This window comes from Pseudomonas sp., assembly GCF_049300855.1.
Lineage (GTDB): Bacteria > Pseudomonadota > Gammaproteobacteria > Pseudomonadales > Pseudomonadaceae > Aquipseudomonas.
This window is the reverse complement of record NZ_JBAQKH010000059.1, coordinates 1-96,137: the sequence shown is the minus strand read 5'-3', so window position 1 is coordinate 96,137 and position 96,137 is coordinate 1. Positions and strand designations below refer to the sequence as shown.

The 96,137-nt window shown below is 59.5% G+C and carries 91 protein-coding genes, 2 tRNA genes, 1 rRNA gene, 3 pseudogenes and 1 riboswitch; of the genes and pseudogenes, 41 read left to right on the top strand and 56 right to left on the bottom strand.

Annotated features, from left to right (window positions below; genetic code table 11):
• The 4 genes from rrf to WA225_RS28245 all read left to right on the top strand — a co-directional run.
• Positions 1-80, top strand: a 5S ribosomal RNA gene (rrf, locus tag WA225_RS28260); the annotation flags it as partial.
• Between the two features lie 148 nt (positions 81-228).
• Complete coding sequence (locus WA225_RS28255) at positions 229-888, top strand: paraquat-inducible protein A (RefSeq protein ID WP_422610484.1); 660 nt, start codon at positions 229-231, stop codon at positions 886-888.
• Complete coding sequence (locus WA225_RS28250) at positions 875-1,498, top strand: paraquat-inducible protein A (protein ID WP_422610483.1); 624 nt, start codon at positions 875-877, stop codon at positions 1,496-1,498. Before WA225_RS28255 ends, WA225_RS28250 begins: the two co-directional genes overlap by 14 nt.
• A complete protein-coding gene (locus tag WA225_RS28245) occupies positions 1,491-3,794 on the top strand; it encodes an intermembrane transport protein PqiB (RefSeq protein ID WP_422610482.1) in 2,304 nt (767 codons plus the stop codon). Before WA225_RS28250 ends, WA225_RS28245 begins: the two co-directional genes overlap by 8 nt.
• Positions 3,795-3,983: 189 nt before the next feature.
• Here WA225_RS28245 and mksF read toward each other — a convergent pair whose 3' ends face one another.
• From mksF to mksB, 3 genes are read right to left on the bottom strand one after another with little or no spacing between them, the layout of a single operon-like run.
• Positions 3,984-6,824: an Mks condensin complex protein MksF gene (gene mksF, locus WA225_RS28240; RefSeq protein WP_422610481.1), complete on the bottom strand. Its 2,841-nt coding sequence runs from the start codon at positions 6,822-6,824 to the stop codon at positions 3,984-3,986.
• Positions 6,821-7,522 (bottom strand): Mks condensin complex protein MksE, encoded by a 702-nt coding sequence (gene mksE, locus WA225_RS28235; RefSeq protein WP_166221109.1) that lies wholly within the window; start codon positions 7,520-7,522, stop codon positions 6,821-6,823. The genes mksF and mksE overlap by 4 nt, the downstream gene beginning before the upstream one ends.
• Entirely contained in the window at positions 7,512-8,804 is a 1,293-nt protein-coding gene (mksB, locus tag WA225_RS28230) for an Mks condensin complex protein MksB (RefSeq protein WP_422610480.1), read from the bottom strand. Before mksB ends, mksE begins: the two co-directional genes overlap by 11 nt.
• Positions 8,805-9,037: 233 nt before the next feature.
• On the opposite strand from mksB, the gene WA225_RS28225 reads away from it, so the two are divergent.
• Both WA225_RS28225 and rimI read left to right on the top strand, forming a co-directional pair.
• Positions 9,038-9,784 carry an energy transducer TonB gene (locus WA225_RS28225; protein ID WP_422610486.1) on the top strand — a complete coding sequence of 249 codons (747 nt, stop codon included), beginning with the start codon at positions 9,038-9,040 and terminating at the stop codon, positions 9,782-9,784.
• Positions 9,777-10,229 carry a ribosomal protein S18-alanine N-acetyltransferase gene (rimI, locus tag WA225_RS28220; RefSeq protein WP_007912963.1) on the top strand — a complete coding sequence of 151 codons (453 nt, stop codon included), beginning with the start codon at positions 9,777-9,779 and terminating at the stop codon, positions 10,227-10,229. Before WA225_RS28225 ends, rimI begins: the two co-directional genes overlap by 8 nt.
• 143 nt (positions 10,230-10,372) lie before the next feature.
• Here rimI and WA225_RS28215 read toward each other — a convergent pair whose 3' ends face one another.
• On the bottom strand, positions 10,373-10,777 hold the full coding sequence (locus WA225_RS28215; RefSeq protein WP_322844810.1) for a serine kinase/phosphatase: 405 nt from the start codon (positions 10,775-10,777) through the stop codon (positions 10,373-10,375).
• Positions 10,778-10,918: 141 nt separating this feature from the next.
• Between WA225_RS28215 and can the strand changes: the two genes are divergently transcribed.
• Positions 10,919-11,563 carry a carbonate dehydratase gene (gene can, locus WA225_RS28210; RefSeq protein ID WP_007912954.1) on the top strand — a complete coding sequence of 215 codons (645 nt, stop codon included), beginning with the start codon at positions 10,919-10,921 and terminating at the stop codon, positions 11,561-11,563.
• A gap of 9 nt (positions 11,564-11,572) precedes the next feature.
• Here can and WA225_RS28205 read toward each other — a convergent pair whose 3' ends face one another.
• The 5 genes from WA225_RS28205 to WA225_RS28185 form a co-directional block, all read right to left on the bottom strand.
• On the bottom strand, positions 11,573-12,097 hold the full coding sequence (locus WA225_RS28205; protein ID WP_422610479.1) for an SET domain-containing protein-lysine N-methyltransferase: 525 nt from the start codon (positions 12,095-12,097) through the stop codon (positions 11,573-11,575).
• A 179-nt stretch (positions 12,098-12,276) separates the two neighbouring features.
• Entirely contained in the window at positions 12,277-13,449 is a 1,173-nt protein-coding gene (locus tag WA225_RS28200) for a hypothetical protein (protein ID WP_422610478.1), read from the bottom strand.
• A gap of 119 nt (positions 13,450-13,568) precedes the next feature.
• Complete coding sequence (gene acpA / locus WA225_RS28195) at positions 13,569-15,269, bottom strand: acid phosphatase (RefSeq protein WP_422610477.1); 1,701 nt, start codon at positions 15,267-15,269, stop codon at positions 13,569-13,571.
• Positions 15,270-15,390: 121 nt separating this feature from the next.
• Complete coding sequence (locus tag WA225_RS28190) at positions 15,391-15,711, bottom strand: hypothetical protein (RefSeq protein ID WP_422610476.1); 321 nt, start codon at positions 15,709-15,711, stop codon at positions 15,391-15,393.
• Between the two features lie 122 nt (positions 15,712-15,833).
• Complete coding sequence (locus tag WA225_RS28185; RefSeq protein ID WP_422610475.1) at positions 15,834-17,252, bottom strand: short-chain fatty acid transporter; 1,419 nt, start codon at positions 17,250-17,252, stop codon at positions 15,834-15,836.
• Positions 17,253-17,595: 343 nt separating this feature from the next.
• On the opposite strand from WA225_RS28185, the gene WA225_RS28180 reads away from it, so the two are divergent.
• From WA225_RS28180 to WA225_RS28160, 5 genes and pseudogenes are all read left to right on the top strand, one after another.
• Positions 17,596-18,909 (top strand): MFS transporter, encoded by a 1,314-nt coding sequence (locus WA225_RS28180; RefSeq protein ID WP_422610474.1) that lies wholly within the window; start codon positions 17,596-17,598, stop codon positions 18,907-18,909.
• Between the two features lie 115 nt (positions 18,910-19,024).
• Positions 19,025-19,753: pseudogene (locus tag WA225_RS28175) on the top strand (PAS domain-containing protein); the annotation flags it as partial.
• Positions 19,733-20,341 (top strand): methyl-accepting chemotaxis protein, encoded by a 609-nt coding sequence (locus WA225_RS28170; RefSeq protein ID WP_404943024.1) that lies wholly within the window; start codon positions 19,733-19,735, stop codon positions 20,339-20,341. The pseudogene WA225_RS28175 and the gene WA225_RS28170, both read left to right, overlap by 21 nt.
• Before the next feature lie 179 nt (positions 20,342-20,520).
• Positions 20,521-21,120, top strand: coding sequence for a flavin reductase family protein (locus tag WA225_RS28165; RefSeq protein WP_368967599.1), 600 nt, complete (start codon positions 20,521-20,523; stop codon positions 21,118-21,120).
• A gap of 77 nt (positions 21,121-21,197) precedes the next feature.
• Complete coding sequence (locus WA225_RS28160) at positions 21,198-21,830, top strand: LysE family translocator (RefSeq protein WP_422610473.1); 633 nt, start codon at positions 21,198-21,200, stop codon at positions 21,828-21,830.
• A 23-nt stretch (positions 21,831-21,853) separates the two neighbouring features.
• Here WA225_RS28160 and WA225_RS28155 read toward each other — a convergent pair.
• The 3 genes and pseudogenes from WA225_RS28155 to ggt form a co-directional block, all read right to left on the bottom strand.
• A pseudogene (locus WA225_RS28155) lies at positions 21,854-22,006 on the bottom strand (transcriptional regulator); the annotation flags it as partial.
• Positions 22,007-22,132: 126 nt separating this feature from the next.
• Positions 22,133-22,501 (bottom strand): DUF6124 family protein, encoded by a 369-nt coding sequence (locus tag WA225_RS28150; RefSeq protein WP_422610472.1) that lies wholly within the window; start codon positions 22,499-22,501, stop codon positions 22,133-22,135.
• 396 nt (positions 22,502-22,897) lie between these two features.
• Entirely contained in the window at positions 22,898-24,730 is a 1,833-nt protein-coding gene (ggt, locus tag WA225_RS28145) for a gamma-glutamyltransferase (protein WP_422610471.1), read from the bottom strand.
• A gap of 275 nt (positions 24,731-25,005) precedes the next feature.
• Between ggt and WA225_RS28140 the strand changes: the two genes are divergently transcribed.
• A complete protein-coding gene (locus WA225_RS28140) occupies positions 25,006-26,103 on the top strand; it encodes a DUF2817 domain-containing protein (RefSeq protein WP_422610470.1) in 1,098 nt (365 codons plus the stop codon).
• 82 nt (positions 26,104-26,185) lie between these two features.
• Here the strand turns inward: WA225_RS28140 and WA225_RS28135 are convergent, their stop codons facing one another.
• The 4 genes from WA225_RS28135 to WA225_RS28120 form a co-directional block, all read right to left on the bottom strand.
• The gene (locus WA225_RS28135; protein ID WP_422610469.1) at positions 26,186-26,443 is read right to left on the bottom strand and encodes a bacteriocin immunity protein; all 258 of its coding nucleotides are present in this window, start codon (positions 26,441-26,443) and stop codon (positions 26,186-26,188) included.
• Positions 26,444-26,569: 126 nt separating this feature from the next.
• Entirely contained in the window at positions 26,570-26,845 is a 276-nt protein-coding gene (locus tag WA225_RS28130; protein ID WP_422610468.1) for a bacteriocin immunity protein, read from the bottom strand.
• 16 nt (positions 26,846-26,861) lie between these two features.
• Complete coding sequence (locus tag WA225_RS28125; RefSeq protein ID WP_422610467.1) at positions 26,862-27,116, bottom strand: bacteriocin immunity protein; 255 nt, start codon at positions 27,114-27,116, stop codon at positions 26,862-26,864.
• Positions 27,106-28,368: an S-type pyocin domain-containing protein gene (locus WA225_RS28120; protein WP_422610466.1), complete on the bottom strand. Its 1,263-nt coding sequence runs from the start codon at positions 28,366-28,368 to the stop codon at positions 27,106-27,108. The genes WA225_RS28125 and WA225_RS28120 overlap by 11 nt, the downstream gene beginning before the upstream one ends.
• Positions 28,369-28,741: 373 nt before the next feature.
• On the opposite strand from WA225_RS28120, the gene WA225_RS28115 reads away from it, so the two are divergent.
• Together WA225_RS28115 and WA225_RS28110 are read left to right on the top strand one after the other, a co-directional pair.
• Complete coding sequence (locus WA225_RS28115; RefSeq protein ID WP_422610465.1) at positions 28,742-29,134, top strand: helix-turn-helix domain-containing protein; 393 nt, start codon at positions 28,742-28,744, stop codon at positions 29,132-29,134.
• A 79-nt stretch (positions 29,135-29,213) separates the two neighbouring features.
• Complete coding sequence (locus tag WA225_RS28110; protein WP_034156047.1) at positions 29,214-29,438, top strand: SymE family type I addiction module toxin; 225 nt, start codon at positions 29,214-29,216, stop codon at positions 29,436-29,438.
• A gap of 376 nt (positions 29,439-29,814) precedes the next feature.
• On the opposite strand, the gene WA225_RS28105 is transcribed toward WA225_RS28110, so the two are convergent.
• The 6 genes from WA225_RS28105 to WA225_RS28080 form a co-directional block, all read right to left on the bottom strand.
• Positions 29,815-29,891 (bottom strand) — tRNA-Met (locus tag WA225_RS28105).
• 86 nt (positions 29,892-29,977) lie between these two features.
• Positions 29,978-31,432, bottom strand: coding sequence for an amidase (locus WA225_RS28100; RefSeq protein WP_422610464.1), 1,455 nt, complete (start codon positions 31,430-31,432; stop codon positions 29,978-29,980).
• A 60-nt stretch (positions 31,433-31,492) separates the two neighbouring features.
• On the bottom strand, positions 31,493-32,539 hold the full coding sequence (locus WA225_RS28095) for an extracellular solute-binding protein (protein ID WP_422610463.1): 1,047 nt from the start codon (positions 32,537-32,539) through the stop codon (positions 31,493-31,495).
• A 27-nt stretch (positions 32,540-32,566) separates the two neighbouring features.
• Positions 32,567-33,373, bottom strand: coding sequence for an ABC transporter permease (locus tag WA225_RS28090; RefSeq protein ID WP_116255190.1), 807 nt, complete (start codon positions 33,371-33,373; stop codon positions 32,567-32,569).
• Positions 33,373-34,293, bottom strand: a complete 921-nt coding sequence (locus WA225_RS28085) for an ABC transporter permease (RefSeq protein ID WP_422610462.1) — start codon at positions 34,291-34,293, stop codon at positions 33,373-33,375. Before WA225_RS28085 ends, WA225_RS28090 begins: the two co-directional genes overlap by 1 nt.
• 15 nt (positions 34,294-34,308) lie before the next feature.
• Positions 34,309-35,427 carry an ABC transporter ATP-binding protein gene (locus WA225_RS28080; RefSeq protein WP_422610461.1) on the bottom strand — a complete coding sequence of 373 codons (1,119 nt, stop codon included), beginning with the start codon at positions 35,425-35,427 and terminating at the stop codon, positions 34,309-34,311.
• A gap of 225 nt (positions 35,428-35,652) precedes the next feature.
• Here WA225_RS28080 and WA225_RS28075 point away from each other — a divergent pair, with 225 nt between their 5' ends.
• On the top strand, positions 35,653-36,555 hold the full coding sequence (locus WA225_RS28075; protein WP_422610460.1) for a LysR substrate-binding domain-containing protein: 903 nt from the start codon (positions 35,653-35,655) through the stop codon (positions 36,553-36,555).
• Here WA225_RS28075 and WA225_RS28070 read toward each other — a convergent pair.
• Positions 36,548-38,605 carry a methyl-accepting chemotaxis protein gene (locus tag WA225_RS28070; protein ID WP_422610459.1) on the bottom strand — a complete coding sequence of 686 codons (2,058 nt, stop codon included), beginning with the start codon at positions 38,603-38,605 and terminating at the stop codon, positions 36,548-36,550. The two genes, WA225_RS28075 and WA225_RS28070, sit on opposite strands and share 8 nt — an antisense overlap.
• Positions 38,606-38,938: 333 nt before the next feature.
• Between WA225_RS28070 and WA225_RS28065 the strand changes: the two genes are divergently transcribed.
• The gene (locus tag WA225_RS28065; protein WP_422610458.1) at positions 38,939-40,156 is read left to right on the top strand and encodes an MFS transporter; all 1,218 of its coding nucleotides are present in this window, start codon (positions 38,939-38,941) and stop codon (positions 40,154-40,156) included.
• A 184-nt stretch (positions 40,157-40,340) separates the two neighbouring features.
• Here WA225_RS28065 and ychF read toward each other — a convergent pair whose 3' ends face one another.
• The 8 genes from ychF to WA225_RS28025 form a co-directional block, all read right to left on the bottom strand.
• Positions 40,341-41,441, bottom strand: a complete 1,101-nt coding sequence (gene ychF, locus WA225_RS28060) for a redox-regulated ATPase YchF (RefSeq protein WP_422610457.1) — start codon at positions 41,439-41,441, stop codon at positions 40,341-40,343.
• Between the two features lie 22 nt (positions 41,442-41,463).
• A complete protein-coding gene (gene pth, locus WA225_RS28055) occupies positions 41,464-42,048 on the bottom strand; it encodes an aminoacyl-tRNA hydrolase (RefSeq protein WP_008079560.1) in 585 nt (194 codons plus the stop codon).
• Between the two features lie 171 nt (positions 42,049-42,219).
• Positions 42,220-42,822, bottom strand: coding sequence for a 50S ribosomal protein L25/general stress protein Ctc (locus WA225_RS28050; protein ID WP_422610456.1), 603 nt, complete (start codon positions 42,820-42,822; stop codon positions 42,220-42,222).
• Positions 42,823-42,963: 141 nt separating this feature from the next.
• Positions 42,964-43,905, bottom strand: a complete 942-nt coding sequence (locus tag WA225_RS28045; protein WP_003171603.1) for a ribose-phosphate pyrophosphokinase — start codon at positions 43,903-43,905, stop codon at positions 42,964-42,966.
• Between the two features lie 45 nt (positions 43,906-43,950).
• Positions 43,951-44,025: transfer RNA gene (locus tag WA225_RS28040), tRNA-Gln, on the bottom strand.
• A 36-nt stretch (positions 44,026-44,061) separates the two neighbouring features.
• Positions 44,062-44,913, bottom strand: coding sequence for a 4-(cytidine 5'-diphospho)-2-C-methyl-D-erythritol kinase (ispE, locus tag WA225_RS28035; protein ID WP_064120438.1), 852 nt, complete (start codon positions 44,911-44,913; stop codon positions 44,062-44,064).
• 3 nt (positions 44,914-44,916) lie between these two features.
• Positions 44,917-45,534 (bottom strand): lipoprotein insertase outer membrane protein LolB, encoded by a 618-nt coding sequence (gene lolB / locus WA225_RS28030; protein WP_422610455.1) that lies wholly within the window; start codon positions 45,532-45,534, stop codon positions 44,917-44,919.
• A 3-nt stretch (positions 45,535-45,537) separates the two neighbouring features.
• On the bottom strand, positions 45,538-47,262 hold the full coding sequence (locus tag WA225_RS28025) for a tetratricopeptide repeat protein (protein WP_422610454.1): 1,725 nt from the start codon (positions 47,260-47,262) through the stop codon (positions 45,538-45,540).
• A gap of 182 nt (positions 47,263-47,444) precedes the next feature.
• Here WA225_RS28025 and hemA point away from each other — a divergent pair, with 182 nt between their 5' ends.
• From hemA to WA225_RS27995, 6 genes are all read left to right on the top strand, one after another.
• Positions 47,445-48,731: a glutamyl-tRNA reductase gene (gene hemA / locus WA225_RS28020; RefSeq protein ID WP_422610453.1), complete on the top strand. Its 1,287-nt coding sequence runs from the start codon at positions 47,445-47,447 to the stop codon at positions 48,729-48,731.
• Positions 48,728-49,810, top strand: coding sequence for a peptide chain release factor 1 (gene prfA / locus WA225_RS28015; RefSeq protein WP_422610452.1), 1,083 nt, complete (start codon positions 48,728-48,730; stop codon positions 49,808-49,810). The genes hemA and prfA overlap by 4 nt, the downstream gene beginning before the upstream one ends.
• A complete protein-coding gene (prmC, locus tag WA225_RS28010) occupies positions 49,811-50,641 on the top strand; it encodes a peptide chain release factor N(5)-glutamine methyltransferase (protein ID WP_422610451.1) in 831 nt (276 codons plus the stop codon). It abuts the gene before it with no gap.
• Positions 50,635-51,390, top strand: a complete 756-nt coding sequence (locus WA225_RS28005) for a molybdopterin-synthase adenylyltransferase MoeB (RefSeq protein ID WP_064120444.1) — start codon at positions 50,635-50,637, stop codon at positions 51,388-51,390. Before prmC ends, WA225_RS28005 begins: the two co-directional genes overlap by 7 nt.
• A complete protein-coding gene (gene murI, locus WA225_RS28000) occupies positions 51,383-52,174 on the top strand; it encodes a glutamate racemase (protein ID WP_422610450.1) in 792 nt (263 codons plus the stop codon). Before WA225_RS28005 ends, murI begins: the two co-directional genes overlap by 8 nt.
• 112 nt (positions 52,175-52,286) lie before the next feature.
• Positions 52,287-52,805 (top strand): acyloxyacyl hydrolase, encoded by a 519-nt coding sequence (locus WA225_RS27995; RefSeq protein WP_422610449.1) that lies wholly within the window; start codon positions 52,287-52,289, stop codon positions 52,803-52,805.
• Between the two features lie 132 nt (positions 52,806-52,937).
• Here the strand turns inward: WA225_RS27995 and WA225_RS27990 are convergent, their stop codons facing one another.
• From WA225_RS27990 to WA225_RS27935, 12 genes are all read right to left on the bottom strand, one after another.
• Positions 52,938-53,243, bottom strand: coding sequence for a YkgJ family cysteine cluster protein (locus WA225_RS27990; protein WP_077574517.1), 306 nt, complete (start codon positions 53,241-53,243; stop codon positions 52,938-52,940).
• Between the two features lie 53 nt (positions 53,244-53,296).
• Positions 53,297-53,788 (bottom strand): DUF2878 domain-containing protein, encoded by a 492-nt coding sequence (locus WA225_RS27985; protein ID WP_422610448.1) that lies wholly within the window; start codon positions 53,786-53,788, stop codon positions 53,297-53,299.
• The gene (locus WA225_RS27980; protein ID WP_422610447.1) at positions 53,781-55,046 is read right to left on the bottom strand and encodes a class I SAM-dependent methyltransferase; all 1,266 of its coding nucleotides are present in this window, start codon (positions 55,044-55,046) and stop codon (positions 53,781-53,783) included. Before WA225_RS27980 ends, WA225_RS27985 begins: the two co-directional genes overlap by 8 nt.
• Positions 55,033-55,848, bottom strand: a complete 816-nt coding sequence (locus WA225_RS27975) for a DUF1365 domain-containing protein (protein WP_422610446.1) — start codon at positions 55,846-55,848, stop codon at positions 55,033-55,035. The genes WA225_RS27980 and WA225_RS27975 overlap by 14 nt, the downstream gene beginning before the upstream one ends.
• A complete protein-coding gene (locus WA225_RS27970) occupies positions 55,845-57,092 on the bottom strand; it encodes an NAD(P)/FAD-dependent oxidoreductase (protein ID WP_422610445.1) in 1,248 nt (415 codons plus the stop codon). Before WA225_RS27970 ends, WA225_RS27975 begins: the two co-directional genes overlap by 4 nt.
• On the bottom strand, positions 57,089-57,871 hold the full coding sequence (locus WA225_RS27965) for an SDR family NAD(P)-dependent oxidoreductase (RefSeq protein WP_422610444.1): 783 nt from the start codon (positions 57,869-57,871) through the stop codon (positions 57,089-57,091). The genes WA225_RS27970 and WA225_RS27965 overlap by 4 nt, the downstream gene beginning before the upstream one ends.
• Positions 57,868-58,290, bottom strand: a complete 423-nt coding sequence (locus WA225_RS27960; protein ID WP_422610443.1) for a nuclear transport factor 2 family protein — start codon at positions 58,288-58,290, stop codon at positions 57,868-57,870. The genes WA225_RS27965 and WA225_RS27960 overlap by 4 nt, the downstream gene beginning before the upstream one ends.
• Entirely contained in the window at positions 58,283-59,728 is a 1,446-nt protein-coding gene (gene phrB / locus WA225_RS27955; RefSeq protein WP_422610442.1) for a deoxyribodipyrimidine photo-lyase, read from the bottom strand. Before phrB ends, WA225_RS27960 begins: the two co-directional genes overlap by 8 nt.
• A 16-nt stretch (positions 59,729-59,744) precedes the next feature.
• The gene (locus tag WA225_RS27950; RefSeq protein ID WP_422610441.1) at positions 59,745-60,686 is read right to left on the bottom strand and encodes a MerR family transcriptional regulator; all 942 of its coding nucleotides are present in this window, start codon (positions 60,684-60,686) and stop codon (positions 59,745-59,747) included.
• The gene (locus WA225_RS27945; RefSeq protein WP_422610440.1) at positions 60,686-61,648 is read right to left on the bottom strand and encodes a YbgA family protein; all 963 of its coding nucleotides are present in this window, start codon (positions 61,646-61,648) and stop codon (positions 60,686-60,688) included. Before WA225_RS27945 ends, WA225_RS27950 begins: the two co-directional genes overlap by 1 nt.
• 221 nt (positions 61,649-61,869) lie before the next feature.
• On the bottom strand, positions 61,870-62,085 hold the full coding sequence (locus WA225_RS27940; RefSeq protein ID WP_422610439.1) for a TIGR02450 family Trp-rich protein: 216 nt from the start codon (positions 62,083-62,085) through the stop codon (positions 61,870-61,872).
• Complete coding sequence (locus WA225_RS27935; protein WP_422610438.1) at positions 62,082-63,068, bottom strand: NAD(P)/FAD-dependent oxidoreductase; 987 nt, start codon at positions 63,066-63,068, stop codon at positions 62,082-62,084. The genes WA225_RS27940 and WA225_RS27935 overlap by 4 nt, the downstream gene beginning before the upstream one ends.
• Before the next feature lie 197 nt (positions 63,069-63,265).
• Here WA225_RS27935 and WA225_RS27930 point away from each other — a divergent pair, with 197 nt between their 5' ends.
• Both WA225_RS27930 and hemH read left to right on the top strand, forming a co-directional pair.
• Complete coding sequence (locus tag WA225_RS27930; RefSeq protein WP_422610437.1) at positions 63,266-64,168, top strand: TIGR01777 family oxidoreductase; 903 nt, start codon at positions 63,266-63,268, stop codon at positions 64,166-64,168.
• Positions 64,169-64,181: 13 nt separating this feature from the next.
• Positions 64,182-65,207, top strand: a complete 1,026-nt coding sequence (hemH, locus tag WA225_RS27925) for a ferrochelatase (RefSeq protein ID WP_422610436.1) — start codon at positions 64,182-64,184, stop codon at positions 65,205-65,207.
• 150 nt (positions 65,208-65,357) lie between these two features.
• Here hemH and WA225_RS27920 read toward each other — a convergent pair whose 3' ends face one another.
• Together WA225_RS27920 and upp are read right to left on the bottom strand one after the other, a co-directional pair.
• Positions 65,358-66,632, bottom strand: coding sequence for a uracil-xanthine permease family protein (locus tag WA225_RS27920; protein ID WP_422610435.1), 1,275 nt, complete (start codon positions 66,630-66,632; stop codon positions 65,358-65,360).
• 2 nt (positions 66,633-66,634) lie between these two features.
• Complete coding sequence (upp, locus tag WA225_RS27915; RefSeq protein ID WP_007912842.1) at positions 66,635-67,273, bottom strand: uracil phosphoribosyltransferase; 639 nt, start codon at positions 67,271-67,273, stop codon at positions 66,635-66,637.
• Positions 67,274-67,448: 175 nt separating this feature from the next.
• Here upp and WA225_RS27910 point away from each other — a divergent pair, with 175 nt between their 5' ends.
• The 3 genes from WA225_RS27910 (at position 67,449) to WA225_RS27900 (ending at position 69,016) form a co-directional block, all read left to right on the top strand.
• Positions 67,449-68,006, top strand: coding sequence for a hypoxanthine-guanine phosphoribosyltransferase (locus WA225_RS27910; protein ID WP_016987197.1), 558 nt, complete (start codon positions 67,449-67,451; stop codon positions 68,004-68,006).
• Positions 68,007-68,185: 179 nt separating this feature from the next.
• A complete protein-coding gene (locus WA225_RS27905) occupies positions 68,186-68,665 on the top strand; it encodes a hypothetical protein (RefSeq protein WP_422610434.1) in 480 nt (159 codons plus the stop codon).
• Between the two features lie 63 nt (positions 68,666-68,728).
• The gene (locus WA225_RS27900; RefSeq protein WP_008086140.1) at positions 68,729-69,016 is read left to right on the top strand and encodes a PA4642 family protein; all 288 of its coding nucleotides are present in this window, start codon (positions 68,729-68,731) and stop codon (positions 69,014-69,016) included.
• Between the two features lie 67 nt (positions 69,017-69,083).
• Here WA225_RS27900 and mqo read toward each other — a convergent pair whose 3' ends face one another.
• A complete protein-coding gene (gene mqo / locus WA225_RS27895) occupies positions 69,084-70,592 on the bottom strand; it encodes a malate dehydrogenase (quinone) (protein WP_422610433.1) in 1,509 nt (502 codons plus the stop codon).
• A 705-nt stretch (positions 70,593-71,297) separates the two neighbouring features.
• On the bottom strand, positions 71,298-71,531 hold the full coding sequence (locus tag WA225_RS27890) for a hypothetical protein (protein WP_007912834.1): 234 nt from the start codon (positions 71,529-71,531) through the stop codon (positions 71,298-71,300).
• 204 nt (positions 71,532-71,735) lie between these two features.
• Here WA225_RS27890 and WA225_RS27885 point away from each other — a divergent pair, with 204 nt between their 5' ends.
• Entirely contained in the window at positions 71,736-72,320 is a 585-nt protein-coding gene (locus WA225_RS27885) for a YajG family lipoprotein (protein WP_095190594.1), read from the top strand.
• A 279-nt stretch (positions 72,321-72,599) separates the two neighbouring features.
• Here the strand turns inward: WA225_RS27885 and WA225_RS27880 are convergent, their stop codons facing one another.
• Positions 72,600-72,806, bottom strand: coding sequence for a hypothetical protein (locus tag WA225_RS27880; protein WP_008083982.1), 207 nt, complete (start codon positions 72,804-72,806; stop codon positions 72,600-72,602).
• 193 nt (positions 72,807-72,999) lie between these two features.
• Between WA225_RS27880 and WA225_RS27875 the strand changes: the two genes are divergently transcribed.
• Positions 73,000-73,278 carry a hypothetical protein gene (locus WA225_RS27875; protein WP_016985168.1) on the top strand — a complete coding sequence of 93 codons (279 nt, stop codon included), beginning with the start codon at positions 73,000-73,002 and terminating at the stop codon, positions 73,276-73,278.
• Positions 73,279-73,339: 61 nt separating this feature from the next.
• Here WA225_RS27875 and WA225_RS27870 read toward each other — a convergent pair whose 3' ends face one another.
• The gene (locus WA225_RS27870; protein ID WP_422610432.1) at positions 73,340-74,503 is read right to left on the bottom strand and encodes a 1-acyl-sn-glycerol-3-phosphate acyltransferase; all 1,164 of its coding nucleotides are present in this window, start codon (positions 74,501-74,503) and stop codon (positions 73,340-73,342) included.
• Positions 74,504-74,645: 142 nt separating this feature from the next.
• Here WA225_RS27870 and WA225_RS27865 point away from each other — a divergent pair, with 142 nt between their 5' ends.
• From WA225_RS27865 to WA225_RS27850, 4 genes are all read left to right on the top strand, one after another.
• Positions 74,646-74,828: a CPXCG motif-containing cysteine-rich protein gene (locus WA225_RS27865; protein ID WP_093441321.1), complete on the top strand. Its 183-nt coding sequence runs from the start codon at positions 74,646-74,648 to the stop codon at positions 74,826-74,828.
• A 9-nt stretch (positions 74,829-74,837) separates the two neighbouring features.
• Positions 74,838-75,098, top strand: coding sequence for a putative signal transducing protein (locus WA225_RS27860; protein ID WP_025109321.1), 261 nt, complete (start codon positions 74,838-74,840; stop codon positions 75,096-75,098).
• 36 nt (positions 75,099-75,134) lie between these two features.
• Positions 75,135-75,758: an SOS response-associated peptidase gene (locus WA225_RS27855; RefSeq protein WP_422610431.1), complete on the top strand. Its 624-nt coding sequence runs from the start codon at positions 75,135-75,137 to the stop codon at positions 75,756-75,758.
• 161 nt (positions 75,759-75,919) lie between these two features.
• Positions 75,920-77,506, top strand: a complete 1,587-nt coding sequence (locus WA225_RS27850) for a trypsin-like serine peptidase (RefSeq protein ID WP_422610430.1) — start codon at positions 75,920-75,922, stop codon at positions 77,504-77,506.
• 140 nt (positions 77,507-77,646) lie between these two features.
• On the opposite strand, the gene WA225_RS27845 is transcribed toward WA225_RS27850, so the two are convergent.
• Entirely contained in the window at positions 77,647-78,390 is a 744-nt protein-coding gene (locus tag WA225_RS27845; RefSeq protein WP_422610485.1) for a methyl-accepting chemotaxis protein, read from the bottom strand.
• Between the two features lie 111 nt (positions 78,391-78,501).
• A pseudogene (locus WA225_RS27840) lies at positions 78,502-78,699 on the bottom strand (HAMP domain-containing protein); the annotation flags it as partial.
• Positions 78,700-80,050: 1,351 nt separating this feature from the next.
• On the opposite strand from WA225_RS27840, the gene WA225_RS27835 reads away from it, so the two are divergent.
• On the top strand, positions 80,051-80,869 hold the full coding sequence (locus WA225_RS27835) for a M48 family metallopeptidase (protein WP_422610429.1): 819 nt from the start codon (positions 80,051-80,053) through the stop codon (positions 80,867-80,869).
• A 49-nt stretch (positions 80,870-80,918) separates the two neighbouring features.
• Here the strand turns inward: WA225_RS27835 and WA225_RS27830 are convergent, their stop codons facing one another.
• The 3 genes from WA225_RS27830 to WA225_RS27820 form a co-directional block, all read right to left on the bottom strand.
• Entirely contained in the window at positions 80,919-81,503 is a 585-nt protein-coding gene (locus WA225_RS27830) for a TMEM165/GDT1 family protein (RefSeq protein WP_007912813.1), read from the bottom strand.
• An 87-nt stretch (positions 81,504-81,590) separates the two neighbouring features.
• Positions 81,591-81,715, bottom strand: a riboswitch (yybP-ykoY riboswitch).
• 39 nt (positions 81,716-81,754) lie between these two features.
• Positions 81,755-82,753 (bottom strand): methyltransferase, encoded by a 999-nt coding sequence (locus tag WA225_RS27825; RefSeq protein ID WP_422610428.1) that lies wholly within the window; start codon positions 82,751-82,753, stop codon positions 81,755-81,757.
• Between the two features lie 32 nt (positions 82,754-82,785).
• Complete coding sequence (locus WA225_RS27820; protein ID WP_422610427.1) at positions 82,786-83,751, bottom strand: 2-hydroxyacid dehydrogenase; 966 nt, start codon at positions 83,749-83,751, stop codon at positions 82,786-82,788.
• A 91-nt stretch (positions 83,752-83,842) separates the two neighbouring features.
• On the opposite strand from WA225_RS27820, the gene WA225_RS27815 reads away from it, so the two are divergent.
• Entirely contained in the window at positions 83,843-84,472 is a 630-nt protein-coding gene (locus WA225_RS27815; protein WP_027612203.1) for a LysE family translocator, read from the top strand.
• Between the two features lie 125 nt (positions 84,473-84,597).
• Here the strand turns inward: WA225_RS27815 and WA225_RS27810 are convergent, their stop codons facing one another.
• Positions 84,598-85,362, bottom strand: a complete 765-nt coding sequence (locus WA225_RS27810; protein WP_422610426.1) for an AraC family transcriptional regulator — start codon at positions 85,360-85,362, stop codon at positions 84,598-84,600.
• 85 nt (positions 85,363-85,447) lie between these two features.
• Here WA225_RS27810 and WA225_RS27805 point away from each other — a divergent pair, with 85 nt between their 5' ends.
• The 5 genes from WA225_RS27805 to WA225_RS27785 all read left to right on the top strand — a co-directional run bounded on the left by WA225_RS27805 (position 85,448) and on the right by WA225_RS27785 (position 94,986).
• Positions 85,448-86,632 (top strand): MFS transporter, encoded by a 1,185-nt coding sequence (locus tag WA225_RS27805; protein WP_422610425.1) that lies wholly within the window; start codon positions 85,448-85,450, stop codon positions 86,630-86,632.
• A 146-nt stretch (positions 86,633-86,778) separates the two neighbouring features.
• Positions 86,779-88,461: a fatty acid--CoA ligase gene (locus WA225_RS27800; RefSeq protein ID WP_422610424.1), complete on the top strand. Its 1,683-nt coding sequence runs from the start codon at positions 86,779-86,781 to the stop codon at positions 88,459-88,461.
• Between the two features lie 336 nt (positions 88,462-88,797).
• On the top strand, positions 88,798-90,687 hold the full coding sequence (locus tag WA225_RS27795; RefSeq protein WP_422610423.1) for a DUF1302 domain-containing protein: 1,890 nt from the start codon (positions 88,798-88,800) through the stop codon (positions 90,685-90,687).
• Positions 90,688-90,713: 26 nt separating this feature from the next.
• Entirely contained in the window at positions 90,714-92,078 is a 1,365-nt protein-coding gene (locus WA225_RS27790) for a DUF1329 domain-containing protein (RefSeq protein ID WP_064120479.1), read from the top strand.
• A 175-nt stretch (positions 92,079-92,253) separates the two neighbouring features.
• A complete protein-coding gene (locus tag WA225_RS27785; RefSeq protein ID WP_422610422.1) occupies positions 92,254-94,986 on the top strand; it encodes a LuxR C-terminal-related transcriptional regulator in 2,733 nt (910 codons plus the stop codon).
• Between the two features lie 100 nt (positions 94,987-95,086).
• Here WA225_RS27785 and WA225_RS27780 read toward each other — a convergent pair.
• On the bottom strand, positions 95,087-96,137 hold a 1,051-nt coding region (locus tag WA225_RS27780), incomplete at its 5' end, for a calcium-binding protein (protein ID WP_422610421.1).

The window sequence follows — 96,137 nt, the reverse complement described above, 5'->3', positions numbered from 1 at the left end:
ATCCCGAACTCAGCAGTGAAACGATGCATCGCCGATGGTAGTGTGGGGTTTCCCCATGTGAGAGTAGGTCATCGTCAAGATTAAATTCCGAAACCCCAATTGCGAAAGCAGTTGGGGTTTTGTTTTGCCCGCGGAAAAGTTTTTACTCGCGACAGCGAACAAATTTGCACAGTTATTTTCGAATCAGAACACTAGAATAGCCCCACCTTATTCGGAGCCAGAGCCTTTATGTCAGAGTCGGTTGACGCCCCCGGGCTGTCAGATTTACCGCTGGAAGACTTGGTGGCCTGTCACGAGTGCGACCTGCTGATGCGCAAGCCAACGCTTGCCGACGGCGAGAAGGCGCTCTGTCCTCGCTGCGGTTACGAGTTATATGCCCACCGCCATAACGTGGTGCAGCGCAGCCTTGCCTTGGTGATCGCAGCGTTATTGCTGTACATCCCGGCAAACTTTTTACCCATCATGCAACTCAATATCCTCGGACAATCTTCGCAGGATACGGTCTGGAGCGGTGTACTTGGCCTGTTCAATACGAACATGCAGGGCGTTTCGATCGTCGTCTTCCTGTGCAGCATGGCCATCCCGCTGTTGAAATTGCTGTGCCAGTTATTCGTTCTACTGACGATTCGTTTCGATATCGGTCGCAGCTACGGCTTGTTGCTTTATCGCATTTACCACCACCTCAAAGACTGGGGAATGCTTGAGGTCTACCTCATGGGCGTATTGGTGGCGATCGTTAAACTGGCGGACATGGCGGCTATCACCGTGGGTCTCGGCCTGGCATGTTTCATTGGTTTGTTGTTGGTGCAGGTCTGGCTGGAAGTGGTGATGTCACCGCATCAGATCTGGCAGGCGTTATCAGGAGAGGACGCTCATGCGGGCGATTGATGCGGGCATTCTGGTGTGTACCGAATGCCACGAATTGAATAAACAGCAAGCGGACACCGACGAGCAAACCTGCACCCGTTGCGGTGCACTAATTCATGCCCGGCGTCCGAACAGTCTCGTACGCACCTGGGCGCTGCTGATCACCGCCGCGATTATCTATATTCCGGCCAATGTCTTGCCGATCATGACTGTCAGTTCTTTGGGGCAAGGTGATCCAAGCACCATCATGTCCGGCGTGATCCAGCTTGTGCAGCACGGCATGATTCCGATCGCCGCCGTGGTGTTCATCGCCAGTATTCTGGTACCGACCTTCAAACTGGTCGGCATCGCGCTGCTGCTGTTTTCGGTGCAACGACGTCAGCCATTGTCGGCTCGCCAGCGCATCTGGATGTACCGCTTCATTGAGTTCATTGGCCGCTGGTCGATGCTCGATATTTTTGTGATCGCCATTCTGGTGGCGGTCGTCAATTTCGGCCGCTTAGCCAGTGTCGAAGCCAATCTTGGCGCCATCGCCTTCGCCAGTGTGGTGATTCTGACGATGCTCGCCGCAGTAACTTTTGATCCCCGACTGATTTGGGATAACACGGAGTCGGACGACGACCATGACTGATTTGCCCGTAGCGAAAACCCGACCGGCCTCGAACTGGTCTGCCATCTGGGTACTGCCTCTGATTGCGCTGATCATCGGCGGCTGGCTCGGCTGGCGTGCCTATTCCGAAACCGGTATCGAAATTCAGATCCGCTTCGAGAGTGGTGAAGGCATCCAGGCCAACAAGACCGAAGTCATGTACAAAGGCATGTCGGTCGGCAAGGTCAAGGCGCTCAAACTCGACGATGAAGGCAACTCCAAAGGCGTGATCGCCACCGTCGAGATGAACAAGGACGTCGAGCAATACCTCAAGACCAGCACGCGCTTCTGGCTGGTCAAACCGAGCGTGACCCTGGCCGGTATCACCGGTTTGGAAACCCTGGTTTCGGGTAACTACGTGGCCATCAGTCCCGGCGAAGGCGAGCCGGTGCGCAAGTTCAAGGCGCTCTCCGAGGAACCGCCGCTGTCCGACGCCAAGCCCGGTCTGCACCTGACCATCAAGGCTGATCGTCTCGGTTCGCTGAGCCGAGGCAGCCCGGTGTTCTACAAGCAGATCAAGGTAGGCCAGATCAAAAGCTACGTGCTTTCGGAAGATCAGAGCACCGTTGAACTTAAAGTCTTCATCGAGCCGACCTACGCCAAACTGGTGCGCAAACACACGCGATTCTGGAACGCCAGCGGCATCAGCATCGACGCCAACCTGTCCGGCGTGAAAGTGCGCAGCGAATCGCTGGCCAGTATTGTCGCCGGCGGTATCGCCTTCGCTACGCCGGAGAATCGCAAGGACAGTCCGCCGACCGATCCAAGCCTGCCGTTCCGTCTCTACGAGGACTTTGACGCGGCGGCTGCCGGCATTCGGGTGAAGGTCAAACTCAGCGATTTCGAAGGCCTGCAAGCTGGCCGCACACCGGTGATGTACAAAGGCATTCAAGTCGGCAACATGAAGGCACTGAAGGTTGATCCTGACCTGAACAGCGCCACAGCCGAGCTCACCCTTGATCCATTGGCTGAGGACTATCTGGTCGATGGCACGCAGTTCTGGGTAGTTAAACCGTCGATTTCTCTGGCTGGGATCACCGGTCTGGAAGCCTTGGTGAAAGGTAACTACATCGCCGTACGCCCGGGCGATAAAGGTGCGGCACCTAAACGCGAATTCGAGGCCCGGCCAAAGGCGCCGCCGCTGGATCTGCGCTCACCGGGCTTGCACCTGGTGCTGTTCACCGATGTCCTCGGCTCGATCGATGTCGGCAGTCCAATTCTGTACAAACAGGTCAAGGTCGGTTCGGTGCAGAGCTATCAGTTCTCCAAGACCAAGAAGCAATTGGTCATTGGCGTGCACATCGATAAGGAATACGAAAACCTGGTCAACGCCTCGACGCGCTTCTGGAATGTCAGTGGCATCACGTTGACCGGCGGACTGACCGGTGGCATTCAAGTCAAGAGTGAGTCGCTGCAGACCCTGATGGCCGGTGGTATCGCCTTCGAGACACCGCAAGCCAAGGCCCCGTTGCAGAAACGCATTCCGCGCTTCCGCCTGTTCGCCAACCACGATGACGCCAATCAGAAGGGCACCGTGGTGACGATCAAAGTCGATCGCGCGGACGGCCTGCGCAGCGGCACCCCGGTGCGCTTCAAGGGACTGGATGTCGGCAAGATTGAAAGTGTCGATCTGACTGATGACTTGCAATCGGTGATCCTCACAGCACGCATCACCGAAGTGCCGGAGAAGATCGCCCGGGTCGGCAGTCAGTTCTGGGTGGTCAAACCGGAACTCGGCCTGATCAAGACAGCCAATCTGGAAACCCTGGTGACCGGGCAGTACATCGAAGTGCAACCGGCGGCGAAGAACCTCGGCCCACAGAAGAACTTCGTGGCCCTGGCCAATGCACCGGAAGTGACCAAGCAAGAGGCGGGGCTGAGTCTGGTATTGAGCGCTGCCCGTCGTGGTTCGCTGAAGCCGGGAGTGCCAGTCACCTACCGCGAAATTACTGTGGGCAAAGTCACCGGTTATGAACTGGGCCAGACTGCCGATCGTGTGTTGGTGCACATTCTGATCGAGCCGAAATATGCGCCACTGGTGCGCAGCGGTAGCCGGTTCTGGAACACCAGTGGCGTGGGGTTTGATATTGGATTGTTCAACGGGCTGACGGTGCGCACGGAGTCGCTGGAGACGGCGATTCAGGGCGGCATCGCCTTCGCCACGCCGGATGGTGAGCGCATGGGCAACCCGGCGCGTGCGGAGCAGACATTCCCGTTGTTCGACAAGTTCGAGGATGAATGGCTGACGTGGGCGCCGAAGATTTCGCTCGGTAAGTAATCTGAAGTTGATGTGGCGTCTACAAAGACGCCTTCGCGAGCAAGCTCGCCCCCACATTTGAAATACGTTCCAATGTGGGAGCGAGCTTGCTCGCGAAGAGACCCTTCAAATCAGCACAAAACCCAAGCCATGAAAAAGGGCCGCGATCCAAACAGATCGCGGCCCTTTTTTGTCTTCAGTTAACGCCGATCAAACCGCATCCAGCTCCGGCTCATCCGCTTCAACATTGACCGTCGCCTTCACCACATCATGGCGACGGATGTACTTCCAGTCCGCCTCATCAATGTAGATACCGGCCGGGCCGCTACCACCTTCCAGATCGATCGCAACACTGGCGCAGACCTGCGGCTTCACACTCGCCAGAATCGGCACGAAGCCCAGTTGCAGGCTGGTTTCCAGCAGCGCAGCCTGGTTCTTCTCATCGATGTCCGCCGCCTCGTCGAGGTAGTACGGCAGACGCACGCGACCGGCCAGATCGCGATCCATCAAGTGCAGCAACAAGTACATGTTGGTCAGCGCCTTGATGGTCATGGTCGTACCGTTGGACGCCGCGCCGTCGATGTCGGTGTGGATCACCGGTTGACCGTTGACCTTGGTGATCTCGAACGCCAGCTCAAACAAGTCCTTGAGACCGAGCTGGTTGTGGTTCGCTGCCACCAGCCGCGCCAGGTATTCCTTGGCCTCTTCGTTCTTGTTGTCCTGCTCGGCGCTTTGGCTGAGGTCGAACACCGACAGAGTTTCGCCTTCTTCGTACTGACCGGCGCTGTGGATGATCTGGTCGATGTGCTTGAGCGCTTCTTTGTTCGGCGCAAGGACGATACGGAAGCTCTGCAGGTTGGAGACCTGACGCTTGTTGATCTCGCGGTTGAATAGCGCCAGTTGATGCTCGAGGCTGTCGTAGTCGCTGCGAATGTTGCGCAGGGTGCGAGCGATATCGGTGACCGCCGCACGACGCGCCTTGCCCAGCGTCAGGGCTTCATCGGTACGGTGCGCGTAAGCGTTGATCAGCAGCGACAGACGGCGCTCCATGTCGTCTTCGCTGTCGAACTTGGCCACGCCTTTCAGACGTACTTGCGCATACAGCGCTTCGATCTGGCCATCGGCGCGCAGCAAGCCTTGCCAGCTGTCCTGATAGTCGTTGAGCAGTGGCAGCAGGTTGTCCATCGAATCGTCGACCGGATCCATGAACGGCGTACCGAACGGCAGATCCGCCGGCAGCAACTGACGACGGCGCAGCGCATCGTCGAGGGTGCGTTGCTTGGCTTCCATGTCAGCGATCTGGCGGCCGACCAGTTGCAGCTTGGCCGACAGTTGCTGGACGCGCTCGGTGAAGGCATCGCTGGAACGCTTGAGTTCGTCCTGCGCGCCTTCCATCTGCGCCAGTTGCTCGAGCTTGTCGCTTTCTTCGGCGCTCAGGGTCTGCGTGCGGCGGAAATCTTCCAGGGCTTTCTGCGCGTCCAGTACTTGCTGATACAGCGCTTCAGTCTGGGTCTTGCTCGCGGCGCGGTCAGCAGCGACGGCCTGTTGGGTCTTGAGCTGTTTCAGCTCTTTTTCCAGACGTTCTTTCTGGTCGCGCAACGCGGCACGGTCAGCCAGGGCTTGCAGCGCCGGCGGCTCGATGTGCGAGATGTCGATCGACAGGCCCGGCACTTCGAAGCGTTCGCCTTTGAAGCCATCAAGGATCAGCTCAACCGATTTCACCCACTCGCCATCGTCGTCGAGGGTAATGCCGTGTTCGCCCAGCGGCAGGCTGAACAGTGCGCTGTTGAACAGGCGCATCAAGCGCTCGACGTCCTGTTGCGAGAATTCTTCACGCAGGCGGGCGTAGCTGTTGTTGTCGGCGTGATCGAGTTGCAGTTTCACCGACTTCAGGCGTTTTTCCAGATCGCGCAGGCGCTCTTCCAGATCTTCGGCACTGAACTGACGCGATTGCGCCAGAGCACCGGCCAGTTCGTCATGCGCGTCTTTGGCCGCAAGCAGTTGTTGCTCCAGCACTTTGACGTCATCGACCAGAGCGAAGCGGTTTTTCAGTACTGACAATTCGCCGAGCCAGCGCTGGATGCCGGAAATTTCCCGCTCCAGACGCATCAGTTCCTGGGTGCCGCCGCGCTGATCGTTTTGCAGACTATCTTGCTCGCCACGGTAGTGGTCGGCTTGAATGGTCAGCTCTTCCTTGCGCGCACTGGCGTAGTCCGACCAGGTGCCGAGCAGCGAATCGAGCAGCGGCGACAGGCGATGCAGTTTGCCGCGCAGCACATCGCGCTGTTTCACGCCGTTGGCCAAGGCTTCCACCAACGGGCCGGCCGCGACCAGCGAGTTGTAGTCCTGTTCCATCCGGCGCACATCGCGGAAGGCTTCTTCGCACGCGGCGATGTAATCGACACTGCCCGAACGCAGGCTGTGTTCGAAGGCATCGAGGAACAACTGCTTCAACTTGGCCGCAGTGATTTCGCGCATGTGCAGCAGGTTGATGAACAGTGCGCGGAAGGTCTTCAGACTCTGCTCGCTGGTGGAGCGCAGCGGGATCAGGGTCAGATCCAAAGGAATCGACGTGTGACCACCGACCAGCAAACGGCGCAGCTCATCGGGCTTGAGTTCGTAGGCTTTCAGGCCTTCTTTCTCAAGGTTGCTGAACAGCTCTTTCTGGCGCAGGCAGGTGTCGTTCTTCTGGTAATGCGCCAGATCGAGCTTGCCGGCGTAGGCAAAGAACTGGTGACCGAAACCACCGCCCGGGCCACGACCGACCACACCAATGACGTGCGGGCCGTGCGGCAGGTTTACTTCGACGAGGATGTAGCTGGTGTCGGAAGCAAAATAGAAACGCCGCGATTGTTCGAGGCTGTACTTGCCGAAACTCATGTCCGACATGCGCGCCAGAATCGGGAATTGCAGGGCGTTGATCGACGCCGATTTACCGAGGTTGTTCGCGCCATAGACCGACAACGGTTCTTCCAGCGGGAACAGGCCGAGGCTGTAACCGGCGGTGTTCAAAAGGGCGAAGCGGCGAATGCCGTAGCGTTCCTGGCTCATGCGTCGGACTCCTGTTCTTCGGCAATGGCGCGGGCCAGTGCGTCTTCTTCGCTTTCCTCTTCAAACTCTGAGAGATCGAGCGGATCGTCGGTTTCGAGGAATTTGGCTTCGGCCGCTTCGTCGATCAGCACCGGCGCCGGCAACGGCAGAACGCTGTGCACGCTGGCCGCCAGATCGCGATCCTGCTGCACCGACAGGCACACGTCGAGGAAACGGTGCATCGGCGGCAGGAAGCGGTACACGCCGTTTTCTTCGCCGGCGAAACCCAGTTGAGTCATGCGGCGCATGATCTTTTCTTCGAGTTCTTCAACGGTCTGCACTTCGGCCTGAATGAACAGGTCGCGGTATTTCTCCAGCAGCGACGGCAACTCTTCGCGGCCAAGGCTGCCGCCATCGAGCACGGCGATCGGGTCGCGGCCCTGATCGGCCAGATGCTCGACGAGGATGAAGGTGAACAACGCCAGACGCTGGGCGGTCTTGTTCACCGCTGCGGCGGCCATGTCCGGCACAAAGTAGTAGAAACCACGGGTGTCGCAGACCAGTTCAAAACCGAGCGCCTTGAACAGCGTGCGGTACTGATCCTGGAAGTTCGACAGTTGCGCGTACAGCTCCGGATCGCGGCGGCTGACGTGGTAACCCTTGAACAGCTCGCGGAAAATCGGTGCGAGCTGCGACAGTTCGGAAAGATCAAGATGCATTTGAAGTACCTGCAGAGAGGGCGCTCGCAGAATTCTCGGCGGCGCTGTCGCTGGCCGAGAGCAGGGCGAAGGAGCGCAGGCTGACCTGGTGCTCGTGAGTGTGGTATTCGCGGCGTTCCAGACGCTCGCGCTTGAAGCGTTTTTCCCGCGACAGGCGCGAGAACCAGTAGAGCAATTCGTCAGTGGCGCCGTCCGGTTCCTGCTCCAGCAGCCAGGTCATCAGATCCGGCATCGGCAGGGCTTCTTCGCAACGGTCGACCATCTCGCGCACGGTGCGTGGCGCGCGCGGGGCTTCGCCTTTCTGGGTCTTGTGCGCTTTCGGGAAGCGTGCCGGTTTCGGCTCGAAACGCGCCAAGGCATAAACGTAGGCTTCAACCTGACTGGCGCTGCCGAGGAAGGTGCTTTGCGGGCGGGTGAACAGCGGCATTGCCGCTTGCGGCACGGCGTCGATGCCTTTACGGCGAATAGCGGCCAAGGCCAACGCGGCGCCACGGGTCACGGCGTTGTGCCGGCGCGCTTCTTCACGCAATGGCAGCAGCAGTTCGCGGGCATGACGTAAGGTCAACTGGGCGCTGGTCTGCATTTCGAGGATGCGCGCGTGGGTGCGCAGCAGCATGTCGTCGTCAACCAGATGGCCGAGACGTTGCTGCTCGCTGAGCATCTTCAGCAATACGGTTTCGACCTTGCGCACGCCTTGCTCGAAGGCGCCGTCGGCGTTGACCAGATCGATCATCGGCTCGACGTATTCGTCCCACGTCGCCAAGACTTCGGCGTAACGCTGACGCAGCGGAATCTGCCGGTCGCTGGTCTTCGCCCGTTCAGCGACGGCCACCAGCGCCTGTTCATCGTTGTCGAGTTTCTTCAGCACGTCACGCACGCGCATGTCGAGCAGGCGCAACTGGCGAGCGAGGTCATGGCCGTCGCGGATGTCGAACGCGTCCTGAATGTAACCGGCCAGACGTTCGAGGTGGCGCAGGTAGGCTTCGATTTCCAGGCACAGGCCCAAGCGGTGTTCACGCCGCAGGTAAGCGAGGAAGTCGTGGATCTGCGCGTTCAGCTCGAAACGGTTCGGGCTTTTCGCCACCGGAATCAGGATATCGAGGCGAATCCACACGTCGAGCAGGCTGGTGATGTCCTGCGGCGTGCTGTCCAGTTGTTGGGCGGCCAGTTGCGTGCGCAGTTCGTTGAGGCTCAGTGTGCCTTGGTCGAAGTGCTCGCACAGTGGCTCCAGAAGTGCCCAGTGTTCAGCGAGGGCGCGCAAGACGCGCTTGGGTTCGATCATCGGAATGGCCGGCTGGTTGGCGATTAAAAGCCGCGATTGTACTGCATCACGAAGGATGCGATTCACTCTCGGGACGGGCTGTCGCATTTTCCAAGGGAAGGCGCTTAGGTCAAGGCTATCGATCAACAGCAAGCGATCTTGAGCGAAGGACGGTAGAATCAGTGCACTTTCAGTTATCCACAAGTGGCCGACCCTTGCTTATCGAGTCCCGCCGCCGCGCCTATTTGAACGCCATGCAGGTGGTCAACTGGCTGCCGCGCACCGAATTGCCCTTCGCCGCCCCGTCGCGGCCCGAGCTGCTGGACATGCCCGAGCCCGAGGTAGAAGCGCCGGTGGTGCTTGCGCCGCAGGCCGAAACACCTGCGCAGCCTGTCGCGCGGCCGAGCGAGCGAGCGAAGATCGAGGTGCCGCGGCCCTCGCTGGCCAGCACGCGCACCAACGCCAAACCGGTGGAAGAGGCCGACGACACGCCAGTCGTCGCCAAACCCGCGCCAGTGCCGCCACCGCGCTTCGCTTTGCAGTTGCTGCGTGCCGGGCGTTGCTTGCTGCTGGTCGAGTTACCCACAGGCGAACCGTTCCAGAGCCGCGATCCGGCTTATCTGTTGCTCAAAGACATGCTGCGCGCTGCCGGTCTGCCGGACGCGCCGCAAATCGTCGGCGAGCCAGTGCGCTGGCCGTGGCTCAATCGCGGCACCATGGATCAGGGCCCGGAAGCGGCGCGCGACTTTGTGCAGGGTTTCCTTTCCGTGCAAATGGAAGCCGCACCGTGCGCCTGCCTGTGGCTGATCGGCCTGCCGGCAGTGCGCTTTGCCGGTGAAGCGGATGCCGAAGCGTTCAATCGTGAATTGCAGATCGAAGGTCTGGGCTCGGCCTGGGCCATTCCCGGTCTGGAATTGTTAATGGAAGAGCCACAGCGCAAGGCCGCTGTGTGGCAAGCCATGCGTCGGCTGATGGCGCGCTGGAAAGAATCGAATGAGTGACGCTGTATCGTTCCGCCCGATGACCGAGGCGGATCTGGAAACCGTGCTGAAAATCGAGTACGCCGCTTACAGCCATCCATGGACTCGCGGGATCTTTCTCGACGGGCTGGGCAAGTACCAGATCTGGCTGATGTTTGAAGGTGAGCAACAGGTCGGGCATGGCGTGGTGCAGATCATTCTCGATGAGGCGCATCTGCTCAATATCACCGTCAAACCGGAGAATCAGGGGCGCGGGCTGGGGCTGACGTTGCTTGAGCATCTGATGTCGCGGGCGTATGCGGCTTCGGCGCGGGAATGTTTTCTGGAAGTGCGTGACAGCAATACGGGCGCGTTCAAGTTGTATGAACGTTATGGCTTCAACGAGATTGGCCGGCGTCGGGATTATTATCCGGCGGTGGGCGGGCGTGAAGACGCGGTGGTCATGGCCTGCACCTTGGTTGACTGATCCTGCTTAAAAGCTTCGTCGCAACGCCGCCCGGAGCAAGCTCGCTCCCACAGTGAATTTGATTCGCACACAAATTTTGTGATCAAACCAAAAACCTGTGGGAGCGAGCTTGCTCGCGAAGGCGTCCTCTCAGGCGCTGATGATCAGCGGTTGCCATCCAGCGGATCGCGCCGCGCCAGCTCTGCCTCATCCAGGCCATTGCCACCGCCAATGTCATCCTCATCGACAATGCTCAAATCCCAATCCGCCTGATTGCCTTGACCCGCTTCTTCGGCATCCCGCGCGCCATCCTCATGAATCAGCGTCTCCGGGCTCAGGTCATCGTCCGTCGGCTCATGGTCGCTGACCGAAGCCCCGGTCATACCCGCCTCACGCACCCGTTCACGCGGCATCAACTGCTCGCGTTCACGCTGCGGAATCTCATCACCAATCTTCGCGCTGGGCTCGTCTTCATCGAAGTCCAGCTCATGCACCGAACCCATGCGGTCTTCGTTATCATCGATGGGTTCCGGTTGTACCGCGTCGTAAGGGCGTCGTGAATCAGTCATGGCAATTCCTCATACTGTGGGCCTTACTTAGGTGGACTCACCGGGCACACGAGAATTCCAATGAAATCACTTGCGCTGGCGGCGTGACCCCGACGGGCGGTCGTCTGTCATACCAGCGCATCTTTCTTGAGGCCTTACAGCATGCACGACTTACAAGACCTGATTGATAACAACGAGCGTTGGGCTGACGCGATCACCAAGGAAGACCCGGATTTCTTCGCCAAGCTGGCCCGCCAGCAAACGCCGGAATATCTGTGGATCGGCTGTTCCGACGCACGCGTGCCGGCCAACGAAATCGTCGGCATGCTGCCGGGCGATCTGTTCGTGCACCGCAACGTCGCCAACGTGGTGCTGCACACCGACCTCAACTGCCTGTCAGTGATCCAGTACGCGGTCGACGTGCTCAAGGTCAAACACATTCTTGTCACCGGGCACTACGGCTGCGGCGGTGTACGCGCGTCGATGCAGGACCGTCAGTTCGGTCTGATCGACGGCTGGCTGCGTTCGATCCGCGATCTGTATTACGAAAAACGCGAAGAACTCGCCAAGTTGCCGACCGAAGAGGAGCAGGTTGATCGCATGTGCGAACTCAACGTGATCCAGCAAGTGGCCAACGTCGCCCACACCAGCATCATCCAGAACGCCTGGCATCGCGGGCAGAGCCTGTCGATCCACGGTTGCATCTACGGCATCAAGGATGGCCGCTGGAAAAGTCTGAACACCACCATCAGTGGTTTCGAGCAATTGCCGCCGCAGTATCGCCTGCGTCCGGTCGGCGCCTTGTAACACGCGCTTTCAGCGCGAGCTGGAATGCCGCCAGCGCTGCAGGAAGTGATGGCCTTCCAGACTGGGTGGTTCGTTGTAACCGGTGATCCACCCACGGCAACGCGGCGAACCGCAACCGCAGGCGAACTGATGCAGCAGTTTGTCTTCGGTGGCGGCGTAATCCATGGTCAGGCGTTCGCCGCTGTGGATATCTTTTAATGCCCACAGCCACAACTCGCTCATGTCGAGAAACACGTTGGGGTCGCAGGCGTGTTCGATCAATCCGCAAAAGCGTGGGTCGTAGAGGTGAATGCCCGTCAGCAGTTGGCGGGTCTGGCGGCAGCGATAGGGCAACAACTGGCCTGAAAACCTGCAGATCCGCCGGTTTTGCAGAAATTCACGGCGCACCCCGACCCCCAGTGGGGAGCCATAGGCGTCCTGAATGATTTCGAAGTCGCTGCTGGATGGGAACCCGAGGCGTACGGGCAGGCCGGCGAACGGGTAAATGCCTTCGCTGTCGCGTGGTGCAGGTTGCGCCATGACGTGGGTATTCATTGCGATCCTTGCCGCCCGGAGGCGACTTTCCATGGAGTGACGTCCTGTCAGTACTGCAATGTTGTTACTTGGATCCAATCCTCTGCTATTAGGTATAGCTGGTCTACTGTCAGATCTGACAGGCGAAATAGACGCTTTCCCGCGTCAGCATTGGCTGACACGGGAACCGCGTTCAAAGATTACAGGTGTGGGGCGGGGATTGCGGCGGCTGGCAAGGGCGCCTGCAGTTGCTTCAGTTGCGCTTTGATGGGCGTGGTCGCGCACTTGGCGCTGGCTTGCTCCGGGGTCAGATTGCGGATCGATGTGTAGAACAGTTCGCAGGTTTTGACTTTCTGCGTGACCTGCCAGGTCAGCGTGCAGCTGTTGAGGGTAGTTTGTGGATCGCTGCCCGGTTTGCTGCCCATTCCGGCTTGCCAGCAGGCGGCGCTCAAATCCTGCCCCATGACTTTCAGACCCGCCGCATCGGCCTTGGCTTGCGCATCGTCGCCGGTGTAGCTCTTCGGGTCGGCGGCGTACCAGATGTAACTCGGGTGGTTGGAGCCCAGCACCGGTACTTTCACGCCTTCGCTCGGGCTGATGGTCGCCAGGCCCAGGACATTCACGGTTGGCCCGTATTGCTGCTTGATCCAGTTACGCACCGGCGCGCCGAACGCGACCATCGGCAACGTGGTGCCGCTGGCGGTCTGGCTGAACTGCTTGACCAGCGTGGTCTGGTAATCCTTGAAGTAGTCATAGACGCCTTCCAGATCGCTGCCGGCGTTGGACGGCGCAGCGATCGGGGCGATATCGATGATGGTCTGATACCCCGGCGTCTGCGCGGCTGGAATGCCGTTGTCGGTCAGCAACGTGGCCCAGCGGTCGGTGGTGTTCGAACGCAGATAATCCTGCGCCTGGGTCAGCGAGTAATCCGGCGGAAAGTGCAGCAATTCGACACTTTTACGGTTTTCCAGGGCCATGCCCAGCGGCAGGAACAGGTACCAGCTGTAGGCCCATTTGCCATCGGCGTTGAGTTTGCTGGCGCCGGTGTAGGCCAGATCTCCGGCATCCAGTAGCGCCGACAACGGTTTGTCGTAACCCTTCGGCACGCCAGTGATTTCGGCGTAGAGCTGGTCATTATCGGTTTTCACCAGAACCTTGGCGTCGGCGTAACCATCGCGCTGCACGCTCTGCGACAGGTAATGGGCGACGGTCTGTTCCAGCGTCCAGTTGCGGAAGCAGATCACGTTGCAGTTATTGGGGTAAGCAAAGAGGCGGGTGACGCGTTCGGTGCTGCCCAGTTTCAGATCGACATCGGCGTGGGCGGCGGCGCTCAATGTAAGCGCGGCGAGGGTAAGTCCTGCGAGTTTGAACATGCTCAGATCCTTTTCAGCGTGGGTTCCCCGCGTATCGGGGGCGCCTCATAGTGGATCAGCCGCGTTTGCCAGAGAAGCTGTCATCGGCAGATTTTTGCGCAAACTCGCAGGGCTCATTCTCAGGCTGGAAAATGCAGGGCGTTACTCAAATCGCCCATGGGTTTCTGGCCTCGGGCAATCATCGCCTCGTCCCGTTGCTTGAGGCCGTCGAGGGTCTCCAACTGAAACACCCGGGTGATCAGTCGCAGGATCGACGCTGTGTCGTAAACCGTGTGATCGACCGTGCCCTTGCGTGCAAACGGCGACACCACCAGCGCCGGCACCCGCGAACCCGGGCCCCAGCGGTCGCCCTTGGGCGGTGCAACGTGATCCCACCAACCGCCGTTTTCATCGACGGTCACAATCACCACCATGTTTTGCCACTGCGGGCTTTCGCGCAGCACCTTCAATGCGCGGACGATGTGCCGATCCCCGGACGCCACGTCGGCATAACCGGCATGCATGTTCAGGTTGCCTTGAGGTTTGTAGAAACTCACCGCCGGCAACTTGCCCGCTTCGGCATCGGCGAAGAATTTGTTGCTGCTCGACTCATCGCCCAGGCCAGCATCGCGCAGGCGTTTATTGCGCTCTTGCGGGTTTTCCGGGCCTTGCTGCTTGAAGTAGTTGAACGGTTGATGGTGATACTGAAAGTTGGGGATTTTCGGAATGCCGCCGGAATCCTTGTATTGATCCAGCGTCGCCTGCCACGCCCCGGCGTACCACGCCCAGTCGATATTCTTCTTCGACAGCTTGTCGCCGATGTGTTCGTGGGTCTGCGGCACCATGACGTTGGGCAGATCCGCTTTGGAATACGCCGGACGTTCCGGGTCGCGAATCCAGGTTGGCCAGTAGGGCGGGGCGAGCGTATTGACGCCGAAGCCGTCCGGGGTCAATGCGCTCGGGCCGAACTGCGGCGGGCCGGTCATGGCGCTGGCCGGCGATGCGTCCAGCGGCTTGAGGCGCGGATCGGCTGGATTGTCACTTTGCAGCGCGGCGATCTGTGATTTGGCCACTGAGTTGGCAGCGTCCGGATAAAACGGCGCGGTGGCGCTGATCAAGTATTGGTGGTTCAGAAACGAGCCGCCAAAAGCGCCCTGGAAGAAGTTGTCGCACAGCACGAATTCCTGCGCGACGTCCCACAGCCGCAGGGAATATCGGCTCTGCGCGTAATGGCCCATGGTCAGGCCGCCGGAGTCGGCCCAGGCGACGAAGCCATCGTTCTTGCCGCCATTGATCTGCATCTGGTTCTGATAGAACACATGCCACAAATCGCGGGTTACCAAGCCGAACGGCAAGTCTTCAGCGCTCGGACCTTTTAGGGCGAAGGGCGCGTTGGGCAGGTTTTCCTGAAACTGCGTGGCGTTGGGATAGGTCACGCCGTCGAGGGTTTGCGGGCCGATCTGCAGCACACCGCCCCAAACGGGCGGCAGGGTTTGCAGCAGCGAACCGTCGCGGTCACGTTGTTGATAGTCGCCAGGCTTGAGCGCCGACAACGGCTTTTCGACACCGGGGAAATCACCGAACAGGTTGTTGAAGCTGCGGTTCTCGGCGTAGATCACCACCACGGTTTTCACCTGATCGCGCAGGGCCTTGTCCAGCTCGGCTGGCGTCAGCGGGCGCTCCGCCGGTTTGCCCGGTTGATCGCCCGCGCTGCCACAGCCGGCCAGCGTTGCACCGACACCGAGCACCGCGACGCCGCCGAGGAAGCGGCGGCGACTGGTGTCGGTCGGGTGATCGGATTCAAGAGAAGGTGTGTCGATGCCGTCTGTCTTGTCGCTCATGTCTCAGCCCGTTTCGCTTAAATGTTTCAGTATGTTTCGGGCGGACGCTAGCAAGGGGATGTGACGGTTGGGTGACAGTTCTCGAGCACAGAGCTATTGCAGGGTTGTATCGTTCAATGGCTTACAAAAGACGCAAAGCCAGTTCGCTGCCAGCACACAAGTATTGAACCTGTGCGGTGACGGCGTCCTTGACGATCGCTTCGCCGGTGTCAGTCAGTCGGGCTTTCTTCGCATCAATGACCGAGGTCTGCAGCAGTTGCATTGCCACGTCCATCGCCTTGTGGAAAGCCGTCAGGTTGTTGTGCTCGCCAAACTCACGGACAACGGCCTCCATACGCAGGTCAGCGGTGTCGCGTAGCGTGTTGTATTCGACTATGGAAACGCTGCCGTCCTGATACATCTCTTGGAGCAGCGCATTCAGCGATTGGGATATTGGGGTCATCGGGTCTTCCTTGGATAGAGGGGGTGATCCGAGACAAACTAAAGGAAGAAGCCCACCAGCAATGTCAGGACTGTCCCACGGAGGATGTGGGACAGTGCAACAGACATTGTGAGAAAACGACTTTACGGCATCACTGGCGGCGTATACGCCAATGTCGTCCCCAGCGCCCACAGCAACAGCAGCACCAGCGGCGTGTGCACCAACAATTGGACGAACGAGAAACCGATCAGATCCCGCGCCTTCAATCCCAGCACGCCCAGTAGCGGCAGCATGTAGAACGGGTTGATCAGGTTTGGTAGCGCTTCCGCCGCGTTATAAATCTGCACCGCCCAGCCGAGGTGGTACTGCAGGTCATTGGCGACTTGCATCACATACGGCGCTTCGATGATCCACTTGCCGCCGCCGGACGGAATGAAGAAGCCGAGAATCGCCGAATACACGCCCATCAACAGTGCATAAGTGTCGTGCGAGGCGATGCTGACGAAGAAGGTCGAGATGTGGTGCGCCAGGGTCTGCGCATCGGCGCCTTTGACCGTGGTCATCAGGGCGGCAATCGAACCGTACAGCGGGAACTGGATCAACACGCCGGTGGTGGTCGGCACCGCGCGGGCCACGGCATCGAGGAAGCTGCGCGGACGCCAGTGCAGCAGCGCGCCGAGCATGATGAACAGGAAGTTGTAGGTGTTCAGCCCGGAAATCGCGGTAATCGCCGGTTTGGTCGAAAACTCGTGGAACAGCCATCCCGCCGCCAGCAGCACCAGCACGATGATCAGCAGCGGACTGTGTTCCAGCCATTCACCGGGACGCGTACGTGGTTGCAGCGGTGGCAGGTTGAAGGCCGGGTCGATGCCGCAGGCCTTGGCGTCGCGCGCCGAGTTCGGCCCGGGGGCGGTGGCGTAGGCAATGATGATCGAGATTACGATCAGCGCCAGTAGCATCACGCCCGACTGCCAGAGGAAAATCGTTTCGGTGAATGGAATCACTCCGGTGATCGACAGGATCGACGGTGGCAGGCTGGCGGGGTTAGCCTGCAACTGTGCAGCCGACGACGACAAGCCCAACGCCCACACCGCGCCAAGGCCCAGATAAGCTGCAGCACCGGCGGCGCGGTAATCCATTTTCAGGTCAGTGCGGCGGGCGAGGGCGCGGACCAGCAAACCGCCGAACACCAGTGACAGGCCCCAGTTGAGCAACGAGGCAACCATCGAGATCAACGCGACCCAGGCCACGGCGGAACGGCCGTTTTTCGGGATGCGTGCCAGCCGGTCAATCAGTTTTACAGCGGGCGGCGAACTGGCGACCACGTAGCCGCCGATCACCACGAAGGCCATCTGCATGGTGAACGGAATCAGGCTCCAGAAGCCGTCACCGAAGGCCATCGCGGCATCGGTGGGTTTGGCGCCCATGGCCAGTGTGGCGACTGCCACGATGATCACCGCCAGCGCGGCGAATACCCAGGAGTCGGGAAACCAGCGTTCGGCAAAGCTTGAACAGCGCAGGGCAAAGCGTGCGGAGCGGCTATCTTCGATATCAACGGCCACAGGGAGTACCTCGGATTTTTATGGTTATTGTGGTCCGCGGGTTTCCGACTTCTCTAAACACACCCTACCTGTGGGAGCGAGCTTGCTCGCGAAGGCGGCAGGTCAGTCGACATAGATCCTGAATGTACCGGCCTCTTCGCGAGCAAGCTCGCTCCCACAGGTGTTTCTTCGGTTGTCGGAGACAGGGACTAACCCGCTGGACAGGCAATAACAGTAATTCAACTGCCGATGCTTTGTGAGCAGGTTTTGCAAAACCGGGACTATGGTCTAACGGGTTGTCCATCCGCCCATTTGCGTAGACCATGGGCGCCTTGGTTTTTTGCCTGTTTCCGAGTTCTTTGCCATGACTGCCCAATCCACGGCCAAACCTGCGCCGTTCAGCCGTTCCGACTACAAGACCCTCGGCCTTGCGGCCCTTGGCGGCGCGCTGGAAATCTACGATTTCATCATTTTCGTGTTCTTCGCCCTGACCCTCAGCCAGTTGTTTTTCCCTCCGGAAATGCCCGAATGGCTGCGTTTGCTGCAAAGTTTCGGGATTTTTGTCACCGGTTATCTGGCGCGGCCGCTGGGTGGGATTCTGATGGCGCATTTCGCCGACAAACTCGGGCGCAAGAAAGTCTTCAGCCTGAGCATCCTGATGATGGCGCTGCCGTGCCTGCTGATCGGGATCATGCCGACTTATGCACAGATCGGTTATTTCGCACCGCTGTTGCTGCTGGCGTTGCGCATCCTCCAAGGTGCGGCGGTGGGCGGTGAGGTGCCGAGCGCCTGGGTGTTTGTCGCCGAGCACGCGCCGACCGGCCATCGCGGGTATGCCTTGGGCTTTTTGCAGGCCGGCCTGACCTTCGGTTACCTGATCGGCGCATTGACCGCGACGTTTCTCGCACAAGTATTCACCCCGGCGGAAATCCTTGATTACGCCTGGCGCTATCCATTCCTGCTCGGTGGCGTCTTCGGTGTGATCGGCGTTTACCTGCGTCGCTGGTTGAGCGAAACCCCGGTGTTCATGGCCATGGAAGCGCAGCGCGAGGCGCGGGTTGAACTGCCGTTGCGCACGGTGCTGCGTGAGCATCGACTGGCCATGTGGCCGGCGATGCTGCTGACCTGTGTGTTGACCTCGGCGGTGGTGGTGTTCGTAGTGATCACCCCGACCATGATGCAGAAAACCTTCGGCATGACCGCCAGCCACACCTTCGCCCTCAGTGCCCTGGGCATTGTCTTCCTCAACATCGGCTGCGTGATCGCCGGGTTGCTGGTCGATCGCATTGGCGCGTGGCGCACGGTCATGCTCTATAGCTTGCTGCTGCCCTTGGGCATCGGCTTGCTATATGGCTGCCTGATCACGGGCGGTAACTGGGTAGGCCTGGCTTACGCGGTGGCCGGTCTGACTTGCGGTGTTGTCGGCGCAGTGCCATCGGTGATGGTCGGGTTGTTCCCGGCGCGTATTCGCGTGTCAGGCATTTCCTTTACCTACAACATTGCCTACGCCATCTGGGCCAGTATCACACCGCTGCTGCTGATCGGTCTGATGCCGTGGAGTCCATGGATCTGCGTGATGTTCTGCGCGGTGATGGGCGTGGTGGGTCTCCTGACGGCGGCGTATTTTGGTGCACGGATGCCGCGTTCGGGGCAGTGTCAGGTGGCCGGAGCTGCGTGACTTTACCGTTCAGAACTATTTTTGACTGACGAGTCGCCAGCGCTCTTCAGAAAAGATTTTCAAGGCCGATGGTTAGGCTGTATCCCGCTTTCCAACCTGCCCATCGGTACTCCCCATGTTCAACAAACGCCTGAAGCAAGAGCTGGCCGCTCTTCGTGAAGAACTCTCCAGCCTTGTGCAGGTGAAGGAAAGCCTGGAAAGCGAGATGCTGGTGCTGAACCTTGAGCCCGACGGGCGCATTCAGTCGGTCAACCAGAACTTCCTCACCGAGATGCTCTACAAGAGCCAGGACCTGATCGGTCGGGCGATTGAAGACATCGTCCCGGCGCATGTGAAGTCTGACGAATTCCACCACCGCTTCAAAAACGCCATGACCCGCGGCGAGCACTTCGCCGGCGCCGTGCGCCTGTTGCGTGGCAATGGTGAAGAAGCGTGGCTGCGTTCGATCGTGCAACCGGTGCGTTCTTCGGATGGGCGGATCAAGCACATTTCGCTGTTCGCCAGCGACCTGACCCGCACGATCGAAGCCTCCCGTGAACACGAAAACCTGATCGGAGCACTGGTGCGTTCGACCGCGGTGATCGAGTTCGACCTCAACGGCAACGTGCTGAACGCCAACGATCGTTTTCTCAGCGGCATGGGTTACAGCCTGGCGCAGATCAAGGGCAAACATCACCGGACGTTCTGCGCTCCGGAGGAATACAACAGCGCCGAGTACCAGAACTTCTGGCGGCGTCTGAACAATGGCGAGTTCGTCGCTGACCGCTTCAAGCGTGTCGACAGCCATGGTCGTACGGTGTGGCTGGAGGCGTCCTACAACCCTGTGGTCGATGCCAACAACAAACTGTACAAAGTGGTGAAGTTCGCCACGGTGATCACCGATCAGGTCAATCGCGAACAAGCCGTCGCCGACGCGGCGAGCATTGCCTACAGCACTTCGCAGCAAACCGACAGCACCGCCCAGCGCGGTACCACGGTGGTGACTGAAGCGGTCAACGTAATGCGTGATCTGTCGCGGCACATGCAGGCTGCCGGTGAGGGCATCGAGGCACTGAACGAGCAGTCGCAGGTGATCGGCACTATCGTCAAAACCATCAGCGGCATTGCCGAACAGACCAACCTGCTGGCGCTCAACGCTGCTATCGAGGCGGCGCGCGCCGGTGAGCAGGGCCGTGGTTTTGCCGTGGTGGCTGACGAAGTACGGCAACTGGCGTCGCGCACCAGCCAGGCGACCGAAGAGATTGTCACCGTGGTGCGGCAGAACCAGGAAATGGCGCGTAACGCCGTGGCGCTGATGACCGACGGCAAGCTTCAGGCTGAACAAGGCCTGGCGCTGGCGGCCGAGGCGGGCACGGTGATTGTCGAGATTCAGGACGGTGCGCAGAAAGTCGTCAACGCGGTCGGCCAGTTTGCCAACCAACTCTCCCACTGACCTGCACTGATCCCATGTGGGAGCGAGCCTGCTCGCGAAAGCGGTGTGTCATTCAACATTGATGTGACTGACCTATCGCCTTCGTCGGAACGCCGCCCGGAGCAGGCTCGCTCCCACAGGTTCTGTGTTTCTTCAGTGGCAGCGCTACAATCTGCTCCTTTTCCCCGGAGCAGATTCCCATGAGCGATTCCCACCGCCGCCCGGTGCCCCTGAACAAAGCCTACCGTTTGCTCAACCACGGGCCGACCGTACTGGTCAGCGCCGCCCACGATGGCCAGCGCAATATCATGGCCGCCGCTTGGGCGATGCCTTTGGATTTCGAACCGCCGAAAGTCGCCGTCGTCCTCGACAAATCCACCTGGACCCGCCAGTTACTCGAGGCGTCTGGCACCTTCGTGCTCAACGTCCCGTGCGTCGATCAAGCCGACATCGTGCAAACCGTCGGCAATACCTCGGGCCTGGAGATCACTCAAACCCAAGGGCAAGACAAGTTTCAGGCGTACGGCTTGCAGACGTTTGCCGGCGAACAAGTCCAAGCCCCTCTGCTCGACGGCTGCGTCGCCTGGCTGGAATGCCGTTTGCTCCCGGAGCCGCGCAACCATGAGCAATACGACCTGTTCCTCGCCGAAGTCATCGCTGCCCACGCCGATGAACGCGTGTTCAGCGACGGGCGCTGGCATTTCGAAGGGCATGACGGTTTGCGCACCTTGCACCACGTGGCAGGCGGGCATTTCCTGAAGATTGGTGATGCGGTGGATGGCAAGACGCTAGCGGTCTGAATGGCGGCTGATGGCAAAACGTTGCGGGATGTTGCAAGGTAGAGGGCATCGTCGAACCCAATCAGGCGCATACCCCCATGGATCTTTCCCTTTCGAGTTATCTGGCGCCGTTGCTGTCGTTGGCCCTGTTGTGGACAGTCGCGGTGGTCACCCCAGGCCCGAACTTCTTCAACATCGCGCAACTGGCGGTCAGCCGTTCCCGCCGTCATGGCGTAGTCGCGGCGCTCGGCGTGGCCAGCGGAACCGTGTTGTGGGGGCTGGCGGGTGGCCTGGGCATTCAGTCGCTGTTCAGTGCCGCGCCGACGCTGTACCTGAGCTTCAAGATTGCCGGTGGCTGTTACCTGATCTACCTCGGGCTCAAACAGTTCAAGCGCAAGGCACCGATCGTCCCGGGCACGCTCGATACCTCGGAGCAAACGTTGCTCGGCGCATACGGGCGTGGCTTTCTGGGCAACATGACCAATCCCAAGTCCGCACTGTTCGTCGCCACCATCTTCGCCACCGCCATGCCGGCTCACATCCCGCCGCTGTTGCTGGCGCTGGCGGTGCTGACCATGGCGACGTTGTCGTTCAGTTGGTATTGCTGCGTCGCGCTGTTCTTCGCCAGTCGGCGGATCGCCGGTGTGTATGAGCGTTCGCGGCAATGGCTGGATCGCTTCGCGGGCGGTTGCTATCTGTTGTTTGGTGCGCATCTGCTGGCGAATCGCTGAGCCATAGATTTTGGATGGGAAAGCTGTGTGGCCTCGTAGGCTTCGATAAGGCTGATCATGATGTCGAAGTGATCGCCTTCAGCAGTGCCCGGTACTGGCTCGTTGTCGAAAAGTGCAGACACGTTCTTAAGCGCCGCACGATAGTCGTCTTCGTTATGAATCGGGCGTACGTTCATGGATTACTCCACTTCAAAGGAGCCCGCCTAATAGGGCAAAAAGGGACGCCAGATTTATTCCGGGCAACGCCAGGAAATAAGAATCCGATGCCTGCACGGCATCGGATTTTTTATGCATTGCGAAAACTACGTAACCGGCTGAACGTTATCCAGCGCCTGATTCACCGCCAGCTCACTCAGCATGACGATTTGCGCGATACCCAGCGCGGTCTTGCGGTGCGCGCTATCCAGCACAGCGGCGAAATTGTTGAGCATCTCGGTGACCGAGCCCAGGGTTTCGCTGGCATTGGCCAGCAGGGATTCGGTGTCGTAGACCGGGTTGGCGAGGTACATGGGTTCAGCTACGCGGGTGGACGCCATGATGTGAATGGTCGGTTTGAGGTAGTGGTCGAGGGCGCGGTCGGCCGCTTCGTTGAGTTTTTTGCTGTCGATGGTTGCGTACGGGGATGTTGGGTCGGTGTCTGTTTCGGGGGGATTGGGTGTTGGTTTTTTCATGGTGTTCTCCGATCAGGATTGGAGCTGGCCGATTCGGTTTCCGAACGAATAGGTGGCAGCTGTACGCAGGTTGGAAACCCGGGGAACGGAGAACCCGGTTGACCCGAAGGTCTCCCGCGCACAGCCGCCATAACGGAGTGCACACCATGAAGGTGCGCAAGGATACGTTATGAAAGGCGCTTGTGCGCTCGGTTCTACTCGGGGTTTCCAATCCCGGTCACTGAATTGGCAGCGACGAGTACAGGCTAGAGAGCTGACGTCCGACGGACAACCTGAAAACCTTGTGGGACGGTTCTCTGTTTATCTCGCAGTTTTTAAACATCCCGATTTGAAATACGCAGTGTGCTAAACAAAAGGCCTACCTCGCGGTAAGCCTTTTTTGTTTGCCTCCTAGCCTCAATCCCCCAACGCTTCCCCTTCACGCCGTGGATCCGCGCCACCCTCCAACGACGCTTTCTCCTGTGCATCCTTGACCCGCACGATGGCCTGGGTGCCGCTGGTCATGTCGATTTCATTCACCGCATGCCCTTTGTCTTTCAGTGCCTGAATCAGCGCCGGGCTGAACTGGCCTTGTTCCAGTTCGGTCGGGCCATTGCGGCTGCCGAAGTTGGGCAGGCTGATGGCGCTTTGCGGGTCGAGGTGCCAGTCGAGCAGGCCGACGGTGGTTTTCGCCACGTATTCGATGATTTGCGAACCGCCCGGCGAGCCGACGGTGGCGACGAATTCGCCGCTGCGGCGATCGAAGATCAGTGTTGGCGCCATCGACGAGCGTGGACGTTTGCCGGGTTCGACGCGGTTGGCGACTTTCTGGCCGTTCTCTTCGGGGATGAACGAGAAGTCGGTCATCTGGTTGTTGAGCAGGAAACCCTGAACCATCAGGTGCGAACCGAACGCGGCTTCGATGGTGGTGGTCATCGACACGGCGCCGCCGAGGTCATCCACCGCGACCACTTGCGAGGTGGAGATGCGCAGCGGCGAACGGTCCGGGCCGTAGGCCACCTGCACACCCGGTGGCGTGCCCGGTTTGGCGCTGCCCATGCTGCGTTCGCCGATCAGGCTGGCGCGGCTGGCCAGATAACCCGGGTCGACCAGGCCTTTGACCGGCACCGGCACGAAGTCGGTATCGGCGACGTATTGCGCGCGGTCGGCGTAGGCCAGACGCTCGGCTTCGGCGATCAGATGCACGGCTTGCGGATCCGGCTCAATGCCGGCCGGTTTGTCGGTCTTTACCGGTTTCAGCGGCGTCAGCGAAAGACGTGGATCGCGGGTTTCCAGCGCCTGCAACGTGCCGAGAATCTGCGCCACGGCGATCCCGCCCGACGACGGTGGCGGCATGCCGCAGACCTGCCAGCGCTTGTAATCAGTACACAGCGGTGCACGTTCCTTGGCCTGATAGCGCTGCAGATCGTTCAGCGACAGGCTGCCGGGGTTAGCGTGGCCTTGCACCTTGGCAACGATTTCTTCGGCGATCGGGCCTTTGTACAGTGCGTCCGGGCCTTCGTTGGCGATGCGTTTGAGCACGGCGGCCAATGCCGGGTTTTGCAGACGCGTGCCGACGGCTTTGACGCTGCCATCGGCGTTGAGGAAGTACTTGGCCATTTCGGGCGACTGGCGGATCACCGGGTCTGCTTCCAGCAACGAATGCAAACGCGGGGATATCGCAAAACCTTGCTCGGCCAGTTTGATCGCCGGTTCAAACAGCTTCGCCCATGGCAGGCGACCGTGTTGTTTATGCGCCATTTCCAGCGCGCGCAGCACGCCCGGCGTACCGACCGAACGACCGCCGATCTGCGCCTGCGGGAACGACATCGGCTGGCCATCGGCACGCAAGAACAGCTTCTCGGTGGCGCCGGCCGGTGCGGTTTCGCGACCGTCATACGTGCGCACCTGTTTGCCGTCCCACAACACGATCATCGCGCCGCCGCCGATCCCGGACGATTGCGGCTCAACCAGGGTCAGCACCGCTTGCATCGCAATCGCCGCATCAATCGCCGAACCGCCCTGACGCAGCATCTTGCGACCGGCTTCAGCAGCCAAGGGGTTGGCAGCGGCGGCCATGTGTTTGCTGGCGTGACGGGTTTGCAGATCGGTGCGGAAACCGGACGCGGCTTCCGGTGCCAGCGGCAAGGTCGAGGAGGGTGGGGCGTTGCACGCGGCGAGCGTCAGGGCGCTGATGATCAGCGTCAGGGCTGGCAGGCGAAAGCGGCTCAAGGGCAAGGCTGAAAACACGCGGGCTCTCCGTCCGTGGGATAAAAGTCTCAGGGACTTTATCGACCGCCCGGTCGTGACGCAAACCGATGGGCATTTTTGTCTTTCTTTTCGGGGCGGATGTTCGCTAGGGTCAACCGCAAATCCGTTGAGCTGCACTGAGCACCTGTGGGAGCGAGCTTGCTCGCGAATGCGCAGTGTCAGTCGGCAGAAATGTTGAATGTCCAACCGCTTTCGTCGGAACGCCGCCCGGAGCAAGCTCGCTCCCACAATTACAAGATCAACAAGAGGCTGATATGCACAGCGAGTTCCCCACCGAGTCCAGCTACCGCGAGCAACGCGAACAGTTCATCACCGCCGCCACTGCCGCCGGCGCCACGCTCACCTCCTACGCACATCCACGCTGCGGGCCATTCGGCGAACCGCTGAGCACCGACGTCGCCGTACTCGGCAATCCGCAGGCCAAACGTCGTCTGGTAGCACTCAGCGGTACGCACGGCGTCGAGGGCTATTACGGCTCGGATTGTCAGATCGAATGGCTGAAGGCATTCGTACCGGGCTCGCTGCCCAAGGATGTCGCGGTGGTGATGGTGCACCTGATCAACCCATGGGGCACGGCGTGGCTACGCCGGGTCAACGAGGACAACATCGACCTCAACCGCAATCATCTGGATTTCACCGGGCCGCTGCCGGACAACCGCGCTTACGCCGCACTGCATGAAATCTACGCCTGCACCGATTTGCACGGCCCCGAGCGCCAACGCGCCGATGCCTTGCTCGACGCACAGATCAACGAACACGGCTGGCCGGCGGTGATGTCGATTGTCGAGGGCGGTCAGCACAGCCATCCCGACGGACTGTTTTACGGTGGCCGCGCGCCGAGCTGGTCGAATCGCACCTTGCATCAAATCATCGAAACGCATCTGGCTGGCGCTGAAACCGTGATGTGTTTCGACCTGCACACCGGCGCCGGTGAGTACGGTCATCCGATGTTGCTGACCATCACCCAGGCGCCGTACCCGGCACTCGCGCAGGCCCAGGCAATTTATGGCCCCTGGCTTTACACGCTGCACACCGGCGCCGACACCTTGAGCGAAACCGGAGTGGCAGCGACGGCTACGGGGTACACCTCGCAGGCGTTGCTCAATGCCTTACCGGACGTGCAGTTGATGCCGTTCGTGATCGAGTGCGGGACGTATCCGGGGCCGGATGTGCATCGGCATTTGCGCGATGACCATTGGCTGCATTTGCATGGCGATCCGCTTGATGCGACGGGGCGGGGGATCAAAGTGAATTTGCTGGAGCAGTTTTATCCGGCTGATCCGGATTGGCGGGCGATGGTGGGGCTGCGGACTCGGCAGATCTGGGCGAAGGGGTTGTTAGCCCTGTCGTGACTAGGTCAGACATAGCGTTGTGGTGAGGAGCTTTATCCCCTCGCCACAAGTTCGGTGATCATCTCGAGGTGTAAATTAGTACTTATTGCTTAAACCCAGGCAGTCCATTCGCGGCGCGCCATTCTTTTACGGTCGCCGTTATGCCTTCAGGGGAGCATTGCGCCCCATCCTCTGGCCAATAGATCAAGTCAGTGCCCGCGGGATGTTCGGCCAGCGCACTGAAGTTATCTAACATATCCGCCAGCACTGTCTCTGACGTACCGTCCGTGTTGGATATGAATATTTGCTGCAGCAGATAAATAAATTGCTCTTCCCTATAGTCAGAAATTTTTTTGGCCAAGTTGTCACTTCTGCTAAAAAATAAGTAAGTTCTTGGCGTGCTAACCCGTAATTTATCGAAGTCGTGTAAACCTGCTCAGGTCCCGGCTGTTGATCGGGTGACGCGTCTCTATGAAGCGGCGAGTTGTTAAGCACCCTTGAACCCTGGCAATCCCTGCGCCGCTCGCCAGTCTTTCACAATTCGCGTTACACCCTCGGGGGAGTTATCCGCTCCAGACTCTGGATAGTAGATCAGGTCCGAACCTGCTGGGTGCTCAATGATTTTCTCGAAGTGCAACAGCAGCATGTCAGCACGATCATCGTTTTCAGCTTCTTCATCTTCTTTGGCGAGCTCTTCCAGCAGCGCGACGAACTCGCCCTCGGTGTACTCCGAAATACTGCTTTTGGTAAAAGGAGAGAGCATATTTTGCGTTCGATACCTATTGCTTGAAACCCGGAAGTCCATTGGCGGTGCGCCACTCTTTCACGGTTTCGGTGATGCCTTTCGCAGAGTCATCGGCATCCTCGGCCGGATAGAAAATCAAATCGGATCCTTCGGGATGTCCGCAAATAGAATTGAAGTGAAATACGAGTCTGCTTTCTTCCTCCTCGGTTTCATCGTTTCCCATGATGCGCTCAAGCAGCTCAATGAACTCTTGTTCCGTGTAATCCGAAAAATTCTGTCTAGTAGCCATTTCTATCTTCTCTGTGAATCTCTACGTGCCGCTTCGGAGTCATTACAGCCAGGTTGTCAACATCATAAACTGCGCCACCATCCTGGATATGCTCGATGTGATGTATCTCATACTTTGCTTTCTCTCCGTGATGCTCTGACTTAGGTGCAAAAGGAGATCTGCCGTCGATAAGTTTCCCTTGGTTCGTACTTTTGAATTGATTGAGCAGCTCAGAATCGTTCGCCACCTCCTCCCAGAACGCCTTCCTAAACTTGTCAAAGCTTGAAAACTCCCGCCCCCTCAGCCTGTCCGCAATCCGTGTCGGAATCGGCGCACCGATCCCTGTTCCCGCGCCAGCAAGCCATATCCCCGACACATCCTCACCAACACCCGTCACCGTACCCGGCGTCAGTCTGGCCGGCCTCGAAAACACCACATACAGTGACTTCAAACCAGTGTCCGCAGGGAACACCAGAATACAATCCTCGGCAGTCATGTCCTCGCCGGGCAGGCCTTCTATCTGGGTATCAGTGTTTTCTGGAATCGGGTGAACAAGGATCGTGTTCAATTGCTCGCCGTGTTCGGGATACACCAGCGGCGGCATTGAACCGAGTGGCCCGCGTTGCGGCGTCCACAAAATCGTGATGCCGTTGAGCTTGGCCTCCATTGCAGTCTTGTCGCTGTTCCACTCGACTTTGACGGTACGCACCGAGTCATCGCCCGAAGCGCCGGAGTGGATGCCGTAAACCTGCATGGCCCCTTCGGCATCACGCCGAAACTGGAAGCGCACACGAGTGGGGGCGCGGCTCATGCGGCGCAGTTGTTCGTCGGTGTGCAGCGTGCCGTCGCCCATGCGGGTCGGCAGCATCCCGAGGATGAACACGCTGGCCGGCCCAGCGGCGCCGCGAATTGCCCAGTTGAGGCGTTGTTGCAGAATCCCGCCGCCCGCCAAGCGCCCCAAGGCCAGATCGGCGCCTATCGCTGTCGCGACAGCGGTGCTGGCAGAGGGCAAGAGCATGGCGCCGGCGACCATGACCTTGCCGAAGTTGCTGGCGGGTTCGGGGGCCTTACCGGCGTCCGTTCGGCACCAGTTATCCACAGTGCAGGACTTGGCGAATACCTGATCTTCACGCGGCTTGGGCGTTGGCCATTCATCCTTTTCAACGTACACCGGCTCCGGCGGGGGAGGTGGATTCCAAGCCGCCCACGAGCCGTTCCATCTCGGACGTTCCCAAGGCCAATCTTCATCGAAGAGAGATTTGAATCGAGCCATGACAACTCCCTGTATGGCTTTGAATCGAGCCAGGGAAGCTTGTCGGTCAATGGGGGATTCGGGCAAACCGATGGGGTGAGTTTCAGGCGGGTGGTTTTACGAAAAATCCAATTCGTACCTGAATCGGAACTGTTTCCTACAGCGCTCTCTCGGCCTGTTGATTGGCGATTGATTCAGATGAACCAGCGGTGCTTCGCGTTTGTAGTCTTTTGCTTTGGATGGAGGGCGCGTCTGAATTTGTCCTACAGATTTTTCAGGTCGACAACTTACGCGCCTTTACCTGAGGATGTTTTCCGTTGTTTTTCCAGGATGGATTTCAGATGAAAAGGATGAGTCCGTTGCCAATCAACTCTATTTTCAGTCGGCCATTGTCATGAGCATTTCCAATGAGGATCGCGATTTTCTGGTGGCGATGGGCAGTCGCATTGCTCACTTACGCACAGTGCACGAGATCACACAGACGCGGTTTGCAAGGGCTTTAGGTCTTTCCCGGCAAACCTTTCAGGGCTACGAGGAGGGCACGCGCAGCATGCCGGTCACGACACTTGTGAAGATGGCATTTGCGCTGCGCGTGCCTGTTGAAGACCTGCTCGGGGTTCCCTCGTACACGGAGACGCCCAGACGCAGCTTGACCTCGACGTGGTATAGACGGTTGCAGTCCATCAATGAGCTTTCGAAGGTTCAACAGAAGGTCATTGCGCAGATGCTCGACGCACTGATCGCACAGGCAGCGACCAAAGCGAGCGACGAAGACAAAGAAATTTGAAGTAACCCAAAGAACGCGGAACCAAGGTGCGCGAACACCCTGGCCCCGCTAACCACAAGCAGCTAAACAGGAGCTAATCATGGCTAAAACCAATCATACGTCATCAACCCCCATCACTGAACGCCGGTTGAAAATCGCCGCTGATTTTTACCCCGTCCACACAAAGGAAAAATCCTACAGCCCCGCCAAACCGGTGCCCTGGATCAGGCTTCGCGGACTGTGGTTGAGGCAAGCGGGATTCGAGGTGAACGAGAACGTCAAAGTGCGTGTGATGAAAGGGTGTCTGGTGATTACAGCGGAATAGATGAAGCGTCCGAGTAAACCCGCAACGCTATTTGCGTAGGAAAAAACGCCGCTAACCCGCAGGGATAGCGGCATTTTTCTCAAATAGCACTTTTGATTATCTTGAATTTTATGGCGGGCGAGGCCCGTGTTACCTGGCTAAAAGCCTGGTTGTGAGGAAGGCATTATCTTGAATTTGATATTGGCTTATGTGAAAAAAAGCGAAGTGCAGACTGTAAGAAAGTCTGACTGGTGAGCGACTGCGACCCCATTGATCGGTGGTAGCGCATCGCTACACCTCTAGCGCAAACAGTGATTCGGAGAGGTCGGTAACCGGGCGGGGGATTATTGCAGGCATAAAAAAACGGCCTACCTTTCGGTAAGCCGTTTTTAGTACTTGGTGGCTACACAGGGACTTGAACCCCGGACCCCAGCATTATGAATGCTATGCTCTAACCAACTGAGCTATGTAGCCAAGTGGCGCGCATTATTCCCCTGAAATGGAAAAGCGTCAAGCGTAAATTTAAAAATTTTTTCTACGCTTTCAACCGTTTATCAAAATCACTGACTCAACAGCGGCGAAGGGCAGCGTTGGAACCAGCGACTGGCCTGTTCATACGCGTGCGCCAATTGCAGGACAGCGAAGTCGGCCTGGTGCTTGCCGATGATTTGCAGGCCCATCGGTAAACCCTGCGCATTGAACCCGGCCTGGACATTGGCGACCGGGCAGCCCGACAGCGTGCCGGGGATGACCACCTCCATCCAGCGGTGATACGTGTCCATCGCCACGCCTTCGATAGACGTTGGCCAAGGCTGGGTTTTATCGAACGGGAACACTTGGGCGCTGGGCAGCAGCAGGTAATCGTACTTTTCGAACAGCCGAGAAATCGCCCGATACCAATCGCTGCGAACCACTGAGGCGGCGAACACTTCACTGGCCGACAGCTTCAGGCCGTTTTCCACTTCCCAAATCGCTTCCGGCTTCAACAATGTACGTTTCTGCGGATCGGCATACGTCGCGCCCAACGATCCCGCGACCATCCAGTGCCGCAACGTCCGCCAACTGCTCCACAGCCGCTCAGGCGCGAAACCCGGCTCAACCGACTCGACTTGGCAGCCAAGGCTCTCAAAATCAGCAAAGGTCTTCTCGCACAACGACAGAACGCCTTGCTCCATCGGCAGATAACCACCGAAATCGCCCAGCCAACCCAAACGTGTACCTTTGAAATCACGCTCCAACGGCGCCGCAAACGCCTCACCGGATTCAGCGATGGACAACGGCGACCGCGCATCACCGCCAGCCTGCACCGACAACAGCAGCGCCGCATCTTTCACACTGCGCGCCATCGGCCCCTCATAACCGAGCTGATCAAAAAACAGATCCGCACTGTCATCGAACGGCACACGCCCCTGCGACGGGCGAAACCCAAAGATGTTGTTGAACGCCGCCGGATTACGCAGCGAGCCCATCATGTCGCTGCCATCCGCGACAGGCAGCAGATGCATCGCCAGCGCCGCCGCCGCGCCACCGCTACTGCCGCCTGCGGTTTTGCTCGGTTCATACGCGCAAGCAGTTGCACCAAACAACGGGTTATAACTCTGCGAACCGAGACCGAATTCCGGGGTGTTGGTCTTGCCGATAATGATCGCGCCGGCCGCCTTAATCCGCTCGACCATGATGCCGTCGCGCTCAGGCACAAAGTCCTTGTACAGCGGCGACCCCAGCGTGGTGCGGATGCCTTGGGTCAGCGACAGATCCTTGATCGCATGAGGCAAGCCATGCATCCAGCCACGGTATTGGCCACGCGCCAGTTCGGCATCGCGTTCATCGGCCTGAGCCAGCAGATGTTCCGGTGATTGCAGGCTGATCAACGCATTGACCAACGGGTTGAATCGTTCGATATGGGCAAGGTAAGTCTGCATCACTTCCCGGCAGGAAACCTGACGCAGGCGGATGCGTTCGGCGAGTTCATGGGCCTGCAACAGGACCAGTTCGCTGATGTTATTAGAGTTCATTGCAAGCGGCCTTTCAGACGGCTGGAAGAGCGCCCCGCCAGTGCGACGGGGCGGTAGCGATCAACGCATCAGGTTGGTCCAGAGACGGTCAGCGAGGCGGATCGCGCCTTCGCCGCAAGTCTTGCTGAACACCACATTCGTCCCTTCGGGAATGTGCAATTCCGGGGCATCCTTGAGCGCTGCGTCGAGGAACGGTTCGACGCCTTTGATCGGGCTCTGGTGCTTGAGGAAGTTCTGCGTCATCGCCGAGTTTTCCGGTTGACTGAGGAAGGCGATAAACGCCTTGGCATTCGCCGGATTTTTGCTGCCGGCAGGGATGACCATGTTGTCGACCCAGGCCAGCACGCCTTCTTTCGGGTAGAGGTATTTCAGCGTTGGTTTCATCTCGCGGGCACGCATCGAAGAACCGCCCCAGAACATCGACATGTCGATTTCACCCGAGGCGAGGTTCTCGCGAATCGAGCCGGCCTTGGAGCTGTAGGTTTTCACGAATGGCTTCTGCGCCTTGAGCAGCGTCAGCACCTGCTGCATCTGTTTCGGGTCTTCGCTGCACAGCGGAATGTTCAGATAGAGGCTGGCCATGTCGACCATGTCGCTGACCGAATCGAACATGTTGATGCGTCCCTGCAATTCGGCTGGCGGCTCATACAAAACCTTGTAGCTGTCGGCCGGGCCTTTGTAGCGCGCCGAGTCCAGCACGACGCTGGTGGTGCCCCAGATGAACGGCACCGAATATGCGCCCTCCTGGTCCCAGCTCGGTTTTTTCAGGTTATCCACAACGCTGGCGTAGTAGGGCTCCTTGACCGGGTCGAAGCGTTCGAGCAGGTTTTCCTTGATCAGGATCGGCACGAACTGGTGCGATGGAATCGCCACGTCATAACCGGCGCCGCCCTGTTTCAATTTCGCCAGCAGCGTCTCGTTGGAATCGTAGGAGTCGACGGTGACTTCGATGCCGGTCTGCTTCTGGAACTTGGCGAGAATCTCCGGCGAAAAGTAGCCACTCCAACTGACCACGTTGAGTTTTTCGGCGGCCTGAACGCTGCCAGCCATCGCCAGCGGCACAGCCAGGAACAACGAAGTGCCAACGCTTTTTATCCACTTGCTCATGCTATTTCCCCACAGGTCGTAGAAGGTTCAGGCGTTCTTTTTGCCCAACAGGTAAGAGAGGCTGACGAACAGCACCGAGACGCCGAGGATCAGCGTCGACACGGCGTTGACGTCGGGTGTCACGCCCATGCGCAGCAGGCCGAAGATGAAGATCGGCAGGGTCGTGGTGCCGGCCTGGGAGACCATCATCGAGATCACGAAGTTATCCAGCGAGACGATGAAGGCCAGCATCAGTCCGGAGAAAATCCCTGGCATCAGCAGCGGCAAAGTGACCTTGCGAAAGGTCCGCCACGGGCCGGCGTAGAGGTCGGCGGAAGCTTGTTCCAGCGACAGGTCCATGTCGTTCAACCTTGCGCGAATCGGCAGGTAGGCGAAGGGAATGCAGAACACCGTGTGCGCGATGATCAGGTTGCCGTAGCCCAGCGACAGACCGATGGTCGAGAACAGTGCCAGCGTTGCCACACCGACGACAATTTCCGGCAACACCAGCGGCAACATGATCGCGCCCATCGACAAGTGCAGGCCCTTGAACTTGGCCCCGCGCGAGGTGCCGAGGGCGGCGAGGGTGGCAATCGCCGTGGCGATCATGCTCGCGCACACCGCGATCAACAGGCTGTTGCCGGCGGCCTGGCGCAAGGCCTGATTGGCGAATGCGGCGCGATACCAGTCGAGGCTGAAACCGGTCCACACCGTTGCCGATTGGTTGGCGTTGAACGAGAACACCACCAGCACCACGATCGGCGCGTAGAGGTACAGATAGAACAGAAAACTGAAGCCGCCGAAGCCGGGGAAGTCCTGCACGCCCAGCCCTTTGCGTTTGAATATGCCGATCATCACGCACCTCCTTTGGCGATGCGCTGACGCTCGGCGCGCAAGGCATACACGGTCAGCACCAACATCACCGCAGCCATCAGCACCAGCGATAACGCCGCACCGAACGGCCAGTTACGCGCATCGCTGAACTGCCGGAAGATCAGGTTGCCGAGCATCATCCGCGTGCCGCCACCGAGCAATTCCGGAGCGATCATCGCGCCCAGGCACGGTACGAAAGTAAGGATGGCGCCGGCGAGAATCCCCGGCTTGGCGATGGGCAATACCACTTTGCGCAAGGTGCGTATGCGTCCGGCGTAGAGATCCTGCGCGGCTTCGAGCAGGCGGATATCCATCTTTTCCAGCGTCGCGTAGATCGGCAACACCACGAACGGCGCATAGGTGTAAACCAGCCCCAGCAGCACCGCGCCGTCGGTGTACAACAACTGCAACGGTTCGTGGATAACGCCCATGCCCATCAGGCTGTTGTTGATAACTCCAGTGTTACGCAGCAGCAGAATCCACGCGTAAGTGCGGATCAACAGGTTGGCCCAGAACGGCACGGTGATCAGAAAAATCAGCAAGCCGCGACGATGCGCCGGCTGCATCGCCAGCCACACGGCGACCGGAAAACCGATCAGCAACGTGATGATGGTGGTCAGTCCGGCAATGCCGATCGAGCGCAGGGCAATGATCAAATACGAGTCGGCAAACGCGAGGCTGTCATCGAGTTGGCGCTCGAACAGCAGCGAGGTGTAGGCGTCGCTGCTGAAGACTTTATTGACCCCGCCGTAGGGGTTGGCCTCCATCAGCGAATAGCCGATGACGATGAGGATTGGCACCACCAGAAACAAACAGATGGCGATCAGCGCCGGGCTGACCCCGAGGAAACTCTGGAAAGCCTTGCGGCGTTCCAGCGTGTTGGCAATCGGTAAGGCGTGCATGGCAATTCCTCCGGCTTACTCGTGCAGGACGCTGGCGCTTCCACGGTCGAACAACAGACCGGCCTGACTGCCGACGACAAAGCGCAGGCTCTGGTCGACGCAGTTGGGCGTACGCACGGTGAGGTGCGAACCGTCGCTGAGGCTGACCCGATATTGCAGATCAGTGCCGAGATAGATCTGCGCTTCGATTCGGCACGGCAGCGCGTTTTCGCTATTGGCCGGCAGCAGATGCAGGCGCTCCGGGCGTACCGACAAAGTTACGTTGGCGCCGACCTGCACATCGCTGCACGGTTGCGCCGGCAGTGGATGCCCGGCCGGCCCGGCGAACCACGCCTGACCGTCTTCCACACGAGTGACGGTGCCTTCGATGAAATTGGTTTCGCCGATGAAGTCAGCAACGAAGCGATTGCGCGGGCGTTCGTAGATGTCTTCAGGCCGCCCGACCTGCTGCACTTCGCCTTCGGAGAGCACGGCGATGCGGTCGGACATGGTCAGCGCTTCTTCCTGGTCGTGGGTGACGAAGATGAAGGTGATACCGGTCTTGGCCTGAATGCTTTTCAGCTCTTCGCGCATCGCCTGGCGCAGCTTGAGATCGAGCGCCGACAGTGGCTCATCGAGCAGCAACACTTTCGGATGCGGTGCCAAAGCGCGGGCGAGGGCTACACGTTGTTGCTGACCGCCAGAGAGTTGCGCCGGTTTGCGGTTGGCGAAGCGCTCCATCTGCACCAGCGCCAACATCTCGCGCACGCGCTCGGCGATTTGCGCCTTGGTCAAAACTTTGCCCATCGGCTGTGATTCAAGACCGAAAGCGAGGTTCTCGGCGATGGTCATGTGCGGGAACAGTGCGTAATGCTGGAACACCGTGTTGACCGGTCGCTGGAACGGCGGGCGATCAGCGATGTTTTCGCCGTAGAGCAGGATCTCGCCCTCGGTGGGAAATTCAAAACCGGCGATCATCCGCAGCAGCGTGGTCTTGCCGCAGCCGGACGGGCCGAGCAGGGTGAAGAATTCGTTGTCGCGGATGTCCAGGTCGATGCTTTTCAGCGCCACCGGACCGGTCTGCGGATCACCGTAAACCTTGCGCACCGAGCGGATCGAGACCGCCAGCGTTTGCAGCGAATGCAGGGCATTCATGCGTTACCTCCGATTCCCCCATCGCCTGCGACTCGCTGTGCAAAGCGTTGCCGTCGGCCATGGATATTATTTTTTTGGGCAGGATCGAGATTGCGTTCGGGTGTGAAACCAGCTGTTTTATTGTTCTGCTGTGGCTCGATTATCAGCCAGGGCTTGCGCGGCGCGACACTTCAATTTAAACATGGCAGGTGTTAGTTAATTTAACAGCCGAAGGTGCCAGGAATCATGCCCGACCACCGTTTGCCGCCGCTCAACGCGGTGCGCGCCTTTGATGCCGCCGCCCGTCTGGGCAGCTACGTCGAAGCCTCGAAAGCCCTGCACGTGACCCAGCCTGCGATTGGTCGCCACGTGAAATTGCTTGAGGACTGGTTGGGCATTCAATTGTTCGAACGCACCTCACGCGGGGTCAACCTGACCCCGGCGGGGGAGAAGTACCACCGCAAGATCAGCGCCGCTTTGCAGTTGATCATCGAGGCGGGCAAAGAAGCTCAGCCGAAAGATGCCGAGCGCTGGTTGCGCATCATGGTGGTGCCGGGGTTTGCCAAGCGCTGGTTGATGCCGAGGATCGAAGCGCTGCGGCATTTGCGGCCGGGATTGAAACTGGCGATCGAACCGAATTCGACCTTCACTGAAGTGGATGGCAAAAGCGCCGATCTGGGCATCGTCTACGGCCTCGACGGGCAATATGCCGACTCACGGGAAGCGCTGATTTGCCCACGGGTTTTTCCGATCTGCACGCCGGCGTATCTGGCCAGCATTGCCCCGATCAACAGTCCCGCTGATCTGGTCAGAAACGATCTGATCCACGTCGATGACGGCGAATGGTGGAACCTGTGGTTCGCCGCGCACGATCTCGATATCCATCTCAATTCCGACATGCTTTACGTCAACAATGACCACGCGCTGTCAGTCGCCGAGAGCGGGCAGGGCATTGCGCTGGCCAACGAGGTGCTGGTGCGCCATGAACTCGCCAGCGGCAAACTGGTGCGCGCCGTCGACGCTCAGGTGAAGCTGGAGAGCTATCGGGTGCTGACGCCGTCCGCCGAGCTCTCGGCGGATGTGGCGTGGTTCATTCAATGGCTCAAGGCTGAGCTGGAAACGGACTTTCCTGAGGCCATGATCAACTGAGACGGAAGCGCGCGGTGTTGTCGCTCAGCGCTTTACTGCCCTGGCTCAGAGTGTCCGCCGCAAGGTTTACCGCCCGTGCGCCTTCAAGCAAACGTACGGCCGCCTGATCGACCTGCTGAATATTGCCGCTGACCTCGTCGGCGGTACTCGCTTGTTCTTCAACTGCTGTGGCGATCTGCGCCAACGTGTCGGTGACGCTCTGCACGGCGCTGGCGATTTCGCCCAGGCGTTCACCGAGACCAGTCACCGACTCGGCATCGGTTTGCGCCTGGCCGCACGCCGCTTCCATCAAACTCACGGCTTCGTTGACCGTCGCGCGCAAGCTGTCGACGGTGCCGGCGATCTGCGCGGTGGACGACTGCGTGCGTTGCGACAGGCTGCGCACTTCATCGGCGACCACGGCAAAACCGCGACCCTGTTCACCGGCTCGCGCAGCTTCGATAGCGGCGTTAAGCGCGAGCAGATTGGTCTGTTCGGCGACGCCACGAATGGTGTCGACCACCAATTGAATCTGCTGACCTTGTTCACTGACCCGACCCAACGCTGCAGCCGTTTCATTCAAACGCTGATTGAGCTGCTGAATACTCGCCGTGGTGCGCTGGCTGTCGCGGCTGCTGTCGGCGGCGATGCGCCGGGTGTGTTGGGCGCTGCCGGAAGCCTGTTCACAACTTTGCGCCACGCCTTGCGAGGTCGCGGCCAATTGCGTGGCGGCTGCGGCGATCTGGCTGATCTGCAATTGCTGCGCCTCGACTTCACCAAGGGCGCCACTGGAGTGCTCGTTGAGGCTACGCACGGCGTGGCTCAACTGTGAGGTCTCGTGATCGACACCGAGCATGCTCGTGCGCAGTTGCACCACGGCAACGTTTAGCGCAGTGCTGATCGCCGCCAGCTCATCGCGGCCCACCACCGGCACTTGCAGGCTGAGGTTGCCATCGCGCAGGGCTTCGGCGAGCAGGGTGATGCCGCTGGCGCTGCGGCGAATCGAAGCTTGCAGGCAGACGAACAAATACAGCGCCGCGAGCAGCAGGCAGCCGAAAATGGCTGCGACGATGATGAACTGACGGATCGCCGAGCTGTGGTAGGCATCGAGTCGTTGATCCAGCGATACCAATGACTGTTGGCGCAGGGCGGCGAGGTCGGTCAGCAGGGCGTCGAGGTTGCGTTCAAAGTCGTCCGGTTTGAGCGTGATGCTGCCGCCGAACACGCCGTCATCCAGCACCTTCAAACCGCTGTCGAGGCGTTTCAAGCTGTCGTGGTATTGGCTGGCCCAGCTCTGCTGATCCTTCGGCAAGCGCGCTTCGAGCAGCGTGGCGGTTTTGACCAATTGCTCGCGGGCATCGCCGATGCGGCTGCGCAAGTCGCGCAATTGCAGACGGCTTTGCAGGGTGAACTGGCCGGAGACTACTGAGGCCTGGCCGACGGCGGCGAGTCGGCCGACGCGTTCGATCAGGTCCGGCGCGTGTTGCGTTGATATCTGCGTCAGCAGGTAGGTTTCCAGCCACGGCGCGAGGGTCAGGCGATTGTCCATGACGATCTGCTCGCGCAACGCTTGCAGGGCGCTGAGGGCGTTGGTGAAACGGTCGTAACCGTCCGGCCACCAACCGACGCTGCTGAGGCTTTTCGAATCCAGACCGTTCAATGCAGTTTGTAGCGCTTGATAGCGGGTGAGGGTTTCGCCTTCGGCACCTTCTTTTTTCAAGGCGTTGCCCAAATCTGTAGTGGCTTGCTGGACGGCCGGTTGCACCGCGTCGAACGCGCCCATCGCGGCGAGGGTGGCCGGTGTCGGTTGGCGATTGGTTTCGGTGGCGCGCCAACGGGCGGCACGGTCACGTTGCGCGGCGAGCAGGTTGTCCAGCGCATCCAGTGCGAGCAACTGGCGCACGCCGGCACGTTCGCCGGAAATCAGATTGAGCTTGTCGCGATAGTCCTGGCCGATCATCAACAGGCTACCGGCCAACGGCAGAATGAACAGCAGAAACAACAACTGGAATTTACCTGCGAAGCCAAACCGCCCCAGCAATTTGATCCCCGGTGAAAGGAAAGCCTGCATGCCCCATGACTCCTCTGGACACCACGCACCAATGGCGTGCATCGCGGTCGTGCGACGTTGATGTTGTGCCCTGCTAAAAGGCCTCGAAAGTTCACTCTTGCCCGCTCTGTAGGCCGGCTCTGTAGCGAAACTTCCCATTGTCGGTCGCCTTTGTAAGGCGCCCGCGTTCAAGGGGAGAAGCAAGGCAAGATTCAGACCATGGCGTTGTGCAATCACTTTGCAGTCGACGGTCAGTCAGTTAGTTAGCTGGCTAAGGGGATGGCGCTGACGCACTGAAAAATGGCACATTGACGCACCTGCCTGCGTGCACCCATCTGCTGTCCGGAAATTCCCATGGCTATCAGCAACGTTCAGACCGCCGCTGCCTCGGCGCCCGCTGCTCCCCAAAGCAGTCCTTTGGTGATGCGTATCATCGGCGCAGTGGCGCTGGCGCATTTGATCAACGACCTGATCCAGTCGGTTTTGCCTTCTATCTATCCGATGCTCAAGGCCAATTACGGCCTGACGTTTACTCAGGTCGGCCTGATCACCCTGACCTTTCAACTGACCGCTTCGCTGTTGCAGCCGTGGGTCGGTTATCACACCGATCGGCACCCGAAACCGTGGCTGTTGCCGGCCGGTTCGATCTGCACATTGATCGGCATCGTGATGATGTCAATGGTCGGCAGTTTCCCGTTGATTCTGCTGGCGGCGGCGCTGATCGGTATCGGTTCCTCGACGTTCCACCCTGAAGCCTCGCGGATTGCCCGGCTGGCCTCGGGCGGACGCTTTGGTCTGGCGCAATCGACCTTCCAGGTCGGTGGTAATGCCGGTTCCGCGTTCGGCCCGTTGCTGGCGGCGGCGATCATCATTCCGTTCGGCCAGGGCAATGTGGCGTGGTTCGGTTTGTTCGCAGTGTTTGCGCTGTTCGTGCTGTACCGCATCAGTCGTTGGTATGCCCATCACTTGAATCTGTTCAAGCTCAAGGCCGGTCAGGCCGCGACTCACGGGCTGTCGAAGGGCAGGGTGACCAGTGCGTTGGTGGTGCTGGGGCTGTTGGTGTTTTCGAAGTATTTCTACATGGCCAGTCTGACCAGTTACTTCACCTTCTACCTGATCGAGAAGTTCGACCTGTCGGTGGCCAGTTCGCAACTGCACCTGTTCCTGTTCTTGGGCGCGGTGGCGGCAGGGACGTTCTTCGGTGGGCCGATCGGCGACAAGATCGGCCGTAAAGCGGTGATCTGGTTTTCGATCCTCGGTGTGGCGCCGTTCACGTTGCTGATGCCTCACGTCGATCTGTTCTGGACCACTGTTCTCAGTGTGGTGATCGGCTTCATTCTGGCTTCGGCATTCTCGGCGATCGTGGTGTACGCGCAGGAACTGGTGCCGGGCAATGTCGGGATGATTGCCGGGGTGTTCTTCGGTTTGATGTTTGGTTTTGGCGGGATTGGCGCGGCGTTGCTCGGGCATCTGGCGGATATTCACGGAATTGAGTATGTGTATTTCCTGTGTTCGTTTCTGCCGTTGTTTGGCGTGTTGGCAATTTTCTTGCCGCGTACCAAAAAGGTCTGACGCCACACCATTCCCAACTGTGGGAGCGAGCTTTCTCGCGAAGAGGGCGTGTCAGGCGACGAATGTTTACCTGACACACCGCTTTCGCGAGCAAGCTCGCTCCCACAGGGGAAATGTGTTGGGCCATAAATCGCAGGCACAAAAAAGCCGCGTATCAAACGCGGCTTTTTCTTGGGCGTACCGCTTACACGTTGAAGCGGAAGTGCATGACGTCGCCGTCTTTGACGATGTAATCCTTGCCTTCCAGACGCCATTTACCGGCTTCCTTGGTACCGGCTTCACCCTTGTACTGGATGAAGTCGTTGTAGGCGATCACTTCGGCGCGGATGAAGCCTTTCTCGAAGTCGGTGTGGATCACGCCGGCAGCCTGAGGTGCGGTGGCACCGACTTTGACGGTCCAGGCGCGGACTTCTTCGACACCGGCGGTGAAGTAGGTCTGCAGGTGCAGCATTTCGTAGCCGGCGCGGATCACGCGGTTCAGGCCAGGCTCTTCCAGGCCCAGGGCCTCGAGGAACATGTCCTTCTCTTCGCCGTCATCCAGTTCGGCAATTTCCGCTTCGATCTTGTTGCAGACCGGAACAACCATGGCGCCTTCTTCTTCGGCGATGGCGCGAACCACGTCCAGGTGCGGGTTGTTCTCGAAACCGTCTTCAGCGACGTTGGCGATGTACATGACCGGTTTGGTGGTCAGCAGGTGGAAGCCCTTGATCACGGTTTTTTCGTCCGCGCTCATGTTCTTCATCAGGCTGCGCGCCGGCTTGCCTTCGGTGAAGTGCGCGATCAGTTGCTCCAGCAGAGCTTTCTGAACCACGGCGTCCTTGTCACCGCCCTTGGCGTTACGCGCGACTTTCTGCAGTTGCTTCTCGCAGCTGTCGAGGTCGGCGAAGATCAGTTCCAGGTCGATGATTTCGATATCGCGTTTCGGGTCGACGCTGTTGGAAACGTGGATCACGTTTTCATCTTCGAAGCAGCGCACCACGTGAGCGATGGCGTCGGTCTCGCGGATGTTGGCGAGAAACTTGTTGCCCAGGCCTTCACCTTTCGAGGCGCCGGCAACGAGGCCTGCGATGTCGACGAATTCCATGGTGGTCGGCAGGATGCGCTTCGGATTGACGATGGCGGCCAAGGCTTCCAGACGCGGATCCGGCATCGGCACGATGCCGCTGTTCGGCTCGATGGTGCAGAAGGGGAAGTTTTCAGCCGCGATACCGGATTTGGTCAGGGCGTTGAACAGGGTGGACTTGCCGACGTTAGGCAGGCCGACGATGCCGCAATTGAATCCCATGGTGTTTCCCCTCGGAGTAGAGTCAGGCCTTCTGGCTGTGCAGGTTTTTCATCGCGCGGTTCCATTCACCGGCGAGGATATCCGGCAGCACGCCGAGGGCAAAGTCGATGCTGGCATCGAGTTTTTCCTGTTCGGCGCGTGGCGCACGACCCAGGACGAAATTTGAAACCATACTGGCGACGCCCGGGTGGCCAATGCCAAGCCGCAGGCGGTAGAACGTATTCTGATTGCCCAGTTGCGCAATGATGTCGCGCAACCCGTTGTGACCGCCATGGCCGCCGCCCTGCTTGAGCTTGGCAACGCCCGGAGGCAAGTCGAGTTCGTCATGCGCCACGAGGATTTCTTCAGGCTTGATGCGGAAGAAACCGGCGAGTGCCGCCACGGCCTGGCCGCTGCGGTTCATGTAGGTGGTGGGAATCAGCAGACGAACATCCTGACCCTGATGCGAATAGCGCCCGGTCAGGCCAAAATATTTGCGATCGGCCACAAGATTCACATTCTGTGCGTGGGCGATGCGCTCAACAAAAAGGGCCCCTGCGTTATGCCGGGTCTGGTCGTATTCGGCGCCTGGATTTCCCAGGCCAACGATCAGTTTGATGGCAGTCACGATAGGGGCCCTTCCTTTGAGTGGTGAGTAACATCGCCGCGATCAGGGAAAGCGGCGAAAGTGGACGAAAAATGCTCATTTACCATGGATGTAAACTCCGCGTTCTCGCCCGCTTTCTCGCTACGTTCCAGTCCGCGATGTTACTTGCTCACTCAGGCATGACAGAGTGAATTACTCTGCTGCGCCTTCTTCGGTAGCTTCTGGAGCAACACGTGGAGCGTGGACGTTGGCAACAGCCTTGTCATCGCCGTGTGCCAGAGCAACGAATTCAACGCCTTTCGGAGCTTTGAGGTCCGACAGGTGAATGATCGAACCGATTTCAGCGTCAGCCAGGTCGACTTCGATGAACTCAGGCAGATCTTTCGGCAGGCAGGAAACTTCGATCTCGGCAACAACGTGCGAGATTTCGCCGCCTTTCTTCACAGGAGCAGCTTCGTTGATGAAGTGCACAGGAACGATAGCGGTCAGTTTCTGGCCAGCGACAACGCGTACGAAGTCAGCGTGCAGAACGTGGCCTTTAGCCGGGTGACGTTGCAGAGCTTTGATGATGACGTTCTGCTTGGTGCCACCAACGTTCAGCTCGATGATGTGGCTGTAAGCCGCTTCGTTTTCGAGCAGTTTGGCAACTTCTTTGGCCAGCATGCTGATGGATTCAGGGGCTTTCTCGCCACCGTAAACAACAGCTGGAACCAGAGCGGCGAGACGACGCAGGCGGCGGCTCGCACCTTTCCCCAGGTCGGAACGCACTTCAGCATTCAGAGTAAAATCGTTCATTTTGTATCTCCAAAATAGCCATGACCGAGTGGCGTTTGCGACCAGCGCCAAACACGGTATGGGCAAAAAAGCCCCGCCCCGGCAGGAATGCCGGGGCGGGGCGCTTTTCGTCAACGAGACATTTCGCGAAGGGCAGGGCCCTTAACGGAACATCGCGCTGATCGATTCTTCATTGCTGATGCGGCGAACCGCTTCGGCAACAACCGGTGCGATATCCAGTTGACGGATACGTGCACAGGCTTGTGCTGCAGCGGACAGCGGGATGGTGTTAGTCACCACCAGCTCGTCCAGCACGGAATTTTCGATATTCTCGATGGCCCGACCCGACAGCACAGGGTGTGTGCAGTAGGCAAAGACCTTGGCTGCGCCATGCTCTTTCAAGGCCTTGGCCGCGTGGCACAGAGTGCCGGCGGTATCGACCATGTCATCGACCAGAATGCAGGTACGCCCTTCGACATCACCGATGATATGCATCACTTCAGAGTGATTGGCTTTCTCACGGCGTTTGTCGATGATCCCGAGGTCCACGCCCAGGGATTTGGCAACGGCACGTGCACGCACGACGCCACCAATGTCCGGGGACACGATCATCAGGTTTTCGAAGCGCTGATCTTCAATGTCATCCACCAGAACCGGGGAGCCGTAGATGTTATCTACCGGAATATCGAAGAAACCCTGAATCTGGTCAGCATGCAGATCAACCGTGAGAACACGGTCGATGCCGACTACGGTAAGCATGTCAGCGACGACTTTCGCGCTGATAGCCACACGTGCGGAACGCGGACGGCGATCCTGACGGGCATAACCAAAATAAGGAATAACAGCAGTGATACGAGTAGCCGAGGAGCGGCGGAAGGCATCAGCCATCACTACCAGTTCCATCAGGTTGTCGTTGGTCGGGGCGCAAGTCGGCTGAATAATGAAAACGTCTTTACCGCGAACGTTTTCATTGATCTCGGCTGTAATTTCGCCGTCGGAGAATTTACCGACAGAGATGTCACCGAGAGGGATATGCAGCTGACGTACAACACGCCGAGCCAGATCGGGGTTAGCGTTCCCCGTAAAGACCATCATCTTGGACACGCGCAGTACCTAGAGGCTGAGGGTAACCTGGATGAGTATAGAAAATGGCAGGGGCGGCTGGATTCGAACCAACGCATGGCAGGATCAAAACCTGCTGCCTTACCGCTTGGCGACGCCCCTGTATCTGTTGCATCAAGTGCCGAGCACTTGGTTCCTTTAGAGCAGACTTTGCAGCTTGCGGTGCAACATCGAAACGTTGCTGCCTTTGGCTACAAACCCTGTAAGGGTCTCTGTCAGAAGGGCCGAGACTTTATCAGCTTCAGCTTTGCTTGGGAAGCCCCCAAACACACAACTTCCAGTTCCGGTGAGTTTTGCTTCGGTAAATTTACCTAACAAATCCAATGCGTTACGTACTTCTGGATAACGCCTTGCAACCACCGGCAAGCAGTCATTTCGACTGTTTCCCTCGGGAACGGGGCGCACTTTAATGGGCGGCGTGTTACGTGTCAACAAAGGATCGGAAAAAATTTCTGCCGTACTAACAGAGACTTGCGGCACGAGCACCAGATACCACGGTTCTTCGGGATCCACCGGGGTGAGTTTCTCGCCCACGCCCTCGGCAAACGCCGCGTGGCCACGGACAAAAACCGGTACGTCGGCACCCAGTGTCAGGCCCAGTGCGGCGAGGCGATCTTCGTCCCAACCCAGTTGCCACAAATGATTCAGGCCGAGCAGCGTGGTCGCCGCATTTGAACTGCCGCCACCGATGCCGCCGCCCATGGGCAGGACTTTATCAATCCAGATGTCGATGCCGAGCGGGCACGCGGATTGCTGCTGGAGCATTTTCGCCGCGCGCACGATCAGGTTGCTGTCATGTGGCACGCCTTCGAATTCGGTGTGCAACTGAATCACGCCGTCATCGCGCACGGCAAAGGTGATTTCATCGCCGTAATCGACAAACTGAAACAGGGTCTGCAACTCGTGATAACCGTCTTCACGGCGCCCGAGAATGTGCAGCATCAGGTTGAGTTTGGCCGGCGAGGGCAGGGTCAGGCGTGCAGCGGTCATGCGTTATTGCCCCAACTTGCGCGGTTGCCAGGTCTTGATCACCAGCGTCACGTCGAGGTCAGTGCCATGCAGCTTGATGCGTTCCGGCAACCAATAACCATTTTGTTCGGTGTAGGCGGTGTATTCGACTTTCCAGCCATCCTGTTCCAGGTTGGCCAAACGGCTGTTGGCGTCCAGATTCAGGCGACTTTTAGTATCGGGAGCCGGCAGGCCACGCACCCACCAGGCCAGGTTCGACACCGGCAATTTCCAGCCAAGCTGCTCTTCGAGCAAAGCTTCCGGCGATTGCGATTCGTAGCGGCCCTGGTTGGCGACTTCCAGCGAGACTTTGCCCGGACGCCCGGTCAGACGTGCTGCACCACGACCCAGTGGGCCGGACAGACGAATGTCGTAATAGTCCTGACGTTGCAGCCAGAACAGCGTGCCGCTACCGGAATCTTTCGGTGCGCGGATGCCGATCTTGCCGTCGATCTGCCAGCCATCGAGTCCGGTCAGTTGCTGTTTGTTTGCGGCCCATTGAGCCGGACTGCCGTGGCCCTCGACCGATTCGCGGGTACCAAAACCCGAGCAGCCAGCGAGCAGGGCGATGAAGCTGAAAACAATAACGTGGCGCAAAAACATGGGTTAAAGAGTCTCGGATCCGGTCAGGCGCTTGATGGTGCTGCGCAGAATGGTGCTGTCGGGCTGATCCTTGAGGAATTTGCCCCAGATTTGTTTGGCTTCGCGCTGCTTGCCCTTGGTCCACAACACTTCACCGAGGTGCGCGGCGACTTCGTGATCGGGGAAGCGCTCCAGCGCCTGACGCAGATATTTCTCGGCGTCATCCAGATTGCCCATGCGGTAATTCACCCAGCCGAGGCTGTCGAGAACCGCCGGGTCTTCCGGATTGATCTGGTGCGCCTGCTCGATCAGGGCTTTCGCCTCGGCGTAGCGCGTGGTGCGATCGGACAGGGTGTAGCCCAAGGCGTTCAGCGCCATGGCGTTGTCCGGATCGCGCTTGATGATCAGGCGCAGGTCTTTTTCCATTTGCGCCAGGTCATTGCGCTTTTCCGCGAGCATCGCCCGGGTGTAGAGCAGATTCAGATCGTCCGGGTATTGCTGCAAAGCTGTCTGCAAGACTTTCCAGGCCTTGTCGTCCTGTTTGTTGGCCGACAGGGTTTCCGATTCGATCAGGTACAGCTGAATCGCGTAATCCGGTTGTTCGTCGCGCTGGGCGGCGAGTTTGCTTTGCGCTTCAGCGGTCTTGCCGTTGTTCATCAGAATATCGGCCTGACGCAATTGCGCCGGCAGATAGTCGTTGCCCGGGCCGACCTGGGCGTACTCGATAAGTGCGCCTTGCGGGTCATTGCGTTCTTCGGCGATGCGGCCGAGGTTCAGGTGCGCCGAATCGACGTGGCTTTCACGGGCGATCAAGTCTTCCAGGTAACCCTTGGCTTCATCCCACGCCTTGGCTTCCAGGCAGACCAGCGCCAGCGAGTAGCGCAACTCGTCGTCTTCCGGGTATTGCTGAACGAGGCTGGAGAACTCGGCCTTGGCGTCGTCCATGCGGTCCTGTTCGACCAGCATGCGCGCGTAAGTCAGGCGCAGGCGCTTGTCGTCCGGGTATTTCTTGATGCTTTTTTGCAGCAGCGGCAGGGCTTCGTCGCCACGGTTGAGCAGCTGAAGCAGGCGCGCGCGCAGCAGAATCGGAGCAATCTCACCGTCTTCCGGTGGATTGTCTTCGAGCAGGGCCAGTGCTGCCTTGTTATCGCCGTCCTGCTGCAAAAGCAGGGCTTTGCCAAAAATAAGCTGGCTGTTGTTCGGATGACGCTGCAGCAAGCGGTCAAAACTTTTCATCAGACCGTTGCGGGTTTCCTGATCGGTATCCGCCGCCGACAGTGCGAGGAAGTCGAAGTGGGTGTCGCCCTTGCCCTGCAGGACTTTCTCCATATAGACCATCGAGTCGTCATAACGCCCGGCGCGCGCCAGTTGCACGGCAGCGGCGCGTTGCGCTTCGAGGTCGTCCGGAGCGTTTTTCGCCCAGATCAGCGCGGTATCGAGGGCCGGTTGATCGGCGCCCAGATATTCGGCGATGCGGAAGGCGCGTTCGGAAACGCCCGGATCCTGCGTATTGATGGCCTGGGTCACGTAGTTGTCCAGGGCAATGTCGAAACGATTGCGCTGGCCGGCGAGTTCGGCGCTCAACAGGCTGAAAACGGTTTCCTCGCTGAACGAGCTGTAAACCTTGGGCTTTTCAGGCGCAGGCGTGGTGTCTTCAACCGACGGCGTACCGTCCGGCGACACGGGTGCCAAGGCCTGGCAGCCGCTGAGGAAGACAAAAGCGAGGAGCAACGCGGAAGATCTATTCATATAGGAAGAGGACGACTAACCTGCGGTCGGATCATCATGACACAAGCCTTCGGCCAAACATAACCGAGTCTCAATTGTGCCCATTATAGGGGCTGACGATTGGGACAATAGTCAGCGGTAGTTGTTCTGAATCTTTCTAAGTAGGACAATTGCCGGCTTCACGTCACCATCAGCGACCTTGAATGGCCTTCCTCGCACTCGGTATCAACCACAAGACTGCTTCAGTAGACGTCCGCGAGCGCGTGGCCTTTACGCCTGAGCAGCTGGTGGAGGCCTTGCAGCAGCTCTGCCGACTCACCGACAGCCGCGAAGCTGCGATCCTCTCCACCTGCAATCGCAGTGAGCTTTATATAGAACAGGATCAGCTTTCTGCCGATGTCGTATTGCGCTGGCTGGCTGATTATCATCATTTAAGCCTCGATGAGCTGCGTGCGAGTGCTTATGTGCATGAAGATGATGCGGCAGTTCGTCACATGATGCGTGTCGCCTCCGGGCTCGACTCGCTGGTGCTGGGCGAGCCGCAGATTCTCGGCCAGATGAAATCGGCCTACGCCGTGGCGCGCGAGGCCGGCACCATCGGCCCGCTGCTGGGGCGACTGTTTCAAGCGACATTCAATGCCGCCAAGCAGGTGCGCACCGACACGGCGATCGGGGAAAACCCGGTGTCCGTGGCGTTTGCCGCGGTCAGCCTGGCGAAGCAGATTTTCAGTGATTTGCAGCGCAGCCAGGCTTTGCTGATCGGCGCCGGCGAGACCATCACCCTGGTTGCCCGCCATTTGCACGAGCTGGGCGTCAAGCGCATCGTCGTTGCCAACCGCACGCTGGAGCGCGCCAGTTTGCTGGCCGAACAGTTCGGCGCCCACGCGGTGTTGCTGTCGGACATCCCGGCGGAGCTGGTGCGCAGCGACATCGTCATCAGTTCGACCGCCAGTCAGTTGCCGATTCTTGGCAAGGGCGCGGTCGAGAGCGCGCTGAAGCTGCGCAAGCACAAACCGATCTTCATGGTCGACATTGCCGTTCCCCGGGATATCGAGCCGGAAGTCGGCGAGTTGGACGACGTTTACCTCTACAGCGTCGACGATCTCCACGAAGTGGTCGCCGAAAACCTCAAGAGCCGTCAGGGCGCTGCGCAGGCGGCCGAAGAGATGGTTTCGGTCGGCGCCGACGATTTCATGGTGCGCCTGCGCGAGCTGGCGGCAGTCGATGTGCTCAAGGCCTATCGTCAACAGAGCGAACGCCTGCGCGACGAAGAGCTGCAAAAAGCCCTGCGTCTGCTCGCCAATGGCGGCAACGCCGAAGAGGTGCTCGGGCAACTGGCCCGTGGCCTGACCAATAAACTGTTGCATGCGCCCAGCGTGCAACTGAAAAAGCTTTCTGCCGAAGGCCGCCTCGATGCGTTGGCCATGGCCCAGGAACTCTTTGCCCTTGAGGGCTCACCGGATAGCTTTTCGGATAAAAAACCGCAATGAAAGCGTCACTGCTCAATAAGCTGGATGTCCTCCAGGACCGTTTCGAGGAACTGACCGCGCTGCTTGGCGACGGCGAAGTCATTGCCGATCAAACCAGGTTCCGCGCCTATTCCAAGGAATACGCCGAACTCGAGCCGGTCGTGCAGGCCTATAAAAAGCTGCTCGGCGTACAAAGCGATCTTGAAGGCGCGCAGGCGCTGCTCAAGGACAGCGATCCGGACATGCGCGAAATGGCCGTGGAAGAAGTCCGCGAAGCCAAAGAATTGCTGGTGACCCTGGAAGACGATCTGCAACGTATGTTGCTGCCCAAGGATCCGAATGACGGGCGCAACGTCTTCCTCGAAATTCGCGCCGGCACTGGTGGCGACGAGGCGGCGATTTTCTCCGGCGACCTGTTCCGCATGTACTCGCGTTACGCCGAGCGCCGCGGCTGGCGTGTCGAGATCCTTTCGGCAAACGAAGGCGAACACGGCGGCTATAAAGAAGTGATCGCGCGCATTGAAGGCGACAACGTCTACGGCAAGCTGAAGTTCGAATCCGGCGCGCACCGCGTCCAGCGTGTACCCGCCACCGAATCCCAGGGCCGTATTCACACCTCGGCCTGCACCGTGGCGGTGTTGCCCGAGCCGGACGAGCGCGAAGCCATCGAGATCAACCCGGCGGATTTGCGCGTCGACACTTACCGATCCTCCGGGGCCGGTGGTCAGCACGTCAACACCACCGATTCGGCGATCCGCATCACGCACATACCGACCGGCACCGTGGTCGAGTGTCAGGAAGAGCGTTCCCAGCACAAGAACCGTGCCCGGGCGATGGCCTGGCTGTCGGCCAAACTCAACGATCAGCAAACCGCCGCGGCGGCCAATGCGATCGCCAGTGAGCGTAAATTGCTGGTGGGTTCCGGTGACCGTTCCGAGCGGATTCGCACTTACAACTATGCCCAGGGCCGGGTCACCGACCATCGCGTCAACCTGACCCTGTACTCGCTGGATGAAATTCTCGCCGGTGGCGTGGAAGCGGTGATCGAGCCGTTGCTGGCCGAGTACCAGGCTGACCAACTCGCAGCGATAGGTGAATAAATGACCATCATTGCCAGCCTGTTGCGCGCCGCCGAACTGCCGGATTCGCCGACGGCTCGTCTGGACGCCGAATTGCTTCTCGCCGCTGCGCTGGGCAAATCGCGCAGCTTTCTGCACACCTGGCCCGAGCGCATCGTGCCGAGTGAGGCAGCGCTGACCTTTGCCGACTACCTGCAACGGCGTCGTGGCGGCGAGCCAGTGGCCTACATTCTCGGCCAGCAGGGTTTCTGGAAACTCGATCTGGAAGTCGCGCCACACACGCTGATCCCGCGCCCGGACACTGAGTTGCTGGTGGAAGCGGCGCTGCAATTGCTGCCCGCAACGCCAGCCACAGTGCTCGACCTCGGCACCGGCAGCGGCGCGATCGCCTTGGCCTTGGCCAGCGAGCGTCCGGCGTGGAAAGTCACCGCGGTGGATCGTGTGCTCGAAGCCGTCGCCTTGGCCGAGCGCAATCGCCAGCGTCTGCATTTGAACAACGCCACAGTACTGAGCAGCCATTGGTTCAGTGCGCTGGAAGGTCAGCGTTTTCAGTTGATCATCAGCAACCCGCCGTACATTGCCGCCGCCGATCCGCATCTGGTCGAAGGCGATGTGCGCTTCGAACCGGCCAGCGCGCTGGTTGCTGGTGAGCACGGGCTCGAGGATCTGCGCTTGATCGTCGATCAGGCCCCGGAGCATCTGCAGGCCGCTGGCTGGCTGATGCTCGAGCACGGCTATGATCAAGCCGAAGCCGTGCGCGATCTGCTGCTGACGCGCGGTTTCGAAGAAGTCCACAGCCGCACCGATCTGGGCGGCCATCAACGCATCAGTCTGGGACGCCTGCCGTGCTGAATGATCAGGAATTGCTGCGCTACAGCCGGCAGATTCTGCTGCAACACATCGACATTGACGGGCAACTGAAGCTCAAGGACAGTCGCGTGCTGATCGTCGGCCTCGGCGGTCTTGGTGCGCCGGTTGCCTTGTATCTGGCGGCGGCGGGTGTCGGTGAGTTGCACTTGGCGGATTTCGACACGGTCGATCTGACCAACCTGCAACGCCAGATCATCCATGACACCGACAGCGTCGGCATGAGCAAGGTCGACTCGGCGCTCAAGCGTCTGAGTGCGATCAATCCCGAGATTCAGTTGATCGCCCATCGTCAGGCGCTGGACGAGGATTCTCTGGCGGCTGCCGTGGCAGCGGTGGATCTGGTGCTCGACTGCTCCGATAATTTCTCCACCCGCGAAGCGGTCAACGCTGCGTGTGTGGCGGCGTGCAAGCCACTGGTCAGCGGTGCGGCGATTCGTCTGGAAGGGCAGTTGTCGGTGTTCGATCCGCGTCGCGCCGAGAGCCCTTGCTACCACTGTTTATACGGCCACGGCAGCGAAGCCGAACTGACCTGCAGCGAGGCCGGGGTGGTCGGGCCGCTGGTGGGCCTGGTCGGCAGCCTGCAAGCGCTTGAAGCCTTGAAGGTCCTGGTCGGTTTCGGCGAGCCGCTGGTGGGTCGCTTGCTGTTGATCGATGCCTTGGGTTCGCGTTTCCGCGAGTTGCGGGTCAAGCGTGATCCGGGTTGCAGCGTCTGTGGTTCGCGCCATGCGTGAAGCGCCGATCGGCGTGTTCGACTCCGGGGTCGGCGGCTTGTCGGTACTGGCAGAAATCCAGCGTTTGCTGCCCAACGAATCGCTGCTCTATGTCGCCGATTGCGGGCACATTCCCTACGGTGAGAAAACCCCGGAATTCATCCGTCAGCGCTGCAGCGTGATGGCCGGTTTTTTCCGCGAGCAAGGCGCCAAGGCCTTGGTCATCGCGTGCAATACCGCGACGGTCGCGGGTGTCGCCGATCTACGTCGTGATTTTCCCGACTGGCCGCTGGTCGGTATGGAGCCTGCGGTCAAACCGGCGGCAGCCGCAACGCGCAGCGGTGTGGTCGGCGTGCTCGCCACCACCGGCACGTTGCAGAGTGCCAAGTTCGCCGCACTGCTCGATCGCTTCGCCACCGACGTGCGGGTGATTACTCAGCCGTGCCCCGGTCTGGTCGAGCTGATTGAAAGCGGCGATTTGCTTAGCGCCGAGCTGCGCGCATTGCTGCAAAGTTATGTCGATCCGCTGCTGGCCAGCGGTTGCGACACGATTATTCTTGGCTGCACGCACTATCCCTTCCTTAAGCCGATGCTCAAGTCGATGATCCCCGAGGACATCAGCCTGATCGATACCGGCGCTGCCGTGGCGCGGCAACTGCAGCGGCTTTTGGCGGAGCGCGATTTACTCGCTGCCGGCCCGAACCAGCCGGTCAGATTCTGGACCAGCGCTGATCCTGCGTACTTCAAAAACATCCTGCCGCTACTGGGTCAAACTGCTGGCGAAGTGCAAAACTTCGACTTGTAAAAAAATTGTGAAATAACTAAAAAATCAGCTGAACTTCTGAGCAGACGCTAGCTTCTATAGCGATGAGTTATCTAGAAAACCAAACGATCGTTCCGGAAAAGGAAGTTTCAAAGTGAAGCGACTATTCTGCTTGGCCGCGATTGCGGCCGCACTGATGGGGCAAAGTATTACTGCACAAGCGGCAGGCGTGGAGTTCGCGGTGGGGGCCACCAGCGATTCGACCATGACTTATCGCCTGGGCATGAATTTCGACTGGGACCAGAGCTGGCTGCAGAGCGACGTCGGTCGCCTGACCGGTTACTGGAGCGGGGCTTACACCTACTGGGAAGGAGACAAGACCTCCAGCAACAACAGCCTGTCGTTCTCGCCGGTATTCGTTTACGAGTTTGCCGGTCAATCGGTCAAACCGTATGTTGAGGCAGGGATTGGTGTGGCGGCGTTCTCTAACACCAAATACGAGTCCAACAATCTTGGCGGCTCTTTCCAGTTTGAAGATCGCCTCGGTTTTGGTCTGCGTTTCAATGGCGGGCATGAAGTCGGGATTCGTGCGACGCACTATTCCAACGCCGGCCTGGCCAGCAGCAACGACGGTGTAGAAAGTTACTCGCTGCACTACACGATGCCGCTGTAACTGATACACGCCTGACCCCTGTGGGAGCGAGCTTGCTCGCGAAAGCTGTTTCATGTTCAACGATGATGTTGAATGAAAAACCGCCTTCGCGAGCAAGCTCGCTCCCACAGTTGTTTTCAGTGAACTCAAAAATCAGCGGTAGGCGGTCGTGATGCCTTTGCGTTCTTCAATACACTCCGGTGCGCCCATCTCGAATTCGCGGCAGATCAGCGGGCGTTTTTCGTAGATCGTGCACATCATCGTGTCGCGATCCAGCGCCGCACACCAGCCGTCGTCCAGACGCAGCATCACTTCACCGCCCCACTCATCAGTATCGATAAAGCGATCGGGCACGCCGGTGTCGGTGATCAGCATCACTTCGAGCTGGCAACAGCACGCCGCGCAGGTCGAGCAGGTGACCGCCGGTTCAGTGATTTGTTGGTGGGGAATGGTCTTCATGGGCGGCAGTGTAAGGCAGCGACCGGTGCGTGTGTGAAAGGTCTGACAGACGCTCAGTGACTTAAGCGCCGAGCCATCACATGCAGCAACGGAAACAGTAGCGCCCAGAGCAGGCCGATGCCCACCAGGGTCGGCAACTCGCCGTAGGGAAAGGTCACGCCGGCCAGACGCCCGCCGCCGTAGTACGACAGCGCTCCGCCGACAGCGCCGAGTGCACTCGCCAGCCACCAGGGCCGCGCGCTCCAGGCCAGGCAATGACGCAAGGTGGTCGCGAGCAACGCCCAGAGCAGCATCAGCCACAACGGAATCAGCGGTGACGGGTCCTGAAATTCGAACACGCCCGCCGCGCGTAAAACGCTGTCCACTGCCGTGCCGACAATCACCACGCTGAGCACCAAACGCCCTTCGGCCGCCCAACTGCTGATCCAGCGCAGATGAATCACCAGCACCGCCAGTGCCACCAGCAGCCACAAACTGTTGCCGCCGAGCACGCAGGTCAGCCAGCCGAGCTGGAACAGCACGGCATTGGCAACACGCTCAAGCATCGAAACGGCCGAGCAACGGCGCGGTCATCGCGGCCGGTTTGGCCAGCAACAATTGCGCGGTGCCGATGGTGCGTTCGAGGAAGCCGCCCTCGCAGTAACACAGGTAAAACTCCCACAGCCGCAGGAAATAATCGTCATAACCCAACTCGCTCAAACGGCCATGGGCGCGGCGGAAGTTCTCGTGCCATAGGCGCAGGGTTTTTGCGTAATGCAGGCCGAAATCTTCCATGTGCAGCAGATTCATGTCGGTGTCGCGGCCGACCACTTCGAGCATCTTTTGCACGCAGGGTAGGGCACCGCCGGGGAAGATGTAACGCTGGATGAAATCGACGCCGCGCTTGGCCTGTTCGTAGCGCTGCTCACGGATGGTGATCGCCTGAATCAGCATCAGGCCATTGCTCTTGAGCAGGTGCGCGCACTGTTTGAAGTAAGTCGGCAGGAAGCGATGACCGACCGCTTCGATCATCTCGATCGACACCAGTTTGTCGTATTCGCCGGTGAGGTCGCGGTAGTCCTTGAGCAACAGCGTGACCTGATCCTGCAAACCGAGTTGTTCAATGCGCTGCGCAGTAAACGCGTACTGCTCTTTGGACAGGGTCGTGGTGGTCACGCGGCAGCCGTAATTTTGTGCGGCGTAGAGCGCCATGCTGCCCCAACCGGTGCCGATCTCGAGCAAATGGTCGTCGGGCTTGAGCGCGAGCTTCTGGCAGATACGCTCCAGTTTGTTCAGTTGCGCCTGCTCCAACGTGTCTTCCGGGGTCAGAAATTGCGCCGCCGAATACATCATGGTCGGGTCGAGAAACTGTTCGAACAGGTCATTGCCGAGGTCGTAATGCGCGGCGATGTTTTTCTGCGACCCCTTGCGCGTATTGCGATTAAGCCAGTGCAGCCCTTGCACCAACGGCCGGCTGATCCGGGCCAGACCGCCCTCCATCGCATCGAGCACGTCGAGATTGCTGACGAACACGCGCACCACCGCTGTCAGATCCGGCGAACTCCAGTAACCGTGAATAAACGCTTCGCCAGCGCCGATCGAACCATTACCGGCGACCATGCCCCAAACGGCCGGATCGGCCACATGAATTTCCCCGAGCAATGGGCTGCCCGGCGTGCCGAACATCAGACGTTCGCCATCCTCGACCACCAGTAGTTGCCCGTGTTTGAGCTGACCCAATTGACGCAATACGCCACGGCGCAGCAGCGAACCGGTCAAACCGTTAGTGCTGAGCCGACTGACCGACAGGCTAGAGGATTTCATGGCGGTGCTCCTTGGGAGGCACAGTGGCGGTTTGAAAGCTGCCGTCGGCAGCCTGATGAGCAAAAATCGGTGCACGTTTGAGCAACAGTCGCAGTGCTTGCCAGTAGATCGCCAACGCGGTTTTCGCGGTCATCCACGGAAAGCGGCGCAGGTACCGATGCAGGCTCTGGCGATCAAGGGCTTCGCGCTGCAGATTGAGGGTGGCGTCGAACAGTTTGTCCTCGCCCTGCCAGTCGGCCATGTGCACGCCAAGGTTTTGCGCGGCGGGACTGAAGCTCATGCGGTATTCGAGATCGCGTGGCAAAAACGGCGAGACGTGAAAGGCCTTGGCCACGGCGAAGTGCTGATGAAAGTCGCGCACGTTGACGGGCGCGCGCGCCGGCAGCACATAGTGGTAACGCTCGCGCCACGGGGTATTGGTGACCTCACAGACAATCGCTGCCAATTGCCCATCGGCCTCATGACAATAAAAGAAACTCACCGGATTGAACGACAAACCCCAACTGCGCGCCTGGGTCAGCAGGCAGATCGACCCTTGCGGTTCGTGGCCGATGGCGGCACCGACCTGTTGGCGCACTGCATCGATCAAACGCACGCCGCGCCGGGTGAAGGATTTGAGGTAGTCGGTCTCGCGAAAGGAGAACGGCGCGAAGCGACTGCGACCTGCCAGTGGCGACAACGCGAGTACGGCGTCCTGTTCGCTGAGGTCGAGATAAAGCAAACCGATCTTGTAGCGGAATTCATGCTTGCGCGGCGAAAAACGCCGATGGCCGATCCAGCCGCTATAAAGGGCGCTGTTCATAAGGTTTCCCCGAACGCCGAAGCCACGCGCAACGCGCTGACCACGCCATCTTCATGAAAACCGTTGGCCCAGTAGGCGCCGCAAAAATGCGTGTGTTGGGCGCCATCCAGTTCCGCCCAACGATTCTGCGCCGCCACGGCCGCGAGGCTGTATTGCGGATGAGCGTAAGTGTATTTGGCGAGCACTTTGGCCGGGCTGATGCCGGCGCTCTGATTGAGGCTGACGCAGAACGTGGTGTCGCTCTGAATGCCTTGCAGGATGTTCATGTCGTAGGTGACGGCGGCGTGGGTATGGCCGGCGCCACTGAGGCGATAGTTCCAGCTCGCCCAGGCCAGTTTGCGACTGGGCAGCAGGCGCGTGTCGGTGTGCAGCACCACTTCGTTGTCGGCGTAGGGCAGGGCGCCAAGGATCGCGAGCTCGGCCTCACTCGGGACCGCCAGCAGTTGCAATGCCTGATCGCTGTGGCAGGCGAACACCACTTTGTCGAAATGCTCGATGCCCGCCGGGCTGTGGATAATCACGCCGTTATCTTCGCGATCAACCCGGGTCACCGCGCAGTTGAGGCGAATGTTTTCTGTGAACGAGGCCGTCAGCGGCGCGATGTAAGCACTGGAACCGCCCTCGATAACCCGCCATTGCGGACGATTGCTGACCGACAGCAGCCCGTGATTCTTGAAGAAACGCACGAAGAACTGCAGCGGAAAATTGAGCATCTCGGCCATCGGCATCGACCAGATCGCCGCGCCCATCGGCACGATGTAATGGAGGATGAAACGCTCGCCGTAGTTGCCTGCTTTCAGGTAATCGTCGAGGGTCATGTCGCTGGAAATGCGCAGTTCGGCGAGATCGCGCTGGGCTTCTTTGTTGAAGCGCAGAATGTCGCGCAACATGCCCCAGAACCCCGGCGAAAACACATTGCTGCGCTGGGCGAACAGGCTGTTGAGGTTGTTGCCGTTGTATTCCAGGCCGGTGTCCGGGTCGGTCACCGAAAAACTCATTTCGGTGGCCTTGAACGGCACGCCGAGCTGACCGAGCAGGCGAATGAAGTTCGGATAGGTCCAGTCGTTGAACACGATGAACCCGGTGTCCACCGCGTACTGGCGATCGTCGACCGTCACCTCGACCGTGTGCGTGTGGCCACCGACCCAGTCGCTGGCCTCGAACACCGTGACGTCGTGGCGACGATTGAGCAGGTAGGCGCAGGTGAGCCCCGCAATCCCGCTGCCGACGATGGCGACTTTCATGCTGGATCCTGCAGCGGTGGTGGTTTGCGCACCATGCGCTTGCCAATCGCCAGTTGTGCCCGCGCCGGGAGTTTCGACAACGGCCACAGCGCGGCCATGAACAGTGCCGGGAAGGCGATTTCCAGTGGCCGGTCCTTGAGCTTGGCAAAGATGTGCCGCGCGGCTTTATCCACAGGCCAGCTCAGTGGCATCGGGAAATCGTTTTTTGCGGTGAGCGGGGTTTCGACGAAGCCCGGGCTGACCACGGTGACTTCAATGCCTTCGTCCGCCAGGTCAATGCGCAGTGACTCGAACAGATAGCGCAGCCCGGCCTTCGACGCACCATAAGCTTCCGCCCTGGGCAGCGGCAGATACGTCACCGAACTGGCCACGCCGACCAGATGCGGCGCGGTGCCTTTGCGCAACAACGGCAGGGCGGCTTCGATGCAATAACTGCTGGCGAGCAGGTTGGTGCGCACCACATGTTCGACGATCGAGGCATCGAACTGCTTGGCATCGACGTATTCGCAGGTGCCGGCGTTGAGGATCACCGAGTCCAGCGAACCCCAGTCCTCGCTGATCTGCTCGCCGATTTCACGGACGGTCTGGCTGTTGGTCAAATCCCCCGGCACCACCAATACCTGGCCCGGGTAACGCAGCGACAAGACTTTGAGTGGCGCCAGCTGACGCGCACTCACGGCCAGATGTGCACCGGTCTTGAGGATTTCTTCAGCCAGTGCCGCGCCGATGCCACTGCTGGCCCCGGTCAACCAATAGCGCCGTGGAGGTGTACGACTCATCCCATTCTCCTTTTTAGCCAAGCGATAACCCGGCCCAATACGGGTAAATGCTCATACAACAGTGCCCCGGCATCGAAATAGTCCCGGTGGCGATAAACCTTGTCGTGCCATAGCAGATGCGAACAGCCGCTGACGCGAATCACCTGGCCAGCCGCCAGTCGCGAATGGCGATAACTCATGACCCAGCGCAGGTAACCTTCGCCCTCGCCAACCTGGTCGTACCCATGAAAATCGAAACGCAGCTCGCTGACGTTGGCGTACAGCGCCTGGAAATAGTCGCGCAGTTGCGCCAGCCCCTGCACTTCGTGCAACGGGTCGGTGAAGTGAATGTCATCGCTGTACAGCTCGCCCAAGCGGTGCAGGTTGTCTTTGTTCAACTCGCAGAATTGTCGGGCGAAGCGGCGCAGGAATTCACTCATCGTCGCCTCCTGTCGAGGCACGCGAAGGCAGGTTCTTGAACGCGGCCAAAGCGCGCTCGCGGGAGGCACTGAGATTGACGATGGGCGACGGATAATCGGCAACGCCAAACAGCCCGCCGAGGTTGGCCGGGTTGTGGATTTCCTTTTTGTTCAGCCCGGCGAGTTCCGGCAGCCAGTGCTTGATGAACAGGCCTTCGCTGTCGAATTTTTCCGACTGGCTCAGCGGATTGAAAATGCGGAAGTACGGCGCGGAGTCGGTGCCGGTCGAGGAGCTCCATTGCCAGCCACCGTTGTTCGCCGCCAGATCGCCGTCGATCAGATGGCGCATGAAAAAGCGTTCGCCTTCGCGCCAGTCGATCAGCAGGTTTTTGGTCAGGAACATCGCCACGACCATGCGCAGACGGTTGTGCATCCAGCCGGTTTCGAGCAGTTGGCGCATGGCGGCATCGATGATCGGCAAACCGGTGCGCGCCTCTTGCCAGGCGGCGAGCTCGTCCGGTGCGTCACGCCAGGCCAGCGCTTCGGTTTCCGGGCGAAAGGCGCGGTGACGCGACACCCGCGGATAGCCGACCAGAATGTGTTTGTAGAACTCGCGCCACAGCAGTTCGTTGATCCAGGTGACCGCGCCGACCTTGCCGCTTTCGAATTCGCCCTGATTGCTTTGCAGGGCCGCGTGCAGGCATTGGCGTGGCGAGATCACCCCGGCGGCCAGATAGGCCGAGAGCTGGCTGGTGCCGGGTTTGGCCGGGAAGTCGCGCTCGCTTCGGTAGTAATCGATCTGCGCGTCGGCGAAGGTTTCGAGGCGGCGTTGTGCTTCTTTTTCACCGGCCGGCCACAGGGATTGCAGGGATTCGCTCGGAGTGGCGAAGCCTTTGACCGAGTCGGGAATCGGGTCGCTGTCGACCTTGAGTTTCGCCTGTTTGCCGGGCGCCTTGACCAGCGCTGGCATGGAGCGGTGCAGGCGTTCGTAGCAGACTTTTCTGAACTGGCTGAATACCTTGAAGTAGGTGTCAGTTTTGGTCAGCACGGTTCCGGGCTTGAACAGCAGTTGATCGAGGTAGCTGTGAAACTCGACGCCTTCAGCTTGCAGGGTTTGCGCCACGGCGGCATCGCGACGGCTTTCATGGACGCCGTATTCTTCGTTGACGTGAACCGCTTCGATCTTCAGTTCGCGGCACAGCTTGAGCAGCTCCGCTGGAGCCTGATTCCAATGATTGGCGGTGCGGATCAACAAAGGGATATTCAGCTCGCCGAGGCTTTTGCTCAGTTCTTTGAGATTGCGTAACCAGAAGTCGACCTTGCACGCGGCATCGTCATGTTCCAGCCACTGCTGTGGGCTCAACAGGTACACCGCCACCGTCGGGCCGCGGGCTGCGGCGGCCGCGAGCGCGGTGTTGTCATGTTGGCGCAAGTCGCTGCGCAGCCAGATCAATTGCATGAGATCAAATCCTTCATTAAATCAGCCCACGCTGAACCAGTACCTGATGCGCAGATAGCGCGTCTTCAGCCAGGTACAAATCGGTCATCTCGGCAGTTCTTACGGACAACTCGGCGTGGTGGATGCATACCGTTGGTCCGACAATCATTTTTGTACAACTGATGCCGCTCAATAGCTTCGGCAACTGCGCAATTTGCATGGCTTTGCTGGAATACAGCAGTACGCCACGGGCTTGCAGATGTTCAACCGCCAGGGCCAGTTCTCCTGGCGGTAACGGCCAGTCAAACACCTGCACCGGGCAATCGGCGCTGCTGATCAGCCACGCGCATAGCCACAGGTGAGGTTCCAGTGTCAGGTCGGAATGGTTGATCAACAGCAAGGGCGCGGTGTGTAACTGACGATTGTTATGGTAGATGCGTGCGCCGAATTTGCTGCGCAGCCAGGAAAAAAAGAACACCCGCTCCATCTGCGCGCCGAACTGGCCCTGCCAGCGTTGTTCGAGTTCGGCCAGCAGCGGCAGCAGCAATTGTTCGCACAACGTGCGCGGCGGATAGAGCGCCATCGCCTGATTGACGCTGTCATCGAGGTTGCGTTCGTTGAGTTGGCTGACCGCGGTCAACAAGGTCTGGCGCAGCAGGTGCCAATCGTTTTCCACTACTTCGTGGACCGTTTGCGCGGTGTCGAGCAGCGGCTTGACCTGACTCACGGCAACGCCCCGGTTCAGCCAGGTGAGGATGTGCAGAATTCGCTGGACATGCTCGGCGCTGTACAGACGATGACCCTTGGGCGTGCGTTGCGGCACGATCAGGCCGTAGCGGCGTTCCCACGCGCGCAGGGTGATCGCGTTGACGCCGGTCTGCCGCGCCACTTCGCGGATCGGCAGCCAGCCTTCGTCGAGGGCTTTCTTGAAGTCAGCGCCGAGGTCTTCCTGGGCGCTGCTGTCGGGTTTGTCGTTCATCAGATGGCGTTTCGCAGGCTGAGGTTTTCCGGATGCGGTTGCAGGTAAACCTGTTGCGCGATGTACGGATCGGGGTGTTGGCGAAAGTGATGTTTGAGCAGCGTCAGCGGCACCACCAGCGGCACGATGCCTTGGCGGTACTGGCCGATGACGTGGACCATTTCCTGTTTGTCTTCGGCGCTGATCGCTTGTTTCAGGTAACCGCTGATGTGCTGCAGAACGTTGCTGTGGGTGCCGCGCGTGGCGCATTTTTTCAGCGCCTGCATCAGCTCACTGAAGTAGCGCGGGCCAACTTCGCCAGGGTCGCTGTGGGCCATGTTGCCGAGCAGCTTGCCGAGGGTTTTGTACTGCACAGGGTTGTGCGCCATCAGCAGGTATTTGTAGCGCGAGTGGAATTCGGTCAGGGCCCGACGGCTGAGGCCTTGCGCGAGCAATTGCTGCCAGGCGCTGTAGGCGAAGACGCGGGTGATGAAGTTTTCGCGCAGTACCGGATCGTTGAGGCGCCCGGCTTCTTCCACCGGCAGGTTCGGGTGTCGTGCGCAGAAGGCCTGGGCGTAGATGCCGCGTCCGCCGCCATTCACCGGTGCGCCGTTGGCGTGATAGACCTTGACCCGTTCCAGCCCGCAGGACGGCGACTGCTGCATGAAGATGTAGCCGCAGATGTCATTGAGTTCGGCGGCCATTTGCTCGCCGTATTCGGCCAATGCTTCGGTGACGTTGATCGCGGGGTTGACGGTGCCGATAGCCTCGGGACGCTGCGGGTCGCCGACCAGCCGGATCGGCTCGCGCGGAATACCCATGCCGATGGCGACTTCCGGGCACACCGGGGAAAAATCGAAATATTCAGAGAGTGTGCGGCTGCACAGTCGCGATTCCTTGTGCCCGCCGTTGTAGCGCACCTCGGCACCCATCAGGCAGGCGCTGATAGCGATTTTTGGTTTGGCTACGCAAGGATCGGACATGGGCACCTCGAATCTATACCTATACAGAGGTTTATCTCTGTACAACTTTCTTCAGCATAGATTCATGGGTGTACAAGTCAAATCATTTGTATAACTTTTTTCGGATTGAGCGCAGTTTACTGTGGGAGCGAGCTTGCTCGCGAAAGCGGATTGACTTTCAACAGATGCATTGGCTGATTCACCGCCTTCGCGAGCAAGCTCGCTCCCACAGGGGAGGGTATTTACCTCCAGCCTTGCAGCCATTCAGCGTTGTTTTGTAGCGTCTGCCAATCGAATCGTTCGGCACGCTTGGTCAACACCGCCTGCAACTCGATTTCCAGCACCGTGCCTTCCTCATCACGAAACAACTCGGTCACCAGAAAATGTTTCTCACGATTCTGCGGGTGTGCTGCTGTCCATTTCGACAGCAGCAATTTTTGCGGATTGATGCGCTTCACTGCAGGTGCTCATGCAAGCGACGTGCAGCCTCCTGACCGCTCAGCCAGGCTCCTTCGACGCGGCCGGAAAGGCACCAGTCGCCGCAGGCATACAGGCCCAGATCGGCGTCGGCCAAGGTGCCCCATTCATGACCTGTCGCAGGACGTGCGTAAAGCCAGCGATGGGCGAGGCTGAAGCTCGGCGCCGGCATCGCGCTGTGCAGCAATTCGGCGAATGCACCGTGCAGATGCTCGATCACCGCTTCCTTGGACAGGTCGATGTGTTGCCGACTCCATGCGCTGGTCGCGTGCAGCACCCAAGTGTCGAGGGTGTTATCGCGCCCGGGTTTGCTGCGGTTGCGCGCCAGCCAGTCCAGCGGGCTGTCTTGTACGAAGCAACCTTCGATGGGCGTATCCAGCGGGGTTTCGAAGGCGAGGGCGACAGCCCAGGTCGGGTCCATTTTTACCCCGGCGGCGGCACCGGCAAGTTTGGGTGCGGCGGCCAGCAATGCGGTGGCTTGCGGTGCCGGCGTGGCGATCACCACGTGGCTGAAGGGGCCGTGGGTGAAGCCTTCGGCGTCCTGCAGGTGCCAGTGCTCTTCACCGCGAAAAACTTCAGTGATGCGGCAGGCGAAGTGCACTTCCAGGCCATCGAGCAAGCCGCGGGTGATCGCGCTCATGCGCGGTGAACCGACCCAGCGGGTCTGCTCGTCGGGCGACAGGTTGAGTTGCCCGCCCTGGCAGGTGTAGAGCTGCGGCGTCCACTCGGCGACCCAGCCCTGGCTTTGCCATCGCTGCACTTCAGTGACGAAGCGCCGATCGCGGGCGGTGAAATATTGCGCGCCCATGTCCAGCGAACCGGCGTCGCTGCGCTTGCTCGACATGCGTCCGCCGCTGCCGCGGCTTTTGTCGAACAGTTGGACGGTGTGCCCGGTCTCTGTCAGAGCCTGGGCGGCGGAGAGTCCGGCGATGCCGGTGCCGATGATTGCGATAGGTACAGTCATAGGGGCCTCGTTTACCTTTCTGTACAGACTACGCCGTGGTTGAAACCTGTACAATTTTGTTTTTTGGTATAACTTCTAGCGTTCTCGTTCTGACAGCTTGGCCTATGGTTAAACAATAGAGCCTGCCCGTTCGAAAAGATCCCTGTTTATAAAAATAGACTAGTGATCCGGGTAAAACGCCACGCGAGGAAGATGTCATGCACATATTGCTGACCGGCGGTACTGGTTTGATCGGACGTCAGCTCTGCCGGCACTGGTCCGGGCAAGGCCATCGGCTGACGGTATGGAGTCGCAAGCCGGAAAAAGTCGCGAAGATTTGCGGTGCGCAGGTGCGTGCGGTTGCGCGTCTGGAAGAGATCGGCGAGGAGCCTGTCGACGCGATCATCAATCTGGCCGGCGCGCCGATTGCCGATCGGCCATGGACCCATCGGCGCAAGGCGGTGCTGTGGAGCAGTCGCATCAAGCTCACGGAAACGCTGTTGGCGTGGCTCGAAACTCGCGCGCAAAAACCGTCGCTGTTGATCTCCGGTTCGGCGATTGGTTGGTACGGCGATGGTGGCGAGCGTGAACTGACGGAAGAATCGCCGCCGGTAATCGACGACTTCGCCAGTCAGTTGTGCATCGCCTGGGAAGAGACCGCACTGCGCGCCGAAGCGCAGGGCATTCGTGTGGTGCTGGTGCGAACCGGTCTGGTGCTGTCGGCCGAGGGCGGCTTTTTGTCGCGGTTGTTGCTGCCGTTCAAACTTGGGCTCGGCGGGCCTTTGGGCAATGGCCGGCAGTGGATGCCGTGGATTCATATCAACGACCAAATCGCTCTGATTGATTTTCTTCTGCACCGGGATCAGGCCAGTGGTCCTTATAATGCGTGCGCGCCGCAACCGGTGCGCAATCGCGAATTTGCCAAGACGCTGGGCAGCGTGTTGCACCGCCCGGCGTTCATGCCGATGCCGACTCTGGCGCTGAAGGTCGGCCTCGGCGAGATGTCTCTGTTGTTGCTCGGCGGCCAAAAGGCTACGCCGGCACGCTTGCTGGAAGCGGGCTTCACCTTCCAGTTCACGGATTTACGCGCGGCTCTGGATGACCTCTCCAGCCGCCTCTGAAATAGGACGTTGCATGACCGATCACGCCTTGCTTCTGGTCAACCTGGGTTCCCCGGCCTCAACCTCAGTGGCCGATGTGCGCAGCTACCTCAATCAATTCCTGATGGACCCGTATGTGATCGACCTGCCATGGCCGGTACGGCGTCTGTTGGTGTCGCTGATCCTGATCAAGCGCCCGGAGCAGTCGGCCCACGCCTACGCGTCGATCTGGTGGGATGAAGGTTCGCCCCTGGTGGTGCTCAGCCGTCGCCTGCAACAGCAGATGAGCACACAGTGGACCCACGGCCCGGTGGAACTGGCGATGCGTTACGGCGAGCCGTCAATCGAAACCTGCTTGCTGAAGCTGGCGGCGGCGGGGCACAAACGCATCACGCTGGCGCCGCTGTATCCGCAGTTCGCCGACAGCACCACGACCACGGTGATTGAGGAAGCCCGGCGGGTGATTCGGCAGAAGAAACTCGACGTGCAACTGTCGGTGCTGCAACCGTTTTACGATCAGCCGGAATACCTCGACGCGCTGGTTGAAAGTGCCCGACCGCATCTGCAGCAGGATTACGATCATTTGCTGTTGAGTTTCCACGGTTTGCCCGAGCGGCATCTGACCAAACTCGACCCGAGCGGCAATCATTGCTTCAAGAATGAAGAGTGCTGCAAGAACGCTTCGCCTGCGGTATTGGCCACCTGTTATCGCGCGCAATGCCTGCGCACGGCAGCGCTGTTCGCCGAGCGCATGGGCCTGCCGGACGGCAAATGGTCGGTGTCGTTTCAGTCGCGGCTGGGCCGAGCGAAGTGGATCGAGCCCTACACCGAGGCGCGGCTGGATGAGCTGGCGAAAAGCGGTGTGAAGAAGATTCTGGTGATGTGCCCGGCGTTTGTTGCCGACTGCATCGAGACGCTGGAGGAGATTGGTGATCGCGGTAATGAGCAATTCCGCGAAGCGGGGGGCGAGGAATTGGTGCTGGTGCCGTGCCTGAATGACGACCGGCAATGGGCGAAGGCGTTGGCGACCCTCTGTGAAAGAGCACCGTTGGCCCTTTAAAAGCCAGAAGCTTCGCGAGCAAGCCCGCTCCCACATGATCGTTCCCACGCTCCGCGTGGGAATGCCTCTAGGGACGCTCCGCGTCCAGTGACGCGGAGCGTCACGGGCTGCATTCCCACGCAGAGCGTGGGAACGATCAGATCTAAGGCTTTAGATCAGCGGCTCATCCGCCTTCTTGTTCTTCCAGCCATCATTGCCCGGCAGAATCAGGTTCAGCGCAATCGCCACCACCGCGCACAGCGCGATGCCTTTGAGGCCGAAATCATCCGGGCCAGTCCCGGTGCCGACCAGCACACCGCCAATCCCGAACACCAACGTTACTGACACGATCACCAGATTGCGTGCTTCGCCCAGATCGATCTTGTGACGGATCAGAGTGTTCATCCCCACCGCCGCGATCGAGCCGAACAGCAAGCACAGAATCCCGCCCATCACCGGCACCGGAATGCTTTGCAGCAGCGCGCCGAACTTGCCGATGAACGCCAGGGTGATGGCAAAAACCGCCGCCCAGGTCATGATTTTCGGGTTGTAGTTCTTGGTCAGCATCACTGCGCCGGTTACTTCGGCGTAAGTGGTGTTTGGCGGGCCGCCAAACAGACCGGCTGCGGTGGTGGCAATGCCGTCACCGAGCAAGGTGCGATGCAGGCCCGGCTTCTTCAGGTAGTCACGACCGGTCACGCTACCCACGGCAATCACGCCGCCGATGTGCTCGATGGCCGGGGCCAATGCCACCGGAACGATGAACAGGATCGCCTGCCAGTTGAACTCCGGCGCGGTGAAGTGCGGAATCGCGAACCAAGGCGCTGCGGCAATCTTCGCCGTGTCGACCACGCCGAAATAGAACGCCATGGCAAAACCGACCAGTACGCCGGAAATGATCGGCACCAGACGGAAGATGCCTTTGCCGAACACTGCCACGATCAGCGTGGTCAGTAATGCTGGCATCGAGATCATCATCGCGGTCTGGTAATGGATCAGTTCAGAACCGTCACCAGCCTTGCCCATCGCCATGTTCGCGGCAATCGGCGCCATGGCCAGGCCGATGGAAATGATCACCGGACCAATCACCACCGGTGGCAGCAAACGGTCGATAAAACCGGTGCCTTTGATCTTCACGGCAAGGCCGAGGAAGGTGTAGACGAAACCGGCCGCCATCACGCCGCCCATGGTCGCGGCGAGGCCGAACTGGCCCTTGGCGAGAATGATCGGGGTGATGAAAGCGAAGCTCGACGCGAGGAACACCGGCACCTGACGCCCGGTGACGATCTGGAACAGGATCGTCCCAAGACCTGCGGTAAACAGTGCCACGTTCGGGTCCAGGCCCGTGATCAGCGGCATCAGCACCAGGGCGCCGAAAGCCACGAACAGCATCTGGGCGCCGGACAGCACCGTGCGCCAGAGCGGATCGTTGAACTCTTGCTGCATGGTTACGCGTCCTTCTGCTTGGTGCCGAAGATTTTGTCACCGGCGTCGCCAAGTCCAGGGATGATGTAACCGTGCTCGTTCAAGCGCTCATCGATGGACGCGGTGTAGATGGTCACGTCCGGGTGAGCTTTTTCTACTGCTGCAATGCCTTCCGGCGCGGCAACCAGCACCATCGCACGGATGTCTTTGCAGCCAGCTTTTTTCAACAGATCAATGGTCGCAACCATCGAGCTGCCGGTAGCGAGCATCGGGTCGATGATCATCGCCAACCGTTCGTCGATTTCCGGAACCAGCTTTTCCAGATAGGTGTGCGCTTGCAGGGTTTCTTCGTTACGGGCGACACCCACAGCGGAAACCTTGGCGCCCGGGATCAGGCTCAGCACGCCTTCAAGCATGCCGATACCGGCGCGCAGAATCGGCACGACGGTGATCTTCTTGCCGGCGATTTTCTCGACCGACACAGTGCCGCACCAGCCTGCAATATCGTAGGACTCCAGCGGCAAATCTTTTGTAGCTTCATAGGTCAACAGGGCGCCGACTTCCTGAGCGAGCTCACGGAAATTCTTGGTGCTGATATCGGCGCGGCGCATCAGGCCGAGTTTATGACGGATCAGCGGATGGCGGATCTCGAGGATGGGCATGGAAAAACTCCGGCGGCGGGCAAAAAAACCGGCCTAGATTAATCTATCCGAGGGTGATGTCCTATAGGACATTCTGTACGTTAGTCCATTAAGGCTTGATTCGACCGCGCTAGATGCGTACCTTTGCCCGCTTTTCGCGGTTATACCCCCCGCCAACCACCCCCCGGAGAGCGCCATGTCCGCTGATCTCGAGCATATCCGTCAAATCATGCGAGAGGCTGACTGCCTGTACACCGAGTCTGAAGTCGAGGCCGCCATCGCCCGCGTCGGTGCACAAATCAACGAACAACTGGCTGACAGCAACCCGGTGGTGTTCTGCGTGATGAACGGCGGCCTGATCTTCTCCGGCAAACTGCTGACACATCTGCAATTCCCGCTGGAAGCGTCCTACCTGCACGCGACCCGTTATCGCAACGAAACCAGCGGCGGCGACCTGTTCTGGAAAGCCAAGCCGGAAGTCTCGTTCATCGACCGTGACGTGCTGATCATCGACGACATCCTCGATGAAGGTCACACCCTGGGCGCGATCATCGACTTCTGCAAACACGCCGGCGCGCGCAAAGTGCACACCGCTGTGTTGATCGACAAGGATCACGACCGCAAGGCGCGTCCTGACCTGAAAGCCGATTTCGTCGGCCTGCCGTGCATCGATCGCTACATCTTCGGTTACGGCATGGACTACAAAGGCTACTGGCGCAACGCCAACGGGATCTTTGCCGTAAAAGGCATGTAATCCGCGCCTCGATCTAAATGTGGGAGCGAGCTTGCTCGCGAAAGCGGTGTATCAGTCGACATCTGTTTTGAATGTCAGTCCGCCTTCGCGAGCAAGCTCGCTCCCACAGTTGTTTTGTGTGTGCTGATCCATCCGCGATACCCATGCTAGAGTGCTCGGCCCCGTCCCCGGAGCCTGTCATGCGCCTCTTGATCCGCAGCTTTGCCGCCCTGTTGCTGGCCCTCAGCCTGCCGCTGTCCGCCGCGCCGATGCACAGCCAGTTCCTGCCGCCGGACGATCTGACCGTGCGCGATGCCGAGCCCGAGCAGCAGCAACTCATGCAGGTCAGCGATTACTCCGTGGTGGTCGGCGCACAACGCCAGTCCAATCAGCAGCCGATCCCGGTCACCTCACCGCTGATGATTCGCCTCAAGGGCAAGTCCCTGAACAAGGGCGCGAGCATCACCCAGGTGTTGGTCAATTTCGACGGCGAAAGCAAAAGCCTGAAAAAACCGCTGTATGACGACAAGAGCAAAACCCTGACGTTGTTTTATCCACAGGCGCAATACCGCGTGATCATCGATCTGCTGCGTAACGACACCGTGTATGTGCAGTTCCTCAGTTATGCCAACGGCCACATCTGGGCCGATTTACACACCGGGGCGGTGCGATCGCGTTGAGCCCTGAGCCTGCGCAGGGGTAAACTGCCCGCCCCGTGTCATGTCTGCGAGCTGGAGTCGGCAATGCGTAAAGATAAGAAACAAGTGATTGGTGACGAGATCGGCGATGAGCAGATCAAGCTGTTCCTCGATTTTGAGCCGGTCGACGCCACCTCGCCGTCGCTGCACAAACTGATCAAGGCTTACCGTGGTCTGCGTATCGACGACTTCGAGCGCTTTCTGGGCTTCTTCGTCGCGGCGGGTTATGACGTTGATGGCAAGGACGAGCAGGGCAAGACCTTCGTTGACCTGATCGCCGATCAGCGCAACGCCCCGGAATACATCGAGCTGATCGAAAAGTCCCGCACCTGAGACTTTTCCCAAGCATAAAAAAACGCCCCGCACTCAGTGAGTACGGGGCGTTTTTTATGCCGCAAGATCAAGCGTAGCTTGGGGTCTCGCTGCTTTCTTCAACCAGCTCCAGCGCGATGTTGTTCTGCGTGTTGATCTTGCGATACAGCGCAGCATCGGTTTCCAGCACCTTTTCACGGGCCGGGAAGATCTCGGCCAGTTTGCCAGCCCACTCACCCTTGGCCTTGGCCGGGAAGCACTTCTCGATCAGTTCCAGCATGATCGAAACGGTTACCGATGCGCCTGGCGAAGCACCGAGCAGGGCGGCGAGGGAACCGTCCTTGGCCGAAACCAGTTCGGTACCGAACTGCAGGATGCCGCCCTTTTTCGGGTCTTTCTTGATGATCTGCACGCGTTGGCCGGCCACTTCCAGGCGCCAGTCTTCGGCTTTCGCCTCGGGGTAGAAACGGCGCAGGGAATCCAGACGCTGTTCCATCGATTGCATCACTTCGCTGACCAGGTACTTGGTCAGGTCCATGTTGTTTTTCGCCACCGCCAGCATCGGCCCGATGTTGCCGGCGCGAACCGACAGCGGCAGGTCCATGAAGGAGCCGTGCTTGAGGAACTTGGTGGTGAAACCGGCGTATGGCCCGAACAGCAGGGATTTCTTGCCGTCGACCACGCGGGTGTCGAGGTGCGGCACCGACATCGGTGGCGAACCCACGGCGGCCTGGCTGTACACCTTGGCCTGGTGCTGTTTGACCACTTCCGGGTTGTCGCAACGCAGCCACTGGCCGCTGATCGGGAAGCCGCCGAAGCCTTTGCTTTCCTCGATGCCCGAAGCCTGCAGCAACGGCAGTGCCGCGCCGCCCGCGCCGAGGAAGACGAATTTGGCGTCGACTTCACGAGTGCTGCCGCTGTTGACGTCCTTGATGCTGACGGTCCAGCCGCTGCCGTTACGCTTGAGGCCAGTCACGCGCTTGCAGTATTTGACTTGAGCGTCGGGTGCGCTGGTCAGGTGCTTGAGCAACTGATTGGTCAGGGCGCCGAAGTTGACGTCGGTGCCGTTCATCACGCGGGTCGCGGCAAGGACTTCGTCCGGTGAGCGGCCCGGCATCATCAGCGGCATCCACTCGGCCATCTTGGCCTTGTCTTCGGTGTACTCCATGTCGGCGAACGCGTGATGCTTGTGCAGCACGTCGAAGCGGGACTTGAGGAAGGACACACCATTGTCGCCCTGGACAAAACTCAGGTGCGGCACCGGGCTGATGAAGGATTTGCACGAGCCGAACGTGCCTTTTTTGGTCAGGTACGACCAGAACTGCTTCGACACCTCGAACTGAGTGTTGATGTGCACGGCTTTCTTGATGTCGACGGTGCCGTCGGCGGCTTGCGGCGTGTAGTTCAGCTCGCACAGGCCGGCGTGACCGGTACCGGCGTTGTTCCACGGGTTGGAACTCTCCGCCGCACCGGAATCCATCAGCTCGACGACTTCCAGCTTGATCGCGGGGTCGAGCTCTTTGAGCAGTACTGCCAGGGTGGCACTCATGATGCCGGCCCCAACCAGAACTACGTCGACTGCTTCGTTATGCGCCATTTAACGCGTCTCCAAAATCTGCAGCACCAAATTGTCGGCATGGCTGCCAGGCGTTCCGGGACAGATCAATGGTGTCCCAGCTATCCATGGTCAGGTCGCCATGTCCGAATCTTCGCAATTTTTCGCAACTTCGACGGATGCGTGCGGCCTGGCTTTCAAGAGCTCCATGAACTCATTTCAGCACGTGGCTGGCAATTCGACTTATGGTCGAGACATCCGTTTTTGTGCAACCAAATCCGTAGCGGACAGGCTTCAGGCTCCGATGTTCGAGGTGTACCCGGTCCTGTGTCGTTGGGCTGTTTCAGACGCTAATGGTGCATGTTCAGACGCAAAACTATTCATTTGCTCGCCACACTCTTGTGAAGTTGTGAAAACCCGTTTTTTTCACGCTCTTTTGAAGACGTGAACCTCAAAAAAGGGCTGTCCAGGCTTGGCACCGTGCCCGAAGGGCAAAACAACGCGGCGGCCGAGCGTATGACAGCTCTGCAGATTCGCGAAAAGCGGGTTTTTGCCGGAAGAACAGGCAAGCGCGCCAACTTCACTCGATCTGTGTGGGCGGCTCTCTGTGGGCGATTTTGATGTCGATGCATACGCATTGACGCTGTTGCGGGGCCCGATCAGGAGACGTCCTTATAATCGGGGGGAGATTGTATCGAAGAAATGCGCGCAGTTGCTCGTGTTTAATGACTTTTATTAGGCATCCGGTCAGATGCTCAACATCGCCTGCACCCGTGCACGGGGCTGCGACGCTATGACGCGGGCGCTGGCGGGCAGTGGCTGGTGCAGCCAGTTGAGGCGGATTTCTTCGATTTCCACCCAACCGTCGCCCATCGGTTGCAGGCTGCACTGCTTGAATGCCTGGCAGTGGCCGTTGCGGTCGAGCAGGGCAAAGCTGCGGTGCAGCGGGCGCGGAGCGAACAACGAGATCAGATAACGCATGATTGAGTACCTTGTGGGGGACTGATTGCAAGGTTGCCAATGCGCCGTGACGTGAGCGTGTATGCCGGGTGAATAATCTGTGACAGGAACCGCTTTCCCACGGCTTTGTCAGACATTTCAGTATTCGCTGCCGGGCGCTGGTTACCCGCAGTGGCCCACCGCTATACTGCCGGCCTGTTTGTGCCTGATTCTGGAGAGAAGAGCATGTTGCAACGCCTGTTGTTCGGTTTGATCACTGTGGCCGGTTTGACCCTGGCCGGCTGCGCCCACAGCCCGCAACAACTGAGTCCGGAGCCGAAGCTGACCACTCAGTTGGCAGCGGTCGGCCGTGGCCAGCCAGTCGTCGTGCGCGTGGTTGACGGTCGTCCGTCGCCAACCCTCGGTACTCGTGGCGGTCTGTACCCGGAAACCAGCGCCATCACCGTGCAGCGCGAGCAGATCCTGCCGAAGTTGCAGGCTCAGGCTGAAGCCGCCGTGCGTCTGCTCGGCTTCACCCCGACCAACAATGCGCCAAACGCTCCGCAACTGACCGTGACCCTGGCCGAGCTGAAATACCAGTCGCCGAAAGAAGGCATGTACGTGACCGAAGCGACCATCGGCGCAACCTTCCGCTCCGACGTACAGAACGCCAACCGTCGCTACAGCGGCCGTTACGGCGCTTCGCTGGACCAGCGTTTCGGCATGGCGCCGAACCAGGAAACCAACACCAAACTGGTCAGCGATGTATTGAGCGATGCGCTGACGCGTCTGTTCAAGGATCCGACGGTGGGTCAGGTTCTGGCTGAGTAAGTTTTCGGCAGATGTGAAAAAGCCCGGGGCCAGTGATGGTTCCGGGCTTTTTTGTGGGTGTCAGGTTCGGGACTTGTGGCGTATGGGAAATCGATCCCCCTCACCCCAGCCCTCTCCCCCAAGGGGGCGAGGGGGAAAGGGAGCCGATCGGGGGCTTTTCAGAATCTGAGTTCGGCTGGATATTTCAGGTCGATGCACCTCGAAAATCCACCTCGGTCAGTCCCCTCTCCCTACGGGCGGTCCGACGTTTCGGCAGGGCCAGGGTGAGGGGCTTTTGACTCAGGCAGCCTGGGAATAAAAGTCGAGCACGCTAACGCCCGTCAGCAAATCCGTCTCAGGCAAATCCGCATGCTGATGCCCGCCCAGCGCGCAATACACCAGCCAATGGCGATCCTGGACATTGAAGGCGAGGCTGCCGACGAGGCTTTGCTGTTCGTCGTAAGGGGTAATGAGGTAAAGGCGATCCTGGTTTTCAGCGTGGAGCATGACGCGTTCCATGTGTGTTTCGAGGCGCGCAGGGTGGCCTATCCACATGACGATGCCGTGACACAGGACAGCCATCGGTCGATTGTCAGGTTATTTATCGCAAAGGCTGGGGCAGAGGAGGGCGGTTTCGGTAGAATCCGCGCCGCGGTCGTCGGTCTGGCGTCTGCCGTACCGGTTCAGATAGAGGTCTGTGATGTCGCTGCACTTGATGACGCTGTTTACCGCCCATCCCGCCAAATTGATCAACCTGCTGGCGCTGCTGTTGGCGTTTCCCGGCAGTTGGCTGTTGCATGCGACCCGCCGCCGTGAACAGCGCGCGATGGCCAGCATTGCCGCTCAGCGTCAGGCGCAGCCGAATGCCGAGCCGATCCTCGATTGGGCGACGTTGCGCATGAACCGGTTTTTCTATCGATTTGGTTTTGCTTGCTTGGGCTTGGCCCTGATTGTCTCGTGGATCAGCACGCGCTTCTGAAGGCTTCAGGCATAAAAAAACGGCGCCCGAAGGCGCCGTTTTTGCGTCTGCTGGAAACCGCTTACAGCGGCAACCCAGCCTTGACCCGGTACTGATTACGCACCGGCGTCGCATATTGCAGAACCAGATACGGGCGGTGCTCTTGCGGGCAAGCATCCAGCCGTTCCTGCCATTCTTCCTGGGCCTTGGCCAGCTCATCCGCCGGGAACACTTCGCCAGCTTTCGGCACATTCAACTGCGGATCCGCATCGGCCCACTGCGCGTACGCCAGGTAATGCACCGGGAATAACCGGTAACCGCCCAGAATTTGCTTGTCCATCTCGACCGCCAATTGCTTGGTGTCTTCGAACAGCTCGCTGATCGGCGCGGCAAAGTTTACGTGCACCCGGCCCTTGTAGCCGGTGATGCCCTTGGCAATGCTCACATCGTCCTCGCCCGGCGCTTTCGCGTAGGTGCCGGTGGTGGCGCGGATGTACAACTCGCGGGCCTTGGCCTGGTCGCACGGGTCGTATTCGTAGCTGATCGACACCGGGGTGACGTTCAGCGACTGGATCACTTCACCGAACGGCTCGTCCTTGCGGCTCATGTGGAACATCTTGAGGATCGCCGACTCGGTGCGGTCATCGCCGTCCTTCGCGCGGCCTTCAGCCTGAGCGATCCAGATCGAGGCGCAATCGTTGCGGATCGAGTGGTTGATGTACGCCGACAGCAATTGATACGCGGCCATTTTCTCGCGACGCCCGGTGATCGAACGGTGGACGATGAAGCTCTTGTTCAACCGCATCAGATCGCTGACAAATGGCTTTTGCAGCAAGTTGTCACCAATCGCGATGCGCGGCGTCGGCAGGCCGGCGTGGTACACGGCGTAGTTGACGAAGGCCGGGTCCATGACGATATCGCGATGGTTGGCGATGAACAGATAGGCGCTGCCGGACTTGAATTGCTCGACACCGGTGTAGGTCACGCCGTCGGTGGCGCGCTCGATGGTGTGGTCGACGTAGGACTCGACCTTGTCCTGCAACGTCGCCACCGAAGTCACGTCGGCGAACTCACGACGCAGCCGATGGGCTATAAGTGGTTTGAGCATCCAGCCGAAGGCACCGGCAAAACGCGGGAAGCGGAAGTGGGTGAGGATATCTAGAAACGCCTTGTCGCCGAGCAGTCTTGCCAGTACCACAGGTACTTCGCTGTCGTCGTAAGGTCGGATGGCATCGAATTCGCCCATCATGCTCTCTTGTTGGAAACGGCTAGGGTAAGTAAAGGTTTTGATCGAAAACCCGCGGGGCACGGTCTGAAAAAGTAGCCAGACAAAAATAGCCCTGCAAATAGACCGGCGATTATACGCACAAGTCACTTGGGAGACCGCGATGCTGGAAACCGCTGAATACGAATGTCCTTATTGTGGTGAAACGGTCGAGACGACAGTAGACCTGTCCGGCGGCGATCAGACCTATATCGAGGACTGTCAGGTGTGTTGCCGGCCGATCACGTTTGTCTTGCAGGTCCACGGAGAGGATTGGTTTCTGGAAGTCTTCAGCGAAAACGAGTGAGGCGCGCCCATGCAGCGAATCTACGAGCCGGAAAACCTGATGGAAGGCGAAATGCTCAAGGGCATGCTCGCCAGCGAAGGCATCGAGGCGCATCTGGTGGGCCGCGATCTGCTTGGCGGCACCGGTGAGCTGCCGATCTTCGGCTTGCTTGGGCTGTCCGTCGATAACGATCAGGCCGAATACGCTCGTGAGCTGATCACCGCGTACAATGCCGCGCTGCCGCTGCCCGGCGATGAACCGGAGAGCTTCCCCGGGACGCTGGTCTGTTAGGCTGAGCTTCGTTTTACTTCAGAGTCGTGTTGCCCCATGTGTGGACGTTATGCCCTGTTTCGCTGGAACCGCGATTTCGCGGCCCTGCCAGGTTTTCCCGCCGATCAGCAGGCGCAGTGGAACATTTCCCCCAATGATTCGGTGTTGATGCTGCGTGCCGGTGAAGCCGGCGAACGCACCCTGGCCCGCGCCCGTTGGGGGCTGACGCCGCCGTGGCTGACCGATCTGTCGAAAACCCCGGCGCATGCCCGCGCGGAAACCGTGGCCGAGCAACCGATGTTTCGTGAGGCGCTGCGCCAGCGTCGCTGCCTGCTGCCGGCGAATGGTTTCTATGAATGGCGCGGGACCCAGCGCAAACGGCCGTACTGGCTGACGCCGGGGGAGGGCGCTTCGCTGTTTTTCGCGGCGATCTGGGAGGCGTATCCGGTGCAGGAGCAGGTCTGGTTGAGCACCGCGGTGATTACGCAATCGGCGGCCAGTCAGCGGCGGCCGCTGATTCTCGATGAGGCCGGGCAGGCGGCGTGGCTCGATCCCGAGACGCCGTTGCATGTGTTGCAGGGGTTGCTGGCCAGTGAACCGGCGGCGTTGCGCGAGCGGGTGCTGGCGAATCTGATCAATGATCCGAAGCTCAATGGGCCGGAATGTTTGACGCCGGGCTAAACCGGATTTAAATGGCGCGGTATTGATAAGCCGACAGGCGGTCGTTATTTGGTCATTTACCTGTTATTTCTGACAGTAGACCCACTAAGACTTCGAGTATGTACTGCTCCAAAGGGGAACGATCATCCAGATCTACACGCCCCTGAATAAGGAGCGTTCATATGTTTGCACAATACCGATTGCCCTTGCGTTCATTGCGCTTGTCTCTGATTGCCCTGTCGGTGGCAAGTCTGTGGGTCCACACCAGTCACGCTGACAGCATGCTTATACCCGTGCCGAATTCGGCCGCGCGACCGTCGGCCGGGGTTGCTCCCTTGTTATCCGCCACTGATCCTGGATCGCAGCGATTCCGGCCGGTTGGAGAGATCCGGTCATTCATAGGCGTTGGATGGATGTGCACTGGGACGTTAGTCGCCAGCGTTGAGCGTCCAAGGGACGACCAGCCTGCATTGGTTGTTACTGCTGGTCATTGCAGTGTTAATGCCCGTCTGACCGGCGATAATGACGTTGTCATCGATTCGCCAATGCAACCCGGGTTTTATTTCACACCCAATTTTTTTTATGACAATCAAGCTGACCATCGTCGCTACGAGATTCGCCGAGTCGTCTATTCGACAATGAAAGGTACCGACCTTGGACTTTTGGAACTGAGCGCGACCTATGGTGAGCTCAGATCAGCAGGCATCAAGCCGACGCTTTTAAAAAACTTTGAACCCGTGGACAGGGCTATCGAATCCGCTCACATACCGTTTTTTGCAACGCCGGGCGGTGGTATTTTTTTACGTCACTCGGTCTGCAAGTCAGAGTCGGGCCGCCCGGTTTTCGAGAGTGAGGAGCCAATAAGAGTGAATTTTCCCTGGTTCTGGTCGCAATCACGTCCTAACGACTGCATTGGAGTATATGGCGGTTCTTCGGGTGCGCCGGTTTTCAGCAAGGATGGCCGCCAGGTAATCGCTGTGATCTCCACGTTAACCGACCCCGGTCATACCGGGTGCGGGTATGCACGCCCGTGCGAGTTGACCGACTCAGGAACGGTGAGTCGCAAGGACGCGGTTTATACCAATTCGGTCGATCAGTTCGTTGCTGCAATGCGACCTGATAACACTCTGGATCTAAGTAAGCTTGATCCGGGGACCGGGGTGAAGATGGAGCGGTCGGGTTCGTGGTCAACACGCTCAACGGTCGCAGATGCGGACGGTAAGCTACAACCCGCCCAGTGGAACTTGAAAGTCAGTGACGCCTTTGAGTTCATTCGCTTCAAGACGGGGCCGGCCAGTTCGATTCAGTGCGCGCAGGCAAAGGGCTATGGCGAGCCGATGAAGGTGACTGATCAGCCCCTCATCAAACTGGGGGTTGGCGATAAGGAAGGCATTCAGGCTATGTGCGTTATTGGTAAACGACTTGGCCAAGAACCTTGGCAAGCCATGCAATACGCCACAGTCAAACTACGTCAATTAGACAATACCCCGCCGACACAGACCCCAAACATATACGTGAGAGAAGATGAGGTCGGATTTTGGTCGGTCGGGAGTACGGTCACTTTTAATGAGAACAAGGAGTCTTATTATAAATTTGGCGCCCGCGATTCGACTAATTGCCAAAGTCATGAAGGGTATGCACTTTTTCATGATTTCCTACGCTTATCCAAGACCCAGGATTGGCGGTATTGCGCTTATGGCGTGGATGTGGCCGGCAATGCATCTCCTGTTGTCAGCCAGGACTTGGTGAGAAAAGAAAGTCGGCAGTAATGGGAATGCCTTCAGTCACTTCAGGGTGAAGTGGTCATTGCCATGCCTCTGCGCGTCTTGCACTTATCGATGGTGTTTAAATCGATAAGTGCAAGACTTGGCAGGTGTTAAGCCCTGTTGCGATCAGCCGCCGTAAGTGCTCAAACCTTGAACTGATTGATCAAGCGCCGCTGCTGCTCCGCCAGTTTGGTCAAATCCGCACTCGCCGAACTCGACTCATCCGCACCGCCCGCCACTTCATTGGCCACTTGGCCGATATTGATCACGTTACGGTTGATGTCATCGGCCACCGCGCTTTGCTCTTCTGCGGCACTGGCGATCTGCGTGTTCATGTCGTTGATCACCGACACCGCCTGCGTAATGGTCTCCAGCGCCTGCGCCGCTTTCGCCGCGTGCTGCACGCTTTCGTCAGTGCGGTTCTGGCTGTCTTCCATGACCCGCACCACGTCGCGAGTGCCTTGCTGCAGTTGCTGGATCATGGTCTGAATTTCTTCGGTGGCTTTTTGGGTTTTCTGCGCCAGATTGCGCACCTCGTCGGCCACCACGGCAAAGCCGCGACCTTGTTCACCGGCACGCGCCGCTTCAATCGCCGCGTTCAGCGCCAGCAGGTTGGTCTGCTCGGCAATCCCGCGAATCGCCGTGAGAATCGCATTGATGTTCTCGCTGTCCTTGGCCAGGGTCTGCACCACCTCCACAGCCTTGCCGATTTCCAGGGCCAGCACGCCGATCGAGTTCGAGGTGTCACGGACGATCTGCATGCCCTGACTGGCCGCCTGATCGGCATGACTGGCCGCTTGCGCTGCCTGCGTCGCGTTGCGTGCGACGTCCTGCGCGGTGGCGGTCATTTCCTGCACCGCGGTGGCCACTTGATCGATCTCGGCCATTTGTTTCTGGATGCCGATGTTGGTGCGAATGGCGATGTCGGCGGTGTGTTCCGAAGAATCGCTGACGCTCTGCACCGACGTCACCACCTGCGTGATCATCGCCTGCAACTTGGCCAAAAAGGTGTTGAAGCCCTTGGCGATCGAGCCCAGTTCATCACTGCGATCGCTGCTCAGGCGACGGGTCAGATCACCCTCGCCCTGCGCGATGTCATTGAGCATCGCGACCATCTGCTTCAGTGGCCGGGCGATGCCGTGGCCGACCAGCCAGATCACCAGCAGACCAAGGCCGGCGATGAGCAGACCGACCATGGCCATGCCGAAGGTGTCGGATTTGCGCTGGGCCTGGAGGTCGGCCTGAAGTTTTTGCAGATCCGCCATCACCGCGTCGAGCGGCAGTTGCAGCATCAGCGTCCAGCGTGCGTCGGTCTGGCCGATGCCGAACGGCAGGTACAGCTCGATGCGCCCCTTGTCCTTGTTGACCGAGTAAGTCACTTCGCCGCGCTTGAGATTGGCCATGTTGGCAATCTGCTCGGCGTCGAGGATGTCGCTGACTTTTTCGCCGAACTTGCTCGGGTCCTTGGTGTAGGCAACGATCCGGCCATTGCCGCCGATCAGGGCCATTTGCCCGGCGCCGCTGTAGAGTTTCTGGTTGGCGCCGAGGAGCATTTCCTGAATGAAGTTCACCGACAGGTCGGCGCCGACGATGCCCTGGAAGGCGCCGTTGAGCATGATCGGTTCGATAAAGGAGGCGAGCATGACGATCTTGTCGCCGACCTTGTACGGCGCCGGATCGATCACGCAGGATTTTTTGCTCTCTTTCGAGCACAGGTAGTACTCGCTGGCGCGCACGCCGGTAGACAGGACTTTCTGGTCATCGACGTCGACCAGTTTGTCCAGGCCGAGGGTGCCGTCATCGTTGCGGAACCACCATGGCAGGAAGCGTCCGTTGGCCGCGTCTATGCCGACCACGCTGGTGCCGACATAGGCCGCGTCGTTGTGGTCGAGGGCGTTCTTTTCCCAGCCGATGTAAGTGCCGAGAATCTTCGGGTTCTTTTCGACGTTCTCTTTGATCAGGTTGATCAGTTGCTCGCGGCTGACAGTGAGGCGCGGCTGACCATCGGCGCCCGGTGTGCCGAGCAGAGCGTTGATCCGCACCAGTCCGCCGGCAATCAGCAGCGGCGCTTCGAGTTCACGCTGGATCTGGCTGACCTGGGTTTGTGCCAGCGAAGTCAGGCGCTGTTCGATGACTTGCTCGAACTGGGCCTGGGTGCGCTGTTGCACCATGTCTTGCGTGCGCGCACCGGAAAATAGCGCATACAGCACCAGCGCGGCCACCACGCTGAGCACGATGGCGCCGGCCAGGGCGGCGACGGAAAACTGGATCGACTTGAACTTCATGGGAGCTCCGCACGCAAGAGGACGTCTGCGTTGATGTATCGGCAGTCGGGATTGGGCCATGAGTGCGAGGCGGTGCAATCGAAAGCCGATGTCGCAAATGGATCTGTGCGCGACGCAGTTGCACGGAGCTTGGCAGTCGCTGTGAATTTTTTACGACAGATCTGGTGGGAAACGTCTGAAAGTCGCTGCAACACGTCCGTTGTATCTGGCGTCGATACAATTACCCGCCTAGGATACGCGCAGGTTTTCAGGGAGCTTTTGAATGAACAAGACATTGGTTGTAAGTGCACTGAGCGCAGCGCTGTTGCTGGCCGGTTGTCAGTCGGTCAACACCACCAGCGGCGGCGCCGTGGGTGTGGAGCGCAAGCAGTACATGTTCAGCATGCTGTCCTCGCAAGAGGTCGACCAGATGTATGCCCAGTCGTATCAGAAGACTGTCGGTGAAGCCTCCAGCAAGGGTGTGCTGGACAAGACCAGTCCTGAGGCCAAACGGGTTCAGGCAATTGCCAATCGCTTGATCGCCCAGGCGCCGAAATTCCGTCCGGATGCGGCGCAATGGCAGTGGGAAGTCAATCTGATCAAGAGTGATGAACTCAACGCCAACTGCGGGCCTGGCGGCAAGATCATTTTCTACACCGGGCTGATCGACAGCCTGAAACTCACCGACGATGAAATCGCTGCGGTCATGGGCCATGAAATCGCCCACGCCTTGCGCGAGCACGGTCGTGAAGCGATGTCCAAGGCGTACGGCATTGAAATGGCCAAGCAGGGCGCGGGTGCGTTGCTCGGTCTGGGCCAGGACAGTCTGGCGCTGGCCGATACCGTGGCCAACTACGGCATGACTCTGCCGAACAGCCGCGCCAACGAAAACGAGGCTGACTTGATCGGTCTGGAACTGGCCGCACGCGCCGGCTACAACCCGAACGCCGCGATCACCCTGTGGAACAAGATGAGCAAGGCCTCGGAAGGTGCACCGCCGGAGTTCATGAGTACTCACCCGGCCTCGGCCAGCCGGATTGCTTCGTTGCAGGCGGCGATTCCGAAAGTCATGCCGTTGTACGAGCAAGCGCCGAAATCCTGAGTCGGTGATCGTTCCCACGCAGAGCGTGGGAACGATCCTTCTCTCAGGGTTAAACCCAGCCACTGCTCTGCATCGCCTTGTACACCGCGACGATGGCCAGAATCATGAACGCCGAAGCCGCGAGGCGGCGGATCAAGGTCAGCGGCAATTTGTCCGCAGCAAAATTACCCGCCAGAACCACCGGTACGTTGGCAATCAACATGCCCGCAGTGGTGCCGATAATTACCAGCCACAGATCCGGGTATTGCGCGGCGAGCATCACAGTCGCGACCTGAGTCTTGTCGCCCATTTCAGCCAGGAAGAACGCAATCAGCGTGGTCAGGAACGGCCCGAACTTGCGTGCGGTGCTGGTTTCATCGTCATCCATTTTGTCCGGAACCAACGTCCACAGCGCGGTGGCCGTAAAACTCGCGGCGAGGATCCAGTGCAGCGTCGCATTCGAGAAGAAACTGCCGAACCAGGCGCCTACCGCACCGGCTGCTGCGTGGTTGGCCAGGGTCGCGGCGACAATGCCGGCAATGATCGGCCAGGGTTTGCGAAAGCGAGCGGCGAGAATCAGCGCGAGCAGTTGCGTCTTGTCGCCGATTTCGGCCAAGGCAACGATTGCGGTGGGAACGAGTAACGAGTCCAGCATCAGGATTTCCTAAGGGGCGGGTCGACACGGCTATGACACGTACAGCCTTCCCGCCCCGGGTAAGGTGTGCGTGTCATAGGTCTTGTCAAACCCTGCGATCCGTCTGCTGCGGACGCTTGGGTCGCATACGCCATGATCTGAGGATCAAGTATGTTGACGTATGCCGGACGAGCATGGCGCTCGTGGGAGACTACTCCCCTAGGACGGAGCGGATTCTGCCTAGGCAAATCCGTTTCGGCAAGAACAAATTTTCAGCCGCGCTTGGCTCGGTAGATGCGGAAACCATTGCCTTCGGCCTTGATTGCGCAGACACCCAGATGCTCTTCGATCAGCGGTTGATACTTGAGGAAACTGTTCGCCACCAAACGCAGTTCGCCGCCGTTTTTCAGATGTTTCGCCGCTTTTCGCAGCAAGTTCTCGGTGGCGAAATAATCGGTATGGACGCCGACATGGAATGGCGGGTTGCTCAAAATCGCGCTCAAACCCATCGGCGCGGCATCGATACCATCCCCGGTCAGCACGTCGGCTTCCAGGCCGTTGGCCGTCAGCGTCAGACGGCTGCTGGCGGCGGCGAATGCATCGACATCAAGCAGCGTGACCTGATTGTGCGGATAGCGACGTTTGACCGCAGCCCCCAACACGCCAGCGCCACAACCGAAGTCGAGCAAGTGGCCACTTGGCAGTTTGTCCAGATGCTCCAGCAGCAGGGCGCTGCCGCGATCGAGGCGACCGTGGCTGAACACGCCCGGCAGGCTGATGACTTTCAGTGGCCCTTCAGCGAGTGGCAATTCATAGGTCTGTGCCAGGCTTTCCAGCGACTTGGCTTCAGGCGCATTGGCCACGGTCACTTGCCAGAGTTGGCAGTGACGCGCGCTGTCGAGCTTGCGTGGTTTGCCGAACGGGTTGAGCTGCTTGGACGCGCCTTCGATGCCACTGCGTTTTTCCCCGACCAAAAACACTTCACGCCCGGCCAGACGCGACGCCACGGCGTTGAGGATGTAATCGGTCAGGTCCTTGGATTTGGGCAAGAACACCACGGCGCTGGCGAACTCGCGCTCCGGGACGTTCACGCCAAAATGGCTACGGCCTTCAAAGCGTGCGACCAGCGCGGCTTGATCGCCGGCATGCCAGCACCAGCCAAACGCGTCAGGCAGACGCCCGAGCAAATCGTCGGCGGGCAAACCGGCCAACAACAACGAACCTTGAAACAACTCGGGCTGACGAAGCAGTACTTCACTGCGCGGATCCATAACTGCTCCTCAAAAAAAAGTGCCGCAGTTTATCAACTGACGACCCGCAGCGCCTTACCGCTGAAGAACGCCTGAGCGTTTTCGCGCAATTGGCCGACGATGCGCTGCCGCGCTTCAACACTGCCCCAGGCGTTATGCGGTGTAACGATCAATCGCGGGATGTCGGCAGCGAGCAATGGATTGCCTTGGCTTGGCGGCTCGACGCTCAGCACATCGGTGGCCGCGCCGCCGAGGTGACCGTTGCGCAAGGCATCGGCCAGTGCCTGTTCATCGATCAGCCCGCCACGCGCGGTGTTGACCACGAAGGCGCCGGGTTTCATCGAAGCCAGTTGACGGGCACCGATGAAGTGGCGGGTGTGTTCATTAAGCGGGCAGTGCAGGGTGAGGGCGTCGATTTGCGGCAGCAGTTGCTCCAGCGGCAAACGATCCGGGCGCGCAGGGCGCCCCGGAATCTGCCCGAGCAACACACGCATGCCGAACGCTTCGGCCAATCGCGCCACCGCGCCGCCGAGTTCACCGTGGCCGAGCAAACCGAGGGTTTTGCCTTCCAGTTCAACGATCGGATAGTCGAGCAGGCAGAACTGTTTGGCTTGCTGCCAGCGCCCTTCGCCCACGGCTTTCTGATAATCGGCCAGACGCGTGGCGAGGTTGAGCAGCAGCATGATCGTGTGTTGCGCCACCGACGGCGTGCCGTAACCCTGGCAATTGCACACGGTGATGCCCTGCGCGCGAGCGGCGGCGAGGTCGACGTTGTTGGTGCCGGTGGCGGTGATCAGGATCAGTTTCAGATCGGGGTTGGCGGCCATGGCGGCGGCGTCGATCAGGATTTTGTTGGTGATCGCCACGGTGGCACCTTGCAGGCGTTCGGCGACTTGCTCGGGCAAGGTCTGGGCGAACAGTTGCAGTTCGCTGAAACACTCGCGCAACGGACTGAGGTCCAGATCGCCGAGGTCCAGCGAAGGGTGATCAAGGAATACCGCGCGGCGCGTGTTCATCATCAACTGTACCTTTTAGGCTTTGAGCGTTAGGCGTAATCTGCCGAGCCTACCAGATGAAACAAATTGATACGCTTGGCCGAAAGGAGCCCCCATGTACTGGACCGAGTTCTTGACCGTTGCACTGATCCATCTGTTGGCCGTGGCCAGCCCCGGCCCGGACTTTGCCGTGGTGGTGCGCGAGAGCGTGACCCACGGGCGTCGCGCCGGCACTTGGACGGCACTCGGTGTCGGTACGGCGATTTTCCTGCACGTCGGTTATTCGCTGCTCGGTATCGGCTTGATCGTGTCGCAGTCGATCGTGCTGTTCAATGCCTTGAAGTGGGCCGCTGCGGCTTATCTGCTGTACATCGGCTTCAAGGCCTTGCGTGCGCAACCGGCAAAAACCGTGACCGATGATCTGCACAAAGAGGCCGGTGTGCGCACCGCTCGCGGCGCGTTCACCTCGGGCTTTGTGACCAACGGTCTGAATCCGAAAGCCACGCTGTTTTTCCTGTCGCTGTTCACCGTGGTGATCAACCCGCACACGCCACTGGCAGTGCAGGCCGGTTATGGGGTTTATCTGGCTGTCGCGACTGCGTTTTGGTTCTGTCTGGTGGCAATGCTGTTCAGCCAGCAACGCGTGCGTGCCGGGTTCGCCCGCATGGGCCACTGGTTCGACCGCACCATGGGGGCGGTGTTGATTGCTCTCGGTGTGAAAATCGCGTTTACCGAGATGCATTGAGAGCTGAAACGCGATCAAGCTGTGGGAGCGAGCTTGCTCGCGAAGGCGTCGGATCAGTCGACATCACAGGTGACTGGAAGATTGCTTTCGCGAGCAAGCTCGCTCCCACAGGGGGTGGGAAATTCCTACACGAGTTCGCTGAGCTTGCTCAGGTTATTCAGATACTCGCGGGGATTCTCCCCGAGCAAACGGCAAAACATCGCGCTGAACGCCCGCGCACTGCCGTAACCCAAATCCCGCGCCACACGCTGCACGCTGTCCCCGGCGAGCAGCCGTGGCAGGGCTTCCATCAGGCGCAGTTGCTGGCGCCAGGCGTTGAAACTCATCTGCAGTTGTTGCTGAAACAGCCGCGCCAACGTCCGTGAGCTGGCGCCGACCTGCTGCGCCCAGTCTTCCAGCGTATTGGCATGATCGGGGGTGTGCAGCAGCGCCAGGCAAATATTCTGCAAGCGCCGGTCAGTCGGCATCGGAATGTGCAACGGCAGGTTTTCCAGGCTGGCGAGTTCTTCGAGCATCAACTGCTGAATCAGCGGATTGTCGGCGTGCGGCGGTCCTTGCACGGCACGCAGGATCAGTTCGCGCAGCAATGGCGTCACCGCCAATACGCAGCACTGTTGCAGGCTGGCCGGTGACCGCTCGGGCGCGATGAACAGCGAGCGCATCTGCACATCGCCGCTCATGAAAATCTCGTGCGCCACCTCGGGCGGAATCCACACCGCGCGGCTCGGCGGAATCACCCATGCACCCGAGTCCGTGACCACGCGCATGATCCCGCTGGCCGCGTACAACAGCTGCGCCTCGCGGTGCAGGTGCAGCGGCTGGTGCGCGCCGTCGAGATAATCCCGGGGGTAAGCACTCACCGGGCCGTGTTCGAAATGGCTGATCAACATGTCTGATTCGCTGACTTGGTTGGCAGGAATGCACTTTCTGGCCAACTTAGCATAGGCGCAACACAACAACGTAAAGCGTGCAGCCATGAATCAATCGAGAAATGTCATCCGCTACATCAACGCCGCCCATGTGATCGATCACATGTTCATGCTGATTTTTCCCGCCGCCGTGCTCGGCATGACCCAGGCCTTTGGTCTCGACTATGCCGCGCTGATCGGCCTGTCACTGGGGGGCTTTATTGCCTTCGGTGCCTGCTCGCTACCCGCCGGTTGGCTCGGCGATCACTGGAGTCGGCGGCAGATGATGCTGGTGTTTTTCTTCGGCATCGGTGCCTCGGCGATTTTTACCGGCCTGAGCAACAGCCCGGCAATGCTGGTGATCGGCCTGACCCTGATCGGCATTTTCGCAGCGATTTATCACCCGGTGGGCACGGCGATGCTGGTGGCTTATGCGCAAAACCGTGGCCGTGAAATTGGCATCAACGGCATGTGGGGCAATCTGGGCGTGGCGTTTTCGGCGCTGATCACAGGCTTGCTGGTGGCGCAGTTCGGCTGGCGCTCGGCGTTTCTGTTACCGGGCGTGGTGGCGATTGTGTTGGGCATCGGTTTCGCCTTGCAGGTGCGAGAAGAACCGATTCCGAAACGCCCGCACACGCCGCTCAAAGGCGCCGCCGGCCAGCGCATTTCGATGGTCATGGTGTTCGGCGTGCTGGCGCTGGCCACCGCCACTGGCGGCGTGGTGTTCAACGCCACCACCATGACTTATCCGAAACTGTTTGAGGAACGTTTGCATGAACTGTTCGCTTCGCCGCAGACCCTCGGAGTGGTGGTCAGTCTGGCTTACGCCTTTGGTGCGGTGGCGCAGCTGAGCATTGGCCGAGTGTTGCACCGCTTCAGTCTGAAGTGGCCGTTCATTGTCCTGACATTGTGCCAGGCACCGCTGCTGTTCGCGCTGGCTTATGCCGACGGCTGGGCGGTCATCGCCCTCGGTGCAGCGTTCATGTTCGTGGTGTTTGGTCAGGTAACAGTGAACGATGCGATGGTTGCCAACTTCGTCGCCCCGCAATGGCAATCGCGCGTCTTCGCCCTGCGTTACTGTTTATCGTTCGGTGCCAGTGCGACGGCGATTCCGCTGATTTCCTATGTCGAACCGCGCCAAGGTTTCGTAGGCCTGTATTTGATTCTCGCGGGCTTCGGCGCGTTGACCTTCCTCGCTGCGGTGGTTTTCCCACGCACTCCTTCTGAAGAGGCCGTAGGACAAACCGCCTGACAGATGATGAAAACCGGCAAATGCTGGCGCAAAGCTAGCATTTGTACGGCTCTGCAAATCATTCCTTTGGCTGATTTGGCTGGCGTATAAGGGTTCTAGAGTACCGATCTCTACGCCAACACCGTGCAGCCAGAAAAGGGATTCATATGTTGCAGACTCGCGTCATTCCCCCGGCCGATGGGGCCTACCAGTATCCATTGCTGATCAAACGGCTGCTGATGTCCGGCGCCCGTTACGAGAAAACCCGCGAGATCATCTACCGAGACCAGTTGCGTTACAGCTACCCGACGCTGATCGAGCGTGTCGCGAGGCTGGCCAACGTGCTGACTGCGGCCGGTGTGAAGGCCGGTGATACCGTGGCGGTGATGGACTGGGACAGCCATCGTTACCTGGAGTGCATGTTTGCCATTCCGATGATTGGCGCGGTGATTCACACTATCAACGTGCGCCTGTCGCCGGAGCAGATCCTTTACACCATGAACCACGCCGAGGACCGCTTTGTGCTGGTCAACAGCGAGTTCGTCGGCCTGTATCAGGCGATCGCGCCGCACCTGAGCACGGTCGAGAAAACTCTGCTGCTGACCGATCTGCCGGAAAAAACCGCCGAGCTGCCGAATCTGGTCGGCGAGTACGAGCAACTGCTCGCCGCCGCGAGCCCGCAGTACGACTTCCAGGACTTCGACGAAAACTCGGTCGCCACCACGTTCTACACCACCGGCACCACCGGCAACCCGAAAGGCGTGTATTTCACCCATCGGCAACTGGTGCTGCACACCATGGGTGTGTCGACGATCATGGGTTCCATCGACAGCGTGCGCCTGCTGGGCACCAACGATGTGTACATGCCGATCACGCCGATGTTCCACGTTCACGCCTGGGGTCTGCCGTACGTGGCGACCATGCTTGGCCTTAAACAGGTTTATCCGGGGCGCTACGATCCCGAGTTTCTCGTCGAGTTGTGGCGCAAGGAAAAGGTCACCTTCTCTCACTGCGTGCCGACCATCCTGCAAATGCTGCTCAACGCCAAAGGCGCGCAGAACACCGATTTCGGCGGCTGGAAAATCGTCATCGGTGGCAGCGCGCTCAACCGCACCCTGTATGAAACCGCCAAGGCGCGCGGCATCCAGCTGACCGCCGCGTACGGCATGTCGGAAACCGGGCCGTTGGTGTCCTGCGCGCACCTCAACGATGAGCTGATGGCCGGCACCGAAGACGAACGCACCACTTACCGGATCAAGGCCGGGGTGCCGGGACCGCTGGTGGAGGCGGCGATCGTCGACGGCGATGGCAACTTCCTGCCGGCCGATGGCGAAACCCAGGGCGAACTGGTGCTGCGTGCGCCGTGGCTCACCGAGGGTTATTTCAACGAGCCGCAGAAAGGCGCCGAGCTCTGGGCCGGCGGCTGGCTGCACACTGGCGACGTCGCCACGCTCGACAGCATGGGCGTGATCGATATCCGCGACCGCATCAAGGACGTGATCAAGACCGGCGGCGAATGGATCTCCTCGCTGGACCTCGAAGACTTGATCAGCCGTCACGTCGCGGTACGCGAAGTAGCAGTGGTGGGCATCGCCGATCCGCAGTGGGGCGAGCGTCCGTTTGCGCTGCTGGTGATCCGCGAAGGGCACGTGATCGGGGCACGCGAGCTCAAGGAACACCTCAAGCCGTTCGTGGAATTGGGCCACCTGAGCAAGTGGGCGATTCCAAGTCAGATCGCCCTTGTTACCGAAATTCCCAAGACCAGTGTCGGCAAGCTCGACAAGAAGCGCATCCGCCTCGACATCACCGAATGGCAGGCCAACAACAGCACCTTCCTCTCGACACTTTGAGTGTCTGCTGGCGCGCCGAAAACGGCGCGCCAGACCCACCAAGCAAGCGCTTGGCTTGTGAAATCGAAAAATTAGGCCATCCTTGCCGTGCCGACATCTGTCGGACTGGCGAAAGGACTGTTCCAGAGTGGCCGGCAGCTGCAAATCACACTTTAGAGGGATCAAGCAGTACCACCTGCTGGCTATAGTCCGCTCAAGGATTTTTAAGAACGGGGCACACGCACAAAACGGGGCGATGCATCTTTGGAGTGACGTCGGGCTGTCTCTGGCACCCGGTCCTTCAGCGTTTTTAAAAGTACTCACTGCCATAACAATAATGCACATGGAGTAGCGTCGATGACCTCAGTAAACCAGTTCTGGCGCCGGGCGAAACTGCCTCTGGCGGTCAGTCTTGCCTCTTCGCTCGCCGGGCCCGCATTCGGCGTCAGTTTCAACGTCGGTGAAATCGAGGGCCAGTTCGACTCATCCCTGTCGATCGGTGCCAGTTGGTCTACTCAGCAACCGAACAAGAACCTCATCGGCGTCAACAACGGCGGCCATGGCCTGTCGCAGACTTCTGACGATGGTCACGCCAACTTCAAGAGCGGTGAAACCTTTTCGAAGATCTTCAAGGGTATCCACGACCTTGAATTGAAATACGGCGACACCGGCGTATTTGTCCGTGGCAAATACTGGTATGACTTCGAACTCAAGGACGAAAGCCGCGAGTTCAAGGACATCAGCGATTCGGGCCGCAAAGAGGGCGCCAAGTCTTCCGGCGGGCAGATCCTCGACGCCTTCGTTTACCACAACTACTCGATCGCCGATCAGCCAGGCTCCGTGCGTCTGGGCAAGCAGGTGGTGAGCTGGGGTGAAAGTACCTTCATCGGCGGCGGCATCAACTCGATCAACCCGATCGACGTGTCGGCGTTCCGTCGTCCGGGCGCCGAGATCAAGGAAGGCCTGATCCCGGTCAACATGTTCTACGTGTCCCAGAGCCTGACCGAAAACCTCTCGGCCGAAGCGTTCTATCAACTGGAGTGGGACCAGACCGTCGTCGACAACTGCGGCACGTTCTTCTCGCAGCCGGACATCGTTGCCGACGGTTGCAACGACAACCTGCGCGTGCTGAACAAGCGTTCGCAAATCCCGGCCGTCGCCCTGGGGCCATTGGCCGCCAACGGTGTCAACGTCAACGAAGAAGGCGTACTGGTGCGTCGTGGTCCCGACCGCGATGCCCGCGACAGCGGTCAGTGGGGCGCCTCCTTCAAGTACATGTACGAACCGCTCGACACCGAGTTCGGCGCCTACTTCATGAACTACCACAGCCGTGCGCCGATCTTCAGCGCCACCGGTGCGCCGCAATCGGTCTACAACACGGCGCGCGCGTTGCCGGGGCCTTTTGCGGCACTCGCACCGCTGCTGGTCGCGGGTAACTCAAACTACTTCATTGAATACCCTGAAGACATTCGCCTCTACGGTCTGAGCTTCTCCACCACCCTGCCTACCGGTACGGCGTGGAGCGGTGAGATCAGCTACCGTCCGAACGCACCGGTGCAACTGAACTCCACCGATATCCTGTTCGCCGGCGTACGTCCGATCGGCGGCGCACTGACCAACGCTTCGATTCTCAATGGCGTACCGGGTCAGGATCTGCATGGCTATGAGCGCAAGGAAATCACCCAGATCCAGACGACATTCACGCACTTCTTCGATCAGGTCATGGGCGCCAGTCGTCTGACCCTCGTCGGTGAAGTTGGCGCGACCTACGTTGGCGGGCTGGAAAGCCGCTCCGACATGCGTTATGGCCGCGATCCGGTGTTCGGTCCGGGCGAATTGCCGGCCACTGGCGGCGCCAATACCTGCGCCAACATTCTCAACGCCAGCACCATCAATGGTGCAGGGCCGGGCTCGCCGCAGAACAACCGCAGCCGCAATTGCGACAACGACGGCTTCACCACATCGATGTCGTGGGGCTACCGCGGTCGTGCCATCTGGGAATACAACGACGTGTTCGCCGGTGTGAACCTCAAGCCGAACGTGGCCTGGTCGCATGACGTCAGTGGTTACTCGCCAGGCCCTGGCGGCAACTTCGAAGAAGGTCGCAAGGCCGTCAGCCTGGGTGTCGATGCCGAGTACCAGAACACCTACACCGCAAGCCTGGCGTACACCAACTTCTTCGACGGCAAGTACTCCACTGTGGATGACCGCGACTTCGTTGCGCTCAGCTTCGGCGTGAACTTCTAAGCACTGCATTCAGGACGAACGAATTTATGAAAATAACAAAGAGTCTGTTCCACGCCGGTGTTCTGGGTCTGTCGCTGCTGGCGACCGGCGTCATGGCCGCGGTGCCTGCTGCCGAAGCCGACAAGCTGGGCAAGAGCCTGACCCCGATGGGTGCCGAAATGGCCGGTAACGCCGACGGCTCGATCCCGGCCTGGAAGCCGCTGCCGAAGAACGCCGGCTCGGTCGACAGCAAGGGTTTCCTGTCCAATCCATACGCCAGTGAGCAACCGCTGTTCACCATCACTGCGAAAGACGTCGACAAGTACAAGGACAAGCTTGCGCCAGGTCAGTACGCGATGTTCAAGCGTTACCCGGACACCTTCAAGATGCCGGTATACCCGTCCCATCGCGGTGCGACCGTGCCGGATGACGTGTTTGCCGCGATCAAGAAAAACGCCACCACCACCAACCTGGTGTCCGGCGGCAACGGTCTGGAGAACTTCGAAACGGCCGTGCCGTTCCCGATTCCGAAGAGCGGTGTGGAAGTCATCTGGAACCACATCACTCGCTATCGCGGCGGCAGCGTGACACGTCTGGTCACCCAGGCCACGCCACAGCCGAACGGCTCGTTCAGCCTGGTGTACTTCCAGGACCAGTTCGTGTTCCGCGACAAGATGAAGGACTACGACCCGAAAAACCCGGGCAACATCCTGTTCTACTTCAAGCAGAAAGTGACCGCGCCGGCACGTCTGGCCGGTGGTGTGCTGCTGGTGCACGAGACCCTCGATCAGGTCAAGGAGCCACGTTCGGCGTGGGTGTATAACGCGGGTCAGCGTCGTGTGCGCCGTGCGCCACAAGTGTCCTATGACGGCCCGGGTACTGCGGCCGACGGTCTGCGTACCTCCGACAACCTCGACATGTTCAACGGTGCGCCGGATCGCTACGACTGGAAGCTCGAAGGCAAGAAAGAAATGTACATCGCCTCCGACAGCTACAAGCTCGACGATCCGAAACTGAAGTACGCCGACATCATCAAGGCCGGTCACATCAACCAGGATCTGGCGCGTTACGAGCTGCGCCGCGTCTGGCACGTGGTTGCCACCCTGAAGGAAGGTCAGCGTCACATCTACGCCAAGCGTGACTTCTACATCGACGAAGATACCTGGCAGGCCGCAGTTATCGACCATTACGACGGTCGTGGCCAACTGTGGCGTGTGGCCGAAGCGCATGCCGAGAACTACTACGACAAACAAGTGCCGTGGTATGCCCTGGAAACCCTCTACGACCTGCAGTCCGGCCGCTACCTGGCGCTGGGCATGAAGAACGAAGAGAAGCAGGCGTATGACTTCGGCTTCACCGCCACCACCAGCGATTTCACCCCGGCCGCTCTGCGTCAGGACGGTGTTCGCTAACTTGCTGTAACCCGAGGCCGCATCCTCGTGAAAACGCCCCGACCGGTTCGGGGCGTTTTTTTGCCTGTAGCCTTTTTGTAGCCATTTGTAGCAGCAACCTTCATAACCGGTTCGTTTAAGGCTAGTCTGCGGACATCTGCAATGCCGCCAATAGCCATTCAAACAAGAGCCGGCCATGACTGATCTGTCCCCGCTTCCGGGTCCCACAAGTGTTGCCGTCACGGCATTGGACGGGCGTTTCTTTCGCCCGCCGTTACCGGACGGCTACGTGTTGCGCCCACGCCTTTGCGAGCGCCTGCAAGCCGGGCTCGGTGGACGGCTGTTGCTGGTCAGTGCCCCGGCGGGGTTCGGCAAGAGTTCGCTGGCGGTGGAGTTCTGTCAGAGCCTGCCGGTGCACTGGCAAAGTCTGTGGCTGGGGTTGAGCCCGCGTGACAGTGATCCCGGACGTTTTCTGGAGCGCCTGCTCGAAGGCTTGCAGGACTACTTTCCGCAACTGGGCAGTCGCGCACTCGGCCTGCTGAAAATGCGCCAACGCCATCAGCCATTCGCTTTTGAAGAGTGGCTCGACGGCCTGCTCGATGAGCTGACGCTGCACCTCGATCCGACAGCGCCCTTGCTGTTGGTACTCGACGATTATCATCTTGCCCAAGGCCCGGTGCTCGACCGTTGCCTGCAGTTTTTCCTCAATCACTTGCCTGACGGCTTGCTGGTAATGGTCACCAGTCGCCAGCGCCCGGACTGGCATCTGGCGCGCTTGCGGCTGTCGCGACAGTTGCTCGAATTGCATGAGCAGGACCTGCGCCTGACCCATGACGAAGCCTTGACCTTGCTTGATCGCCACAGCACCTCACTGCGTGGCGAAGCGCTGGAAAACCTGATCCAGCGCAGCGAAGGCTGGGTCGCCGGGTTGCGCTTCTGGTTGTTGGCGGTGGCCGAAGCCGGCAGCGAGGCCGCTTTGCCACAAGCGCTGAATGGTGGGGAAGGGCTGATTCGCGATTACCTGCTCGAAGAAGTCATCGATTGCCTGCCGCCGGAAGTGCAGGCGTTTCTCTACGACACCGCACCGCAGGAACGCTTTTGCAGTGAACTGTGCGACGCCGTGCGCGAAGCCCACGACAGCGCCGAGATTCTGCGTTTCCTGCTGGCGCATCAGGTCTTTCTGGTGCCGCTGGACGAGCACGGGCACTGGTATCGCTATCACCATCTGTTCTCGGATTTATTGCGCAGCCGGCCCTTTGCTCAGGCGCTGGTGCCGACGGCCACGCTGCACTTGCGAGCCTGTCGCTGGTTCAATGCCCAAGGGTTGCTGGATGAGGCTGTGGAGCAGGCATTACGCGCCGGTCACCTCGATGTGGCGGCCAATCTGGTACAGAACCTGTCCGAGGAGCAACTGCTCGCCGAGCAGAATGTCGGCATGTTGCTGCGCTGGAAAATGGACTTGCCCGACAGCCTGCTGATCAGCACGCCTCGTCTTATCGTTCTCTACAGTTGGGCACTGGGGCTGGCCTGTCAGCTCGATGCCGCCGAAGAACTGTCCAGCCATTTGAGCCGCTTCCTGCCCGCACCCTCGGCAACGGCGCAAAAATCGATGCTGGCGCAATGGCTGGCGCTGAGCGGGATTATCGCTCGCGGGCGTGGGCATCGGGAATTGACGATCAAATATTGCACCGAGGCCCTGGAAAGCCTGCCGGCCAAGCGTTACGGTCAGCGGCTGATGTGTTTATCGACCTTGTCCAATCTGGCCATTGCCGATGGCGATCTGTGGCGCGCACGAGGACTTAACCGCGAATCCCTGGAGCTCGCGCAGCGCGTCGGCAATCCATTGTTCGAAGCACTGGCACACTACGATCGCGCGCGGGTGTTGCAGGCTCGCGGCGAAATTCTGCGCGCACTCGATGAAGTCCATCAGGGCCTGGAGCGCTTGCGCGGCTTGTCGCCACAACGTCTGTACGCGGTGCGCGCGCGGCTGACGCTGTACGAGGGCTTCCTGTTGGCCATGCGCTTGCAGCCTCAGGCCGCGCGCGCGCGTTTGATGGCCGGGATCGGCGAGGCGCGGGCCTGTCGCGATATCAGCGTGTTGATCGGTCACTGTGTGATTGCGCGTCTAGACGGCAGCAGTGGCGATTTCGCCAAGGCCTTTGCCGAACTCGCCGAAGCCGAACGCCTGATGCATATCTGGGACGTGCCGCCGATCTACTATCTGGCGATGATCACGCTGGTCAAATGTGAACTGTGGCTGGCGCAGGGGCGCACCGATCTGGCCGAGGCCTGGCTGGCGCGATTGGGGCAGACCTACACTGGCGAGCGCGCTGCCGCGCCGCCGGAGTTTCATCCACAGCTGCCTTTGCATGTTGAACTGCAACAGGCGTTGCTGGACCTGATTCAAGGGCAACCCATGCTCGCCGAGGGGCGGTTGAACGTGTTGCATGAAAACGGCCAGCAAACCGGCCGGCAGTTGCTCAGCGTGATGGCGTTGACCCAGAAGGTGGCGTTGCTGTTGCTGGGGGGGCGTGAGCCCGAAGCGCGCAAAGCGTTGCACCAGGCGCTGGAGGCGGCGGCCGGTGGCGTGTTGCAGCCGTTCGACGGCTTGGTGAAGGGGCATACGGACTGGTTGCGCGGGCAACTGCAGACTTCACCGACATTGTCAGGGCAACAATTGCTGGAATATTTTCCGCCTGCCGCAACGCGTCCAGTCGTCGAGTCTGGCGCCGCTGAACAGCTCAGCAGTCGAGAGCTGGCGGTATTGCGTCTGATCGCGCTGGGATGCTCGAATCAGGAAATCAGCGAACGGCTGTTCATTTCATTGCACACCGTGAAAACCCATGCCAGTCACATCAACAGCAAGCTGGGAGTGGAGCGACGCACGCAGGCAGTGGCGCGAGCCAAGGAACTGGGTGTCTTGAGCTAGCGAGCCGTGTAGAGCGCAAGCCAATAAAAAAGCCCCGAACAGTCGGGGCTTTTTGTACTCCGGCCAGTTTCCCGGCCGGATTATTCCTGCTCAACCAGCCTCAGGCCACCAGATCGTTGGCCCCGAAGCTGTTCACACCAACCAGTTGGATCTCGAAGTCCGCTCCGACATTGCCACTGACATTCCCCGACAAAATGTGATCGACGAAGCGCAGTTGACCTGCGCCGGTGAAGTCGCCTGCACCGATGAAAGTGAAACCATTGACTCCCGCACTCATCAGGTTGGCGTCGAATGACCTGAAGTCGATTTTGTCCCCTTCCAGGCTATTGAAGTCGTTAATGACATCACGATTGGTGCCAAGACCCATATCGCTCACGGCACTGAACCTGAATGTATCCGCACCCGCTCCGCCGATCAGGGTATCGGCGCCCGCATAGCCGTCGAGGATGTTGTTGCCGGCGTTACCGGTCAGTACGTTGTCGAGGGCGTTGCCGGCAAAGTTGAGGTTACTGCTGCCTAGCAGTACACCGTCTTCGACATTGGCCGAGAGGGTGAAACTGACAGAGGTGCGAATCAGGTCGTGGCCCTCTGCGGCCAACTCGGTAACCGTGTCGCGCTGGTTGTCAACGTAGTAGATGTCGTCACCCGTCCCACCCATCATGGTGTCGGTACCGGCACCGCCGTCGATAATGTCGTTGCCGGCGTAACCCGCGAGGATGTTGTTGCCAGCGTTGCCAGTCAGGACGTTATCGCTGGCGTTGCCAGCGAAGTTGAGGTTGTTGCTGCCCAGCAGCACGCCGTCCTCGACGTTGGCCGAGAGGGTGTAGCTGACGGAGGAACGCACCACGTCGTGACCTTCGCCGGCCAGTTCGGTGACGACGTCACTCTGGCTGTCAACGTAGTAGATGTCGTCACCCGTCCCACCCATCATGGTGTCGATACCGGCACCGCCGTCGATAATGTCGTTGCCGGCGTAACCCGCAAGGATGTTGTTGCCGGCGTTACCGGTCAGGACGTTATCGCTGGCGTTACCGGCGAAGTTGAGGTTGTTGCTGCCCAGCAGCACGCCGTCCTCGACGTTGGCCGAGAGGGTGTAGCTGACGGAGGAACGCACTACGTCGTGACCTTCGCCGACAGCTTCGATGATTTTG

Bases quoted from the DNA above. Each gene is read 5' to 3' on its own strand.
- WA225_RS28255 (WP_422610484.1), top strand. From the start codon at position 229: ATGTCAGAGTCGGTTGACGCCCCCGGGCTGTCAGATTTACCGCTGGAA.
- WA225_RS28250 (WP_422610483.1), top strand. From the start codon at position 875: ATGCGGGCGATTGATGCGGGCATTCTGGTGTGTACCGAATGCCACGAA.
- WA225_RS28245 (WP_422610482.1), top strand. From the start codon at position 1,491: ATGACTGATTTGCCCGTAGCGAAAACCCGACCGGCCTCGAACTGGTCT.
- mksF (WP_422610481.1), bottom strand. From the start codon at position 6,824: ATGAGCCAGGAACGCTACGGCATTCGCCGCTTCGCCCTTTTGAACACC.
- mksE (WP_166221109.1), bottom strand. From the start codon at position 7,522: ATGCATCTTGATCTTTCCGAACTGTCGCAGCTCGCACCGATTTTCCGC.
- mksB (WP_422610480.1), bottom strand. From the start codon at position 8,804: ATGATCGAACCCAAGCGCGTCTTGCGCGCCCTCGCTGAACACTGGGCA.
- WA225_RS28225 (WP_422610486.1), top strand. From the start codon at position 9,038: ATGCAGGTGGTCAACTGGCTGCCGCGCACCGAATTGCCCTTCGCCGCC.
- rimI (WP_007912963.1), top strand. From the start codon at position 9,777: ATGAGTGACGCTGTATCGTTCCGCCCGATGACCGAGGCGGATCTGGAA.
- WA225_RS28215 (WP_322844810.1), bottom strand. From the start codon at position 10,777: ATGACTGATTCACGACGCCCTTACGACGCGGTACAACCGGAACCCATC.
- can (WP_007912954.1), top strand. From the start codon at position 10,919: ATGCACGACTTACAAGACCTGATTGATAACAACGAGCGTTGGGCTGAC.
- WA225_RS28205 (WP_422610479.1), bottom strand. From the start codon at position 12,097: ATGAATACCCACGTCATGGCGCAACCTGCACCACGCGACAGCGAAGGC.
- WA225_RS28200 (WP_422610478.1), bottom strand. From the start codon at position 13,449: ATGTTCAAACTCGCAGGACTTACCCTCGCCGCGCTTACATTGAGCGCC.
- acpA (WP_422610477.1), bottom strand. From the start codon at position 15,269: ATGAGCGACAAGACAGACGGCATCGACACACCTTCTCTTGAATCCGAT.
- WA225_RS28190 (WP_422610476.1), bottom strand. From the start codon at position 15,711: ATGACCCCAATATCCCAATCGCTGAATGCGCTGCTCCAAGAGATGTAT.
- WA225_RS28180 (WP_422610474.1), top strand. From the start codon at position 17,596: ATGACTGCCCAATCCACGGCCAAACCTGCGCCGTTCAGCCGTTCCGAC.
- WA225_RS28165 (WP_368967599.1), top strand. From the start codon at position 20,521: ATGAGCGATTCCCACCGCCGCCCGGTGCCCCTGAACAAAGCCTACCGT.
- WA225_RS28160 (WP_422610473.1), top strand. From the start codon at position 21,198: ATGGATCTTTCCCTTTCGAGTTATCTGGCGCCGTTGCTGTCGTTGGCC.
- WA225_RS28150 (WP_422610472.1), bottom strand. From the start codon at position 22,501: ATGAAAAAACCAACACCCAATCCCCCCGAAACAGACACCGACCCAACA.
- WA225_RS28140 (WP_422610470.1), top strand. From the start codon at position 25,006: ATGCACAGCGAGTTCCCCACCGAGTCCAGCTACCGCGAGCAACGCGAA.
- WA225_RS28130 (WP_422610468.1), bottom strand. From the start codon at position 26,845: ATGCTCTCTCCTTTTACCAAAAGCAGTATTTCGGAGTACACCGAGGGC.
- WA225_RS28125 (WP_422610467.1), bottom strand. From the start codon at position 27,116: ATGGCTACTAGACAGAATTTTTCGGATTACACGGAACAAGAGTTCATT.
- WA225_RS28120 (WP_422610466.1), bottom strand. From the start codon at position 28,368: ATGGCTCGATTCAAATCTCTCTTCGATGAAGATTGGCCTTGGGAACGT.
- WA225_RS28115 (WP_422610465.1), top strand. From the start codon at position 28,742: ATGAGCATTTCCAATGAGGATCGCGATTTTCTGGTGGCGATGGGCAGT.
- WA225_RS28110 (WP_034156047.1), top strand. From the start codon at position 29,214: ATGGCTAAAACCAATCATACGTCATCAACCCCCATCACTGAACGCCGG.
- WA225_RS28100 (WP_422610464.1), bottom strand. From the start codon at position 31,432: ATGAACTCTAATAACATCAGCGAACTGGTCCTGTTGCAGGCCCATGAA.
- WA225_RS28095 (WP_422610463.1), bottom strand. From the start codon at position 32,539: ATGAGCAAGTGGATAAAAAGCGTTGGCACTTCGTTGTTCCTGGCTGTG.
- WA225_RS28090 (WP_116255190.1), bottom strand. From the start codon at position 33,373: ATGATCGGCATATTCAAACGCAAAGGGCTGGGCGTGCAGGACTTCCCC.
- WA225_RS28085 (WP_422610462.1), bottom strand. From the start codon at position 34,293: ATGCACGCCTTACCGATTGCCAACACGCTGGAACGCCGCAAGGCTTTC.
- WA225_RS28080 (WP_422610461.1), bottom strand. From the start codon at position 35,427: ATGAATGCCCTGCATTCGCTGCAAACGCTGGCGGTCTCGATCCGCTCG.
- WA225_RS28075 (WP_422610460.1), top strand. From the start codon at position 35,653: ATGCCCGACCACCGTTTGCCGCCGCTCAACGCGGTGCGCGCCTTTGAT.
- WA225_RS28070 (WP_422610459.1), bottom strand. From the start codon at position 38,605: ATGCAGGCTTTCCTTTCACCGGGGATCAAATTGCTGGGGCGGTTTGGC.
- WA225_RS28065 (WP_422610458.1), top strand. From the start codon at position 38,939: ATGGCTATCAGCAACGTTCAGACCGCCGCTGCCTCGGCGCCCGCTGCT.
- ychF (WP_422610457.1), bottom strand. From the start codon at position 41,441: ATGGGATTCAATTGCGGCATCGTCGGCCTGCCTAACGTCGGCAAGTCC.
- WA225_RS28050 (WP_422610456.1), bottom strand. From the start codon at position 42,822: ATGAACGATTTTACTCTGAATGCTGAAGTGCGTTCCGACCTGGGGAAA.
- ispE (WP_064120438.1), bottom strand. From the start codon at position 44,913: ATGACCGCTGCACGCCTGACCCTGCCCTCGCCGGCCAAACTCAACCTG.
- lolB (WP_422610455.1), bottom strand. From the start codon at position 45,534: ATGTTTTTGCGCCACGTTATTGTTTTCAGCTTCATCGCCCTGCTCGCT.
- WA225_RS28025 (WP_422610454.1), bottom strand. From the start codon at position 47,262: ATGAATAGATCTTCCGCGTTGCTCCTCGCTTTTGTCTTCCTCAGCGGC.
- hemA (WP_422610453.1), top strand. From the start codon at position 47,445: ATGGCCTTCCTCGCACTCGGTATCAACCACAAGACTGCTTCAGTAGAC.
- prfA (WP_422610452.1), top strand. From the start codon at position 48,728: ATGAAAGCGTCACTGCTCAATAAGCTGGATGTCCTCCAGGACCGTTTC.
- prmC (WP_422610451.1), top strand. From the start codon at position 49,811: ATGACCATCATTGCCAGCCTGTTGCGCGCCGCCGAACTGCCGGATTCG.
- murI (WP_422610450.1), top strand. From the start codon at position 51,383: ATGCGTGAAGCGCCGATCGGCGTGTTCGACTCCGGGGTCGGCGGCTTG.
- WA225_RS27990 (WP_077574517.1), bottom strand. From the start codon at position 53,243: ATGAAGACCATTCCCCACCAACAAATCACTGAACCGGCGGTCACCTGC.
- WA225_RS27985 (WP_422610448.1), bottom strand. From the start codon at position 53,788: ATGCTTGAGCGTGTTGCCAATGCCGTGCTGTTCCAGCTCGGCTGGCTG.
- WA225_RS27980 (WP_422610447.1), bottom strand. From the start codon at position 55,046: ATGAAATCCTCTAGCCTGTCGGTCAGTCGGCTCAGCACTAACGGTTTG.
- WA225_RS27975 (WP_422610446.1), bottom strand. From the start codon at position 55,848: ATGAACAGCGCCCTTTATAGCGGCTGGATCGGCCATCGGCGTTTTTCG.
- WA225_RS27970 (WP_422610445.1), bottom strand. From the start codon at position 57,092: ATGAAAGTCGCCATCGTCGGCAGCGGGATTGCGGGGCTCACCTGCGCC.
- WA225_RS27965 (WP_422610444.1), bottom strand. From the start codon at position 57,871: ATGAGTCGTACACCTCCACGGCGCTATTGGTTGACCGGGGCCAGCAGT.
- WA225_RS27960 (WP_422610443.1), bottom strand. From the start codon at position 58,290: ATGAGTGAATTCCTGCGCCGCTTCGCCCGACAATTCTGCGAGTTGAAC.
- phrB (WP_422610442.1), bottom strand. From the start codon at position 59,728: ATGCAATTGATCTGGCTGCGCAGCGACTTGCGCCAACATGACAACACC.
- WA225_RS27950 (WP_422610441.1), bottom strand. From the start codon at position 60,686: ATGAACGACAAACCCGACAGCAGCGCCCAGGAAGACCTCGGCGCTGAC.
- WA225_RS27945 (WP_422610440.1), bottom strand. From the start codon at position 61,648: ATGTCCGATCCTTGCGTAGCCAAACCAAAAATCGCTATCAGCGCCTGC.
- WA225_RS27935 (WP_422610438.1), bottom strand. From the start codon at position 63,068: ATGACTGTACCTATCGCAATCATCGGCACCGGCATCGCCGGACTCTCC.
- WA225_RS27930 (WP_422610437.1), top strand. From the start codon at position 63,266: ATGCACATATTGCTGACCGGCGGTACTGGTTTGATCGGACGTCAGCTC.
- hemH (WP_422610436.1), top strand. From the start codon at position 64,182: ATGACCGATCACGCCTTGCTTCTGGTCAACCTGGGTTCCCCGGCCTCA.
- WA225_RS27920 (WP_422610435.1), bottom strand. From the start codon at position 66,632: ATGCAGCAAGAGTTCAACGATCCGCTCTGGCGCACGGTGCTGTCCGGC.
- upp (WP_007912842.1), bottom strand. From the start codon at position 67,273: ATGCCCATCCTCGAGATCCGCCATCCGCTGATCCGTCATAAACTCGGC.
- WA225_RS27910 (WP_016987197.1), top strand. From the start codon at position 67,449: ATGTCCGCTGATCTCGAGCATATCCGTCAAATCATGCGAGAGGCTGAC.
- WA225_RS27905 (WP_422610434.1), top strand. From the start codon at position 68,186: ATGCGCCTCTTGATCCGCAGCTTTGCCGCCCTGTTGCTGGCCCTCAGC.
- WA225_RS27900 (WP_008086140.1), top strand. From the start codon at position 68,729: ATGCGTAAAGATAAGAAACAAGTGATTGGTGACGAGATCGGCGATGAG.
- mqo (WP_422610433.1), bottom strand. From the start codon at position 70,592: ATGGCGCATAACGAAGCAGTCGACGTAGTTCTGGTTGGGGCCGGCATC.
- WA225_RS27890 (WP_007912834.1), bottom strand. From the start codon at position 71,531: ATGCGTTATCTGATCTCGTTGTTCGCTCCGCGCCCGCTGCACCGCAGC.
- WA225_RS27885 (WP_095190594.1), top strand. From the start codon at position 71,736: ATGTTGCAACGCCTGTTGTTCGGTTTGATCACTGTGGCCGGTTTGACC.
- WA225_RS27880 (WP_008083982.1), bottom strand. From the start codon at position 72,806: ATGCTCCACGCTGAAAACCAGGATCGCCTTTACCTCATTACCCCTTAC.
- WA225_RS27875 (WP_016985168.1), top strand. From the start codon at position 73,000: ATGTCGCTGCACTTGATGACGCTGTTTACCGCCCATCCCGCCAAATTG.
- WA225_RS27870 (WP_422610432.1), bottom strand. From the start codon at position 74,503: ATGGGCGAATTCGATGCCATCCGACCTTACGACGACAGCGAAGTACCT.
- WA225_RS27865 (WP_093441321.1), top strand. From the start codon at position 74,646: ATGCTGGAAACCGCTGAATACGAATGTCCTTATTGTGGTGAAACGGTC.
- WA225_RS27860 (WP_025109321.1), top strand. From the start codon at position 74,838: ATGCAGCGAATCTACGAGCCGGAAAACCTGATGGAAGGCGAAATGCTC.
- WA225_RS27855 (WP_422610431.1), top strand. From the start codon at position 75,135: ATGTGTGGACGTTATGCCCTGTTTCGCTGGAACCGCGATTTCGCGGCC.
- WA225_RS27850 (WP_422610430.1), top strand. From the start codon at position 75,920: ATGTTTGCACAATACCGATTGCCCTTGCGTTCATTGCGCTTGTCTCTG.
- WA225_RS27845 (WP_422610485.1), bottom strand. From the start codon at position 78,390: ATGGCCGAGATCGATCAAGTGGCCACCGCGGTGCAGGAAATGACCGCC.
- WA225_RS27835 (WP_422610429.1), top strand. From the start codon at position 80,051: ATGAACAAGACATTGGTTGTAAGTGCACTGAGCGCAGCGCTGTTGCTG.
- WA225_RS27830 (WP_007912813.1), bottom strand. From the start codon at position 81,503: ATGCTGGACTCGTTACTCGTTCCCACCGCAATCGTTGCCTTGGCCGAA.
- WA225_RS27825 (WP_422610428.1), bottom strand. From the start codon at position 82,753: ATGGATCCGCGCAGTGAAGTACTGCTTCGTCAGCCCGAGTTGTTTCAA.
- WA225_RS27820 (WP_422610427.1), bottom strand. From the start codon at position 83,751: ATGATGAACACGCGCCGCGCGGTATTCCTTGATCACCCTTCGCTGGAC.
- WA225_RS27815 (WP_027612203.1), top strand. From the start codon at position 83,843: ATGTACTGGACCGAGTTCTTGACCGTTGCACTGATCCATCTGTTGGCC.
- WA225_RS27810 (WP_422610426.1), bottom strand. From the start codon at position 85,362: ATGTTGATCAGCCATTTCGAACACGGCCCGGTGAGTGCTTACCCCCGG.
- WA225_RS27805 (WP_422610425.1), top strand. From the start codon at position 85,448: ATGAATCAATCGAGAAATGTCATCCGCTACATCAACGCCGCCCATGTG.
- WA225_RS27800 (WP_422610424.1), top strand. From the start codon at position 86,779: ATGTTGCAGACTCGCGTCATTCCCCCGGCCGATGGGGCCTACCAGTAT.
- WA225_RS27795 (WP_422610423.1), top strand. From the start codon at position 88,798: ATGACCTCAGTAAACCAGTTCTGGCGCCGGGCGAAACTGCCTCTGGCG.
- WA225_RS27790 (WP_064120479.1), top strand. From the start codon at position 90,714: ATGAAAATAACAAAGAGTCTGTTCCACGCCGGTGTTCTGGGTCTGTCG.
- WA225_RS27785 (WP_422610422.1), top strand. From the start codon at position 92,254: ATGACTGATCTGTCCCCGCTTCCGGGTCCCACAAGTGTTGCCGTCACG.